General features: G+C 59.9%; 109 protein-coding genes, 2 tRNA genes and 1 pseudogene (1 of these 112 running past the window's edge). 49 read left to right on the forward strand and 63 right to left on the reverse strand.

Going from position 1 to position 114,401, the window contains the following annotated elements:
* On the reverse strand, positions 1–879 hold an 879-nt coding region (locus IH944_11085), incomplete at its 3' end, for a hypothetical protein (GenBank protein MCH7905090.1).
* Between the two features lie 123 nt (positions 880–1,002).
* Here IH944_11085 and IH944_11090 point away from each other — a divergent pair.
* The 3 genes from IH944_11090 to IH944_11100 all read left to right on the forward strand — a co-directional run bounded on the left by IH944_11090 (position 1,003) and on the right by IH944_11100 (position 3,851).
* Positions 1,003–1,809, forward strand: coding sequence for a hypothetical protein (locus IH944_11090; GenBank protein MCH7905091.1), 807 nt, complete (start codon positions 1,003–1,005; stop codon positions 1,807–1,809).
* Positions 1,810–1,951: 142 nt separating this feature from the next.
* Positions 1,952–3,388, forward strand: a complete 1,437-nt coding sequence (locus IH944_11095) for a sulfatase-like hydrolase/transferase (protein ID MCH7905092.1) — start codon at positions 1,952–1,954, stop codon at positions 3,386–3,388.
* Between the two features lie 61 nt (positions 3,389–3,449).
* Positions 3,450–3,851, forward strand: a complete 402-nt coding sequence (locus tag IH944_11100; protein MCH7905093.1) for a hypothetical protein — start codon at positions 3,450–3,452, stop codon at positions 3,849–3,851.
* A 57-nt stretch (positions 3,852–3,908) separates the two neighbouring features.
* On the opposite strand, the gene IH944_11105 is transcribed toward IH944_11100, so the two are convergent.
* Positions 3,909–6,410: a hypothetical protein gene (locus IH944_11105; protein ID MCH7905094.1), complete on the reverse strand. Its 2,502-nt coding sequence runs from the start codon at positions 6,408–6,410 to the stop codon at positions 3,909–3,911.
* 113 nt (positions 6,411–6,523) lie between these two features.
* Between IH944_11105 and IH944_11110 the strand changes: the two genes are divergently transcribed.
* Complete coding sequence (locus IH944_11110; GenBank protein MCH7905095.1) at positions 6,524–7,153, forward strand: hypothetical protein; 630 nt, start codon at positions 6,524–6,526, stop codon at positions 7,151–7,153.
* 166 nt (positions 7,154–7,319) lie between these two features.
* Here IH944_11110 and IH944_11115 read toward each other — a convergent pair whose 3' ends face one another.
* From IH944_11115 to IH944_11130, 4 genes are all read right to left on the reverse strand, one after another.
* Complete coding sequence (locus tag IH944_11115; GenBank protein MCH7905096.1) at positions 7,320–7,637, reverse strand: hypothetical protein; 318 nt, start codon at positions 7,635–7,637, stop codon at positions 7,320–7,322.
* 525 nt (positions 7,638–8,162) lie between these two features.
* Complete coding sequence (locus IH944_11120) at positions 8,163–8,669, reverse strand: hypothetical protein (GenBank protein MCH7905097.1); 507 nt, start codon at positions 8,667–8,669, stop codon at positions 8,163–8,165.
* Between the two features lie 61 nt (positions 8,670–8,730).
* Positions 8,731–8,807 (reverse strand) — tRNA-Pro (locus tag IH944_11125).
* Positions 8,808–8,873: 66 nt separating this feature from the next.
* On the reverse strand, positions 8,874–9,443 hold the full coding sequence (locus tag IH944_11130) for a hypothetical protein (protein ID MCH7905098.1): 570 nt from the start codon (positions 9,441–9,443) through the stop codon (positions 8,874–8,876).
* Between the two features lie 200 nt (positions 9,444–9,643).
* Here IH944_11130 and IH944_11135 point away from each other — a divergent pair, with 200 nt between their 5' ends.
* From IH944_11135 to IH944_11145, 3 genes are read left to right on the forward strand one after another with little or no spacing between them, the layout of a single operon-like run.
* Positions 9,644–10,828 (forward strand): LL-diaminopimelate aminotransferase, encoded by a 1,185-nt coding sequence (locus IH944_11135; protein MCH7905099.1) that lies wholly within the window; start codon positions 9,644–9,646, stop codon positions 10,826–10,828.
* Positions 10,815–12,095 (forward strand): hypothetical protein, encoded by a 1,281-nt coding sequence (locus IH944_11140; GenBank protein ID MCH7905100.1) that lies wholly within the window; start codon positions 10,815–10,817, stop codon positions 12,093–12,095. Before IH944_11135 ends, IH944_11140 begins: the two co-directional genes overlap by 14 nt.
* Before the next feature lie 46 nt (positions 12,096–12,141).
* Positions 12,142–13,584 carry a hypothetical protein gene (locus IH944_11145; GenBank protein MCH7905101.1) on the forward strand — a complete coding sequence of 481 codons (1,443 nt, stop codon included), beginning with the start codon at positions 12,142–12,144 and terminating at the stop codon, positions 13,582–13,584.
* A gap of 126 nt (positions 13,585–13,710) precedes the next feature.
* Here IH944_11145 and IH944_11150 read toward each other — a convergent pair whose 3' ends face one another.
* From IH944_11150 to IH944_11175, 6 genes are all read right to left on the reverse strand, one after another.
* On the reverse strand, positions 13,711–13,953 hold the full coding sequence (locus IH944_11150) for a hypothetical protein (GenBank protein MCH7905102.1): 243 nt from the start codon (positions 13,951–13,953) through the stop codon (positions 13,711–13,713).
* Positions 13,954–14,054: 101 nt separating this feature from the next.
* Positions 14,055–17,288, reverse strand: coding sequence for a sodium/proton-translocating pyrophosphatase (locus IH944_11155; GenBank protein ID MCH7905103.1), 3,234 nt, complete (start codon positions 17,286–17,288; stop codon positions 14,055–14,057).
* Positions 17,289–17,420: 132 nt separating this feature from the next.
* Positions 17,421–18,179 carry a ribosomal protein L7/L12 gene (locus IH944_11160; GenBank protein ID MCH7905104.1) on the reverse strand — a complete coding sequence of 253 codons (759 nt, stop codon included), beginning with the start codon at positions 18,177–18,179 and terminating at the stop codon, positions 17,421–17,423.
* A gap of 321 nt (positions 18,180–18,500) precedes the next feature.
* Positions 18,501–19,433, reverse strand: coding sequence for a hypothetical protein (locus tag IH944_11165; GenBank protein MCH7905105.1), 933 nt, complete (start codon positions 19,431–19,433; stop codon positions 18,501–18,503).
* Positions 19,430–19,999, reverse strand: coding sequence for an RNA polymerase sigma factor (locus IH944_11170; protein ID MCH7905106.1), 570 nt, complete (start codon positions 19,997–19,999; stop codon positions 19,430–19,432). The genes IH944_11165 and IH944_11170 overlap by 4 nt, the downstream gene beginning before the upstream one ends.
* A gap of 97 nt (positions 20,000–20,096) precedes the next feature.
* Complete coding sequence (locus IH944_11175; GenBank protein ID MCH7905107.1) at positions 20,097–21,554, reverse strand: glycosyltransferase family 39 protein; 1,458 nt, start codon at positions 21,552–21,554, stop codon at positions 20,097–20,099.
* Positions 21,555–21,646: 92 nt separating this feature from the next.
* Between IH944_11175 and IH944_11180 the strand changes: the two genes are divergently transcribed.
* The 4 genes and pseudogenes from IH944_11180 to IH944_11195 all read left to right on the forward strand — a co-directional run bounded on the left by IH944_11180 (position 21,647) and on the right by IH944_11195 (position 25,004).
* Complete coding sequence (locus tag IH944_11180) at positions 21,647–22,393, forward strand: DUF2092 domain-containing protein (protein MCH7905108.1); 747 nt, start codon at positions 21,647–21,649, stop codon at positions 22,391–22,393.
* A gap of 3 nt (positions 22,394–22,396) precedes the next feature.
* Positions 22,397–22,642: pseudogene (locus IH944_11185) on the forward strand (thioredoxin family protein).
* A 212-nt stretch (positions 22,643–22,854) separates the two neighbouring features.
* Entirely contained in the window at positions 22,855–23,988 is a 1,134-nt protein-coding gene (locus tag IH944_11190; GenBank protein MCH7905109.1) for a thiamine pyrophosphate-dependent dehydrogenase E1 component subunit alpha, read from the forward strand.
* A complete protein-coding gene (locus tag IH944_11195) occupies positions 23,988–25,004 on the forward strand; it encodes an alpha-ketoacid dehydrogenase subunit beta (GenBank protein MCH7905110.1) in 1,017 nt (338 codons plus the stop codon). Before IH944_11190 ends, IH944_11195 begins: the two co-directional genes overlap by 1 nt.
* Here the strand turns inward: IH944_11195 and IH944_11200 are convergent.
* The 5 genes from IH944_11200 to IH944_11220 are packed head-to-tail and all read right to left on the reverse strand — an operon-like array spanning position 24,994 to position 30,875.
* Entirely contained in the window at positions 24,994–26,241 is a 1,248-nt protein-coding gene (locus tag IH944_11200; GenBank protein ID MCH7905111.1) for a hypothetical protein, read from the reverse strand. The genes IH944_11195 and IH944_11200 overlap by 11 nt on opposite strands.
* 19 nt (positions 26,242–26,260) lie before the next feature.
* The gene (locus IH944_11205; GenBank protein ID MCH7905112.1) at positions 26,261–27,043 is read right to left on the reverse strand and encodes an ABC transporter ATP-binding protein; all 783 of its coding nucleotides are present in this window, start codon (positions 27,041–27,043) and stop codon (positions 26,261–26,263) included.
* Complete coding sequence (locus IH944_11210) at positions 27,040–28,257, reverse strand: branched-chain amino acid ABC transporter permease (protein MCH7905113.1); 1,218 nt, start codon at positions 28,255–28,257, stop codon at positions 27,040–27,042. The genes IH944_11205 and IH944_11210 overlap by 4 nt, the downstream gene beginning before the upstream one ends.
* A complete protein-coding gene (locus tag IH944_11215; protein MCH7905114.1) occupies positions 28,257–29,600 on the reverse strand; it encodes a branched-chain amino acid ABC transporter permease in 1,344 nt (447 codons plus the stop codon). The genes IH944_11210 and IH944_11215 overlap by 1 nt, the downstream gene beginning before the upstream one ends.
* A 12-nt stretch (positions 29,601–29,612) precedes the next feature.
* On the reverse strand, positions 29,613–30,875 hold the full coding sequence (locus IH944_11220; protein ID MCH7905115.1) for an ABC transporter substrate-binding protein: 1,263 nt from the start codon (positions 30,873–30,875) through the stop codon (positions 29,613–29,615).
* A 208-nt stretch (positions 30,876–31,083) separates the two neighbouring features.
* Here IH944_11220 and IH944_11225 point away from each other — a divergent pair, with 208 nt between their 5' ends.
* Positions 31,084–32,247 (forward strand): PDZ domain-containing protein, encoded by a 1,164-nt coding sequence (locus tag IH944_11225; GenBank protein ID MCH7905116.1) that lies wholly within the window; start codon positions 31,084–31,086, stop codon positions 32,245–32,247.
* Here IH944_11225 and IH944_11230 read toward each other — a convergent pair.
* A complete protein-coding gene (locus IH944_11230; protein ID MCH7905117.1) occupies positions 32,219–32,896 on the reverse strand; it encodes a uracil-DNA glycosylase in 678 nt (225 codons plus the stop codon). The genes IH944_11225 and IH944_11230 overlap by 29 nt on opposite strands.
* Positions 32,897–32,960: 64 nt before the next feature.
* Between IH944_11230 and IH944_11235 the strand changes: the two genes are divergently transcribed.
* The gene (locus IH944_11235) at positions 32,961–33,305 is read left to right on the forward strand and encodes a zinc ribbon domain-containing protein (GenBank protein MCH7905118.1); all 345 of its coding nucleotides are present in this window, start codon (positions 32,961–32,963) and stop codon (positions 33,303–33,305) included.
* A gap of 4 nt (positions 33,306–33,309) precedes the next feature.
* Here IH944_11235 and IH944_11240 read toward each other — a convergent pair whose 3' ends face one another.
* Entirely contained in the window at positions 33,310–34,113 is an 804-nt protein-coding gene (locus tag IH944_11240) for an FKBP-type peptidyl-prolyl cis-trans isomerase (GenBank protein MCH7905119.1), read from the reverse strand.
* A 43-nt stretch (positions 34,114–34,156) separates the two neighbouring features.
* Here IH944_11240 and smpB point away from each other — a divergent pair, with 43 nt between their 5' ends.
* Complete coding sequence (smpB, locus tag IH944_11245; protein ID MCH7905120.1) at positions 34,157–34,633, forward strand: SsrA-binding protein SmpB; 477 nt, start codon at positions 34,157–34,159, stop codon at positions 34,631–34,633.
* On the opposite strand, the gene IH944_11250 is transcribed toward smpB, so the two are convergent.
* From IH944_11250 to IH944_11270, 5 genes are read right to left on the reverse strand one after another with little or no spacing between them, the layout of a single operon-like run.
* Positions 34,625–35,458 (reverse strand): diaminopimelate epimerase, encoded by an 834-nt coding sequence (locus tag IH944_11250; GenBank protein ID MCH7905121.1) that lies wholly within the window; start codon positions 35,456–35,458, stop codon positions 34,625–34,627. The genes smpB and IH944_11250 overlap by 9 nt on opposite strands.
* Complete coding sequence (gene hfq / locus IH944_11255) at positions 35,455–35,715, reverse strand: RNA chaperone Hfq (GenBank protein ID MCH7905122.1); 261 nt, start codon at positions 35,713–35,715, stop codon at positions 35,455–35,457. The genes IH944_11250 and hfq overlap by 4 nt, the downstream gene beginning before the upstream one ends.
* On the reverse strand, positions 35,708–36,634 hold the full coding sequence (gene miaA, locus IH944_11260; GenBank protein ID MCH7905123.1) for a tRNA (adenosine(37)-N6)-dimethylallyltransferase MiaA: 927 nt from the start codon (positions 36,632–36,634) through the stop codon (positions 35,708–35,710). The genes hfq and miaA overlap by 8 nt, the downstream gene beginning before the upstream one ends.
* A gap of 53 nt (positions 36,635–36,687) precedes the next feature.
* Positions 36,688–37,209, reverse strand: a complete 522-nt coding sequence (locus IH944_11265) for an adenine phosphoribosyltransferase (protein MCH7905124.1) — start codon at positions 37,207–37,209, stop codon at positions 36,688–36,690.
* Positions 37,210–37,235: 26 nt separating this feature from the next.
* Complete coding sequence (locus tag IH944_11270) at positions 37,236–37,562, reverse strand: (2Fe-2S)-binding protein (GenBank protein MCH7905125.1); 327 nt, start codon at positions 37,560–37,562, stop codon at positions 37,236–37,238.
* Between the two features lie 62 nt (positions 37,563–37,624).
* Between IH944_11270 and IH944_11275 the strand changes: the two genes are divergently transcribed.
* The 7 genes from IH944_11275 to mrdA all read left to right on the forward strand — a co-directional run bounded on the left by IH944_11275 (position 37,625) and on the right by mrdA (position 45,599).
* A complete protein-coding gene (locus IH944_11275; protein ID MCH7905126.1) occupies positions 37,625–38,743 on the forward strand; it encodes a M20/M25/M40 family metallo-hydrolase in 1,119 nt (372 codons plus the stop codon).
* 88 nt (positions 38,744–38,831) lie between these two features.
* Positions 38,832–39,350, forward strand: a complete 519-nt coding sequence (locus IH944_11280; protein MCH7905127.1) for an outer membrane beta-barrel protein — start codon at positions 38,832–38,834, stop codon at positions 39,348–39,350.
* A gap of 89 nt (positions 39,351–39,439) precedes the next feature.
* On the forward strand, positions 39,440–40,066 hold the full coding sequence (locus IH944_11285; GenBank protein MCH7905128.1) for a sigma-70 family RNA polymerase sigma factor: 627 nt from the start codon (positions 39,440–39,442) through the stop codon (positions 40,064–40,066).
* A 4-nt stretch (positions 40,067–40,070) separates the two neighbouring features.
* On the forward strand, positions 40,071–40,511 hold the full coding sequence (locus IH944_11290) for a hypothetical protein (protein MCH7905129.1): 441 nt from the start codon (positions 40,071–40,073) through the stop codon (positions 40,509–40,511).
* A 12-nt stretch (positions 40,512–40,523) separates the two neighbouring features.
* On the forward strand, positions 40,524–41,528 hold the full coding sequence (locus IH944_11295) for a hypothetical protein (GenBank protein ID MCH7905130.1): 1,005 nt from the start codon (positions 40,524–40,526) through the stop codon (positions 41,526–41,528).
* A 120-nt stretch (positions 41,529–41,648) separates the two neighbouring features.
* Positions 41,649–43,748: a transglycosylase domain-containing protein gene (locus IH944_11300; protein MCH7905131.1), complete on the forward strand. Its 2,100-nt coding sequence runs from the start codon at positions 41,649–41,651 to the stop codon at positions 43,746–43,748.
* Positions 43,749–45,599 carry a penicillin-binding protein 2 gene (gene mrdA, locus IH944_11305; GenBank protein ID MCH7905132.1) on the forward strand — a complete coding sequence of 617 codons (1,851 nt, stop codon included), beginning with the start codon at positions 43,749–43,751 and terminating at the stop codon, positions 45,597–45,599.
* On the opposite strand, the gene IH944_11310 is transcribed toward mrdA, so the two are convergent.
* From IH944_11310 to IH944_11320, 3 genes are read right to left on the reverse strand one after another with little or no spacing between them, the layout of a single operon-like run.
* Positions 45,527–47,614, reverse strand: a complete 2,088-nt coding sequence (locus IH944_11310; GenBank protein ID MCH7905133.1) for an O-antigen ligase family protein — start codon at positions 47,612–47,614, stop codon at positions 45,527–45,529. The genes mrdA and IH944_11310 overlap by 73 nt on opposite strands.
* Complete coding sequence (locus IH944_11315; GenBank protein ID MCH7905134.1) at positions 47,611–48,513, reverse strand: glycosyltransferase family 2 protein; 903 nt, start codon at positions 48,511–48,513, stop codon at positions 47,611–47,613. The genes IH944_11310 and IH944_11315 overlap by 4 nt, the downstream gene beginning before the upstream one ends.
* Positions 48,494–49,360, reverse strand: coding sequence for a glycosyltransferase family 2 protein (locus IH944_11320; protein ID MCH7905135.1), 867 nt, complete (start codon positions 49,358–49,360; stop codon positions 48,494–48,496). Before IH944_11320 ends, IH944_11315 begins: the two co-directional genes overlap by 20 nt.
* Before the next feature lie 215 nt (positions 49,361–49,575).
* Between IH944_11320 and IH944_11325 the strand changes: the two genes are divergently transcribed.
* Both IH944_11325 and IH944_11330 read left to right on the forward strand, forming a co-directional pair.
* Entirely contained in the window at positions 49,576–50,766 is a 1,191-nt protein-coding gene (locus tag IH944_11325) for a C40 family peptidase (protein MCH7905136.1), read from the forward strand.
* Positions 50,767–50,856: 90 nt separating this feature from the next.
* Positions 50,857–50,933, forward strand: a tRNA-Glu gene (locus IH944_11330).
* 171 nt (positions 50,934–51,104) lie between these two features.
* Here IH944_11330 and IH944_11335 read toward each other — a convergent pair.
* Complete coding sequence (locus IH944_11335; protein ID MCH7905137.1) at positions 51,105–52,208, reverse strand: Nif3-like dinuclear metal center hexameric protein; 1,104 nt, start codon at positions 52,206–52,208, stop codon at positions 51,105–51,107.
* Positions 52,209–52,258: 50 nt separating this feature from the next.
* Positions 52,259–52,465, reverse strand: coding sequence for a hypothetical protein (locus IH944_11340; protein ID MCH7905138.1), 207 nt, complete (start codon positions 52,463–52,465; stop codon positions 52,259–52,261).
* A gap of 109 nt (positions 52,466–52,574) precedes the next feature.
* Between IH944_11340 and IH944_11345 the strand changes: the two genes are divergently transcribed.
* Positions 52,575–53,726, forward strand: a complete 1,152-nt coding sequence (locus tag IH944_11345; GenBank protein MCH7905139.1) for a DUF1385 domain-containing protein — start codon at positions 52,575–52,577, stop codon at positions 53,724–53,726.
* On the opposite strand, the gene IH944_11350 is transcribed toward IH944_11345, so the two are convergent.
* The 6 genes from IH944_11350 to IH944_11375 form a co-directional block, all read right to left on the reverse strand.
* Positions 53,646–53,972, reverse strand: coding sequence for a hypothetical protein (locus IH944_11350; protein ID MCH7905140.1), 327 nt, complete (start codon positions 53,970–53,972; stop codon positions 53,646–53,648). The two genes, IH944_11345 and IH944_11350, sit on opposite strands and share 81 nt — an antisense overlap.
* The gene (dacB, locus tag IH944_11355) at positions 53,972–55,219 is read right to left on the reverse strand and encodes a D-alanyl-D-alanine carboxypeptidase/D-alanyl-D-alanine-endopeptidase (GenBank protein ID MCH7905141.1); all 1,248 of its coding nucleotides are present in this window, start codon (positions 55,217–55,219) and stop codon (positions 53,972–53,974) included. The genes IH944_11350 and dacB overlap by 1 nt, the downstream gene beginning before the upstream one ends.
* A gap of 14 nt (positions 55,220–55,233) precedes the next feature.
* Positions 55,234–56,226, reverse strand: a complete 993-nt coding sequence (locus IH944_11360) for a hypothetical protein (GenBank protein ID MCH7905142.1) — start codon at positions 56,224–56,226, stop codon at positions 55,234–55,236.
* Between the two features lie 27 nt (positions 56,227–56,253).
* A complete protein-coding gene (locus IH944_11365) occupies positions 56,254–59,010 on the reverse strand; it encodes a zinc-dependent metalloprotease (GenBank protein MCH7905143.1) in 2,757 nt (918 codons plus the stop codon).
* A 142-nt stretch (positions 59,011–59,152) separates the two neighbouring features.
* Entirely contained in the window at positions 59,153–59,413 is a 261-nt protein-coding gene (locus IH944_11370) for a twin-arginine translocase TatA/TatE family subunit (GenBank protein MCH7905144.1), read from the reverse strand.
* A gap of 54 nt (positions 59,414–59,467) precedes the next feature.
* Positions 59,468–60,205, reverse strand: coding sequence for a hypothetical protein (locus IH944_11375; GenBank protein ID MCH7905145.1), 738 nt, complete (start codon positions 60,203–60,205; stop codon positions 59,468–59,470).
* Between the two features lie 38 nt (positions 60,206–60,243).
* Here IH944_11375 and selA point away from each other — a divergent pair, with 38 nt between their 5' ends.
* From selA to IH944_11390, 3 genes are read left to right on the forward strand one after another with little or no spacing between them, the layout of a single operon-like run.
* Positions 60,244–61,578 carry an L-seryl-tRNA(Sec) selenium transferase gene (gene selA, locus IH944_11380; protein MCH7905146.1) on the forward strand — a complete coding sequence of 445 codons (1,335 nt, stop codon included), beginning with the start codon at positions 60,244–60,246 and terminating at the stop codon, positions 61,576–61,578.
* On the forward strand, positions 61,575–62,180 hold the full coding sequence (locus tag IH944_11385) for an HD domain-containing protein (GenBank protein MCH7905147.1): 606 nt from the start codon (positions 61,575–61,577) through the stop codon (positions 62,178–62,180). The genes selA and IH944_11385 overlap by 4 nt, the downstream gene beginning before the upstream one ends.
* A gap of 33 nt (positions 62,181–62,213) precedes the next feature.
* Complete coding sequence (locus IH944_11390) at positions 62,214–63,701, forward strand: carboxypeptidase M32 (GenBank protein MCH7905148.1); 1,488 nt, start codon at positions 62,214–62,216, stop codon at positions 63,699–63,701.
* 318 nt (positions 63,702–64,019) lie between these two features.
* Here IH944_11390 and IH944_11395 read toward each other — a convergent pair whose 3' ends face one another.
* The 7 genes from IH944_11395 to IH944_11425 all read right to left on the reverse strand — a co-directional run bounded on the left by IH944_11395 (position 64,020) and on the right by IH944_11425 (position 69,915).
* Positions 64,020–64,352, reverse strand: coding sequence for a hypothetical protein (locus tag IH944_11395; protein MCH7905149.1), 333 nt, complete (start codon positions 64,350–64,352; stop codon positions 64,020–64,022).
* 138 nt (positions 64,353–64,490) lie between these two features.
* Positions 64,491–65,462 carry a metallophosphoesterase family protein gene (locus IH944_11400; protein MCH7905150.1) on the reverse strand — a complete coding sequence of 324 codons (972 nt, stop codon included), beginning with the start codon at positions 65,460–65,462 and terminating at the stop codon, positions 64,491–64,493.
* 50 nt (positions 65,463–65,512) lie between these two features.
* Complete coding sequence (locus tag IH944_11405; protein ID MCH7905151.1) at positions 65,513–66,487, reverse strand: glycine--tRNA ligase subunit alpha; 975 nt, start codon at positions 66,485–66,487, stop codon at positions 65,513–65,515.
* 29 nt (positions 66,488–66,516) lie between these two features.
* A complete protein-coding gene (locus tag IH944_11410) occupies positions 66,517–66,888 on the reverse strand; it encodes a VOC family protein (GenBank protein MCH7905152.1) in 372 nt (123 codons plus the stop codon).
* A gap of 84 nt (positions 66,889–66,972) precedes the next feature.
* Complete coding sequence (locus IH944_11415) at positions 66,973–67,893, reverse strand: class I SAM-dependent methyltransferase (protein ID MCH7905153.1); 921 nt, start codon at positions 67,891–67,893, stop codon at positions 66,973–66,975.
* Positions 67,893–68,684, reverse strand: a complete 792-nt coding sequence (locus tag IH944_11420) for a VanW family protein (protein MCH7905154.1) — start codon at positions 68,682–68,684, stop codon at positions 67,893–67,895. The genes IH944_11415 and IH944_11420 overlap by 1 nt, the downstream gene beginning before the upstream one ends.
* Positions 68,685–68,724: 40 nt before the next feature.
* Entirely contained in the window at positions 68,725–69,915 is a 1,191-nt protein-coding gene (locus IH944_11425; GenBank protein MCH7905155.1) for an aminotransferase class I/II-fold pyridoxal phosphate-dependent enzyme, read from the reverse strand.
* A gap of 100 nt (positions 69,916–70,015) precedes the next feature.
* On the opposite strand from IH944_11425, the gene rpoZ reads away from it, so the two are divergent.
* The 5 genes from rpoZ (at position 70,016) to rdgB (ending at position 73,924) form a co-directional block, all read left to right on the forward strand.
* Entirely contained in the window at positions 70,016–70,507 is a 492-nt protein-coding gene (gene rpoZ, locus IH944_11430) for a DNA-directed RNA polymerase subunit omega (GenBank protein MCH7905156.1), read from the forward strand.
* Between the two features lie 14 nt (positions 70,508–70,521).
* Entirely contained in the window at positions 70,522–71,640 is a 1,119-nt protein-coding gene (gene dnaJ, locus IH944_11435; protein MCH7905157.1) for a molecular chaperone DnaJ, read from the forward strand.
* Positions 71,637–72,482, forward strand: coding sequence for a 50S ribosomal protein L11 methyltransferase (prmA, locus tag IH944_11440; protein MCH7905158.1), 846 nt, complete (start codon positions 71,637–71,639; stop codon positions 72,480–72,482). Before dnaJ ends, prmA begins: the two co-directional genes overlap by 4 nt.
* Before the next feature lie 132 nt (positions 72,483–72,614).
* On the forward strand, positions 72,615–73,328 hold the full coding sequence (gene rph / locus IH944_11445; protein ID MCH7905159.1) for a ribonuclease PH: 714 nt from the start codon (positions 72,615–72,617) through the stop codon (positions 73,326–73,328).
* A complete protein-coding gene (rdgB, locus tag IH944_11450; GenBank protein ID MCH7905160.1) occupies positions 73,325–73,924 on the forward strand; it encodes an RdgB/HAM1 family non-canonical purine NTP pyrophosphatase in 600 nt (199 codons plus the stop codon). The genes rph and rdgB overlap by 4 nt, the downstream gene beginning before the upstream one ends.
* Here rdgB and IH944_11455 read toward each other — a convergent pair.
* The 9 genes from IH944_11455 to IH944_11495 all read right to left on the reverse strand — a co-directional run bounded on the left by IH944_11455 (position 73,921) and on the right by IH944_11495 (position 84,398).
* Positions 73,921–74,244, reverse strand: a complete 324-nt coding sequence (locus IH944_11455; GenBank protein MCH7905161.1) for a hypothetical protein — start codon at positions 74,242–74,244, stop codon at positions 73,921–73,923. The genes rdgB and IH944_11455 overlap by 4 nt on opposite strands.
* Positions 74,245–74,891: 647 nt before the next feature.
* The gene (gene rho, locus IH944_11460; protein MCH7905162.1) at positions 74,892–76,130 is read right to left on the reverse strand and encodes a transcription termination factor Rho; all 1,239 of its coding nucleotides are present in this window, start codon (positions 76,128–76,130) and stop codon (positions 74,892–74,894) included.
* 222 nt (positions 76,131–76,352) lie between these two features.
* Positions 76,353–76,871 (reverse strand): hypoxanthine phosphoribosyltransferase, encoded by a 519-nt coding sequence (gene hpt, locus IH944_11465; GenBank protein ID MCH7905163.1) that lies wholly within the window; start codon positions 76,869–76,871, stop codon positions 76,353–76,355.
* Positions 76,872–76,879: 8 nt separating this feature from the next.
* Positions 76,880–77,314, reverse strand: coding sequence for a 6-carboxytetrahydropterin synthase QueD (gene queD / locus IH944_11470; protein MCH7905164.1), 435 nt, complete (start codon positions 77,312–77,314; stop codon positions 76,880–76,882).
* Between the two features lie 15 nt (positions 77,315–77,329).
* Complete coding sequence (locus IH944_11475; protein MCH7905165.1) at positions 77,330–78,112, reverse strand: hypothetical protein; 783 nt, start codon at positions 78,110–78,112, stop codon at positions 77,330–77,332.
* 529 nt (positions 78,113–78,641) lie between these two features.
* A complete protein-coding gene (locus IH944_11480) occupies positions 78,642–79,340 on the reverse strand; it encodes an Abi family protein (GenBank protein MCH7905166.1) in 699 nt (232 codons plus the stop codon).
* A gap of 377 nt (positions 79,341–79,717) precedes the next feature.
* On the reverse strand, positions 79,718–81,244 hold the full coding sequence (gene guaA / locus IH944_11485; GenBank protein MCH7905167.1) for a glutamine-hydrolyzing GMP synthase: 1,527 nt from the start codon (positions 81,242–81,244) through the stop codon (positions 79,718–79,720).
* 65 nt (positions 81,245–81,309) lie between these two features.
* Complete coding sequence (gene gluQRS / locus IH944_11490) at positions 81,310–82,137, reverse strand: tRNA glutamyl-Q(34) synthetase GluQRS (GenBank protein ID MCH7905168.1); 828 nt, start codon at positions 82,135–82,137, stop codon at positions 81,310–81,312.
* A 17-nt stretch (positions 82,138–82,154) separates the two neighbouring features.
* The gene (locus tag IH944_11495) at positions 82,155–84,398 is read right to left on the reverse strand and encodes a hypothetical protein (GenBank protein MCH7905169.1); all 2,244 of its coding nucleotides are present in this window, start codon (positions 84,396–84,398) and stop codon (positions 82,155–82,157) included.
* A gap of 175 nt (positions 84,399–84,573) precedes the next feature.
* Here IH944_11495 and IH944_11500 point away from each other — a divergent pair, with 175 nt between their 5' ends.
* On the forward strand, positions 84,574–85,242 hold the full coding sequence (locus IH944_11500; protein MCH7905170.1) for an aquaporin: 669 nt from the start codon (positions 84,574–84,576) through the stop codon (positions 85,240–85,242).
* 10 nt (positions 85,243–85,252) lie between these two features.
* Here IH944_11500 and IH944_11505 read toward each other — a convergent pair whose 3' ends face one another.
* Complete coding sequence (locus IH944_11505) at positions 85,253–87,751, reverse strand: ATP-dependent Clp protease ATP-binding subunit (protein ID MCH7905171.1); 2,499 nt, start codon at positions 87,749–87,751, stop codon at positions 85,253–85,255.
* A gap of 299 nt (positions 87,752–88,050) precedes the next feature.
* Here IH944_11505 and IH944_11510 point away from each other — a divergent pair, with 299 nt between their 5' ends.
* From IH944_11510 to IH944_11525, 4 genes are all read left to right on the forward strand, one after another.
* Positions 88,051–89,454, forward strand: coding sequence for an MCE family protein (locus tag IH944_11510; GenBank protein ID MCH7905172.1), 1,404 nt, complete (start codon positions 88,051–88,053; stop codon positions 89,452–89,454).
* Between the two features lie 15 nt (positions 89,455–89,469).
* Positions 89,470–90,153, forward strand: a complete 684-nt coding sequence (locus tag IH944_11515) for a 50S ribosomal protein L9 (protein ID MCH7905173.1) — start codon at positions 89,470–89,472, stop codon at positions 90,151–90,153.
* 64 nt (positions 90,154–90,217) lie between these two features.
* Positions 90,218–91,459, forward strand: coding sequence for a hypothetical protein (locus IH944_11520; GenBank protein ID MCH7905174.1), 1,242 nt, complete (start codon positions 90,218–90,220; stop codon positions 91,457–91,459).
* 76 nt (positions 91,460–91,535) lie between these two features.
* A complete protein-coding gene (locus tag IH944_11525; protein ID MCH7905175.1) occupies positions 91,536–92,318 on the forward strand; it encodes a dihydrodipicolinate synthase family protein in 783 nt (260 codons plus the stop codon).
* Here IH944_11525 and IH944_11530 read toward each other — a convergent pair.
* The 3 genes from IH944_11530 to IH944_11540 are packed head-to-tail and all read right to left on the reverse strand — an operon-like array spanning position 92,315 to position 94,458.
* Positions 92,315–93,160: a hypothetical protein gene (locus IH944_11530; GenBank protein MCH7905176.1), complete on the reverse strand. Its 846-nt coding sequence runs from the start codon at positions 93,158–93,160 to the stop codon at positions 92,315–92,317. The genes IH944_11525 and IH944_11530 overlap by 4 nt on opposite strands.
* 1 nt (position 93,161) lies before the next feature.
* Complete coding sequence (locus IH944_11535; protein ID MCH7905177.1) at positions 93,162–93,377, reverse strand: hypothetical protein; 216 nt, start codon at positions 93,375–93,377, stop codon at positions 93,162–93,164.
* A gap of 22 nt (positions 93,378–93,399) precedes the next feature.
* On the reverse strand, positions 93,400–94,458 hold the full coding sequence (locus IH944_11540; GenBank protein MCH7905178.1) for a beta-lactamase family protein: 1,059 nt from the start codon (positions 94,456–94,458) through the stop codon (positions 93,400–93,402).
* Positions 94,459–94,493: 35 nt separating this feature from the next.
* Here IH944_11540 and xth point away from each other — a divergent pair, with 35 nt between their 5' ends.
* Together xth and IH944_11550 are read left to right on the forward strand one after the other, a co-directional pair.
* Positions 94,494–95,270 carry an exodeoxyribonuclease III gene (gene xth / locus IH944_11545; protein ID MCH7905179.1) on the forward strand — a complete coding sequence of 259 codons (777 nt, stop codon included), beginning with the start codon at positions 94,494–94,496 and terminating at the stop codon, positions 95,268–95,270.
* Between the two features lie 2 nt (positions 95,271–95,272).
* A complete protein-coding gene (locus tag IH944_11550) occupies positions 95,273–96,040 on the forward strand; it encodes a hypothetical protein (protein MCH7905180.1) in 768 nt (255 codons plus the stop codon).
* A 74-nt stretch (positions 96,041–96,114) separates the two neighbouring features.
* Here IH944_11550 and IH944_11555 read toward each other — a convergent pair whose 3' ends face one another.
* Together IH944_11555 and IH944_11560 are read right to left on the reverse strand one after the other, a co-directional pair.
* Positions 96,115–96,759, reverse strand: coding sequence for a DUF2807 domain-containing protein (locus IH944_11555; protein ID MCH7905181.1), 645 nt, complete (start codon positions 96,757–96,759; stop codon positions 96,115–96,117).
* Between the two features lie 536 nt (positions 96,760–97,295).
* Complete coding sequence (locus tag IH944_11560) at positions 97,296–98,696, reverse strand: M20/M25/M40 family metallo-hydrolase (GenBank protein ID MCH7905182.1); 1,401 nt, start codon at positions 98,694–98,696, stop codon at positions 97,296–97,298.
* 55 nt (positions 98,697–98,751) lie between these two features.
* Here IH944_11560 and IH944_11565 point away from each other — a divergent pair, with 55 nt between their 5' ends.
* Positions 98,752–98,925 (forward strand): hypothetical protein, encoded by a 174-nt coding sequence (locus IH944_11565; GenBank protein ID MCH7905183.1) that lies wholly within the window; start codon positions 98,752–98,754, stop codon positions 98,923–98,925.
* A 63-nt stretch (positions 98,926–98,988) separates the two neighbouring features.
* On the forward strand, positions 98,989–99,303 hold the full coding sequence (locus IH944_11570) for a hypothetical protein (protein MCH7905184.1): 315 nt from the start codon (positions 98,989–98,991) through the stop codon (positions 99,301–99,303).
* Here the strand turns inward: IH944_11570 and IH944_11575 are convergent.
* The gene (locus tag IH944_11575) at positions 99,300–99,893 is read right to left on the reverse strand and encodes a superoxide dismutase family protein (GenBank protein MCH7905185.1); all 594 of its coding nucleotides are present in this window, start codon (positions 99,891–99,893) and stop codon (positions 99,300–99,302) included. The genes IH944_11570 and IH944_11575 overlap by 4 nt on opposite strands.
* Before the next feature lie 217 nt (positions 99,894–100,110).
* Here IH944_11575 and IH944_11580 point away from each other — a divergent pair, with 217 nt between their 5' ends.
* On the forward strand, positions 100,111–100,617 hold the full coding sequence (locus tag IH944_11580; protein ID MCH7905186.1) for a CHRD domain-containing protein: 507 nt from the start codon (positions 100,111–100,113) through the stop codon (positions 100,615–100,617).
* Between the two features lie 153 nt (positions 100,618–100,770).
* Here the strand turns inward: IH944_11580 and IH944_11585 are convergent, their stop codons facing one another.
* The 3 genes from IH944_11585 to IH944_11595 all read right to left on the reverse strand — a co-directional run bounded on the left by IH944_11585 (position 100,771) and on the right by IH944_11595 (position 102,747).
* Complete coding sequence (locus IH944_11585; GenBank protein ID MCH7905187.1) at positions 100,771–101,814, reverse strand: DUF2156 domain-containing protein; 1,044 nt, start codon at positions 101,812–101,814, stop codon at positions 100,771–100,773.
* Between the two features lie 156 nt (positions 101,815–101,970).
* Complete coding sequence (locus IH944_11590; protein ID MCH7905188.1) at positions 101,971–102,585, reverse strand: hypothetical protein; 615 nt, start codon at positions 102,583–102,585, stop codon at positions 101,971–101,973.
* Between the two features lie 66 nt (positions 102,586–102,651).
* Positions 102,652–102,747 carry a PEP-CTERM sorting domain-containing protein gene (locus tag IH944_11595; GenBank protein ID MCH7905189.1) on the reverse strand — a complete coding sequence of 32 codons (96 nt, stop codon included), beginning with the start codon at positions 102,745–102,747 and terminating at the stop codon, positions 102,652–102,654.
* A gap of 113 nt (positions 102,748–102,860) precedes the next feature.
* Here IH944_11595 and IH944_11600 point away from each other — a divergent pair, with 113 nt between their 5' ends.
* The 4 genes from IH944_11600 to IH944_11615 all read left to right on the forward strand — a co-directional run bounded on the left by IH944_11600 (position 102,861) and on the right by IH944_11615 (position 108,887).
* Positions 102,861–105,332, forward strand: coding sequence for a zinc-dependent metalloprotease (locus IH944_11600; GenBank protein ID MCH7905190.1), 2,472 nt, complete (start codon positions 102,861–102,863; stop codon positions 105,330–105,332).
* A 272-nt stretch (positions 105,333–105,604) separates the two neighbouring features.
* Positions 105,605–106,228 (forward strand): DNA-3-methyladenine glycosylase 2 family protein, encoded by a 624-nt coding sequence (locus tag IH944_11605; GenBank protein ID MCH7905191.1) that lies wholly within the window; start codon positions 105,605–105,607, stop codon positions 106,226–106,228.
* A gap of 16 nt (positions 106,229–106,244) precedes the next feature.
* Positions 106,245–106,724, forward strand: a complete 480-nt coding sequence (locus IH944_11610; GenBank protein ID MCH7905192.1) for a DinB family protein — start codon at positions 106,245–106,247, stop codon at positions 106,722–106,724.
* 525 nt (positions 106,725–107,249) lie between these two features.
* On the forward strand, positions 107,250–108,887 hold the full coding sequence (locus IH944_11615) for a choice-of-anchor B family protein (GenBank protein ID MCH7905193.1): 1,638 nt from the start codon (positions 107,250–107,252) through the stop codon (positions 108,885–108,887).
* Positions 108,888–108,996: 109 nt separating this feature from the next.
* On the opposite strand, the gene IH944_11620 is transcribed toward IH944_11615, so the two are convergent.
* Positions 108,997–109,635 (reverse strand): SH3 domain-containing protein, encoded by a 639-nt coding sequence (locus IH944_11620; protein ID MCH7905194.1) that lies wholly within the window; start codon positions 109,633–109,635, stop codon positions 108,997–108,999.
* A 26-nt stretch (positions 109,636–109,661) separates the two neighbouring features.
* Positions 109,662–110,702 (reverse strand): hypothetical protein, encoded by a 1,041-nt coding sequence (locus IH944_11625; GenBank protein MCH7905195.1) that lies wholly within the window; start codon positions 110,700–110,702, stop codon positions 109,662–109,664.
* A gap of 289 nt (positions 110,703–110,991) precedes the next feature.
* Between IH944_11625 and IH944_11630 the strand changes: the two genes are divergently transcribed.
* From IH944_11630 to IH944_11640, 3 genes are all read left to right on the forward strand, one after another.
* Positions 110,992–112,716, forward strand: coding sequence for an arylsulfatase (locus IH944_11630; GenBank protein MCH7905196.1), 1,725 nt, complete (start codon positions 110,992–110,994; stop codon positions 112,714–112,716).
* A gap of 134 nt (positions 112,717–112,850) precedes the next feature.
* Positions 112,851–113,525: a hypothetical protein gene (locus IH944_11635; protein MCH7905197.1), complete on the forward strand. Its 675-nt coding sequence runs from the start codon at positions 112,851–112,853 to the stop codon at positions 113,523–113,525.
* A gap of 302 nt (positions 113,526–113,827) precedes the next feature.
* Positions 113,828–114,401 carry the 5' end (the start) of an MmgE/PrpD family protein gene (locus IH944_11640; protein ID MCH7905198.1) on the forward strand. The gene runs 1,043 nt beyond the window's last position, so 574 of the gene's 1,617 nt are visible here — the first part of the coding sequence; the start codon lies at positions 113,828–113,830; its stop codon lies beyond the right edge, outside the window.

Below are 114,401 nucleotides of genomic sequence, written 5' to 3' on the forward strand. Positions count from 1 at the left end.
GGTCGGGTCTTCCGGCTCGCGGACCTCCACCCCCCAACCCCCTCCTCCATTTCGCTCCGCAAGAATGGAGGAGGGGGAGCCGAGGTTTTCGACGATGTTGCGGACGAGCTCGAGCGCGTGGTGGTCGTCTTCGGCCATGTGGTCGGCGACGCCCGAGAGTCGCGTGTGAACGTCCGCCCCGCCCAGCTCTTCGACGCTCACTTCTTCGCCGGTTGCGGCCTTGACCAGCGGCGGGCCGGCCAGGAAAATCGTTCCGGTGCCTTTGACGATCACCGACTCATCGCTCATCGCCGGCACGTAAGCGCCGCCCGCGGTGCAAGAGCCCATCACCGCCGCGATCTGCGGGATCTTCATCGACGAAAGCACAGCCTGGTTGTAGAAGATGCGCCCGAAGTGGTCGCGATCCGGGAACACCTCGCTCTGCAACGGCAGGAACGCGCCCCCGGAGTCCACCAGATAGATGCACGGCAGGCGGTTCTCCATGGCGATCTCCTGCGCGCGCAGGTGCTTCTTGACCGTGATGGGGAAGTACGTGCCGCCCTTGACCGTCGCGTCGTTGGCGACGATGATGCACTCACGCCCGTGCACGCGCCCGATGCCGGTGACGATCCCCGCGCAGGGCGCCGCCCCGTCGTACATCCCGTGCGCCGCGAACGTGCTGAACTCGAGGAACGGCGAGCCGAAGTCGATCAGTTCGTCGATCCGCTCGCGCGCGAGCATCTTGCCGCGCTTCCTGTGCTTGGCGACGTTCTTCTCGCCGCCGCCCTTCAGCACAGCCTGCATCTGGTCGCGGTATTCGGCCATCACCGCGTCCATCGCCGCGCGGTTCGCCTTGTGCTCGTCGTCGCCAATGTTGGCTTGCGTGTGAATCGGCTCCATGTCTGGGTGTGATTCTACCGGGGTTGAGATTGGATGGAAGCCGACTTCAAACGAACCGGCTCTTGCCCACGTGAGGAATCTGACGCTATTGCTCGTCATTATCATCCCCAGTACAATAGAGCCATGGTCGGTTGGGGAACTCTACGGGGAACGTTGAGGGCGCAGCGCGTCACGTTTGCTGTGGTTACGGTATCACTTTTCGCTGTTGTGTCGGCGGGTGCTTTCGCGGACATCGAATCCTCGCCGAATGTCGGTCAACAATTTAGTCAGAAGATTCGGCAGGACCAAGACTGGCTGATGCTGCAGGAGATCGCGAATATATACGTGACGGCCAGCAAGTCGGCTCTTCTAGAAGGCGACTACGCTGTAGCAGAGCGAGCAGCGAGGAACGGGCTGGACGTTGTCCCGAGCAGTCTCAGGCTGCTGCGACTGCAGGGTGAAGCGCTCATCCGACTCGGATATCATGCAGAAGCGTTGCGCGTCGTTATGCAGTACAACGACTCTCAAAAGGACAAGGCGTCGTTCGCAAGAATCGGCTTGCTGCTGGCTCGCCTTGGCCAGACGGCAGAAAGCCTGCGCAGGGTCAAGGCAGGGCTGTTGGACTTGAATTTGCCGGAATCGCTTCAAAGAACAGTCCCCACTCCAAGATCGCAACGCGAGCTGGAAGTGTACTGGTTGCTGACGATCGGGATAGTCTCGGAATCGTATGCCAATGATGACGAGTCACTGTACTACTACGGCGCAGCCCAGCAGTTGCGGCCGAATGACCTTATTGCAAACTTCCGGTTGGGCAGGATTCACATGCGAAAGCATGAGTACGAAAGGGCGATTGCGTACTTCGAACGCGTTCGCTCGGCCCCTGCGAAGGTGCAGGCAGAGGCGGATCAGAAACGTAAGCTCGCCATCGCTCTGCTAGCGGCTGGCGGTTAGTTCGCTCCCGTTTGGGGGTCCGGCTCGTCATCCTGAGCTTATCGAAGGACATCACCGCTCTTACGTCGCGCAGGACTGAGAGTCCTGCGACCGGGTTGCGGACTAAGAGTCCGCGCTCCATTGCTCCGGGTAAAGTTTCGCCATGCTCGTGTCTCTCGCGCTGATGGCGGTTTCGACGACTGCGCCGGTGAACGTCGTGTTCCTGTTCACCGACGACCACAGGCGGACGGCGGTCGGCGCGTTGGGGATCGAGCCGGTGAAGACGCCGAACATCGACAGCCTGCTCGCAGAGGGCACCTTCTTTCAGAACGCGTACACGATGGGCAGTCCGCACGGGGCGCTTTGCGTGCCCAGCCGGGCGATGCTGATGACCGGGCGGAACCTTTGGCACATCGGCCCGCGCAACCCCGAGACGGGCGCCGTCGACGTAGGGCGCATCAGGGAAGAGTTCACGACGTGGCCCGAGGTGTTCCGCGCGAACGGCTACGAGACGTTCGGCACCGGCAAGTGGCACAACAACCGCGACGCGTTCAACCGGCTTTTCAGCCACGGCGGGGCGATCTACTTCGGCGGCATGCACTGGCCCGACACGAACGGCCACTTCGAGCCGCGAATCCACTGGTTCGACCCGACGAGCGACTACCCTGAGAGCGACCGCAAGCACCTGAAGACTTTTTCGAGCGAGCTATACGCCGACGGCGCGATCGACTTTCTGCAGAACACGCGCGACAAGGAAAAGCCGTTCGTGATCTACGTCGCGTTCTCCTCGCCGCACGACCCGCGCAGCGCGCCACAGGAGTATCACGACATGTACCCGCCGGCGGAGATCGAGCTGCCGCCGAACTTCGCGCCGATCCACCCGTTCGACAACGGCGACATGAACGTGCGCGACGAGAAGCTGTCGCCGGTGCCTCGCACGGTCGAGCGTACGAAGAAGGAGATCTCCGACTACTACGCGATGGTGAGCGAAGTCGACTTCCACATCGGGCGCATCCTGGCGGAGCTGAAAAGGCAAGGGCTGGACCGCAACACGATCGTCGTGTTCGCCGGCGACCACGGCCTTGCGGTCGGTCAGCACGGGCTGCTCGGCAAGCAGAACGTCTACGAGCACAGCATGGGCCTGCCGCTGGTGTTCCGAGGGCCGGGAATCCCGCGCGGAAGAACCAGAGAGTCGTTCGTCTATCACCACGACGCAGGTCCGACGCTGTTAGAACTTGCGGGTCTGGAAGTGCCCGAAACGATGGAGTCGAAGAGCCTCGTCGAGGCGATCAAGTCCCCCGGAGTGCAGGTGCGCGAGTCGATCTACTTATCGTATCAGAACAAACAGCGCGCAGTGCGGGTCGGTGATCTCAAGCTGATCCTCTACAATGTGGATGGCGTCGAGCGCACGCAGTTGTTCGACCTCTCGACCGACCCCTGGGAGATGCAGAATCTCTTTATTCTTTACGGCAGGCCCGGCGAGTTCGGTCCGGGGCAACGCCTCCTAAACGCGTTGAGAGCACGGATGAAGGAAGAGGACGATCCGGCGTACGAGATCTTCTTCGGGTCATCGTCCGAGGAAGATCGCATTGAGCAGTAGCTTGTACGTGCCCGGCCACATCGCGCGGCTCAAGTCCTCTTTTCTGTCTTATAATGTCTGCATGAGGGTTAAAACCGTCTTACTGTTTCTTGTCGCGTGTCTCGTCGTAGTTCCGATAATCGGCTGTTCCGGCGAGAAGATGAGCCTTGAGTACAGGCTGATGCTCGCGTGCGGGAGCGGGGATGTCGATGCCGTGAACGATCTACTTGAGCAAGGTGCTAGCGCCAACGGTGGCGAGGACATGGAGGGAGTGCCACTGTTTGCTGCGCTGAGCGAGGGCAACCTTGCGATCGCCGACATTCTGGTCGACAGCGGCGCGGATATCGACGTCCTCTTCGACGGCGAGTCTCTGCCTGACCTGTTCAAGAATGAAAAGGACGACTCGGACGACGAAGTCGAAAGGGAAAAGCTCCAGAGTGCGATCGACTGGCTCAATGCGCGGGGGGCTCGGCCCCCTCCGTAGTAGTCGCTGACTTCTTGCTGGGGAACGCTTCGCCACGTATTGGACGTGGTTTTCGTGTCAGCGGCCGAGCAAGATCGCATTGAGCAGTAGCTTGTACGTGCCCGGCCACATCGCGCGGCTGGTCGGGTCTTGGGCAAACCACACGACGTGCCCTCGACCGACCTGCTCGTCGTGCAGCCACACCGTGCCTTTCAAAGCAGTGATGGTTTCGTCCGGCCACACCCAGCCGCTGACCACCTTTGGCTCGTCGCCGAGCAGCACGACTCCGCCGCCTTCTTTCTTCGCCTTGTAGTAGGTCGCGCCCGAGACCGGCACCGCGAACGGCAGACTCGTATCGTAGCCGTAAGCCAGCGGCGAGCGCGGATTGAGGGTCGCGGCGAACACTGTGCCGGGAAGGGAAGGCGGGTTCTTGTCGTCCTCCAGCTTCGAACGCTCCAACTCGAAGAAGCCTTTCTCGCCAAGCAGAGAAGTCCCGCCGAACAGCACGAGCGAGCCGCCGTCGGTCACCCACTCCTTCAGGTTGTCGGACATCGAATACGAACTGCGCGGAAGGATGATGCACGTGAACTCACTGAGGTCGCCGTTCAGCGCGCGCGCGCCGATCGGCGTAAACGGGATTTCAAAATGTTGCTCTAATGCGAACCAGATTCCGCCGAAGCGCGTACCGTTCGGCTGGTCGCCGAATACGACTGCGATGTTTGGTTTACCTAAAGATCGCACACTCCCAGATCCCGGCCCGACAACTCCGGTGGCGGGGAAACTCGTGTCGAGCGGTTCGGTGTTTCGGGCGCGGTTAAACAGAATTGAGTCGACAATTTCGTCTTCCAAGTCCGCGTTTCGATCACGAAACACAAAGAACGTACCGGCCGGAACAGTCCGTTCATCGATCTGCATCTCCTTCGTCGCCTGGTGAACACGGACTCCTTTTTGCAAAAGCTCGATCACCGCCAGGGCGTCGTCCTGGTCCCGGTACGGAATCATCCAGCCAACCTTGCCTCCAGCAACAATGTTCATTCCACGAAGAGGCAAATCCTCGATCTGTGGCGTTGACGAGCTCCAATACGCTTGCAGACCGTGCGCGAGCGGCAGGCTCCAGCCGGTCGAATCGTAGAACTCAGGCCTGTCGCGCGAGGGGTACTGCTCGTCCTCTTTCAGCTCGTCGCGGATCTTGAGTTGGCGCTCTGTGAACTCGTCTTCGAAGTCCTGGCCGGGAGCGAGAAGCGCCTTGGCGAACGGCCCGTTCGGTTGCGCGAGATCGACGACAAGAGAATCAGAGAGCGGTCCAAGATCCACGGCTTCGTCGTCGTAGAAAGATCGCGCGCTTTGTTGTACGCCGATCGTCATCGATGAAACGATTCCAGCGGAAAAAAGAACGCTTTGGAGGCGTGAGAGCGCGCGCGAATCGCCAGTGATGATGATCCGTTTCATCGCGTCGGCGTGTTCGCCGGAGACTGCCTTTCTCTTGAACTCCGCGAAGCTCGCTAGCAGGTCGTCTTTGTTCGCCGCTGCCGAACCGATCACGGCGAGCGCGCTTGTGAAATGCTTCGCCACTCCGTCGGTCAGGGTGACGAGCGAACCGTCCTCGCGCTCGCGCTGCACGGCGCGACCGCCGTCGGTTTCATGCGTCATGCCGATCGAGCCCACAAGGCTTGTTGAGCTGTCGAGGTAACCGGGATAGTACAGGTCAAACGTCTTGCGGACGAAGTACCGCCAGCCGTTGCCGTCAAACGCGTTGGCCGTCGCCTTGCCGAAGATGTCGCCCCACTTTTCATACCGCTCGCGATCGACGCCGGCGTGCACGGACTGCGCGACGGGAGGGAAGAAGTACGTGCCGACCTGGCCGTGCTGATCGACGTATACCTGCGGGTTCCAGCGCAAGAACTCCGTGAACTCCATGCGCGTCTCCTGCTGCGAAAACGACACGCGGTCGCGGTTCAGATCAAAACGGTAGTGGTTCGTGCGACCGTTCGCCATGCGGGCTTCCGCGTGTTCGACCGCCTGCGGATCTTGATGTCCGATGGAGATCGAGTTGTACCAGACGACGAAGCGCTCGTGGCCGTCGGGGTTGTACACCGGGTTGACGATGACGATCGCATCGTCGAGCATCTTGGTTATCTGTGGATGCTTGGACGCCGCGAGCGTGTAGGCCAGCCACATGCCGGATTCGAAGCTGGCAGTCTCGTTGCCGTGGATGCACTCGTTGATCCAGACGATCGCGGGCAGATCGTCTGACGGTTGTGCCTGGCCGGCGGCTACACGTGCGTTCTCTTGTCTGATCTCTTCCAGCCTGCCGATGTTCGCACGGCTGCCGAACACCATGATCCGTAGCGGTCGCCCCTCGGTACTTTCGCCGAATTGGAAGACGCGAACTCGGTCGCTTGCGGCATCAGAGATTCCGCGCATCACCCGCTCCTGGTCGCGGAAAGTCGTGTGCCTCTCCCCCGGCCCGTAGCCGAGGATCGACTCAGGCTTCGGCACACCTTCGGCGTACGGGCCGTAGGCGTAGAAGTCGAAGTCAGCCGAATGCGTGGCGAGAGCGAGGGCGAGCGCAACGATCATGCGCTCGATTGTACACGGCCTGAGGCATGGATTAGTAAAGCGGGCTCGATCGACCTGCCGTTGTCCAGTTGACTCCGGAAGCGGTAGCATGGCTGACTGAAAGCGAGACACCGATGAAGTTCTACGTCATTGCAGGCGACGGCCACAAATACGGACCGGCGGATATCGCTACGCTCAACCAGTGGGTCAAAGAGGATCGCATCACGAGGAACAGTCAGCTAGAAAACGCTGAAACTGGGCAGCGCTTGCGGGCAGGCGACGTGTCTGGGATCGACTTCTCGCCAGACATATCGACGGTCGGATCGGAGTATCAACAGCCAGCCGCACAAGCAAACCCGTACGAACCACCCGGTCTTGAGCAATCGAGCGCCTTGCAGCAACCGCCTGGAAGTGCGAGCCCTTATCCAAGACCCGGCGTCAACCTGCCGGGCATACCTGCAGAGTGCAAAGGTGGTTTCAACTTCGGGGCGTTCTTTTTCACCTGGATATGGGGTCTCAACCACCGCGCGTATTGGACCCTGTGGGTTTGGCTCGCCGCCTTCATTCCTTGCGGTAGCATCGCCTTTTCGATCTACTGCGGCATCAAGGGCAACGAGGCGGCGTGGAACAGCGGTCGGTTCTACACGGCGCAGGACTGCCTCGCGTGCCAGAAGATCTGGATGTGGTGGGGGGTCGGGTTGCTCATCTTCTCGACGTGCGGCTACGGTCTGTTCTTCTTCCTCGTGATGGGCGCAGGGATGTGAGGGCGGCGGCGTACTACCGGTTCTGTGGCATGGAAGGCGTCGAAGACCCGTCACGAGGCATGGATAAAAGGACCACGTCCTGAGGCTGTTCACCAAGCGTCAAGCCTCAGGACGTAGCGAGCGAAAAGTGGAAGCGCGTCGATTGCCCGTCCTGAGGCATAAGGTCTTACGTCTCTCCGTAGTACACTTCGATCACGACGCCGTCCTTGATGAACAGAAGCGCCATCGAGATTGAATAGTGATAGGCCAAGACAATGTCCGCGTCAACCCTTGGCGGATCAGGCTCGTACGAGCGTACGAAACCGCTTCGATACTCAGACGTGTACTCGGCCCCGGTCAATGTTCTAAGGGGCTCGCCCATGACAGCCACGGCTTCCGCGGCCGTCATTCCGATTGTCGAGCGAGCTTGATCTTTGAACTCGGCAGACCCCGTGGTGTAATTTGTGAAGACGACGATGCTCACTGCGGTGGTGCCAATGAGCATAACAAAGAATGCAAAAGTCAGTTTCTTCGAGGCTTGTTTTGACGTCACGGGTTCTTTGATCCCAGGTCTCAAGTATACGTCGAGTCTCAGGAGTGGAAGGAAAAGAAGGACGCCGAGGAGCGTTGAGCCTGATCTTCCGTCTTTCTCACTGAGGTGTATTTCGTCACTTGCGAGCCCTATTCTCCTTGATAGCGAGAAACACCACCACAGCAAGAGAGAGCAGCATGAAAATGCGCGTTGGAAGCAGCAACCGCTCTAATACTGGGGCCGCAGAGGCTGGCAAAACAAATTGAACTGGAGGCGAGATATACAATCCTTCCGTTACGAACCACAATATCATGGATACGACCAGAAGCCGCGTTGCGGCGATTTGCAACCGACTGCTTATTCGTGCCACGTTTACTTTCCTCAAATTCGGGTCGTCAGCAATCTCATGGTCGAGCATTCCAGTTTATACCGCCACGGTAAATATTCGTCGAGTCTCAGGAGTTGAAAGAAACGCAATGGAAGGCTGATAGGAATCAGTCAATCGTCGAGTTTGCGCCGCTCCATTCGTGCCTGCCGGACGAGCAACCAGACATTCAACCAAAGGATCCAAATGAGAAGCAACCCTATACCGAGGATGATAGTGACACTGACCAATGCCCGTTCATCGTTTGCGCGTTGGGTGAAAGCGGCCAGAGTTGCGACTGCTAGCAGTACCCAGGCGACCCGAATCCATTTGACGATCGCCTTGGACTTCTTATCGTGGCTGATGTTTGTAAGTCTCAGCAGGTATGAGAAAAGGAAGGCGCGGGCCCGTCGAAGAGACGCTGACTTGGGCTGCCTCCCAAGGGCCATCCATAAGAGAGTCACTCCTACCAGGACGACGAAACCTCCGGCAAGAGAAATCGAGACGAGCCCCGGCACAATCTGTTCTGGCGCGATCAAGTTCAGCAAAGGAAGCGCAAGTGCGCCGATTGCTCCGAGAACGATCAACGTATAGCCATAAGCCGCCAAAAACCGCAGGTCTGTGAACGGCGTCCAGTGCATACCCATATTGAAGCACAAGAATGGCAGTGATCCCGAAAAGGCCGTTCTAGGTTGACAACAATGGTCGAGGCGACAGGATTCGAACCTGCGACCCCCTGCTCCCAAAGCAGGTGCTCTGCCAAGCTGAGCTACGCCTCGACAGCGGATAGGATACCAGTCGGCGGCGAGCGCGCCGGGCCTCCGGGGGAACTCGGGCTGGCCGGGTCAAAAAGCGGTGAACTGACTCTGCCCGTCGCCGCCGGTCTGCAAGTAGATTGCTTCAGCCGGGGTCGAGACGGCCTTATAAAACTCGCCTGCAAGCGCGAGTACGTCCGACGGTGCCCGGACGGCGAAATGCCCGTTCGAAAAATCTGGCGTTTTGCCACCGTCCTCGACAGCCTCCCAGATCGCAAGCTGGAGCGCAGCGCACTCGGCCTGAGTCCGCGCTTTGTGGAAACCCGCCGCGACGATGTTTCCGGCCTTGGCGATATTCCCGCCGACGGCCTTGGAGCTCCTTTGAATCACGGAGAAGTACTGCCCGGATCGCATCGGAGAGCGTATGTCGCCGCAGTAAGATCCGGCGCTATTCGTCTCGCTGCGAATGTACAGCCGACCAGCGCTCGACGTCTTCCTGTACTTGCCATCTAGCAGCACTTCGACATTCATTCCGGTGACCGATCGAACGAACTGGATCCGAAACGGAGTTAGGGATTCGGGCTCGACCTGGGCGGCGCTAGCGTCCTGCGCCCCAGTGCTCATGGCGACGACAATCTGAAGCAATCCGATAAAGTTCATTTTCTGCTCGCTCTGATCTTATGACGGTTCGGCTTTAAGCGCAGGTTCCATAAACTCATAGTGCGTGGACGGTTTTGGACTCGACCTCGATATTTCACAGCGACTCGGCCCGTTTCCCAACGCTTCGTTCTTCGCGGAAACTCCTCAACATTCCCCCGGCAGGGTGCGCATCCGGCGCGCGCCGGTAGAATCCGAACCGTATGCCGTCTCCTTCAAAGAGATTTGACGTGATCCCGCCGTATTTGTTCGCGGAGATCTCGCGCGTGAAGCGCGAAGCGGTCGCCAGAGGCGTCGATGTGATCGACCTCGGCATCGGCGATCCGGACATCCCGACCCCCGCGCCGATCCGCGAGGCGCTCAAGGCCGCGGTCGAAGACCCCGCGACCCACAGATACGACGATAGCGCGAGAGGCTGGACGCCGTTCTTGCAGGCCGCCGTCGAGTGGTACGAGCGCGAGTTCGGCGTACAGATGGACGCCGAGACCGACATATGCGAAACGATCGGGAGCAAGGAGGGGCTGGCGCACATCGCGTGGTCGTACATCGACGAGGGCGACGTCAGCATCGTCCCGAACCCCGGCTACCCGGTGTACAACGTAAACGCTAAAATGGCCGGCGGGGAAGTGTACGAAACGCCGCTGATGGAGGCGAACAACTATCTGCCTGATCTGACAAAGATACCAAAGGAAACCGCGAAGAGAGCGAAGCTGTTCTACATCTGCTACCCGCACAACCCGACGACTGCCGTTGCGACGCGCGAGTTCTATGCGGACGTCGTGAAGTTCTGTCGCGATCACGACATCCTGCTGGTCAGCGACATGGCGTACGCGACGGTGACGTATGACGGATTCAAAAACCCGTCAGCACTACAGGTCGAGGGTGCAAAGGACGTCGTGATCGAGATGCACTCGCTCAGCAAGACGTTCAACATGACCGGCTGGCGGCTCGGGTTTGCGCTCGGCAACCCGGACGCGGTCGCTGCGCTACAGCGCATGAAGGACAACATCGACAGCAAGCAGTTTCCGGCGGTAGCCGAGGCGGGGGCCTTTGCATTGAGAGAAGTCGACAACAGCGCGACGATCGCGATCTATCAGAAGAGGCGCGACGTGCTTTGCGACGGCCTCGCGGAGATCGGCTGGCACATTCCGAAGCCGAAAGCCACGCTGTTCGTCTGGGCGAAGGTGCCGCGCAACGACATGACCAGCGCGGAGTTCTGCACTGCGCTCATCGAGAGGGCGGGCATCGTGATCGTCCCCGGAAACGGAGCGGGGAGCGCGGGAGAGGGGTACGTGCGGATGTCGCTGACTTTGCTCGGCGACAAGGACGGTGAGCGGTTTGTCGAGGCCGTGCGACGCATCAAAGAGTCCGGACTTGTCAACTCTTAGCTTCGACGACGCGGTGGCCAAACTCGGCAGCCTGCGCACTCGCGGCTGGCGGCTCGGGCTCGACCGCATGCAGGAGTTCGTTCGGCTGGCTGGGCTGCAGCACAAGATCGGTGAAGCCAACGGGCCGCAGTTCATTCACGTCGCGGGGACGAACGGCAAGGGAAGCACGACGGCGTTCATCCAGAGCATCCTCGTCGAGCAGGGGCACAGCACCGGCGCGATGTTCAGCCCGTACGTGTACGACGTGTGCGAGCGCGTGCAGATCGACCGCGAGCTGATCGCGCGAGACGACTTTGCGCGGCTTGCGACCCGGCTGTTGGAAATGGGCAGGCAGCTAGAAGCCACAGACTTGGGTGGGCCGACGGAGTTCGAGATCAAGACGATGCTCGGATTCGCTCATTGGGCGGAGTTGGGCGTCGACTGGGTGGGAATCGAGGTTGGGCTCGGCGGGCGGCTCGATGCGACGAACGTGGTCACGCCGCGGACGTCCGTCATCGTGAACATCTCGCTCGATCACACGGAGATTCTTGGCGAAACGGTGGAGGAGATCGCAGTAGAGAAGGCGGGCATCATCAAGCCGGGGATCCCAGTTATCTTGGGCAACATGCCTGAGCCCGCAAGAGACGCCATCTGCAAGATAGCGGACGCTCGAAGTGCGAAAACCTGGAGTCTTGGAAAGGAGATCATCCTCGACGAATCTGGCATCGCGACGCCGATCCGAAGACATCCCCCGATTCACCCCAGGCTAAGGGGCTCGATCCAGTTGCAGAACGCCGCGCTGGCGATCGCCGCCTGCGATGCTGCCGGAGCGATCGACGACCCGAGCCGCGTTGCCGACGGAGTGCGGAAAGCTTGGCTGCCAGGACGATTCGAGCAGGTCGAATACGGAGGGAGGCGGTTCATTCTCGATGGCGCTCACAATCCAGATGCGGCTAAGGCGCTCTTGCAAACGCTGAAAGAGGAGAGCATTGAACTTCCCGTGCCGTTCATAACAGGACGGGTAGACGGGCACGACTGCCGATCGTTCTACGAGGTGCTTCAAGGGTCGATAAGCTCCGCGTTCGTCGCGCGGTTGGAGTTTCACAGGTCGAAAGACCCGCGATCGATCATTCAGGAAGCGCGGGAGTTCCTGCCGACGTCCAGCACGCATGAGAGCGTTGCCTCGGCTCTCGAATCGTGTTTGGGCGCAACGCATCCCGGTACGACCATCGTCGTCACAGGGAGCATGTTCGTCGTAGGCGAGATCGGGAAACTCATCCGGCGGTAACGCGCGGTTAAGTGAACCATTGAACTGCGCGCTGACACCAAGGGTTATGGAAGCACGCAACGTATTCATAGCCCTTGCGGCACTCGCAGTCTGTGCGCCGCTCACCGGTTGTGTTGAGGCTCAGGCCAAGACAGGAACAAAGGCAAAGCCCTCGACCGTTGAAATCGTCGTCTTTACGAACGACTTCGCCATGGTGAGCGACATCAGGGAGCTGACCCTCGAGGAGGGTCGCAACGACGTAACGCTGACCGGGATCAGCGACCAGATCGACCAGAACTCAGCGGCGTTCTTCTGGCCCGACGGTGGTGGAGAGAATGTTGTCTCCACTACTTTCGAGCGCGGGGTGCAGAACGGGCAGCAGATGCTCGATAGATACTTGGGCGAACAGGTCGTGCTCGTGTACCGCGGCACGAGCGGCAAGGTCGGCGATCGCCAGGAGGGGATCCTCGAAGTCGCCTCTCCTGGGAACATCGTCGTCCGCGTCGGTGACACGTACATCGTCAATCCCGACGCGACGATCGAGGTGCCCGCCACGGACGAGTTTGCGGTGATGCAGGGATTTCGCGCGGTCGTCGACAGTCCGAGCGCCGGGCAGTCGCGCATGGGCCTCTCTTACTTGACTCGGGGGCTCTCATGGCGTGCGGACTACGTCGCCGTCCTACAGAAGGACGAAGACCTGTTGGACCTTGAGCTTTGGGCCACCGTCCAGAACCGCACGAAAGCGGAGTTCCGCAACGCGAAGATCCGGTTCGTGGCCGGTTCCCCGAACCGTGCGGCCCTTGCGACGATGGCCGGGAAGGCATTGATTATGGGGGCTCCGCTGGCCGAGTCTTATGACGATGGCGTGGTCCTTGACAGCAAAGCCATGTCAGAGTCGCTCGGCGAGCTGCACGCATACCCGTACGAAGCAACCGCCACGATCAGCCCGAACCAGGACAGCCGCGTGAAGATGCTCGAGTCAAGCAGCGTCGCTGCGAAGCGCGACTACGCGATCCGCCTGTCGCCCGTCGGGTCCTACGGCTACTACGGCAGGCCCGACCAGCGCATCCAAGCCACCCTGAGCATAAAGCTCCGGAACAGCGAGAAGAACGGCCTTGGCGAGCCGCTGCCAGCAGGAACGGTACGGTTCTACGAACAGGGCGACGACGGCGCTCTGCGATACATCGGCGCTTCGGCGATTCAGGACATGCCGAAGGACGCGAGCCAGAGCCTGACCCTGACCGAGGTGTTCGACGTTTACGCATTGCAGAAAGTGGCTGACGCTAAGCGAATCAACAAGCGGACGGTCGAGCGGTCGGTCGAGATCACCGTGTACAACGAGAAGGACACGGACATCGAGCTGCGGCTCGTGCAAGACTTCTGGCAAAACTGGAAGATCGTCGAGGAGTCGGCGGAGAGCACGAAGCTGGCGGCACGGCTTGTCCAGTGGACGATCACCGTGCCTGCAGGCGGCGAAGTGACCCTCAAGTACCGCGTCAGGTTGAGCTAGAAAAAGCCAGGGCGCTTACACGTCGAGGGTGCCACGGTCTGTCCCGAAGGGCAGGCCGAGCAGCTCTTGTGGGCGCCCAGACTGGCTATATCGCAAACGGTGCGGAAGGCGAGGTCGGCAGTCTGATCAGGATCTGAACGCGCAATCTATGATGACGTCTTTGACCAGGCCGGACTGAATTATAATGTTCTTGATCCGCTCTACTTCGGCCCTGGTGTCCGGATTGCCTCCCTTGATCGGTTTGACCACTCCACGAATGTAGAGCACCTTGTGCAGCACCTGCAAGTCGAGAGCCGTGATATCGAGCAGTCGTTTGGAAAACTCGCTTCTGATTTTCTTGCGGGCGCGGATGTCCTCGACAGTTGCCATGATCGGATTCTATCCTAAAACCGCGAACAAACCTAGGCGCCAACGATAACAGGCCGAGAGCAGGTAGCTCGCGGCCTGTTATCGTTGGCCGGTGTGCGGCGCTACTCGGACGTGCCTTTGCCTGCGGCCTCGGCCTCGGCCTGGCCTGCCTGCAACAGTTCGAACATGCTGCCGCGCTTCGACCAGTACACAGCGCCTGCTAGAGCAAGGGCTGCTATCACAGTAATCGTGATCAGCACTGCATCCGACCTCGGCATGATGACGATCGGCACCATCAGGAGCGCGACGAGGTTCATGACCTTGATCAGCGGGTTGAGCGCAGGGCCGGCAGTATCCTTGAACGGGTCGCCGACAGTATCGCAGACGATTCCTGCCTCGTGAGCCTTGCTGCCCTTGCCGCCGTACATCCCGTCCTCGATCAGCTTCTTCGCGTTGTCCCAGATACCGCCGGAGTTGGCCAGCATCACCGCTAGCAACTGACCCGACACAATTGCGCCAACGAGGAATCCGCCCAGGGCTTGCGCACCGACCAGGTTGCCTTCCTTGCCGATGGAGAAACCGAACCCGACAAGGACCGGGAACGCGATAGCGAGCACCGCTGGTCCGATCAGCTCCTTCTGAGCTGCCTTGGTCACGATGGCCACGCACTTGGCGTAGTCCGGCTTGCTCGTTCCGGCTAGAATGCCGGGGTCGTTTCTGAACTGTGCTCGAACGTCGTTGATCAGCTCGAACGAGGCTCTGCCGACTGCGTTGATCGCGAAGGCGGAGAAGAGATAGGGCGCCGCGCCGCCGATCAACACTCCGAGGAATATCTCCGGAACTTGCAGCGGCATGCCGACTACCGTCAGTCCGCCCTCCTCGACGTATGCGTGGAACAGAGCGACGGCGGCAACAACGGCTGTCGCGATGGCGAAGCCTTTCGTCAGCGCCTTGGTCGTGTTGCCGGCGGCGTCGAGCCGCTGAATAGCCTTTGCCGCTTCGGGGTGGGTCTTGTTTGCTCCAGACATTTCGAATATGCCTTGCGCGTTGTCAGAGATCGGCCCGAAAGTATCCATCGCCAAGATGAACCCCGTGGTCGTCAGCAGGCCGAGTCCGACGAGCGCAATGCCGTAGAAGCTGAGCAGGTATCCGCCGTACTCCGCTGGGTTGAACACCAGAAGCGGCATGATGAGCGAGACCACGATCGCCAGCAGGCTGAACACCGACGACTCCTTGCCCAGCGCGAAGCCTGTGATTATCATCGGTGCAGGCCCTGCCGTCGATACGCCTGCGACCTCCTGGACTGGTTTGCCGCGCAGGCTCACGTAGTAGTCCGTAAGCTTCTCGAACACGAAGGCCATGAGTATGCCGAAAATGATGCACAGGGCAAACTGCCACCAGGCCGCTGTGTGCTGCTCGATCGTCGCTATCTTCGCGCGGAACTCCTGCGGCATGCGCTGGGCGGGGTCGAGCAGCAATGCGTCGTACGCGGTCTTCACCGTCTTCACGTCGCTCTTATAGAAATTGATGCCTGGGTTCGCAGGATTCGGACTTCCCGGCGAACTCTCTAGCAGATAGGATGCCAGGTGTTCTTCTCCTTTGCTGATCGCAGCTCGAACGTCTCCTTCAGAATTCGAGTACAGCGTCACATCGAATTTGTTCACGGTTTCAAACTGCTGCTGAAAGCTGGCCGCCTGCTCCTTTATAGCGCTGAACTGATCCTCGGACATCGGGCCGTAGTACGACCGCTGGGTACTCGTCGTAGCCGGTGGCTGCCCTCCAGCCGCCGGTATTTGGAAGTCTGCGGTTGTGATCTCCACTTCATAGACAAAGAGATCGTTGTCTTCGTACGCCTCGCCAAACGTAATGATCGTCGGCTCTTCGCCGAAACCCTCAGCAGCCTTGAAAACCGTATAGCTCAGCACCGGATTGTCTTCATCGGAGAAATTGATCGGCTTGAAGTGCTGAAGGTTTTTTGCCGGCTGTACGTCGACTTCCTCGGTAAAAATCGCGACCGAAACAAAGTCTCTTCGCCTAGGACCTAGCGCTCCGTCTTCCGGAAACATCGCGTTGAACCTTTCGGACTCGAGGATTTTGTCGACAGAGATCGTGTATTTTGGAACGTCCTCATCTTCGCTCAGTTCATCGAGAATCTCGTGGATGGCCGCGAAGTCTTCAACCAGTTGGGTCTCCGACGAAATCAGTTCGTTGGAGACGACTAATTCGGATTGCGATTTCGGCCCGCCCATCATGAAGTAAGCAAGACCCAAAGTCGCAGCGATCGCGATGAGCGCGGAACTGTTGAAACCGCGCCGTATCAGCCTCAGCGGATCCACGTCGATGTCGTCGGATCCCTTGACCATGAAGATGCCCACGATCGACGCAATGATGCCGACGCCGCGGGCCATCAGGGCGAAGAGGATCAGGCGCATCCAAGTCTCTTGGTCGAACATCGTCGCCGTCGCAGCGCCGAGCACCAGCGCGGCAACCAGCGTCACCTCGTACGACTCGAAAATGTCCGCCGCCATCCCGGCGCAGTCGCCGACGTTGTCGCCGACGTTGTCGGCGATCGTCGCCGGATTTCGCGCATCGTCCTCTGGAATGCCGGCTTCTACCTTGCCGACAAGGTCCGCTCCTACGTCGGCAGCCTTGGTAAAGATGCCTCCACCGACGCGCATGAACAGCGCCGCGAGCGAACCGCCGAACCCGAATCCGATCAGCAGCTTCATCGCGTCGCCCTTCGCGATCATGAAGATGAGCGTTGCGCCGATCAGCCCCATGCCGACCGTTACCAGCCCCGCGACGGCTCCGGCCTTGAACGCGATTTCCAGCGCGTTCTTGAAACTGCTGATCGCCGCGTGCGCGGTGCGCGTATTGGCGTTGACCGCCATGATCATGCCGATGTAGCCAGCAAAGTACGAAGCCGCGACACCACCGATGAAGCTGAGCGAGATCCACAGTGCCAGCATCTCGTCGTATCTGCTGCTGAACATGAAGAACAGGCCGATCGCAAGCAGAAGGACGAAAACGGACATCATCGTTACCTGCTGCCTCAGATATGCGAGCGCGCCGGATTTGATCGCGGCGCCGACTTCCTGCATCTTCTCGTCGCCCGAAGACTGGCGCATGACGTACCTGCTGATCAGCCAGCCGACAAAAAGCGCAACGACGCCGAACCCGAGCGATATGTATAGGTAAGTGAAGTCCGACTTGGTGAAGTGGAGGGAGACGCTCCCTCCGCCTGCGGCGAATGCAAAAGACGGCACCAAGAACGTTGAAATGGCTGCGACAAGCGCGAGCCGTCGAGTCCGCACTCCACGCAAGAGCTTTAGGAGCGATTTGAATACCAAAGACATAGACAGGCGACCCCCGAACCCACTCAAGACAGGCATACAAAAACGACCTGACGACCGTAGGCTCAGTTCACGGCTAAGATACCTCAAGCCCGATTCTGGACGCGCCCACCTTGAGGACCTCGGGGCAGGGTGCTATTCAACCGGATTTGCTTCGGCAACGCCGCCCTGGGCCTTGATTTCGGCGGCCAGCAGCTCGGCCTTCATTTTCGGCACACCCTGAAGGAGAATGGCGGGTGTGCGGTCGATGATGTCCTTGATCTGATTACGGTTCAGCGCCAGCATCTTTTGCAAGGTCGGAATCATGGCCTCGCGCTTGACCCCCGCATCGACCAAGACGAGGTTGTACCGAACCTTGGTTGGATCGTGCATGGAGTACGTATGGAGAGCGGGAGACGCGGAGTCTGAGTCATCCGTCGAGATCGGAATCTCCCGGTCGCACGATTCGCACAGCAGGCCGGTGCTCTTCTCGCTGTAGTAGTTCAGCTCGCCGCAGAACCCGCAGCGCACCTGGTGGACTTTGAGTACGCGCCCGTCCAAAACGGGGATGTCGCGGTTGCACTTGTCGCATCGGACGTCGCTCTGCGGAGCCGTCGTGAAGAAGTTCTTGGCTCCGCAAAACGCGCAAGTGAGCTCGACGTTGTCTACTTGGCGCATTTGCGCGAGAATGCGAATCCCGAAGCCGAGAGCAACGACTGCAGCAAGCAGCAGAACCCATCTCAGTCCTGTCGTGTACGGTGAGGCATAGACGAAGAAAACGATTGCGAAGATTAAAGCGATGATGCCCGGCACCATGACAATGACAGCCTTTTGCATCTGCTCTTCACGGACGTTGGAACTGCGTTGGGTGCCCGCCATAAGATCGACTCCTGTCGTCGTAAGTTCAGCCCACATTATAGCTACGTTGGCAGGATTTCCGTAGTTTTATCGGAATCGCCAAACGATTCCGCTGCCACCGGACTTGATGCCATTGGCCGTATAGCTCTTGGCGTGGCCGTCCGCAAAGATCACGGGCGTCGTCCCGTCGTCCGATCGTCGTCGGGCACTTCGTGCCGTCGTCTAGTAGTCGCCAGGTTGCCGCCTAGTCGTCGCCAGGACGACCAGACGACGCCGAAGGCAGACGACAGCGAAGCGGCCGACGGTGCAGCGGGCGACGTTCCAGACTACCTAAATGGCAGACGACGAGCAGTTCGATCAGCGTGAACGCTTTCTTCTTCAAGGCGTGGTTCCGCCTCTGTCGTCGTCGCCGGTATCTCCGGCGTCAACGCCAGGACGGTCCTTGTGCTCCCCGTCGTCGTCGTCGGATTTCGACGGCGTGATGATGATCAGGCCTCCGTCAGCCTCCTCCGCTTCTTCGCCTCCCGATTCGTCGGGCGCGGCTTCAGGCTCTGACGGAACGATATCCCCAGCGATCACCTCGCTCGAACCGAGGCCGAACGGCGGCGAACTGGCAGACAACGGATCGACAGCGGGGATGATCAAAGCGCTTCTCGCGTTCTGTTGCATCGCCGTAAACCCGAAGACTCGCCCCATATCGGCTAACACCTGCTTGGCAGGCGCGTCGATGTATTCGATTCTGATGTATAGGTCTTGGAATCCCGGCGCGATGGTGATCGTGACCCCGGCCTGTACTGCCACCGCTCTTAATGCGTCAGTCAGCAGCATGCGAGGCTCGCTGATCGTGACCAGATTCAGAAACAGATCGTTCACCGGTTCAGGTCCAGCAGGATCAGCGCTCTGATTTCGGCCAGGGCTCACGTCCAGCAATCCCACGGCGTCATCGGGTGTACCAAGACCGGTCGAGGGCTCAAACGGGGGCGTCTGCTCGACCGGGGCCGCGTTAGAGTCCGGCTTCCGCGTGATCTGAAATACTGCGTACGACGCGAATGCGACGGAGAACAGAACTAGAGCCGTGACTCCGGCGACGGCCAGCTTGGTCGGCCCAAAATGCCGAACGGTCTGCACTGGCACGAAGCGCTCGGCGCGCGACCTGGGCCGAGAGCCCTTCAAGCCTCGAACCATCTTGAGCCGCTTCGTCATCTCGATTCGCAGATCAGGGTAGCGCTCTCCAAACTCGGCGGTCGCCTCAGGGTCGTCTGCCTCAGCGACGGACCACATCAACTCATCCATCTCGCGCGGGATTTTCATGCGCTGCCAGCGACCTCCTCGTACTGCATCCGGAACCTTTCGCGCGCCCGGAACAGCCTTGTTTTTGCCGCGTTCGGAGAGCAACCGAGGCTCTCTGCGATCTCAAGAAGGCTCAACTCGTCCCAGTAGAACAGGGTCAGCATCGCGCGATCCGCCGGGTGCAGGCTCGCCATGGCGACCTCGATATCCGGGTCGACTACGGGGTCGACTTTCTCGCCCTCCACGTTCTCGGCGGCTTCGTTGAGTGGAACGCTCAGCTTCTTGTACTTCATCTTCCGAGCTTGCTGAATGCTGCGGTTGACCGCCACGCGGAACAGCCAAGTGGAGAAGCGGGAGCGACCGTCGAATTTCTTGAGGTTTCGAAATACGAGCGTGAATATCTCTTGAACGGCGTCAGCCGCTTCGTCGCGGTCCAGCAGCACACCGAGGGCGATCGAGAACACCTTGTCGTGGTAGCGCTCGAACACGGTTTGAAACGCGTATTCGTCGCCTGCCAAGACCCGCTCGACGAGTACGATGTCCTCGTCGAACTGTCCTACCTGCCTAGCCTCGTGAATGACCGACACCACTTACCTCAATTGACGCTTCGCCTATGCGTCATGTTACCGACCCAAATAGGCGCTAAAACCGTTCGACTGACCCAACCCGGCAACTGTACGAGGTTCAACCGATGCGTACGGGGAATCCAGTCGATATGGCTTTGTACGCCAGAAAGTCCAAGATCAGCAGCGCTGCGGCTACAAAGACCCACGCGTACTTCTCCCGCCCCTTGAGCCAGAAGCACAGCCCGCCCGCCAGCCCGAGCGAGATCGGAGCGATAGCCGGGTACAGGTATCTGGCCTGACCCTGGAAATACTGCAAGTTGAACCTGACGAACAGCAGCGCCACCACGCCGAGCAGGACCGCGCATGTGATCGTGAGCGCCTTGGTCGCCCCATCCATCTTACGTCGGAGCGACAGCAGCCAGCCCAGGCAAACCAGCGCCAGTGCCGCCATGACCACCCTGTATAGGTTGTTCGAGGCTCCCATCGGGTTCTTTCCTGGCGTCGGTTCGCTAGGCTCGAGCAGAAAGATGTCCATGTACCCGAACACCCCTACGAACGAGCGAGCCGTCCACCACCCAACCCAGTTCGCCCAGTAGTCCAAATGGACGGCTGGCGTGAAACCGACCTCGTCGTATACGCGATCCATGAGGACTTGTGCCTGAATACCGTCTTCTCCAGCTTCATCGATAATCCTCGTCGCAACCTCGCGGTATACGGGATCTGTTATGAGCCGCATCGGCAGGGCGACCGTCTGCGGCTTCGGTGAGCCGACGAACGCCTCGTTGAACGCGCTGATCGCGAACGGGTCGCCGTACAAGTCTTGGTTGCGGGCCATCCACGGCGAGGCGATGACGACCGGCAGGACGAGGGCCAGCAGCCACACGCGAACGGGAGGTCGCCCCTCGCCCCACAACCGTGTGCACAGCAGCGCAACAGCGACGGTCGGCAGCAGCGCGAGAGCGGTAGTTTTAGTCAGCAGGCCGAGTCCGACGACCACTCCGCACCACGCCGCCAACTTCCAATCCCATCCTTGCCGAATGCCCCTTGCCGCTAGGGCTACGGTCCACGAACAGATGAGGAACAGCAGAGGGTCGTTGCTGACCGCAGAGTGCAGAGCTATGAACATCGGCATGAGGCCGGCGAACGCCACGGCAGCCAGGCCGATCGCGTCGCTCTTCAGCCCCCAGCGCGCCGCCATGAACAGTGCGACCAGCGTTCCGAGGCCTATGATCGTGTTCAAGAGTCGAAGTCGTCCGCCGCTGGGGCGGTCGCTCGGCTCGGCCCCCGTGAGCTTGCAGAACCCTGCCGCCAGAACGTAGTAAAGCGGCGGCTGGTGCGCCTGGTACGTTTCGCCCAGATCAGGGCTGCCAGGCTGGAGCACCGGAAATCCGTCGCCATCCAGCAGGCTTTGCACGTAGTTGGCGTGCTGTCTTTCGTCGGGAGCGCCGATATCCACAGCGTCACCGGCCTGGTGAACAAGGCGTCCCGACTGCCGGTACGGCGTTTTTGAGCTAAAAACCAGGCAGAGGATCGTGAACAGGGCGAGCAGGATGGTGAGTGGCGAGGTCAGCCGCATCGCATTCATTCTAATACATGGCGCGCCAGGCGGGTTTTGGTATACAATACTCTGTAGCACAGTGTGCTAATGATCCCGGAGAGAAAAAAACAATGATCCGAAAAGCCGTTATAGCAGTTCTTGCGGTGGCTGCAGTCGGTGTCGTGGCGTTATCGTTTGACGCCGGACACCTAGCTCCATTCGTCAAGACTCTCAACTCGGCCGAAGGCTTGGACGTGTCCTACACCGTCCAAGAGGTAGGGCGAACATCAGCTTCCTACCATGTAACTTTGGCGAAACCTGATCTTGCAATGATCGACACGCCTGCGAAGACGTTCTACGCAGATGGCGAGACGATCACGACCTATGACAAAAAGCGCAACAAGTACTTCACGAAAGAGCAGACTCATGAAGCGCTCACGGGCCTGTTCGACGACGATGATCTAGCAATCTGGCGGTCGTTCTTCGACTCCAAGGCGATGGACCGAATCTACTCTAGCAAGAACGAGGGCACGAAGAAGCGCAGGGGCGAGACCCTTCGCGTTATTTCTGCGGTCGTCAATCGCAACGGCGATTCCTCGTTCACGCTGTATATCGGAGAGTCCGACGGCCTGCTGAAACAAGCCCAGTTCACATCGACTGCTACGGGTTCGTCATCGACCAAGATTCTGAACACGAAGTCGATCAACACGAAAGCTGTTGCGTCGGCAACGTTCGCCTTCACGGCGCCTGAAGGGGCCGAAGAGATGACCGTAGCCGACCTATCGTCGTCCGAGTGGATTACGGAGTTCGATGTCGCGCTGGAGAACGCCGCCGCGCTCGGCAAGGGAGTCATCATCGACTTCTACGCTGACTGGTGAGGCTTCTGCAAAAAGCTTAAAGCTGAAGTTTTCAGCAAGGATTCATTCAAAGCTCTGGTTGTAGAGGATTTCGTTCTCGTAAAGGTCAACACGGATCATAACCCGGCCCTGCAGTCGAAGTACGGGGCAAACGCGTTGCCGACCGTTGTGTTCCTGAACAGCAGCGGCGACGTCATTCACAAGTTCGTCGGTTACAAGCCGTACGACGCGGTAGTGAAAGAGGTAGCGAAGGCAAGAGCCAAGCTCTAAAAAGTATAGTCTCGGGATCGACGTATCCGGATTGACGCCCGAATGTGGGCGTCGATCCGGTCGTTGTGAGAGGCCCCCAGCGAACGGCTGGGGGCTTCTTCTTTTGGCGTTCGGCTGATGCGCTGGGCCCTTTGAGCCGAAAATGAACCTGAAGGCAAAGGTAAAATGGGCGGCCCTAGTGACAAGGATTGCCGCTGGATTCGGAGAAGCACTTGGCAACGAAATCTGGCTCTAAAGCCAGCAAGACAAGGATTAAGTCGAAAACCGATACGGACATTGCGCCGCATCAGCGATTGAACCCCTCAGACAATCGAGAAATTCTCAGTCAGCTGTATCTCGCTCGGTACTTCGACGTGCGCCTGAACAAGGAGAAAAAGCGCGGACGCTTGCGCGGCACGCTGTACTCATCGCACAACCAGGAGGCGATCCTCGTCGGATCCCTCTACTGCCTTCGCTCGGACGACTGGATCAGCCCCGTCCATCGAGACATGCCAGCGTTCTTCCTCAAGGACATGAAGAGCGGCTGGCGGTCTCCAGATCGCATGGGCCTGAGCATCGAGCAGGTGTGCGCCCAAGTGTGGGGCAAGGTCGACTCGCCGAATCGGGCCAGGGACAACTGGTCGCACATCGGCTGTCGCGACAAGCACATTCTGCACTCAACGTCGATGCTGGCCGGCACGATTCCCGTAGCCGCAGGCGTGATGCTCGCAGACCGGCTCGACGGACGGGACACGGTGGTGATCACGTACAACGGCGAAGGGTCGACGGCGCAAGGGGTGTTTCACGAGGCGATCAACTTCGCGGCCATTCACAAGCTGCCAGTGATCACGGTCGTTGAGAACAACCAGTGGGCGTTCGGCACCCCGGTTCACCTCGAGGTGCCTACGGAGGACGTTGCCGACAGGGCGAAGGGGTACGGCATCCCGGGCTTGATCGCAGACGGTCAGAACGTGCTGGACGTCTACGACAAGGTGACGGAGGCCGTCGAATGGGCGCGTTCGGGCAAGGGCCCCAGCATCGTCGAGTGCAAGACCTTCCGCGCGTACGGGCACGGCGACCACGACGATGATCGCGCTAGAAAGTACCGCGATGCCGGACAGGTTCAGATCGGCCTTAGCCGCGACCCGATCTCTGTTTTCAAGAACTTCATGATCGAAGGCGGAATGTTGACCAAGGCGGAGGCTGAAAAGTATCCGGCAGAGTTCAAGAGCGCTATGGAGTACACGGACCACGATTTCCCGCCGGAGGTAGTCGAGTACATGACCGAGGGAGTCGAATTTGCGCTAAAGTCCGGGCTTCCTGAGCCGGAAGAGGCCGCTCAATGGGTGTTCAGGGAGGATTCGTAATGGCTTCTGCACCCAAAGCTCCCCAAAGAACGACCAAGAACTACCTCGTCGCGCTGCGAGAGGCGATCTTCGAGGAGATGGAGCGCAACCCCGACATGATCTGCATGGGGGAGGACATCGGTCGGCTGGGCGGCGCGTTTACGGTCACCGACGGGCTGCAGGCGAAGTACGGCGAGCAGCGTGTAATCGACATGCCGATCTCCGAGGCAGCGATCGTAGGAGTCGCGTGCGGCGCGGCGCTCAACGGAAAGACGGTGATGGTCGAGATGCAGTTCATCGACTTCATCGCGTGCGGATTCGACCAGATCGTCAACACCACGGCGACCTACCACTACCGCACGGCGGGTGAGATATCGATCCCGATGGTGATCCGCGGCCCTGCTGGTGCGTACGGTGGAGGTGCGCTCTACCACAGTCAGATGAACGAGGCGTGGTTCGCGAACTCTCCGGGCCTGAAAATCGTCTGCCCATCGACGCCAGCCGATGCAAAGGGTCTCCTGAAGTCCGCTCTGCGAGATCCCAACCCCGTGATTTTTTACGAGCTCAAGGAGCTGTATCGCAACCGAAAGATCGAGCAGGAGTTGGCCGAGGGGGACGACGCGCTCGTGCCGCTTGGCAAGGCGAAGATCGTCCGCGAGGGGGAAGACGTGACACTGGTCAGCTACGGACAGTGCGTCTGGCAGTGCCTTCAAGCAGCTGAGAACCTAGAGCAAGAGGGTTACTCGGCAGAAGTGATCGATATTCGCACTCTGGTCCCGCTCGATAACGAGACGATCATCGAATCGCTCAAGAAGACGAACAGGATCGTGGCGGTCAACGAAGCGCCGATGACCTGCGGCTTCGCTGGTGAGATCCTTGCGCGCGTCGCCCAGGACGCATTCGAGCTTTTGGACGCCCCGCCGATGCGTGTGACGAGGATGGACACCCCGGTCCCTTGGGTGACGCCGCTGGAGCTGCACGTGCTGCCGTCCGCAGACAAGGTGACGGAAGCTGCGCTTAAAGTTCTCAAGTACTAGCTGCTGGGTTGTTGACCACTCCAACTAGCAGAATCACCCCTGTTTGTGTGTCGCTGACGAAAAACGCGAACGGCCGGTCGAAAGCGAGTAGGTCCTCCGAATCCTCTGCGTCATTCGTCGCTTTGCCCGATCCGGATTGCGCGCCCTCATGCACCGCTAGAAACGAGAACTGATCGATGCCGCCAATCTCTACACCGCGCAGTTCGGTCGCAATGTTGCGCAAGTCGTTCTTTGGCTCAAACAGTTGTCCTCCTCCGAGCCTTGTGATCGCTTGCTCTAAATCGACATGAGCCTTGAACGAGAATCGAGGGATTCTCAACGTCGTGACACGGTCAACGAACCGCGACTGCATTGAATCCCACGATTCAGCACTAACTGTCTGCAGCCAGTTCGACGCTGAAACCCCCTCGTCTGGCAGCACGACGGTCATCTCCAGCTCTCCGCCCTTGTACGGCAGTCGCGCGGCCAAGTATCCGTCGCCCTTGGCCACGCTGAACCCTCCGTCGGACTGCAACGTAGCGACTGCGACGTCTCCACCTGTTGCGTGAAACGTCTGCTTGCTCGTTTTCTCAGGGTTGAACGCGGTCTCCCATTCTGCGTTGACGGTCGTTGCGTTGATCACGACGACAACCGTTTGCTTCGAGAGAGCGTCGACGACCTTCGTAAAGACGCCGTCAGTTCGGTCGCTCGCCCAAACGTTGATCTCTCGTACCGCGCCGAGACCGGCTGACCCGAGCCGAACGACGTCGGCGTTGTAGTACCCTTCGATCTCGTCTACGAAACTGTTCGTCATGAAGATGGGCCATATGAAGAACGTCCCGTTTGCAATCCTCACCGGCCGGCCTTCCATTGCGCGGAGCCTGTTGAGCAGGGCGTTCTGCGCCTCGTTCAACCTGATGCGGTCGATCCCAGCGGAGCCGATGACTTCTGCCAGCGTCTCAAACGTCTTGCCCTCAGCGCCGTTGAGCAGCACGGCGAGGTTCTGATACAGGCTTGTTGGCGCAATGATGTCGTTGCCCCCTTCTGCGCCCAGATCGGCTGCCTCAACGAGCCGAAACGCGAACTCGTTCATCGAGTCGTAGATCGGCTGGTGCTCTGGCTTCGGCATTCCCTCGTACTTCGGTTCGATATCCGGGTAGTCGAGCTGGCTACGGGTGTTGAAGGCTAGATAGCCGATGACGGCCAGTACCAAGACGACGGAGCCGAGAGCGATGGCGTTGCCAGGAGCCTTGGACACGGGCTCAGTTTACAGCAAGCTAAGTCGCTTCGCCCAAGTACGCCTCGATCACCTTCGGGTTGCTCTGGATTTCGCTAGGTATGCCGCGCGCGATCTCTTCGCCGTGGTCGAGCACCAAGATCGTTTCGCACAGCCCCATAACGAAGCGCATGTCGTGCTCGATCAGCAGCACCGTCTTGTCGAAGTCGTCGCGCAATCGGCGGACGATGCGTTGTAGATCGGCCTTTTCCAGCGGGTTCATTCCGGCCGCCGGTTCGTCCAGCAGCAAGAGGTCGGGCTGCGTAGCCATGGCGCGCGCGATCTCGAGCCGACGCTGCTTTCCGTAGGGCAGATCGACAGCGCGCGCTTGTTCGACGTCGTCTAAGTCCATTACCTTTAGCAGGGCGCGCGCTTCTTCGCGAAGCTTCTCGGTCTCCTTGATGGCAGGCGGCAGATACGCCAGGCCGCTGAACAAGCTGGTCTTGTGCCGCAGGAACGCGCCGACCATGACGTTGTCTAGAACCGAGAGCGTGGAGAACAGCCGGATGTTCTGGAACGTTCGGCAGATCCCGCGCTTCGCGATCTTGTTCTGCGCAAGCCCGTTGATCCGCTTGCCTTGGAAGAGTATGTCGCCGCTGGTCGGCGTGTACACGCCGGTTATCAAATTGAAACACGTCGTCTTGCCAGCGCCGTTCGGGCCGATCAGTCCGAACAGGACGCCTTTCTGCAGCTCGAACGAAACGTTGTCGACGGCCACCAAGCCGCCGAAGCGGATCGTCGCGGACTTCAGCTCTAGGACCGGTGATGTCGCTTGTTTACTCATGGCTGAGCCACCTTCCGATCCCGTTTCAGGAGTCGCCGCACCCAATCCCAACTAAATTCGTGATGTGCCAGGACGCCCTGCGGGCGCAGCAGCATGATAACGATCAGCGACGCGGCGAAGATCACCATGCGCAGGTCGGAGACGTTGAACGTCATCGGCGCTATCGCCGGGATTTGCTTCAGCACCAGACGCAGCAGCATCTGGACGGGGATCGCAACGGCTATCGCGCCAAAGTAAAGGCCGACCTTTCGGAGCGTCGATCCGTGGTACTTCAGTTGAAACTGCTTGTACGCGGCAACGACGAGCCCCGATGCGATCATTGAGGCGATCAGTCCGGCACCGGTCACTTGAAGCTGATTGCCGTCGGCATCGGTGAACAGGCGCAAGGCTTCGGGAATGCCGAAAAGCACGATGGCCGCGAGTGCCGAGCCGGTGATCGAGCCAGTTCCGCCGAGCACGACCATCGTCAAGATGATGAAACTGACCTCCATCTTGAAGTGATCCGGAGTGATGAAGCCCTCGAAGTGCGCGAATAGAACGCCTGCCCCTCCTGCGAAGGCAGAGCCGATCACGAATGCAGTGACCTTGGTTTTGGTCACGTTGACGCCCATCGCCATAGCCGCGGCTTCATCCTCGCGGACCGCCAAGAACGGCAAACCGTGGACTGTCTTCAAGAGGTTCCGCGAAACCGCCATGCAGACGATTGCCAGCATCCAGACGAAGATCACCATCGCCGCAGGATTGATCTTCGTGATGTGCTCCATGCCGAACGACGCGCCGACGGCATCGATATTCGTGGTCACGATGCGGATGATTTCGCCGAATCCGAGCGTGACGATCGCTAGATAGTCACCACGGAGCTTCAGCGACGGCAACCCGACGATGAGACCCGCGAACGCCGCCGCGATCATGCCGATCGGCAGCAGTATTGCCAGCCAGACGAGTTCGTTGACGCCGGCGCTCTGATACATTCGGACGGAGATGAAGCCCGTCGTGTAGGCGCCGATGTGATAGAAAGCCGCGTGCCCGATCGAGAACTGTCCGCAGATCCCGTTGATCAAGTTGAGGCTGACGGACAGAGTCACGTAAAGGCCGGCGAGGATTCCCAGCCTCAAGAAGTATTCGTTGCCCGTGCCGAGCAAAACCTGCTGCAAGCCAAAGCAAAAGCCCAGGGCGGCGATGATGGAGAGAAGTCGAGTACCCCAGAACTTCATTAGACTTTCTCCACCACGGCGGAGCCGAGCAGCCCGCCAGGCCGGACCAGAAGGACGATGATCAAGATGACGAACGCGATCGCGTCTTTCAGATTGCTGAACCCGCTCCAGACAACCATGGCCTCAGCGAGTCCCATGATCAGGCCGCCCAGCACGGCGCCTGGAATGTTGCCGATTCCGCCGAGCACCGCAGCGACAAACGCCTTGACCCCCGGCTGAAGTCCGTAGAACGTCGTGAGCGGCGTTCCCATGAACGTCGCATTCATCATGGCGCCCGCGCCTGCCAGCGCAGAACCGATGATGAACGTGATGGTGACGACCTTGCTGACGCTGATCCCCATGAGGGACGCAGCCTGCATATCGTGCGACACCGCTCTCATGGACCGACCGACCGTCGTCTTCATCACAAGATGACGCAGCGCGATCATGAGCAGGATCGCGGTCACGAACATGATGAACTGACCTGTTGGCACGTTCACAGAGGTCGAGTTCTGTCTTACTTCGCGATCGATGTCGTTGACGGCTCGCTGTGCCTCCTGCATCTCATCACGCAGCACTTTGCCTTCAGGAGGCAGATTGAATCGATCCCAGTCGTTATCGATCAGCGCCCCTTCGAACACCGCCTGCTTGGACTCCATTTCCGAGAATGCGTCGCTGACGGACAGGGCAAGGTTTTCAGGCGGGGCCTTCAGATAAAAGCTGAACGATCCGCGGTAGGGGTTGACGTCCTCTTTGATACTCGGCGGAGGCGCGTTCGGGAGAAACAGCTGCCCGGTGAACTGGAGAAACAGCGACACGCCGATCGCCGTGATCAATGCTGCGATGCGAGGTTGAGAGCGCATCGGCCGGTACGCCAGGAACTCGATGATCACGCCGACGATCGCGCAACCGATCATGCTCCCGAGCATCATAACGACGAGCGTAATCGCTTGCGGCTGGAACTGGGCCAAGAGCCACGAGAGAATCCCCGCGACCGCAGTACCGACACCAAAGTAGATCAGTCGACCGCTGGTGCGTCGAGCCCTGCTTCGGTAGTACAGGAGTCCAGCGGCAACGACGCCTACGACGAACATCACGTAGGCGGCGGTCGTCAAAGTGTCAGCCGGAACGATCTCCGTTGGAATCCGCGTGGCGAGCGATCCGATCGCCGCCGTCGAGATGAACAGGCCGATGTACGCCCCTAACATGAAGATCTCGCCGTGCGCGAAGTTGATCAGGCGAAGGATGCCGTAGACCATCGTGTAGCCCAGCGCGATGAGGGCGTAGATGGCACCGGTCATCAGCCCGATGACCAACTGTTCTGGCAGCTCCGAGAATTCGAAAGCTGCCAGAACCGGAGACATCACCTCCATCTTCTAGTCGGTGAAGATGTCCGTGTACTCGTAGGCCTTTACGAAGGATTGTCCTTCGAGGGTCACCTCGACGACGAGCGCGCGCTTTTTCGGATTGCCGCCCGCACCTTTCAAGGTGATGTCGCCGCTGACTCCTTTGAATGCGACAGTGTCCTCGAGAGCTACGATGATGGAAGCGGCGTCAAGAGATTCGGCTCTTCTGATCGCATCCATCATCACCATCGCCGCGTCGTATCCAAGAGCGCCCATCGTCGTGCCCGGTGTATCGCCGGCGTCTGATCCGCCGTACTTGTCCTTCCACTTCGCGAGAAACACTCTTACGACCTCTCGATCTTCTTTGTTGTTGTAGTGATTGCAGAAGTAGTTGCCGAGGATGGCCTCGCCGCCACTGTCCAGCAGGTCAGTGCTGTCCCAGCCGTCCCCGCCGAGGAACTTGACGTTCGTGATGCCAGCCTGCGCAGCCTGCTTCACGATCGGGCCCACCTCAGTGAAGTAGCCGCTCAAGAAGTATCCGTTTGGGCTCTCCTGCTTGAGGCTGTTGAGCTGCGGTACGAACTGCGTCTGCCCAGACTCGTAGAACTCCTCACCGACGATCTCTCCTCCGTATCCGACGAACGCATCCCTGAACGCATCGCTCAGATACGTGGAGTACGGCTGCTTCTTATCGGTGATGATCGCCATTCGCTGCAGGCCGAGCTCATCGTACGCGAACTTGGCCATGACCGGCCCCTGTAGGTCGTCCGTGTAGCAGACGCGGAAAACGTTGGCTCCAATTTCTGTGATCGTTGTCTTCGTTGCTCCGACGGCAACGATCGGAAGCCCTCTCTCGTATGCGAGCTGGGCCATCGGTTGGGTGATTCCGGAGGCGACTTCGCCGAGCAGTCCAACGATTCCCTGGGAAATCAGCAGCTCTGCCGCGGTTTTGCCGTCCTCCGGCTTGCTTGCGCTGTCGCCGATCAACAACTGAACCTGCTTGCCGTTGATTCCTCCGCTGGCATTGATTTCGTCGACCGCGAGTTGGGCGCCGTTTACGCTGTCGATGCCCCACGGGCGGAGCGGACCGTTCTGACTTGCGACCAGTCCGATCTTGATTACGTCGCCGGTTACAGATGGTCCCGTGACCGTCACCGCAGGTCGTCCGGTATTGAACTCCGGCCCGGATCCTCCATCGGGATCGGTGTCGCCGTTGCTCGTCGTACCGTTATCCGCCGGATCACAGCCAGCCAGTACCAATAACAACGAAGCAGATAGAGCTAACCAGCTCATGCATTTAATTCGATTGGAAAACATTAATTTCGTACCTCGCAAGGGCTGAGAGCCGCCTTCGTCACGACTGGCGCTCAGTCGTCGGAGTATACAAGAAATCGCAGCCCGCTTGTTCCCCGGTCTTGTTGGGCCGCTCTGTGACCGCATAAAGGCGCAATCTGGTCTTGAAAGGGCGTAGAATCTAGCGAGCCCGGCGAGAGTTACGAGAATGTTGACATCAGCAGTTCTAGCGGTGGTGCTGGCCCCGACCAGCCCAATCGCAGAAATACCGTTCCATATTGGCGAGGACGCCATCATCGTGGCGGCAACGGTCAACGGGAAGAGCCTGAAGTTCATGTACGACACCGGCTTCGGGGGCGCCTTCGTGCTGGGCCCGCACGTCAACGTTGGAAAACCTACGGGCAAGATTATGATCAGGGACTTTGTCGGTCAGTTCGAGGCTGAAACGATCGACGTGTCCTCGCTCAAGCTCGGCAGCTTTGAGATCGAAGTCGGCGAAATGGAGTTGGTGCAGCTGCCGACCGGGAACTACACAGAGGCTTACGGAACTCACGTCGATGGAATCATGGGGCTCGAGGTTCTCAAGAACTACGTCACCGAGATCAACTTCGAGAACGAGAAGTTCGTGATTCATCCAGACTCGATGGATATCAACACCCGGAAGCCGGACGGCGAGAAGACGTTCTTGTTGAAGATGTTGCCGAAAGGGATGAACTCGATCGAGCTGTTCGCGAAAGTCTCGAACGGCAAGCGGATGATCCTAGCGCTGGACACGGGAAACGCGTTTTATGCGGTGACTCACCGAGAAGTCCTAGTGCGGGTCGGTCTTTGGCCGGAGAAGAAGAAGCCGAAGTTCATGAGTACAGCGTATGTCGCTTCAGGGCCGGTGGATACTTGGTCGCTGATGATCAGCGACCTTGAGGTGTATGGGGTGCCCGTTCCACGCAGCGTCTGGTCGATCATCGATCTCCCTTCGAGCAGCGCCAGTCACGATGGAACGATCGGATTCGGATTCCTCAAGCACTTCAACATCGTCATCGACATGGGGCGTCGACGCGTCTGGCTGGAAAACTTCACCGGTAAGGTCACCGATGATTTTCCGGCGCACATTGGGCTTGTGTCGATTTACAGCCGGAATTACAAGCGTATGGTGATCGTCAACGTGACTCCCGACGGGCCGGCCTTCAAAGCGGGGATCAAGAGAGGAGATCACCTGCTTGCAATCGACGACGAAAACCTGGTCAAGTCCTCGTATCGACACGTCAATTCGGTCTTGACCGGGACCGAAGGGACAGAAGTGCGGTTGGCCGTCTCTCGCAAGGGGCAGCTGAAGCGGTACACGCTCAAGCGCGCTCTGCTTGTGAACGAATGATCGACGCGAACCGCGTCGTCACGTCGTCCAGCATGGTCTCGGTCAGCCTGCCGGTGAAGGTGTTCTGCTGGCTGGGGTGGTAGCAGGCGAGCAATACCGTTCCGTCGCTGATTACGAACTCCACGCCGTGTCCAAAGCGAGGCGCGCCCGATTCGCCCACCGTCTTGACCAGCTCGCGCCAAGCGATGCTGCCGAGACAGAGAACGGCGCGCCAGCTTCGCATTTCAAGGGTGCGCTGCAAGAACGGTCGGCACTTGGCAAGCTCGTCATTCGTGGGCTTGTTGCCGGGCGGGGCGCAGTGTGCGACCGCCGTGATCAACACCCCTCTTAGCTCGAGCCCGTCGCCTTTCTCTGTCGCCTGAGCCTGATTCGCCAGACCTGAGCGAAACAGCGAGCGGTACAGCCAGTCGCCGCTGCGGTCTCCGGTAAACATGCGACCCGTTCGATTCGCTCCATGCGCGGCTGGCGCGAGTCCGACGATCAGCCCAAGCGCCTCGGGATCGCCGAAGTTCGGGACCGGCTTCCCCCAATACTCACTGTCGGCGAACATGGGTCGCTTCTCCGAGGCGACTTTCTTGCACCAGGCGCGGAGCCGCAGGCACTTTTCGCACCCGATTATGTCGTCATTCAAGTCGTCTAACTGCGTCATTGCTGGGGTTAGTTTTGCAGGAATGGCGATCTACCTTCACTGTGAGCGTCGATAATAGTAGCGAATGCCAGTCTACGAATACGAACTACTCGATGGCGAGTGCCAAATGTGTCCTGGGCGGTTCGAGGCGCTCCAGTCCCTCGACGAGCCTGCTTTGGAGCACTGCCCTGGCTGCGGGCTCGCTTGCAAGCGTGTTGTCAGCACCGTATCGTTTTCCATGCGCAGCCGACCAGACGCCGAAAAGGCCGGCAAGCTCGGATTCACGACTTGGAAGCGCGCCAAGCGCGGCGAGTGGGAGAAGGTGGCTGGCCCAGGGGTGGACGCGATCGTATCGTCAGAAGAGGACATCGATGCGGTCGAGCAGGAAGGCAAGACCCCGCGCCGGTTCGACCTGGACGAAGGTTCGTAGGCGGCTAATCGGCAGCCTTCTTGACCTCTAGAACTTCGATCACGACCATAACGATCTGATTGCCCGCATACTCACCGTATCCGTAAGAATCGAACGCCAGCTTCGGCGGTATGCGCAACAGTCGCTTTCCTCCAGCCTTCATTCCAACGAGCCCGTAGTCGACTCCCGAAATCAGCTGCCCGGTCTGAACCTGCCGTACGACGAGCGGTGTTCCGTTCTCTCCGCGCAGGTAAGAGCTGTCGAACAACTTGCCGTTCGCGTATTCGCAAGTGTAATGGATCGTGACGGCGTCGCCCTTTTCCACCGCCGGGCCAGTGCCAATCACCAGATCGGTCTTGTCGAGATAGATGTCTTCACCGACCTTGACCATTTCAAACAACGTGATCTTGAATGACAGGTCTGCCTTCGCCGGTATCATCGCTTCTGGACGCCCGGCCGTGCCGTACGCCTTCTGCCACGGGACTAGCATAGTACGAACTTCACCCAGCTTCATGCCGACCAACCCTTCTTCCCAGCCTTGGATCGCTGCTCCTGCGCCGACGACGAACCGGAACGGCAACTTCGTCTTCATGCCGTTTTCGTCGACCTCGTCGTTCGCGTCGAAGACCAAGCCGTTCTCTTTGACAGCGCCTGAGTACTCGAGCCAGAGCACATCGCCCTCTTCAGCGCCTTCGCCCGTGCCCTCCTCGATGATTGTGATATCGACAGGGACGTCCTTTTCGGCTTCGAGAGCTGCCGCCTTGTTCTGCCCGTTGCAGCCAGCAGCGGCGAGGGCCGCAAAACACGTAAAGAGAAGCCATCGGTTCATGCTTGCTAATGGTACCCATCGACTGTTCGGTAGACTCATTTCAATGGCCCCTAAAGGCAACAAGAAGGATGCCAAGTCGGTTCCTGCTTCCGTAATGAACCGCCGGGCGCGGTTCGACTACGAGTTCATATCGACGTATGAAGCCGGGATCGTGCTGGTGGGAGCTGAGGTCAAGAGCGTATTTGCGGGCAAAGTCAACATGAGCGATGCGTACTGCAAGATCGAGAACAGCGAGCTATGGCTTGTGAATCTCGACATAGAGCCGTACAAGCACGCGACCTCTGCCGTACCGGAGCGCCGCCGCGATAGAAAGCTGCTGTTGCATCGGCGAGAGATCAACGTGATCGCACGCCGATCGTTCGAGAAAGGGCTGGCGATCGTCCCGTACAGGATCTACTTTAAGAACGGCAAGGCCAAGGTTGAGATTGCGCTGGCGAGGGGTAAGAAGCAGTACGACAAGCGACGCTCGATTCAAGAGAAGGATCAGCGGCGAGAGATGAAAAAGGAAGGCTTAATCTGATTCCCAAACGCCGTCGAACACCGTCGTAGCCGGGCCTGTCATCATCATGTGTCCGTTTGGGGAGTTGTCGATCTCCAACGTTCCGCCCGGCAGATCGACGGTCATGCGCCTGTCGGCCCTGCCGGTTCGGTGTGCGACGGCGGCGCTCGCGCAAGCGCCAGTACCGCAAGCATGCGTCTCACCGGCCCCTCGCTCCCACGTCCTTTGAACAAGGTGGCTCGAACTAACGCGCTGCACGAAATGCACGTTGATCCTGTTCGGGAACATCTCATGGCGCTCCAAGGCCGATCCGCTCGCCGCGACGTCGAGGCCGTCGAACGACTCTACGAAGACGACGAGATGCGGATTCCCCATCGAGACCGCCGTCGCGGTGAACGTCTGTCCGTCTGCAGCGATCTCGGCCTCGATGAAGTCTTCTGACGGATCGCCAACCGCCCCGATATCGCCGAGCGCGAAGCTGGGGACGCCCATGTCTACGGCCACGCGGCCATCGTCGAGGACCGTTGTCACGAGCAGTCCGGCGATCGTGTCGATTGCGATCGTCGGGCCAGGGTCGTGGCCGCGGGCGATGAGGAACTTTGCCATGCACCGGATGCCGTTGCCGCACATCTCGCTCTCAGAGCCGTCCGGGTTTAGCATGCGCATCCGAAAGCGACCGGCGTCCGATCGCTCGGCCAGAATGATGCCGTCTGCGCCGACTCCGAATCGCCGGTCGCACATCTGTTGTGCGAGCTGGTCGAGCGGGGTGGCCGGCGGCGGCGATTCAATCGCGTCGATCATGACGAAATCGTTGCCGATTCCGTGCATCTTGGTGAACTGAATCAACTTTCAGAACTGGCCGCGCTGTCGCGGCGGCGATCATCTCTTCCACCGATCTGAGATTCGGGGACGATGCTCGTAACGGCGTGCTTGTAGACGAGCTGCGTCGGCTTGCCAGGTGTATCAAGCAGCAAAGTGAACGCGTCAAAGCCCCTCACGAGACCGTGAAGCTGCACTCCACCGGTCAAATAGATTGTAACTTCGATCCCTTCCTTGCGGACCTGGTTCAAGAACATGTCTTGGAGGTTGATTGACTTACTCATCGTGTTGCCCCAGACCGAATACCATCTGCTCGATTGTCGTCGCAGTTCGCGCAGCATGCCCCGATCCGATGTCGTGCTGGATCACTGCCGTGACGTTCGGCTCCGCTCTAAGCCAAGTACGCTGCTTTTTCGCGTACTGACGGGTTGCATTCGTGATCAGCTCTGTCACTTTGGCCCTGTCAAGCTTGCCCTGCGTCCACTCGACGATGCAGTGATACCCTATGGCGCGAAATGCAGGACAGTCCGGCTCGATTCCATCCCGCAATAGTCCTTCTACTTCTTCCCGCCATCCAGCGTTCAGTAGTTCGGTCACCCTTTCTTGCAGCCGTTGGCGCAGATGGTCAGCCGGAGGGTCGAGCGCGAATTTCAGCTTCCGAAACGGCGGCAGCTGTATCTGGATGGTCTTGCCGGCATCCATCTCTCTTTCCAGCGCCCTACGAACGCGGGCCGGGTTATGCGCATCTAGTTTGTCGAGTGCGGCGGGGTTGAGTTCCCGCAGTGCAGAGAGCATCGCGCCTAAGCCGCCGCCAGCGTTCAACTGGTCAATCCTGTCTCGGACGTCGGCGGTTGGCGGCGGCATCAAGTCGTCGTACTGTTCGAACAAAGCGCGAACGTAGAACCCTGACCCTCCAACGATGATCGCACTACCGCCATCCGCCCAGATCGACTCGAGCTCCGCTTGCGCTAGCTGGACCCACTCGCCGACCCCGAAATCTTCCGCCGGATGCTTGATGTCAAGCAGTCTGTACCGACTCCGGTCCTTCGGCTTGTTCGTTCCAACGTCCAGGCCGCGATAGATCTGGAACGCGTCTGCGTTGATGAGCGATGCTGACAGCTGGTCGGCTAGAATCTCGGCGACGTCGCTCTTGCCCGAGCCTGTCGGGCCCATGATCGCCAGCAGAAGCGGGGAAGTCGTCAATGCTCGGTCACCAGCTGATACTCCTACGGATGCGAGGCTGAAGTCAGCACCGGTCAGAGCTCGATCAGCGAAGTTATGTTATAGCCGCGCACGTTCTTGCGGCCGTTGAGGAAGGTCAGCTCCACGAGAAAACCAAAACCGCAGACGTTGCCGTTCAGCCTTTCGACCAGCCTCGCGGCGGCGGCGGCTGTGCCGCCGGTAGCCAAAAGGTCATCGACGATATATGCGCGCTGGCCTGGCTGCACAGCGTCGATATGCATTTCGACCGTGTTCGTCCCGTACTCGAGGGCGTACTCCTCGGTGATTCGATCGTACGGCAGCTTGCCGAGCTTTCGGGTCATGGCGAACGGAACGCCAAGGTTCATCGCAACCGGGACGCCGAACAAGAAGCCGCGGCTCTCGATCGCTACTATGACTTCTGCGCCGCGACTGCGGGCGTCTTCGGCGAGCAGTTCGACTGCCTCGGCCATCGCTGCGGGGCTGGCCAGTACGGGTGTGATGTCCTTGAAGACGACCCCCGGTTTCGGGAAGTCGGGCACGTCGCGGATCAGCTTCTCTGCGAGCAGTTCAGCCATCGCGCAAAGTTATACCAGCAACGGTGCTATCGTTCAACGTCCGGACCGGGCTCCCACCCTTCCTTGCTCGCCAGCATCAAAACCTCCACGTGCATGTCCCGGTCGACTCGGATTTGGCAGCTCAGACGGAATTGGCCTTTGACGTTGTCGTCGGTGAGCCGGTACTCCTCGTCAAACGACAGGTCTGTCGGCTCTCCCGAGCGGAACTTGACCCGGCACGTCGTGCATCGCGCGTTTCCGCCGCAGCGGTGGCTTACATCGACTCCACTGTCCTCAAGCGCCTTCACGAGCTTCTTGCCCGCTTCAACCTCGTACTCGCCGAAGCCTTCAACTGTCAGTTTGTGTGTTGCCATTGTTTGTCTCTAGGATCGCCTGCACTAGCAGTCCTTCGGATCGCCGGGTTAGAATGACCCCGATGATCAACGAGGAACGGCTCATTTCTCTATTCAAGAAACTCTGCCTAATCAACGCTCCGTCGCTGAAAGAGCGCGAGTGCGCCGACTTCGTCAAGTCATACCTCACGGATATCGGGCTGGACGTCGAGGAGGATGATTCCGGCAAGAAAATCGGGAGCAACGCGAACAACGTCATTGCGACGCTCAAAGGAACAGTATCGGGTGCGCCGCGCGTTTTCTTGAGCGCCCACTTTGACACCGTGGAGCCGACCGAAGGCCTCATCATAGAGGAGAAGGACGGAGTGATGTACAGCGCCTCGGACACGATATTAGGCGCAGACGACAAGGGCGGAATGGCCCCGGCGATCGAAGCGGTCCACGCCCTCATGGAATCCGGAACTGAGCACGGAGACGTCGTGCTGCTCCTGACGACCGCAGAAGAGATCGGCTTGAAAGGCGCTGCGGCCCTTGATATCGGCTCGCTGGACTTGGACTTCGGATACGTGTTGGACACCGGCCCGCCCGTAGGAACGTTCGTCACCCGCACGGCGACGCACGACAGCCTCGACGCGGTGATCCACGGCAAACCTGCGCACAGCGGCAAGAACCCCGAAGACGGCATCAGCGCCCTCGAGGTCGTGGCGAGGGCGATCAGCAGAATGAAGCTAGGGCGGATCAGCGAGGAAACGACTGCCAACTTCGGTTTGATTCAAGGTGGAACGGCTGTGAACGTCGTCTGTCCGACCGTAAAGATCCGCGGCGAGGCGCGCAGTACGAGCGTTGAAGCTCTGAACGCTCAGATCGACCACATGATCGGCGAGCTGGAGAGCGCAGCGCGCGAGTTTGGCGCCACTGTGGTCATTGACCACGACCGTCATTACAACGCGTATCACGTCGAGGATGACCAGCCGGTCGTGCAGCACGCGCAGGCGGCAGCGAAGAAGCTCGGGCTCACGGGCGCGCTGCGGACAACGCTCGGTGGGAGCGATGGAAACATCTTCAACGAAAAGGGTGTTCCGTCGATCGTCATAGCCACCGGCATGGATAAGATCCACACGCATGAAGAGTGCATTTCACGCAAGGACTTGTGGCTGACCGCCGACCTCACGCTGGAGATACTGCGTCAAGTCGCTGGATAGACCCAAAACCGGGGGCGATTCGGTGCTAATATTTAGAACGCACGGATCGAATGGAGGTCCGGTACGTCAGGTACACAGAGGATCAAGGATGAAGAAGTTTTCAACTATCTTGCTCGTCGTTTTGAGTTGCGGATTGGCCGCAACCGCGTTCGGTCAGTACAAGAAGCCGTCCGGTCTGTCGATACGCGGAGGACTGTTCTTCCCGTCGGCCAAGGCCGCACAGGCAGAGGGTCATACGTGGTTCGGCGTCGGACTGGACTATAAGCTTCGAGATGTGGGCTATTCGGCCGGAATGACTGGATTCGACCGCTCGTACACCGTCTCAATCGACTACTACGGCAAAGGCGACTACAGCAACGTCCCGCTCATGATGAACTACGTCGCGCGCGGCGAACGATTCTACTACGGCGCGGGTGCAGGCTTGGGCATCGCTCAAACCCCGGATGGCAGCGGCGGAACCAACACCAACACCGAGTTCGTATACCAACTGAGCGTTGGCATGGATTTCCAGCAGGGCATGACGCCGGTATTCGTCGAGGCGCGCTTTTTTGGAAGCGCAGAGTCCTTGGTCAGCGGATTCGGGATTTTTGCTGGGATGAGGTTCTAGTCTGAGGCGACCGAAAAACTCTGAAATTCTGCCGGGCTTTTAGCCCGCAGGCTGAACTACCGGCGAACTGAAGCGTCTTGGCTTGTAGGATGAGCCAATTCGGTGGAGTGCAACGGTTGGCACCGAACAAGAAACTGGACCTTGCTGCCGAGCAGTCGCTACTCGAACAGTGCCAGCGCCAGGATATCGAGGCGTTTGCGAAGATCGTTGACGCCTACCAGGTTCGTGTTCTTGGGTTCGTTCGCAGGATGGTTCCAGATCACGAGGAGGCCCTGGACGTGACTCAGGAGGTCTTCATCCGCGCTTTCCAGAGCCTTGACCGGTTCGACGGTCGGTGCTCGCTCCGCACTTGGATGTTCCGCGTTGCGCACAACCTGTGCATCGACAGGGCTCGGCGCTCGAAGCGCGCGCCCGTCGCAATGAGCCTCGACGCGGGGTTTGAGTCAAGCGACCCGATCGAGTTCAGCGACGAGCGTTGGGATCCGGCGCAGATGGCGATGAACGCCGAGCTGCAAGTGGAGGTCGAGCATGCGATCTCTTCGATGAGCGACAAGCTGAGAACCGTCCTTCTTCTGCACGACAAGGAGGATATGGGTTACGATGAGATCGCTGGCACCGTCGGTATTCCCGTCGGTACGGTGAAAAGCAGGCTTTTTCTTGCACGGAGGCATTTGCAGGAGCAGTTGAGCCAATACTTAGAACGGGAGAAGAGTTGAGAACATGGATGAGAAGCTGTTGAGGAAATTGAGCGCGGAGGAGTCGATCAGTGCCGAAGAGGCGCTGCGGCTTGACGCGTCTTTAGAGAGCGCCGATCAACTTAAAGTACGGAGCATCGTCGAAAGTGCGACGAGCGATTCGATCCCTAGTCTCACGTGGCGGAGCGAGCTGAACGAAAAGCTCTCGTTGGTATCAGGCCGTGATCGCCGGAGCCGTGTATTGCGATTCAGCTCCGTCGGTGCCGTCGCGGCTGCGGTCGTAGCGCTTGCGTTCCTGTACGGCTCGCCAAGAGTGGATTCGCCGATCGGTCCTGGGCCAACAATTGTTAAGGAGCCCATTGTCGCGAGTCTCGAGGACGTTCTGCTTCAAGATCAGCAGTACGCAATGGAAGACGCGTCGATGGACATTCACGCGCCGATTGACGGTGCGTCGCTGGACTATTAGAAGATCAGGAACATGAGTTTCCGCTGCTCGCTGTCGATTCTGCTGCTGGTTGCTTCGCTCGCGACCTTGCAGGCGCAGCGCAGAGACAGGCCGCAGCGCCCACCCCAAGACAGCAAGCAGTTTTTGCGGGATGTAGTTGCCGCATCCGGTCGATTGAAATACCACGGCCACCGCGTGATGAATGTGCGGGGCCGGGAGTACCGCGAAGGAATCTGGAGGAGTGGCGCAAGATTCCGAATTGAATACTTCTCGGACGATAAGGACGTAGACGGGCAGATTCTGGTCAACGACGGCACGAACCAGTGGCACTATTTCAAGAAGGAGAACTTGATCCACAAGACGCCGGCCTGGACGGACAATCGATTTAGGTTTGTGCTCGATGCGATAGCCCGGCCCGGTCCGGCGCCCACAATAGTGGCGGGTGAGCGAATCGCCGGCAAGCGCACTTGGCTGATCGTCGTGGGCCAGCCTGGTCCGGAATCGGCAGTGCACAGGCTCTGGGTCGAGCGGCGCCACAAGGCAGTGCTGAAGAGAGAGACTCAGTTCGGAGATCGCGTCCGGATGCGCTGGGAGTTCAAGTCCTTTTCTTACCATAGCGAGGTGAGCCCTGAATACTTCGTCTTGGAGATAGAAGGCGCGCGGATCGTCACTCCGCGCGAAATCCTGATCAATCTGTCCGCCGAGGCGAAATTGGGCGCGTTCGAGCTGTCAGCAGGGAGCGGGTTCCTCATGTATCGCGCAAGGAGGGTCAAAAGCGGGGATGACCAGATCGGGATCGCGTCTCACTACTCCGACGGTAGGCGCTTCCTCATTCTCTCGGTGTCAAACAAGCCGCACGGCCCACGGCGTGAGAGAACCCGGACGCCGCCGTCCGGAAATCGCCCGCCACGTCCGGAGATTAACCGGTACACCTGGAAAGTCGGTTCCTACTACCTGCTGATCGTAGGGTCGGCGCCGGTTGACGAACTGCGTCGATTAGCTGGTACCGTGAGGCGGATCGAAACCGACGGCTCTTAAAGAGCGTCTTAATGGGCAAGAGTGGCAAGAAGATCAAAGCCGTCTGCGTCAGTCAAAAGCACGCCTCGTTCTAGGCGCTGGCGTCGCCTGAAAATAGCATTGGTTTCGACGGGCATATTTGTGTCTGTCTCGATCGTGGCTGGCACGTTGGTCATGTACGGCCGCGTTAGCGAGGCCAAGGAGTTGGTGCTCAATATCCATGAGTACATGCAGGAGCTTCGCAAAGACCCTACGGTCTTTGTTGCTGCCGACGGCTCTGTTCTGCTGACGCTGGCCAACGAGTACCGCCGACCGCTGACGTACGGCGAGATACCCCAGACGATCATCGACGCAACCATAGCCGCAGAAGATAAGCGATTTCGTGATCACGAAGGCGTCGACTTCACATCGTTGATGGGCATCATTTGGCAAGGGCTGAAGACGAAAGGGAAAGAGTCGCGCGGCGGCAGCACGCTCACGATGCAGATTTCGTATAACCTGTACACAAGCACGGAGCGGTCGCTCGATCGGAAGCTGGACGACATGGCAATGGCGTACGTCATCGAGAGAAAGCTGAGCAAGGACGAGATTCTTGAGCTGTATCTGAACCAGATGTACTTCGGGGAAGGCGCCTACGGGGTAGGGGCAGCCGCAGAGGTGTACTTTGGCAAGACGGACATCAGCGAAATCACGCTGGCAGAAGCCGCTACGCTTGCGCGGCTGGTCCGGCGTCCAAGCCGTGAAAATCCTTTCGTAGATCCCGACAAGGCCTTGAAAAACCGGAACGTCGTGCTCAAGCTGATGCTAGAACAGGAGTTTATCGATGAGGCTCAGTACAAGGAAGCGAAGCAATCGGAACTGAACGTGAGCTCGGCGCGGCCGCGGACTGTCTCCGGCGAAAGGTTGGCGCCGTACTTCATCGACTATCTCTTCACCGAGGTTCGCAAGGATTTCCCCGACATCGACCTGGTCGCCGGCGGCTACCGTATCGAGACCACGCTCGACCTCGAAATGCAGGAGAGAGCAGAGAAGGCTGTGCGCGACACGGTGGAGCGATTGAAGAATCGCAAAGTGACGACCGGTGCGATCGTAGTCCTCGGCGATGACGGCAGGGTTCTGACGATGGTCGGCGGGTCGGACTACCAGAAGAACCAGTTCAACGCCGTCGTACAGGGAGGCCGACAACCTGGCTCGGCATTCAAGGCGATCGTGTACTCGGCAGCGTTTGAATACGGCGTTGTTACGCCGTACGACATGATCAGCAACGAGCCGCTCGAGGTCGAGGATCGCCCGGGCAGGACGAAGTTTATCAGGAACTCGAACGGTGAATATGGCGGCGAGATGACCATCGCGCAGGCGTTCGTCAGGTCGATCAACATCCCGGCGTATCGGGTGATTCTGATGACCGGCCCGGCAAACGTCGTCAACGTTGCCAAGACCTCGTTCGGCTTCAAGCACAAACTTCCGCCGTACCCGTCGCTGGCGCTCGGTTCTGGAGAAGTGTCGCCGATGGAGATGGCCGTCGCGTTCAGCGTGTTCCAGTCTGGAGGCGACCGGGTAACGCCTTGGGCGATCAAGCGAATCCTGGACAGCGACGGTAGAACTATCAAGAGGTATTCGCCGAACATCAAGAGGTCGGTCATCAGCAAGAAGACTGCGAGGATCCTCGACACGCTGCTGTGGGACGTCGCGCACAGAGGCACCGGTTGGCGGGCGGGGCGTGATACGGTAAACGCGCGCGGCAAGACCGGAACCACGAACGACTTCAAGGACGCTTGGTTCTGCGGCTATACGGATCAGTTCATCGCCATCGCGTGGCTGGGTGGCGAGGTCCGCGAAGGGGATCGCTGGGTCTACCAGTCGATGAACCGAATCTTCGGCGGCGTGGAGGTCGCGCCGATGTGGTCGGAGGTGATCGCGTTCGCACAGGAGAAGTACGGCGAGAAGGCGAAAAGGCACACGCGGTACATCTCTGCGAATCCGGTAGAGGTCGATATGACCGACAACGACTCGAACGACGACGGGGTAAACGACCTCCCAGATCTAGACCCAGACGTTATCCCACCTATCGAACCACCAGTGCCCCCAGACGATGACCTTGTGGTCTTCATCTACGTGCAGATTTGCGAGGACACGCGGGATCGCGCCACAATCTACTGCCCTGAGAGAAGCAAGCGGCCGTACCGACCTGGGGAGGAGCCGATGGAGACCTGCGAGGTACACGGACCGCCGGCCATTTAGATGTCGGTCATCCACGCGCCAAGATCTCCGCGGCTGACGGTTCGGCTGGCGCTGTTGCCGTTCTCGGCCTTGGCGATGCTGCTGGTTTACGGTGCACGGCTCTGGTACGTCCAGGTTGCACAGGCCGACGAGTGGAGCAGGCTCGCGGCCGTATCCGGCGAAGACGAGGTGACGACAGTCGCTCCGCGAGGGCGGATCGTAGACCGAAACGGAATCCTCCTTGCCGGCGTGCGCCCGAGCGTTGTTGTTTCTGCGGTTTTCGATCAAATGAAAGATCACCCGGAGGTCTTGGCCGAGGTCGCCGCCATTCTCGATCTGAACGACGCGTGGATCGAGAAGTCGAAGAAGGAGATGGGGTGGGATCCGTACGTTCCGGTCGTCATTTACGTCGGCGCGGACCCTGCGGCGGCGAGCCGCCTTGCGGAGTCTCTTGGCCGGTTGCCGGGCATCAGCGTCGAACTGCAGCCGGCACGCTTCTACCCCGACACAAAGAGTTTGGCCCACGTTCTTGGCTACGTTTGGACGCCGAGCGGAAGCGACGTCGAGCGGCTCGAAGGGCAAGGGATCACGCCGAGCACGTACGTCGGCAGGTCGGGCATCGAGATGTTCTACGAGGGGCTTCTGATGGGTGAGCCGGGGAAGGAGAGGTTCGCAGTCGACGCTCGCCGCAAGCCCGTTCGATCGCTTGGCGAAGTTCGAGCGGTTCCTGGATCGGAGTTGCGATTAGGGATAGACCTGCGTATCCAGCGGCTTGCTGCATCGCTGCTAGAGGGTCAGATGGGAGCAATCGTCGCCTTGGACCCCCGCAACGGCGACGTGATCTGCCTGGCGTCGAGCCCCTCGTTTGACGCCGGGCTTTACGAGAACGGAATCTCGTCGAAGAACTTGATGGCCCTGTATGATGACCCGGGCCGCCCGCTGTTTCCGCGCGCGATCGGTGGCGTATATCCACCCGGTTCGACTTTCAAGATCGTCACAAGCTTGGCGGCCTGGAAGAGCGGGCATTTCTCTGTTTCTGAAACTCGGACCTGCGTCGGGTACTTCCAGTACGGAAGACGGCGGTTTGGCTGTCTTGGCGTTCACGGCGCCGTTAGTTTCGAAACAGCGTTCACGAAATCCTGCAACTCGTACTTCGCAAGTCTGGCGGTCGACGTTGGTCGGGAGGCCTTTCTTGACGTGTGCCGCGCTTTGGGTTTGGGCAGCAAGTCGGACATCGACGTCCCGGGAGAGAGCGCTGGCACGGTGCCTTACTTCGATTGGCTGGAGAGTCGCGATCTGCGATGGCAGGGCGGCGACACGGTCAACATGGCCATTGGGCAAGGGTACATAGGCGTCACACCACTTCAGATGGCGAACGTCGTTGCCCTTGTTGCGAACCGTGGTCGAATCGAGCAGCCCTACGTGGTCGCAGGCTGGCGCGATGCGGGCTCTGATGCTGCTTACACGCGGCCCGACATGCCGTTGCTGGCTACGCTCGACGTGTCGGACCGGTTTTGGTCGATCCTCAACAATGCGATGATCGGCGTGATCGAGCACGGAACGGCGACGCGGGCGCGAATCGACGGCCTTACGTGGGCTGGCAAGACAGGCAGCTCAGAGCACTCCGGCGAGGGGAAGACTCACGCGTGGTTTGTCGGGTATGCGCCAGCAGCGAACCCTCAGATCGCGATTGCCGTGGTGATCGAGCGCGCAGGACACGGCGGCGAGGTCGCCGCGCCTATCGCAAGAGAGATCGTCCGGCTGTATCTGATGGCTGGCGAAGACACCGCTCCCGATATTCAGTCGACTGTCAGGCCAGGGACCAGCTCGTCCAGCGATTCCAGCGATGGCGCGTCGCCGAGCCCCTCGTAGATCTCCCTCAGGCGAGCCGCAGCCTCTCTCGCGGTTGCCATTTTTTCGCGTGCCGTTGCAAGGGTCTCACCTGCGAAAGCGAGCTCTCCTTGCGCCATCATCTTCACTTGTGGCACGGTGTTGGCCGCATACCGGGCGTAACCTTCGACCGCTGCTCGGAGCAGCTCGGCTTCCTCAACGAGATCGTCAGTCATGTCGGCGAGCAGCAGTCGCGCTTCGAACGGCTGTGTGGGCACTAGTTGGGGGATCGATCGCACTTTCAGGTATGAAGTCTGCTCGACCGCGATGATCTCTCGCGCGATCTCTGCCGCTGCCGCAGGGTCATCGAAGTCGAGGTGCAGATCCATCTTGAGCTTGAGCGTTCGCAGGTTTTTTGCGTCGTACTCCAGCGCCTCTTCGATCGTCTTGAACGCCTGCGTTCGCTGACCGTCCTCGGCTTGTACTCGTGCGAGGAATCGGAGGTACTGCGTCCTCGGCTGCAACTGCACCGCCTTTTCCAGCAACGGGAGTCGCTCTTTATTGGATCTACGTTCGATCGACGCTCGGAGGTACCACGCTTCGGCGTCAGCCCGCGCTATGGAAGCGAGCTTTTGCGATGCTGCATCGGCTCGCTCGATGTCGGCCTGTTCGATGACTGCGGCCTTTCTGAGCGTATCAAGTGCGCCCGCCGCGTCCGCCTTCGCCAGTTCTACCCTTGCGAAGTACACCAGCGCGATGAGCGGGAACAGGCATCCGACGACCGCCAGCGTCACTCGCAGTTTGACCGGCGTTGATTCCGGCGACGATCCGTCGGTCGCAAGCTGCAGACCCGCGCCAAGCAGCACGAACACCAGGAACCCGATGCCGAAGAAGTACAAGTTGCTCTCGACCAGGCCGTGCGCGCCTGCTCCGACTATCGCAGCGATGCACCCGGCCAGCAGCGTCCTGCGTTCCACCGGCAGCGAGCGCGCTCCAGAGCAGACCTGCTTGAGCCACGTGCCGACGATCCACAGCACGATGAGCAGCGTGAGAACGCCACCCTCGGCTGCGATTTGCAAATACGTTTGGTGAGCGAACTGCGTCTGCTCGTGCAATCCCGATCTCGCCGATTGAAACCGGTATGAGCCGATCCCGTAGCCCACCGGATTCGACTCGATCAGGCTGACGGTGCCCTGCCACAGCAGCTTGCGATACTCGACAGACTGCGTTTGCGTGCCTGCGGCGTTGGATACGCGGTTCATCGAGCCGGACTGATCGTCCGCCGCGGCGCCTCGCGACTGGAACGAAAACAGGAGCAGCCCGGCGACAGCAACCGGAATCAAGGCTGAGAAGCTGAACCAGCCGCGACGCCATATCAAGCAGAGCGACACGAGAGTCGCAATGGAGACAGCCGCAGCCAAGTAACCGCCCTTCGATTGGGTCAGCAGCAACGCCAGCATGATCAAGACAGCTGCGGCCATGCTCAACCCTCGCTGCAGGCCCTTGCTCGATAGGCCCAGTGCAAGCGCGATGGGCAGCCCGACCAAGAGGACGCCTGCGAGCGCGTTCGGGTTGTTCCATCCGGCAAAGATTCGATACGTAGGCTCAATCTCGAACACTTTCAGATACTCGTAGATTCCTCGAAGGGCCACCAGAGCCATCGCCGCAGTCAAGGTGGCGAACAGCAGGCGAGGGCCGCGAACTCGTCCGAGAGAGCCGACGGCGAGAAAGAACCCAGCCCCGTACACAACCCACGACATCCACGCGTCGAAGCTGACGAATCCAAAGCTGGACAGAAGGATCGAACTGCCCAACACGAGTACCAGTCCCATGACGGGAAAGCTGAATCTCGAGGACGGCGTTTGGATGACGCGGCGCGTGGAGACGACGTATGCCAGCGCGCCGAAAACGAGAACGCCGACGAACAGCCTGACGAGCGATGGCAGGTCGCCGATGCCCTCGAACGGGAGCGCGAACACCACGATCTGGCCGCCGAGAACCACCGCGACTGCGCACGCCGATACCAGCAGTGCAAGCTCGAGCCGTACTTTCGTCATGCCATGCCCAGCTTGCGACGGATCGCGTCAAAGAAGTTCCTCAGAAGGAACAGTGTGGCACGAGCGGACAACGCCAGGGCGGCAGCGATGTACAAGAGCGGTCGGAAGAGAACGAACGATTCTGGCAGAGTGTGCTTCGCGTAATACCGCAACATCGAGCGGTGAAATCGCACGATCATTTTGTTGGCGACCTTGTCGGTGCTGCGCCCGATCGCGTGCGTGATGATCGCGTCCGGCAAGTACATAACGTCGAAGCCGAGCTCTGCGCACCGTTTGCAAATATCGACGTCTTCGCAGTACATGAAGAACTTCGGATCGAGGCCGCCGAGCTTGTCGATAACTTCGCCACGGACGAACAGCGCCGCACCGCTCACCCAGTCCACCTTGCGCGGGTCGTCGTGGTGCCAGTCCGTCATCAAGTACTCGCGCGTAAACCTGTTGTTCGGGAACAGCCTGCCGAGAATCGTCCCGCGAAAAGCTGCGGCAACCGGGTTTGGGAAGCTGCGACAGCTGAGCTGTAGGCTGCCATCGGGATTCAGCAGTTTTGCGCCGACGATTCCCGCGTTCGGAGTGTCGCGCATGTACTGCATCATGCGGCGGATCGCACCGTAACGCACGATCGTGTCGGAGTTTAGCAGCGCGACGTCGCGTCCGCGACGCGCCTTGATCCCGACGTTATGCCCGCCGGTGAATCCGAGGTTCTTAGACTGGCGCAGCAAACGGAACTGCGGGAACTCCTTTTCGACCATGTCAGGCGATCCATCGTTGCTTGCGTTGTCGATCACGATCACCTCAAACTCCGCGTCCTCCCGCGCGACGACGAGGCTTGCAAGGCACACGCGAAGGTCCTCTAGCGTGTTCCAGCTGCAGATCGTGATGCTAAGGTCGAAATCCGGCATGGTAGCCCTTGGCGCGAACGAAAGCTACCGCGTAGGAGGCGATGGCGACGAACGGCAGCGCGAGCCAGGCTAGGCCACGCGCGTGCTTTCCCAAGTAACGAACTAGACTCTTGTGAGATTCCCAGATCATGCTTTTGCGCGCCTGGCTTGTGCTCGCCCCGTGATGGTGTACGGCGTGCGCCGCGGCAGAGTACCAGCACGGCCAGCCGACCGCCATCAGTCGCTTGAGAAGGTCTACCTCGTTGAAGAAGATCGGGAACCGCTCGTCGAACGGCGCGGACGGATCGCCGACAGCCTCCAAGGCGGCTCGCCGAAACAGCAGGAACGTCCCCATCGGTTGCGGCGCCGGCCCGGGCTCGCTGTAATCGAAGCCTGGGAGCGAATACGACGCCAGCCGGGATTTCGGAAACGCCTTCGCCAGCCCCGTGACTTCGCCGAAGAGATTCGTGACCGTCGGGTATCCGCGCACGGACCGCTGTGTCTTGCCGTTTGGCAGCACCAAGCGGATGGCGAGCGCCCCGAACTTCGTCTTGAACGCCAGCTCGCGGATCGCCTTCTGCAGGCTGTCGTCTTCAAACTCGGTGTCCGCGTTGAGCGTGAGCAGCCAGTCTCCCTTGGCCACGCCGAACGCCCGGTTGTTGCCCTTTGCGTACCCCTCGTTTGCGCTGGAAGCGATGAGGCTGACGGAAGGAAACTCGGACCTCACCATCTCGGCCGAGCCATCAGTGGAGGCGTTGTCCACAACGATGATCTCGAACGGCTCGTCAGGGGGAAATCTTCGGATGGAGGCCAGGCACGACCGCAGCTTGTCCTTGGTGTTCCAATTCACGATCAGCACGCTCAGCATACGGCCCCTGTCATCGTACCTGTCAGGCAGTTGTTCCGGATTTTTGAACTTAATACGGTGGAAATCTTAGGGCCTATATGGAAGAAAACAGGTTGACCATCCGATAATTGGATTGGTAAGATAAAGCCTGTGTCCGAGGGCGGCAATTTTACCGGGTTCCAATCCGACTGGATGCTAGGCAGGAGGATCGAAATTTGCAACTACATATTGGCCTGATGGCCTTCACGCTAGTGGCGGCGCCGCTCTGGAGCAACGACTCCTCCCCGAGCGGATACACCCACTGTGCCGTCGACTACGGGCCGCTTTGGGCATCGATTCTTCCGACTCCAACCCCCGAGCCGAAGCGGCACAAAGTCGTCGAGGGCGAGAACGACAACACGATTTCAAAGAAGTTCGGAATCAGCGTAAAAGACTTGCACGCCGCCAACCCCGGACAGGACTGGCGCAAACTGCAGATCGGCCAGGTTCTCACGATTCCCGAGAAGGGCCTTGCTAAAGCCGCACCCGCCTCCCCGGCGTACCACAAGGTGCTGCGAGGTGAGCACGACGGCAAAATCGCCAAGAAGTACAGCATCACCGAGGCGGCTCTGCACGCGGCGAATCCAGGCGTCGTCTGGACGAAGCTTCAGATCGGACAGAAGATCAAACTGCCTTCGGGCGTCGATCCGATCACGAGCGCCAACAGGATCTCGACCGCTCGCGTTCGCATCAAAGTTGGGGCCGCGCGCGTCAGGTCTGAGCCGACGACCGCCAGCCGGACGCGGGCGACCGTCAAAGGAGGCACGACAGCGGAAGTTCTCGACCGCCAGGGCGCGTGGTACAAGCTGCGCTTCCGGCACGGCACCGTTGGCTGGGTCCGCGGCGACCTGCTTGCCGAGTCTTCATCGCCTGCGCCGACATCGAAGACTGTCCCGACCCCGACCAAGCCGATTCTGCCGGTGGACGGAGACTTGGCGAGCGCAGTCATCAATTCAGCCGTCGGTATGCTCGGAGTGCGGTACCGGTGGGGCGGGACGAGCCGTGGGGCCGTCGACTGCTCCGGATTCACGACAGTCGTGTTTGCGCGGAACGGCATGAGGCTGCCCCGCACGTCCATCGCGCAGTCCAGGCACGGCGAGATCGTCCCGAAAGACGATCTTCAAGCCGGAGACCTGCTGTTCTTCATCACGGGCCGCGCGACGCGGATCAACCACGTTGGGATCTACATGGGCGGCGGCAAGTTCATTCACTCCAGCAGCTATAAAGGGCGCGTTGTCATCACGGAGATGAGCCAGTACCGCAGCAAGTTCGCCGGTGCTCGCCGCGTTCCGGGATTGCAGGCGGCCGTTGCGGAGCTTGTTGCAGAAGAGCCGGTCGTCGAGGTCTCGAAGGTCGTGCTCGGCGCGGACAAGACGGGCAAGGAATAGCTCAAGCCAGTTTCGTTGCGGGTTGGGTCTGTCACAGGCCCAGCCCGCCTTGTTTTGCCTGGACCGGATGCGTCAAACTGTTGCTCGGTCGCCCCGGTCGTCTAGCGGTTCAGGATGCCGCCCTTTCACGGCGGAGATCGCGGGTTCGAATCCCGTCCGGGGTACCAACAAGACCAGGATGCGCGGCGGTAGTCGCGTGTCCTGGTTTTGTTCTTGGCCTCCGTCGCGATGAGAAGCCTGTCCTGAGCTTGTCGAAGGACGAAGGACGAAGGAAATCCCGTTCGGGGTACCAGTTTTCTTACAATCCGACAGGTGGCGCACGCCGGATATGACGCGCATCAAACAGATGGTCGACCAGACGTGCCGGGGTCTGGCTCGAACCAGAGTAGCTCGACATCGGACAAGTCCGCAGCCAGCCGTTCGCAGAGGCGTTTGGTGCCGGGGTTTTCGGTTGCGTAGTGGCCGGCGGCGGCGATCGCTAGGCCGCCTTCGGACGCCTCGACCATCGTGTGGTGCGGGACTTCGCCAGTGACTAGCGCATCGGCGCCGGCGGAGCGGGCGTTCTTCCACTCGTCGGCTGCCGCTCCACCGACCACCGCAATTCGTTCAATGGACTTTCCGGGAGGAGCACAAACGAGAGAGCGCGTATTCAAACACCGATCCAACATCTCGCGAAGGCCGTTGGCGTCAAGAGCCGAAGGCAGCGAACCGACGCGGCCGATCATCTGACCGCCTTCTGAGTGCTGCGGATATACGTCGATAGCGGGCTCCTCGTAGCTGTGGGCGCGCACGAGCGCTTTGCGAACAGCCGCCAGCTTCTCCGCCGACACGACCATCTCGACACGGACCTCGTCGACGGTCTCCGGCTCACCGATCATGCCGAGCGTCGGGTTCGCGCCTTCCAAAGCCCTGAACGAGCCGACGCCCTCGACCTTCCAACTGCACCGGTCGTACCGGCCGATCTCACCCGCCCCCGCGCTGGCCATAGCGTCGATCAGAGCGTCCTCGGTGCCGGTCGGCGTCGTCACAACGATCTTGAACAGCTCGCGAGGATTCGACGAGCCGAACTCTTCAACATCTACCAGACCGAGCAGCTCTGCCAGGACGTCGCTGATCCCGCCCGGAGCGCAGTCCCAGTTGGTGTGCGCGGCGGCGAACGCAACTCGCGCTTCGACGAGCGCCTGGATCACCCGCCCTTGGTGGTTGTCGAACCGCAGGCTCTTCAAGGGGTCCCAGATCACGGGGTGGTGGCAGATCAGCATCTGCGCCTGGGACTCTGCCGTAAACTGAGCAGCGGCTAACGACGGATCGAGCGCGACCACGACCTTCTCGACCGGACTGTCCGGATCGCCGACTTGCAAACCGATCTTGTCGAACGAATACGCTAGCCGCTTAGGCGCGATCGCTTCAAGAGCCTGCAGGACGTGTCGGACGCGGGTCATGCTAGTAGGTTACCGGCCAAGCCCCCCGGTCAGACAACAAGAGCCTCGCCTTAACCCACCGTACTCAGCTCGCTATCGACGTCCTGGTCGTCGCCATCGGGTTTGATCCAATTCCTACGGCAGTAGTGGGCAAGTTTTTGTACAGCGCTCTCGGTGACTGCGTCGAGCGGGGTCTCGTACAGCATGCAGATTGTGAGCAGGGCAAACGCCTCCTCTTCGGTGAACTCCAGATGTTCAGGATTGTGTCCATCAACCACTTGACCCGGTCCTCCTGATGCTAGGACGAAGGCAAGGCGAGTATCGATTCCGCTACACGGGGGATCCTGATGGCTCGAACCTGAACTGCCGATAGGTAGAATGCCACCGATGTCCGAAGAGCCACAGAAAACTTACGGCGGAATGGCCGTCGTCGAAGGGGTGATGATGCGCTCCCCAAACCACTACTCGGTAGCCTGCCGGGCGCCGAACGGCAACATCTACGTCAAGACCGAGCACATCGAAAAGACCTGGATCGGCAGGCAGAAGTGGCTGAACAAACCGTTCCTGCGCGGGACTCTGGCGCTGCTGGACACGATGGGCCTCGGAATGCGCGCGATGAAAATAGCGTCGGAGGTGCAGCTGGATCCGAGGTTTCAACCCGACGAAGCCGAGGACGAAGGCGAATCGACCGAGCCTGAAGGAAAGAAGGAGAGCAGGTTCAAGAGGTTTTACGATCGAAACCAGGCTGCCGTCGATAAGGCGATTCTCGCCCTGACCCTCGTCCTATCGCTGGTCATCGGCTTCGCGCTCTTCAACGCATTTCCAAACTTCTTCGGACAGTACCTCCTGGCCTTCTTCCACGATATCGGACTCGAAAAGGATGCGAACGAGCGCGGAACGTTGACGAACGTCGTCGTTGAGATCGTCAAGCTGTCGATGTTCCTCGGCTATATGCTGTTGATCAGACGGATGCCGGCGATCATGGACGTTTTCCGCTTCCACGGCGCGGAGCACCAGGCGATCAACGCGATGGAAGACGGGGAAGAACTGACATCGGAGAACTGCCTGAAGAAGACGCGGCTCCACCCGAGGTGCGGTACCAACTTTGCGATTCTGGTGTTCATGATCGGAATGTTGATTCTAATACCGATCCCGCGACCTCTATTCCTTGAGGGCGACCCCAAACAGTGGATGATCGTCTTTGAGAGGCTGGCGATCGAAATATCGCTGCTGCCCCTGATCGCCGGGATCAGCTACGAGGTGATCCGGTTGGCAGGGAAGTTCAAGAACGAGAGGTGGGTGAACATCCTGCTCTGGCCAGGGCTGAAAACTCAGTTGATCACGACGGCCGAGCCGTCCGCGAATCACGCAGAAGTGGCGATCACGTCGCTTGAGGCTACGGTGCTTGCAGAGGAGACCGGAGAGCTGACGAACTCGGACGACTATACGCCGCAGTTCTTACGCGAGGAAGAACCAGCCGCACCAAAGGAGCACGTAGACGCCGGAACCGGCCAGGCAGACCTTGCGCACGAACTCTAGGTTCTGCTTCGCATACGATGCCATTGCGATCCACGCCACGATCAGCGTGAACGACTTCACGATCGCGAAGAGCCACTCGCCCTGTTCGAGCAACGGCTTCATCAGAGGATTGAGCTCCGTGATCATTCCGTTCGCGTGGAGCACCGCTGTCACGATGAGATCGAAGAAGCCTATAGCGAGCAGCAGCACGAGGGCGCGCGTTGGCCAAAGCCGCCTCGCAACCGTCGTCAGCTCCAAGCTCTTCATTACAGTCCTCGCTCTATGGCATCGATCAGACGGTCCTGAACCGCTCTGACTCGTCGCGCCGGTACCACGGTGTGGTTGAACAGCATGCTCACGATCAACGTCTCGCCGCTGCCGGAACGAACGTACCCTGATAAGCATACTACAGCATTAAGCGTGCCAGTTTTGCCGATAAATGTGCTTGTCTTGAGCCTAGAGCCGAGCGTGCCCTCGCCCCCGGCAGCTAAGGCTACTAGGTACTGCTCGCCCCAGGGCTGACGGTGCGCCCAGGCGAGCGACTGGCAGATCGCCTTTGGCGTTACCAGGTTCTGCCGGCTCATGCCGCTGGCATCGACCGGCTTCACGTCGATCTGGCGGATGCCGACCACGTCGACGAGGAACTTCTTCATGCGCGACGACGCCTCGCGGTATTCGGAGTCGCCGAGCGGCTCTGACGCACTGGCCGCCATGAGCATCAGATTCTCCGCGTGGTTGTTGTCGCTTCTCTCCAAGCAGTCCTGAACCGTTCGGAGAATCGGCGGTCCGACGACGACGAAATCGGGCTCGCGGCGTGGCGGCGGCTTGTCGGTGTTGACCAGCGTCCCGCCGAGGAACCGCGCAGCGGTGGCGGCCGGATCAGGCATCGCAAACGCCTCTATGAGGTTTCTCGCCTTCGGCAGACGCCCGCTGACCGTAGCGACCCTGGTCCACGGATCGTACGTCACTTTGGGCGCGCCATCGCCGCCAACTCCGCGCACGACGACCTTGTACGCGGGGTCGAGTTGGACGACCTCTCTGTTCTCGGCCCAGATCTCAAGTCCCCCGCGGTCGAAGCTGAAGGCGGTCACGCGCGCTGCGTACCGATGCGGGAGATCGTCGAACTCCCACGAAGGGGGCACTTTCGGTTGGTACGCCTGCCGCACGTTGATCGCTGCGTCTGTGGGGTTGCCAAGAGCTTCTCGCGCTTTCAGGAGCTGTTCCTTGGTCATGGTAGGGCTGCCGGGCGCGTCGACGTACACGGACTCTCCGGTTCGCCAGAAGCGCGTCTGGGGCCGGTGCTGTACGCCGAGCGCATTGAGCGCATAGATCGTCGAGAGAATCTTCTGGTTGCTGGCAGGAACGAGCCTCGTATCGCCGAGGTTTTCGAACACGACTTCGCCGTCTAGCGTCATGACGCAGATTCCTGCTATTGCGCCTTCGAGCGCGGGGTCGTTCAGGACGTCTCGTAAATCCGATTGGACGAGGGTGGCAGCCAGAGCAAGCGCGAGCATGGGTTCTAATGTTTCTACGTTTCGTCGTCGAACATCGGCTCGGTCACATGCTCATTTGCCGACGAATCGATGTCCCGCGCCATGGACGCAGCGAACTCGCGCAGCGATGGCTCCTCGTCGGTCGCGGCTGCGTTCCGAAGCTTCGTGACGATCTCGCCCTTCAGTTGCGGCATCCACTCGCTCAGGTGAAAGACCGCGTGTATGGCGCTGCGTCGACCGATCTTGCTCGGCGCAGCGATGCAAGAGAGGAGAGTGGCTGCGGCAGGGTCGGTGCAGATATGGCCTCCGAGCACGACTCCCGCTTTGTAGATCGTCCTCGCGTAATCGTCGTTCGCGTCCCACATCAGCTTCCCGATCGCGTCGATAGCCTGGCTCTGCTGCTGCTCGGTCGAGCAGAACGACGGCAGGTCTTCAAACATATCCAGGACGCACCACTGAGCGATTCTGCGGTTTCGGTGCTGGCTGTCGCGCAAGATTCGGACGAGAGCTTCCGAAAACAGGCCGCTGCTGGCGTGAGTTTCGATTTCGATCCGCGCGTCGTTTGCTACGTCGCGGTCTTCGCAGTAGAGCAGTTTGATCAGCGAAATCGGATCGAGTGTTTGCACGTACCCGTCAAACCTGCCGCTGAGGCCGATCGTACGACCGATCGCAAACTGACGTTCGAACAGCGGCTCGCAGCTCCTCTTGAGGTTTGCAAGCATCTCCTCCTCTGTGTCGCCTTTCGCATCGTTCCAAAACTGCTCGCACCTGCCGAAAATACCGAGCGCCGTGCGGGCGACGACCACATCGAACGTGTCGCCGTGCGCCTCAAACGTCGCCCTGCCCGTCCAATCGCTCGCCAACACGTGATAGTCCGAGCTGATCGGATGGGGCGGCCAGTGGAACGGGATCCGGTGCGACGGTCGAATCGGACTGGTATCACCGCCAGCGGCATCGACGACCGCCGCAATAAACTCGTCCAGAGCCGCGGCCACTTCCGCACTTGAGACTGCCTCAGCGCTTTTCATCGATTAGACATGCGATCCTCGAACGTACTACCGGCGACCCGATATCTGCCGTTTCATATATCTGTCGATTCTGTCCGCCATATCGGTGAGGTGCATCACAGTCATCTCGTCCATTCCGTCTGCGTCCTCCACCTGCTTGGTCATCCGGATCTTCAGCCGCTTGAGTCCTTGCGCTGCAATGACCCTCACGTCGTCGCTGATAAACCCGTCCGGTGCAGACGCCTGATCGATCAGCGACTCGGTCATGAATCGCTGTAGATCGCGTCGTACGCCGGTGATGTTCTTGTTCAGGCCGATCTCCTTATACACCGCGGCGAACAGAGCGTTGTAATGTTCTGTGATCGTGTACCTGTCTTGAGGAGCCAACTTGAATGCATTCTCGATAATGTAGTCGGTTTTTCGAGCGCTCATAATCGTCGCAAGAATCATCATCTGGTTGGTCGCGACGATGGATCTGAGCGGTGCGATCCAGCTTGCCCCTCGGTTACCGTTCGGATCCTCGTTAAAGCTAAGTAGAACGCTTCGAGGCAAATCCAGCGAGTCGAACATCAGGCAGTTATCGATGATGAACTTCATCGCTCTGCGCTGGGATTGAGCGCTGACTGGCTTGAGCGTCGGCTGTTCGTTGACGTCGCCTTTGAACTGTCGTCGCATTTCGAGGCCGCCGACGAACCGGCTTGCGGTCCGTCCGTTCCTAAATGGTCGCAGTATCGTGCTCAGGATCAGCCTGTTTCTGTACGCGTAGCTCTCACCTGTCTTCGTCAAGCGGTTGATCGCGTACTTTCGAACTAGGTCGTTGCTGGCGTTGCTGGTCTCGAGCCAGGCGAGCGGGTCCGTTCCGAGATCGTATCTGACCGCCAGCGGATTGATGCCGTCCGCGTCGCCGTCGGTCAAGTAGATGTGCCCCGGCTCACCGCTCCTTTTTGCGATGGAGTTCAGTCCCCACAGCTCGCCCTCGGTGGAGCCTGCGGTGATATCAGAGTAGCCATACTCGATCGCCCATTTGTCGTATACGCCAATACCTGCGTTGAAGAACACTCCTTCTCCGCGGAGTATCGCAGGCGTGTTCACCGGCGTGTAGTCCATGACGCTGGCGGAGAGTCCAACTGTTCGAACCTTCTCGTCGTCCAGCATATCGTCGATCGAGAGCTGCGTCGACGCCGCAAAATTGTGCCGCAGACCCAGGCAGTGCCCGACCTCGTGCGCAATGAGGTCGGCTAGGAACGCGTGCATGTAATCCTCTTCGGCGACTTTGCTGCCTGATGCCTTGAGGGCGGCCCAGCCGAGAGCAGCGCTCTTCGACAGGCCCTCAGCGTAGTTGCACGCCATGCGCTGCCAGCCAAGGTCGTTCATCGTCTTTCGAAGCGCTGCGGCGCGCGGGTCAACGCCGGTCATGAGCGCCTCGTAAGCGTCGATGCTGCCCGGCGCTTGGCGTAAAATCGCGCTCCTGCTCAGTGCGGCGGCCTCCCGGGCATCGTGGCCGAGAGTCAACTTGAAGTCTTGCAGCACCAATACCGGGAAGTTTGCATCGAGGTTGACTGCTGCGTTCAGCACCTGGCCAGTCAGCGGATCGAGCCGGAACAGCGCGACAGCGTAAGCAGAGCTTTCACTGACGATCCAGCGGATGACGTTGTGCCGACCGTCTGCGTGATCCCAGTTGGGGTCGTCCGCTGGCGCATCCTTCACTACGACGGCGTTCTTGTAACCGAGCCGCTCGAAAGCGTCGTTCCAGAAGAGGATTCCGGCTCGAACGCCCGGACGGTATTGCTGAGGCACCGACGTGTCGATGTACCACACGATCGGCTCGACCGGCTCTGACAGTTTCGCGCTGCGGTTCTTCTTTCTAAGGTCGAACCGAACGATGTATCGCTGTTTGCGATCTCGCTGATCGAACCGCGCCAGGCTGAACGAGTCTTGCGTGAAGAAGCCGACTCTCGGATCGGCGAGCCGCGGTCGATAGTCAGACTCCTCGCGGTACCACAGGCTGTACGTCACCTTCAGGGGGATGCTTCTGGAGTCCTCCAAGTGGTTCGGCATGCTCAAACCGAGCATTGCGAACAGAGCCGCCATTTCGCCGCCGCCGCCCTGCGACTTGAAGTGCATGGCCATTCGCACCACCGTCTGCTTGTCATAGTTCTTGATCGTGTCGACGCCTGACAGGTTTCGATCAAGCGATGCGCTCCCACCGACGCCCGCCCCGACTAGGCGCTGCAAGTTGAAGACGGTGCCGTGAAAGAACGAGGTGACGTTGACGAGCAGCAGCTTCTTTTCGGGGTGCTTCTGCTCGATCTTGTATGAACCGAGGATCGCCTCAGGAAACGTTCGCTTGCTGGCGATCGCCAGCGGGTCGTCCGCCTGCCACTGGAACCTAGTATTGGGACGCACGAGCAACAGCCGGTCGTCTTTCTTGACCCACCGGTAGATGTCGATCGGGCCGGACGATACCGGATCGCCCGACTGACCGCCGAACGGCGTAAAGCCGGTATGAAGCGTCGCCTGGGCCAGGAACAGCTTCTCTAAGTTCTCTTCCGGCAGTTCAAGCAGCAGGTCCTTCTTTCGCAAGTACAGCGTAAAGACCCCTTCGTGCTTCTCAAGATCCTTGATCGCCTTTTCGTACTTCTCGACGTCAGGGTTCTTCTTCTCTTCCTGCTTCTCCTCCTGCTCTTCCTCCTTGGTCTGCTCTTGCTCCTTCTTGGCATCGGCGTCCTGGGCCGTAGCAAAGGCGCTGCCGGCGAACAAGCTGAATGCTGCGATTCCGATGGCTAAATGTCTCGCTGTGATCATGTTGTCTCCTGAGTGCTGTCTATCAGTATGGCGTCTTTTAATACGAAAATTCGGTCGTAAAACACCGCCGTCAGGCAGAAACTAGAGAACCCCGTAGAGCAAGTCTAAGGGGCTCACGGCAGACACCGACGACGACGCTCGGTCAACTGGTGTCTTTTTTATCGTCCAAAGACGGCTTCCTTTCTTCTTTGTCGCTATCCTTTGCAGCGTCGTCCATTGCCTCGTCCAGCATCTTCTTGCCGTGCCGTAAGCCGGACTGGAACTCACCGACGCCCTTTCCGATGCCCTTCATGAGCTGCGGGATCTTCGTGCCGCCGAACAGCAGGAGGACGATCACCAAAATGATGATCATCTCAGGGCCACCTGGTAGGGCAAGCGCAATCACAGGATCAATTTGAATCATGATTTTCGTCGTACTCCTGGCTCCATTATACGCTACGTTTGGGCCGGGCGCTGGCTACTCGGGCTCATCGGCTTCTTCGGCCTCATCGGGCTCAACGGCGTCATCTGGCTCTGAGCCTGGGTCGCTGAGAGCGTCTTCGATGGAAATCTCCATATCGAAGTCGGCGTTTAATGAATCCAATAGGTCGCCATGACCAGTTGCGTCAAAGTCGAACCATTCGCGCGATTCTCTGTCACCCATGACCACCATATCGGGAGGATCGCCTGTTCGATCGTCTGGGTTTCCGCTAGCGTTGTAACCGTATTTCGATGATTCGAAAATCAAAATTACACTGCGCGGGTTCTCGATATCATCAACAAGAACTTCTGAAAACTCTTCGTTGAAGACGAACCCTGTATCCGGCCCTTCCTTCCAGTCGCACTCAAACGGCTGACCGGGCGGGCTGACCTTGAAGTCCATACCCAAAACGTCCGGTATTTCTTCCAGTTCGGCCGCATTTATTGCGTACAGTCGTTCGTAGTACGGTGCAATATCGTCCTGCCAAGTTTCGGCATTGGGCAGCCTTCCGTCATGTTCGATTGCGTATGCGAGAGTAGCCTTGGTGACCATATCGCCGGTAATCGTGCATCCGAAAGTCGGCATGATGCTACCCATGACACCTCGCATCATGAAGAATCCGATACCGCATGCGATCAGACAGAACGCGACCACGGCGAGAAGCACCCAAAGCCAGAGCTTGCTACCAGACGGAGCGGCCTGCGGCGGGTTAAACGTCGGCGGCGATGAAGACATACCGTGTATTCTACAGAATGTCGGTAAAGTTCGTTGCAATGTCAGACTTTCGTGCCCTGCCCAGCGTCGATTCCGTCATGCGCGAGCCTGCCCTGGCCGGGTACAGCGAGCGGGTTCGCGGGCTAGCGGCAAAAGCTGCGGTCGAGTCGGCCAGAGAGTCCATACGGGCCGGTGCGGAGCAAACGACTGAATCTGTGGTGGAGACTGCCGCGCAGGTGGCGGAATCGATCGCCAAGGCGACCCTGGCCCCCGTGATCAACATGTCCGGCGTCGTGCTGCACACCGGCCTCGGGCGGGCAAGGCTGTCGACCCAGGCGAGCGAGGAGATCGCTGCCGTCGCCAAAAACCACGCCACGGTGGAATTCGACCTGCCGACGGGGAAGAGGGGGAACCGTCAAGACCACGTCCGAAGCCTGATCTGCGAGCTGACGGGCGCGGAAGACGCGTTCGTCGTGAACAACTGCGCGGCCGCCGTCGTGCTGGTCTTGGCGACGCTGTGCCGCGGCCGCGAGGTAATCCTTTCGCGCGGGCAGATGATCGAGATCGGCGGTTCGTTCAGGCTGCCGGATATCGTGACTGCGAGCGGCTGTAAACTGATCGAGGTCGGATGCACGAACAAGACGCACCTCTCCGACTACAGCCGCGCGCTGGGCGAAGATACCGCTGCGATTTTGCGCTGCCACCCGAGCAACTTTAAGATCGTCGGCTTCCAGGAGGAACAGTCCGCGCACGACCTCTCTGGCATCTGCAAAGAGCACGGCGTTCTGCTCATCGACGACGTGGGGAGCGGATGCCTCGTCGATACGACGAGGTTCGGGCTGCCGAGGGAGCAGACCCTTCGCGAGGCGATATCGGCTGGGGCAGACGTTGTGATGTCGAGCGGTGACAAGCTCTTGGGCGGTCCTCAGGCCGGGTTGATCATGGGTCGGCGCGACCTCATTGCCCAGATCTCCAGGCATCCGCTGGCCCGCGCGGTGCGAGTCGGCAAGATGACGCTCGCCGGGCTGCACGCGACGCTCGAGCTGTACGCCGAGGGGCGGGAAATGGAGATCCCGATCTGGCGCTACATCGCCAAAGAAGAGTCGCAGGTCAAGAAGGCCGCAAACCGAATCGCGAAGGCGTGGTCTGGCGACTCGGTGGTAGAGAAGGCGGGAACCGAAGTGGGAGGCGGTTCGATGCCGACGGCCACCGTGCCTACATGGAGAGTCGGTCTGAAATCTGACGATGCAGACGCTTTGCTCGCCCGGCTGCGAGGCCTCGATCCTCCCGTGATCGGCTACATCGCCGACGGAACGGTGTGGCTCGATCCGCGCACCGCCGACGATTCCGAAGTCGCCACGGTAGTCGATCACTTTCGGGCGATGAGCCAGTGAGCGACTTAGACTACGCCGTTCGCGAGTCTCGCAACGAAACTGTTCGCTCGCTGGTGAGGGCGCTGGAGTCGCACGGCCCAGGCGAGGGTGCGCACGCCGACCGCGTTGCGGTGTACGCTGCCGCGACGGGCGAGCGCCTCGGAATCGACGTCCACGATCTCATCGACTTGCGCTGGGGGGCTGCGCTGCACGACGTCGGAAAGATATCGTTGGACCCCAAGCTGCTCAGAAAGCTAGGGAAGCTGACGGACGACGAAATGGGCCTGATGCGGATGCACGCCGAGTTGGCGATTCGTGTCATCGAGGAGTTCGAGTGGTTGGAACCGGCGCTTCCGATGGTGAAGCACCACCATGAGCGGTTCGACGGATCGGGTTACCCGGATGGGCTGGCCGGCGACGACATACCGCTCGGTGCTCGAATAATCGGAGTTGCAGAGACGTTCGACGTGCTCACGTTTTCTCCCGAGTGGCGAGAGCCCATGTCGACCGAGGATGCGCTCGATGAGATTCGGCGATGCTCCGGCGCGCAGTTCGACCCGCAGGTCGTCGAGGCGTTCTGCGAAGTGCAGCCGCTAATCCAGCCTCTCGGGTTTGTGGACTAGGGCGCAGTTGTTGCGAACGGTAACATCCCTAGCATGTCGAACCTCGACGCCCTGAAGTCCAGGATGTACGACCTGAACGCGCTGGAGGCGTCCATGTCGATCTTTGGTTGGGACCAGCGGTGCTTCATGCCGCCGGGCGCGACCGAGGCGCGCGCGAACCACCTCTCCATCCTCCACCGGATGCACCACGAGATGTTCACGTCCGACGAGACGGGGACTCTGATCGACAAGGCTGCGGGTGAGGTCGGTGACGGTGGGGAAGACGGCGCGATGTTGCGCGTGGTCAAGCGCGACTTCGATCTGGCGACGAAACTGCCTGCCGAGTTGGTCGCGAAGAAGAGCATGCTGGCCGCGCTCGCGCACGAAGAGTGGGTGGCGGCCCGCAAGAACAACGATTTCAAGTCCTTCGCGCCGACGCTCGAGAAGATGTTCGAGATCTGTCGTCAAGAGGCAGAGTATCTAGGATACAAAGACCACATCTACGACGCGCTGTTCGATCTGTACGAAGAGGGCGCGACTCAGAAAGACGCGGTGCAGATGTTCGACACGATCCGCCAGCCTTTGGTCGATCTGGTCAAGGAAATCCAGGAGAACGGCCGCAAGATCTCCAACGATTTCATGACCGGCGAGTGGGCGAAAGAGAAGCAGAGCGAGTTCACAGAGATGATCTCCAAGGCGGTCGGCTTCGACTTCGACCGCGGGCGGCAAGACACCGCGCACCACCCGTTCTGCGGCGGCTGGTCGGTGAACGACGTGCGGCTGACGACGCGTTTCCTTCCGTTCTTGGGGTCTGCAATCTTTGGCACTTTGCACGAGTCCGGGCACGGGATGTACGAGCAGGGAAGTCCGGTCGAATGGGATCGCACGCCGCTGGCGGGCGGCGTTTCGCTCGGCCTGCACGAGAGCCAGTCGCGGCTTTGGGAGAACATCGTCGGGCGGTCGAAGGCGTTCTGGCAGCGGTTCCTCCCGGATTTGCAAGAAACCTTCCCGACGCTATCTTCAATCAGTCTTGACGACTTCCACCGTGCCGTCAACAAGGTCGAGCCGAGCCTGATCCGCGTCGAGGCGGACGAGCTGACCTACAACCTGCACATCCTCATCCGGTTCGAGATCGAGTGTGGAATGCTCGAGGGTTCGATGCAGGTCAAGGACCTCCCCGAGATTTGGAACGCTAAGTACGAGGGGTATCTCGGCATCACCCCACCGACGGATTCTGACGGTTGCCTGCAGGACATCCACTGGTCCGGCGGCTCGGTCGGCTACTTCCCAACCTACAGCATGGGCAACCTTTTGAGCTACCAGATCTGGAAGACGCTGATTGACGACATCGGCGACCAGGACGAGAACATGGCGAGCGGTGACTTCTCAAAGATCCTCGGATGGCTAGGCGAAAAGATCTACTCGCAAGGCAAACGGTACACGCCTAAAGAGTTAGTGCAACGTGTGACCGGCAAACCGATCGGCGCTGAGGATTACTTGACTGGCATCACCGCCAAGTACCGCGCCGTGTACGAGATCTGATCCGAATTAGTCCCCTCCCCCTTGGGGCAGGGTTAGGGAGGGGGTGCTGAACGCGGTAGTTCGACGAGATGTGCCCCTCACCTCAATCCTCTCCCCAGTCCTTCGTCAGGCTCAGGATGACGGGGAGAGGAGGCTGCGTTCCAATTTGTTGAACCGGCAGACCGATGGGCGGCGAGGCTCTCCTGACCGGCATCACCGCCAAGTACCGCGCTGTGTACGAGATCTAGTTTGATCCCCTCCCCACTTGGGGGAGGGTTAGGGAGGGGGTGCTGAACGCCGTTAAGTTCTCCGAACTTTGTCCCCTTTCGCGAGGCCAGGTTAGTTTCGTTCTACGGATATATCATCAACCACACCGTCTCTTAGCGAGACCGTAAGACTGAGCCCCTCATCTTTTTCATCGACATAGATCAGTCCCGCCATTTCAACACCATTGACCATGTTGTGCGTTGATATCATAGGTTCACCGAGGATCGCTATAACTTCACCTTCGGTCATGCCCTCGTGGACCATTGTCTCGCTGGCAGTGACGTCGATCGTGCTATCCAAATCCACATCAATGCCTGGCGGATAACAGCCGGATATGACTAGCATGGAAATCGGCAGACAACTTGCGACGAGCACGACAAGACTCCACTTGATTCCTTTCCTCATGATTATCGAAGTGTACCAACAATCTCCCAGCTCTCTTCCTCCTCCAGGGCAATAAGAAGGGAGATAATTCCCCTCACCTCAATCCGCTCCCCAGTCCTTCGACAGGCTCAGGATGACGGGGAGAGGAGGCTCTGTCGGCTAATCCTTAAACCGCAACTCTCTGTTGCGGATCTCGGGCACGCAGGTCTCGGGGGTTACGTAGTCGTTCGCGTCCGGTGGGTAGCCAATGTCCCACATGCTGGGTTTGACCCAGTCGGTCTTCATGCCGACGATGTCGAAACGGCCGTCCGCGTGCACTTCGCACGTCGCCCAGAGCGGGCCCTCGTAAGGGCTGGTGTAGGAGATGTACGGGTGTGATTCTTCGATCGCGGGGCTGTAGCGTGCGCGGCGGTAGTCGCCGCCGAGCCAATGGTAAGACGCCGAGTTGATCTGGACGTACTGGATGCCGTTGATGAGTACTAGCTGGTCGATGTGGTGGTGACCGCAGAGCGACGCGAACACCTTGGTCCACCCTGCTTCTTCGTTTGCGTTCTCCAAAAGAGCCTGCATCTCAAGCGTGTTGTCCAGCCCGCCCTCGCCTTCTTGCAAAGACTGGTGGCAGAACACGACCGTCGGCAGCTCAGTTCCTTTCAGGTCTTTCACCAACCACGAGCGCTGCTCTTGCCCGACATGCCGCGGATAACCCGGCGGACGGCCTTCGTGCAGGTCGTTGCCGTCGAGCACGACAAAGTGCATGCCCTTGTGGTCGAAGGAGTAGGTCTGATCCGGCATGCTCCAGAATTCCTGCGTCTGCTCCTGCGAAAACCCGCCGTCGGTGTCGTGGTTTCCGAGCACGTGGTACTTCGGGCCGGGGAAGCCGTTCCACGCGTCCATGAACGGCTGGTTTTCCGGCTTGGGAACGCAGAAGTCGCCGAGCTGCATGATGAAATCGACCTCTTGCTCCTTCATCGCTTCGATGAACGCAGTCAGCCGCTCGACCCCGTCGTGCATGACGTCCTGGTGCACGTCGGCGATCATGCCGAACGTGAAGCTCTCGCGCAGTCGCCAGCGAGGAGCGGTCGCTAGCGCTGCGGAGCCGATCACAAACTCGCGACGGCTTATCTTGAGCATGACGAAATTATACCGACGCACTTCTGGAGAAGCGCAGCACGATTTTGCGCCTACTTGTTCTTCTTGTACTTGGCGGTGTAAGCGAGGCAGCACGCGCGGACGCGGGCCCGGATGCGGTTGATGAACGCCGTGCGCTCGGTGGGCGAGACCGCGCCCCGGGCGTCGAGGAGGTTGAAGATGTGCGAGCACTTCAGCGCGAGGTCGAGCGCGGGGTAGACGAGGGATGTCGTGATCGGGGGAGCCGTGGCCTCCACCCCCTGGCCCCCTCCTCCATTTCGCTCCGCAACAATGGAGGAGGGGGAACTGGACAAGATTCCCTTCTCCTCATCCCAGTGCACTTCAGTCTCGATCACCCGCTTCGACTCGGCCTCGTAAAGATCGAAGAGCTTGAACAGCAGATCAGTGTCGGCGACCTCGAAGTTATAGACGTTGTTCTGCATCTCCTGCTCGAAGTCGACGTCCTTGTACGACAGCGACTCGCTCCACATCATCCCGTCCCAGAACGAGAACTGGTCGTTGAGCATCAGGCAGAGGCGCTCGGGGCCGTAAGTGATCTCGGCGCAGACGGGGTCGCAGTCGATGCCGCCCATCTGCTGGAAGAACGTGAACTGCGAGATCTCCGTGCCGTTCATCCAGACCTCCCAGCCGACGCCAGCGGCACCGGCGGCCTGACTCTCCCAGTCGTCCTCGACCAGCCGCACGTCATTTTTCTTGGTGTCGAATCCGATCGCGTCTAGCGAGCCCATGTAGAGGTCGACGATGTCGTCGGGGCTCGGCTTCATGACGACTTGGTACTGGTAGTAGCGCTGGCTGCGCATCGGGTTGCGCGTGTAGCGGCCATCGGCGGGCCGTCGCGTTGGCTGGACGTAGGCGACGTTCCAAGGCTCGGGGCCGAGACAGCGCAGGGTCGTGGCAGGGTGCATCGTGCCCGCGCCGACCTCGAGGTCGTACGGTTGCAGGATCGCGCAGCCCTGTTCGGCCCAATACTCGTTGAGCCGCCGGATCAGCTCTTGGAAGGTCATCATCGCCGCCAGGATTCTACTCTGCGCGCTGCTCAGTAGCTGGACTGCTTGAGGAAGAACGTGTTTCCGTCGGGGTCCTTGCCGTGGCAGAGGGTTGTGCCGGGGTGCGGTTCGGTGATCTCGCTCATCTCGACTCCCATCGAAATCACATGCGTCCGGGAGGCTTCGACGTCTGAGGTTGAAAACACGATCGCCGGTGCCAAGTCGCCGGTCGGTCCTGGCCCTCCGCCGTGCAAGGCGAGCGATCCGCCCTCTACGCCCAGAGTCGCCCAATGCTCGTTGAGCGGCTCGTCGCCGAACGGATAAGTCACAGTCAGCCCGAGCCGGTCTCGATAGAACGCGACGGATGCCGGAACATCGCTGACGTACAGGATCGTTTGGGACATCACAAGGTCAGAACTCATGCAGAAAGCATATCTGATCTGCCCGGAGCGATAGTCGCCGGCTAGCGCACCAGCAACCCACGTCGAGCCCGTCACCTAGCCCTCCTAAGTTTTCTTGAAGACGTAGTGGCACGCCGCTGTCCTCAAGTCGATAGGACTCGCCTGGCGGTAGCGTTTGTGCAGCTTTGAGCACCCTAAGAGGCCGCCCGTGACCTCTTCGTCCGACACGTACTTGCCACCCGGCAGCGTCAGTCTCCTCATAGCGATCTGCTCGAGCCCAGACTCACAGATGATTGCGTGGACTTGCGCTGGTAGCAAACGGTTGTGATACGTCAGCCTGTGCCCAAAGAGTAACCAGTAGACAGGCTCCGAGTAACGAAGGTGGTTCATCGGCTCGATCGACTTGTCCGCGTGGTAAAGATGGTCGCGGTGGTCGAAAACGTGCGAGCAGACTCCTCCTGGCCTCAGTATCCGCTTGCACTCTTTGAAAAACGCTCCGACGTTATGTTGTTTGAAGTGTTCGAGCACTCCGCCCGACTGGATCACGTCGACTGATGCGTCCTCCAACGGTAGGTGGCCGGGGTCGACCTCTCTGTGTTCGATAGCTCCGCACGCGTCCAGTACTTCGGACACAGTGTGCGCCCAGCGGAGACGGTCGATCTCGCTCTTGCGCGATGGGAAGCGCTCGCCGAGGCTGGCCACGACCCCTCCCGCAGAGCGTGTTATGTACTGGGGGTCGAAGGCGCTCTCCAATTGCAGGTGATGGCTCTTGCCGCCGGTCACAAGTCGGCACGCCATCGGCCAGAAGCTCGTAACGCCGGGTTCTAATATCGCAATGTTCGCACGCTCTAGGTCGATGCCTGCGCCGCGCCAGACTTCAAAATAGCCCGGAGCGACGCGCGCAAGTTTATCGACGTGCGTTCGCTGTGTGCCGAGCCACTTTCTGGTCGCGCGACGGTAGAGCGCCGCACCGCCGGGAGTCCTGCCGAACACCCACAGGCCCGCCGCCTTCGCGACCGCGCGCATCAGTCGTCACCGTCCCGGTCGTACAGCACGACCGCTTTGTTGTGCGCGATCTCTTCGTCCAGCAGGGTGTGTCCGTCCGGCAAAAAGATACGGCGCCGGATGCGGTTTTCGCGAAAGGTCTGGCCGTTCCTTTTCTCGAAAGAATGATCCGTTTCGTACACTTCAAAGCGTAGGCCGGGATCCTTCGTCGTCAGAAGCCGACCCACGAGATTCTCCTCGTCTACAGTCAGTGCGAGGAGGACAGGGATGTCGAGCGGATTCTCAAAGCGGAGGTCAGCCTGGTTGTAGAAAACCGTCGCGCCACAGGCGAAAGGCACGGTGCGACCGTGGTCGGGGAAGAGGTCGAGGCCGTGGCGGTGCCTCTCAGTGATCTTCATGCCCGCATTGATCGCGATCCAGTACAGCAGGTTTGAGACCGAGCACGTCCCACCTCCGAGCCCTTCTTCGAGCTTTCCTCTCTGCATCTCTGGGCCGAGGACGAAACCCCGTTTTTTTTTCGGCCTCCCTACAAGCCCATGAAATGAGAAGCAGCCGAACGGTTCGATGACGATTCCGTCGAGGAGGCCAGCGACAAGACGGACGTTGGTCTCCTTGCCCCGCTGCATCCGCTCGTCGTAGGTCGTCGTCTTTCTTCTTAGCGGCGTTGCATGACTCGCGAGTTCATAAGAGTACGCACTGCGGTCTTTAGCCCTTTGTCTGCAGAATGTCCTGCGGACAATGATCATCTCTGGCTCTCTCCTGAGCCTCACGAGAGCCACTTTCAACGGATAGGGGACGAGCCTGCCGATCACTTTCTTCTCATTAACCCATAACGGTTGCGGCCCAAGGTCGTTACGTTTGCTTGCGTCCGGCGCGGAACGCTTGTTCCAAGTCGGCGATCAGGTCGGTCTCATGCTCCAGCCCGTTGTAGAGCCTTACGATCCACCGCTTCTCCGGCCAGTCCATCGGGTGGTACTCGAGCGGGACGCAGAGGCTCTCGTGGCCGCCCCAGCTGACTCCCAGCCGGTACAGGCGCAACGCTTCGGTGAACGCGCGCAAGCGATCCGGGTCTTGATCCACCGGCTCGAACGAAATCAGCCCGGACGAGCTGCTCATCTGCTTCAGGAACAGCTCGCGCTGCGGATGGTCCTCGAATCCTGTGTGGAACACCTGTCTGACTTCCGGCCGTTCGCGCAGCCATCGCGCAACGGCGTCGGCGGTCTTGGCGTGCTGCGCCATCCTGATGGGCAGCGTGCGGAGTGAGCGGAGAATCAACCACGATGGAAACGGGGGCAGCGACGCGCCGATGTACTCCACCTCGTTGGCCATGATCTCCTTCATGATGTCGTTCGACGCACACAGCGCACCGGCCACAACGTCGCTGTGCCCACCAAGGTATTTGGTCGCGCTGTGAACCACGATGTCGATACCGAACTCTGCGGGCGTCTGAAAGATCGGGCTGGCGTAACTGTTGTCCACCGCAGTGCGAATGCCTCGGCTTTTCGCTTCCTGCGCAATGGTCGTCAGGTCTTGCAACCGATATATAATGCTGCTCGGCGATTCAAGGAAGATCAGAGAGGTCTCCGGTCGGATCGCGTCGAAAACCTCCTGAGGGTCAGTGCCTACGACGAACGTCGTCTCCACGCCGAAGCGTGGCATATACTCCGCCAAGAACCTGCGGGTCGGACCGTAGCAAGTGTCGACGCAGACCACGTGCGACCCAGTTCTCGTGCTGGCCATGACGGCTGTGCTGATCGCCGACGCTCCGCTCGTGAACATCCGGGCGCACTCGGTCTTCTCCAAGGCGGCGACCTTCTTGCCGACCAGATCGAGCGTCGGGTTGTTGATTCTGCTGTAGAAGCACTGCCCCTCGTCCGACAAGAGGTCGAACTGGTTTTCCTGCGCTTCATAGAACTGATCCCAAGTGTCGAAGATGAAGAGCGAAGTTTGGAAAATCGGCGGAACCACCGCGCCTAGAATGTGCGTCTCTTCTCCCAAGTGCTGCAGCATTGTTTCCAGCCTCTGATCCGACGGGTTGGACATGGCCCTGATTTTCGCAGATAGCGGCACTTTCGCGCTAGGCGCGCCAAGCTAGGACCCAGCCAGCCCTATCGATGCTGTCTGGTATCATATGAGGTTGCTTATGGCTCCCGGCGACTCTATTTTTCCCCAGCCTGATATTCTCAACGAGCATGAGTTTGGCAGGTTCGTTCTGGCCAATCTAGCGGCCAAGCGGGCGCGACAGATCAAGGACGGTGCGCCCCCCCTGGTGCGGATCGACTCTAGCCACCCGCTGTCGATCGCGCTGGCCGAGATCGCAGCAGGGAAGATCAAGCCAGTATTCCCTGACGAAGCCGAGGCCGTAGAGGACGGAACCCTGGACATGGAGATCGCCGACACCGACGGCTTGCTCCTACCGAGCTTAGGCGATTCGGAGCTGTCGTACGACGATGTGGCTTTGGAATCAGACGCGGGGGACGACGGAGCGGTTTCAGTTTCGCCGGCATCGCTTCTGTCCGACTTGCTGATCGGAGATGAGGCTGAAGAGGAGACTGAGGCCACGGACGCAGATGGAAACATGTCGCTCGACGATCTGGTCAAGCAGGAAGAGGCCGGAGAGTCCAAAGAGGGGTAGCGCTCGGTGCTCCGTTGACTGACCCCTACTCTTCGCTTGGCGTAGCGCGCGACGCCGAATCTGACCAGATCAAATCGGCCTACCGGCGACTCGCTCGCCAGTACCACCCGGACGTTAACCCCGACAACCCGGAGGCGGAGGAGAAATTCAAAGAGATCAGTCAGGCTTATGCGGTCTTGAGCGATCCTGAGAAGCGGTCGCGTTACGACCAGTCTGGGTCGATCGATGAGTCAGGCGGCTTTGGGGACTTTGGTCAGCACGTCGATCTGTCCGACCTGTTCGACGCTTTCTTCGGCGGCATGGTCGGAGGCCGGCGGGCCAGACGGATGTCAGGTCGAGACGGCGAGGACCTGCGGTCGCAGATCACCATTTCGTTGCGCGATGTGCTGACCGGCGTAGAGGAAAAGATTCGGTACAAGTTGATGGCGCGGTGCAGCGAGTGCGATGGCTCGGGTGCCGAGCCAGGCACCAGGCCAGAGACGTGCGGTACGTGCCAAGGCGCGGGCGTCGTCTCGCGCGTCCAGCAGACGTTCATCGGGAGCATGAGGACCAGCACGACTTGTCCGGCGTGCGCTGGCGCCGGGAAGACGATCGCCTCACCGTGCCACGAGTGTCACGGCAAGGGGCTGGCCGTCGAGGAGGTCGAGCTCTCGGTCACGTTACCGGCTGGCGTCGAGGACGGCGTAACGCTGAGGATTGCGGGGCACGGTAGCGCCGGACTCGGACAGGGTGTTGCGGGCGACCTGTACGTCGTCGTGCATGTAAGAGATGACGCCCGGTTCGAGCGACGGGGCAACGATCTCCTAGGGTCGGTCGATCTCACGTTTCCTCAACTTGCGCTCGGTGACCGAGTGAAGGTCGACGGGTTGACCGACGAGCTCGATCTTGAGATCAAGGCTGGCACTCAGCCTGGCAAGTTGTTCCGGCTGAGAGGAGAGGGGCTGCCGCGACTGCACGGTGGAGCACGGGGCTCTCTGTACGTCCGCGTTAACGTTGTGGTTCCGAAGAAACTGTCGAATGAGTCAGCGGAGTTGTTGCGAAAGTTTGCAGCGGAGTCCGGTGGTCCGGTGCCGCAGGGCAGCAGCGGGATGCTCGACAGTCTCTTTGGAAGGAAGAAGGGCAAGCAGAAGTGAAGATTTGGACGCAGGTGATCGCACACCTGCCGTCGATTCCCGACGACTGGTCGATCTGGGCGGAGCGGTTCGGTCGGTTTGGCATTCAGGGCACGGTCCAGACAGACGAGCCGCCGACGATCAGCGGTTACGTTTGCGAGGAGATGAAGGTGGATGTCTCCGCGCTGTCGGACGAACTGAGATCGCTCGGCGCGGCGAAAGTGTCGACCATTGAAGTTTCAGATGAGGACTGGGCTGAAAGCTGGAAGCAGTTCTTTCGTCCCCATAAGATCGGAGATCGCCTGACCGTTTGTCCGTCGTGGGAAACGTACGCTGCAGAAGGCGATGAGATCGTGCTGGTCCTCGACCCCGGCCAGGCATTCGGCACCGGCGATCACGCGTCAACCCGGATGTGCTTGGAGATCATGCAGCGGATGGAAATCGCGGATCGTTCGGTCGCGGATATCGGTTGCGGGAGCGGAATTCTGAGCGTGTTCGCGATGCAGACCGGAGCGGCGAAAGTCGACGCCGTCGACATCGATCCTGTTTCGGTGGCCGCGACTAGGGAAAACGCCCTGAAGAACGGCGTCGCGGTCACCGTGTACGAAGGCGACGGGTTTTCGCCTTTGCCCGATGCGGGTTACGAGGTCGTGCTGGCCAACATCATCAGCGAGGCGCTGATTCATCTCGCTCCGGAGGCCAAGCAGAGAGTGAGCGCCGGAGGCCACTGGCTGGTCAGCGGCATCATCGCAGAAAACTGGCCGGACGTGGAGCGCTCTGCGACGGTACACGGCTTCGAGCTTGTGGAGGTCGAACGCGATGGTGAGTGGGTAGCGGCGCTCTTTCGCCGCCTGCCCGACTAATCAGGGCATTGATCCAAAGACGGAGCGCTTTTTGGCAGGCCTTGATAGCCTCTTCCTGCCGACGACGATTGCTGACGCCAGGCCTGCGGCAGCCGGACGGGCAAAGAATTTGCTGTAGGTAGAATCGCCGTTATGCGATTGGACGGAAGACAACCGGACGAACTCCGGCCAGTAACCCTGGAGCGCGGGTTTTCCAAACACGCCGAAGGGTCATGCCTGATCAAACTCGGCGATACCCACATGCACGTTACGGCGACCGTCGAAGACAAGGTGCCGAGATGGATGCACCGGCAAGGGAAGGGCTGGTTGACCGCAGAGTACGCGATGCTGCCGCGCTCCGGACAGCGAAGAAACCAAAGGGACGGAACTCGCGGCCCAAGCGGGAGGTCTCAGGAGATTCAACGACTGATCGGACGGTCGTTGCGAGCGGTAGTCGATCTTGAGTCCATGGGCGAGCGAACGATCATCGTTGATTGCGACGCATTGCGGGCAGACGGTGGAACGCGAACGGCCTCGATCACCGCCGCGTACGTCGCGGTGTACGACGCCATGACGTGGATGCAGGAGCAAGGCATGATCACAAAGAACTTGATCACCGAACCAATCGCCGCCGTCTCGCTGGGCGTCGTCCAGGGGGAAACGTTGTTGGATCTGTGCTACGAGGAGGACGCGCGGGCTCAGACCGACATGAACGTCGTGATGACTGCTTCCGGGGAGTTCGTCGAAATCCAAGGCACCGCTGAGTCGAAACCGTTTACTGCAGAGCAGTTGGGGAAAATGCTGTCGCTGGCAAAGAAGGGCGTCTTTGAACTGGTCGAATTGCAGCGACAGACGTTAGGCGCATGATCGAACGGCTCGTCTTGGCGACGCACAATCGGAAAAAGGCCGGTGAGATGCGCGAGGTTCTGCTCGCGGTTGATGCGGTCGGGCAGATTAAGACCTTGGCCGACTATCCCGGGGCTCCAGTGCCGGAAGAGACCGGAGCGACGTACTCGGAAAACGCGCTGATAAAGGCGCGCTCTGCCGTCGAGTTTACAGGCGAGTGGTGCTTGGCCGATGACGCAGGCTTGGAGATCGACGCCTTGCCGGGCGATCTAGGAGTGCACAGCAAACGGTATGGAGGCGACAGCACGTTCGAGCAGAAGATCAGGCTCGTGCTCGAGCGGATGCAGTCGGTCGAAGACAGCAAACGGACAGCTCGCTTTCGATGTTGCGTCGCGCTCGTCTCCCCACAGGGCGAGCACTCGACCTTTGAAAGTCTGTGCGAAGGGAGGATCGCGCGCGAGCCAGCGGGATCGGGGGGATTTGGCTACGACCCGATCTTTTTTCTGCCGGAACTTCGTTGCACCTTGGCGCAGCTCACCCCAGAGCAGAAGCACGCTGTGAGCCATCGAGGGAAGGTTCTTCGTGAGCTTGCGAAAGTGCTTCCTTCGTTAAGCTAGGGGAGCAATCCGAGTGATGCAATGTGGTAGATGACGAGCGCAACCATCACGCCGTTTGCAAAGCCGATGACGGTACGGGTAATCGGCCGGTGCCACAGCTTGTATCCCACTACCACGACGAGCAGCGTGAGCGTCAACTTGACGAACTCGAATAGCCCAACGCCCTGAACATGCCGCAACAAGGGGTTCGCTTCTGTCGCGCCGTGCTGAAACGCGATAAGTGTGAATGCGAAGTCGGCGAGACTCAGCGCTCCGTAGAATATGAGGCCCGCGGGCAGTGCCTTTCTTAGCCGCTCAGGAAGTCGCAGCACCCGTCCCATACCTGAGTTAATCCATGTTGAACCTGATTTGAACCACGCCTCCATAGTGGTTCCGGTAGAAATGCAGACATGGAGCCTGGCAGGTTGGTTCGGGACTCGGGACGTCCCATTGGAGGGTCGTCCTCCTGCGCGACCTCAGCTACCGCTCGCCACTAGCCTTCAACTGAGAACGCTCTACCAGAACGCCGGTGCTTTGATGGGAACGCGATCGCGGACAAACCCTCCAGGCCTGTCCGCGGCACGCGCGCCGGGGAGAGGAAGACGAGACAGACACAGTCCTGTCCTATTTTCAACATGCTGGCATCATGGGAAGTCCAATCGGAAAGGACTTTGTCGCTTGGACCCCTCACCCTAACCCTCTCCCTCAAGGGGAGAGGGAATGGCCTGCGGTCCATGGAGGGTGGCGCTCCTGTGACACGGCGCTCGCGTTAGGATCCACCTCAGGAGAAGACGAACGATATGTGTCGTTGGGAGGGCGAGCAGTCATCCTGAGCGGATCGAAGGACCTCGCGAGCCGCGCACGCTGCTGAAGCGATAGTTGGGAGGGCGAGCGGTCATCCTGAGCGGGTCGAAGGACCTCGCGAGCAGCTGGTGTCAGACGCGCAGGTCGGGAGACCCGCAGCACAGTTTTCGGGGGAACTACTCGCTTAAACGGTCGTCTTCGATCTTGCTATGATCGTTTCGATGAACACCGCGTTGTTCGGGGTTCGGCGCAGCAGCTTGTTCAGCGACTCTGTCGCCTCGATCGCGTCCTGAGACTTCGCCAGCATGCGGTGAAGTTGGACGACCGCCTCTAGCTGCTCCGGATCGAACAGGTTCTCTTCGTGGCGCGTTCCCGAGCGTCTTACGTCGATGGCTGGCCAGATGCGTCTCTCGGCGAGGTCTCGATCGAGCACGATCTCCATGTTGCCGGTACCTTTGAACTCCTCGAAGATCGCATCGTCCATCTTCGACCCGGTGTCGATCAGTGCGCTTGCAATGATCGTCAGCGATCCACCTTCTTCGATATTCCGTGCCGCCCCGAAGAACCGACGCGGTCTGTAGAGCGCAGCCGGATCAAGTCCGCCTGAGAGCGTGCGTCCGGAAGGGTTGATCGTAAGGTTGCTGGCCCGGCTGAACCGCGTGATCGAATCGAGGAGGATGACAACGTCGTGCCCAACCTCGACAAGGCGCTTGGCTTGCTCGAGGCACAGGTCGGCGACTCGCATATGGTTCTCTGCCGGTTCGTCGAACGTCGAGCTGATCACTTGCCCCTTGACTGAACGCCGAATGTCGGTGACTTCTTCCGGCCGTTCGTCAACGAGAAGAACGAGAAGCTTCACCTCGGGGTTGTTGATCGCGATCGAGTTTGCGATCGACTTGATGATCGTCGTTTTGCCCGCCTTTGGCGGCGATACGATCAGGCCGCGCTGGCCTTTGCCGATCGGCGCGATGAGATCGATGATTCGGCCGATGATCCCTTCGTTCTCCGTCTCTTGCACGAGCTTTTCAGTGGGGAACAGCGGCGTTAGCTTGTCGAAGTCCCTTCGATTCTTGATCTCCTCCGCCCCAGTCGCGAAACCGTTGATGCCCTCTACGCGGAGCATTCCGTAGTACTTCTCGCCGTCTTTCGGCGCCCGAACGAGGCCAAATATGGTGTCGCCTGGGCGCAGTCCGAACCGCTTTACTTGGGACTGGCTGACGTAGACGTCGTCGTTCGACGGTCGGTACCCGTCATCGCGCAGGAAGCCCCATCCGTCCGGCAGGATGTCGAGCGTCCCAGTCCGGTACAGCGCACCTTGATCCGCGTTTGCGATCTGCAACAGCGCCTTGATCACTTCATGCCGGTCTTGATCTAAACCGATCGAGGCGGACTTCGCCTCCTTGGCGAGCGCAGTGGGAGACATCGAGTCGAAGTGGTTGTAGTCGATCTCGGGCAGATTGGATAGGTCTTCGTTGTCCTGGCGATGCGGGCGCCTGGGTCGACGTCCACCTTTGGAGCCGCTCTCGGACTTTCGAGGACGAAATGTATGGGTCATAAGACAGTTGTGAAACTATGTGGAGGTTGTGCGAGTCAAATCCCAGTCGTTGCGCGCCAAACACACAAGCGCAATTAAAGGGAAGGTCGACTACTCGCGCAGAACGGCGACATACGGCAAATTCCGGTACCGTTCAGCGTAGTCTAATCCATATCCTACCACGAATTCGTCCGGTATATCAAATCCGACGTACTCGGCCCGGCCTCCATGCTGCAGCGCGGTGGGCTTTTGCAGCAGCGTCACTACCTGCAGACTTGCTGGCTTTCTGGTAGCAAACAGCTCGCGTAAGTGGGTGAGTGTAAGCCCGGTGTCGAGGATGTCCTCTACGACCAGTACGTGCCGTCCCTCGATGTTGATATCGAGGTCCTTTTTGATTCGTACGACGCCCGAGGAGGAGTTGCCAGGGCCGTAGCTGCTGACCTGGACGAAATCAATCTCCGTGGTCGGATCGAGCTGCCGCGCTAGATCGGACAGAAAGTGGATTGAGCCTTTGAGCACTCCGATGAGCAGAAGGTCCCTGCCGGAGTAGTGTTCGCGGATCTTGCCGGCCAGCTCAGACACTTTCGCCTGGATTTCGTCCGCGGTGATGATCGTCTTCAGCTCGGGCACGGCTCATTCTATCCGAGATCGCCGACGTTTATCGTGTAGGTCGCACTTGTCTTCAACGTCTCGTAGACGTGGATGGAGAACGACCGCAGATTGCCGCGGGACGAGAACGACGGGTAAACCCGCTCGGCCAACCACTTTGCGATGTTCTCGGCAGTCGTCGGAAACGGCACGGTGACGTACTTCAAATTGCTCTCGCGCAGGACGTCTGACATCAGGTCGTCGGAAGAGTCGCAGAGGAACGCGTGATCGAGTTCGTCTAAGATCGGCCGCACGGCCCGCGAAATGTCGTGGTAATCGACGATCATCCCCGCGTCGTCCGGTTCGCCCTCGATCTCGACGACAAGCCGGTACGAGTGGCCGTGGATGTTGTTGCACCCGCCGTCGTGGTTCGGCAGACGGTGCCCCATCTCCCAGCGGAACTCCTTCGTGATCTTGACCGGCACAGAACCGAGTTTACGTCATCGGCTCAGAGAGCGGAAGTACTCTTCCGTCAAATCGCTGTTCAGGTGTCGGTAGAACTGGATCACGATCATCGCCTTCGTGTGGACGCGCGGCCACAGATCGACCGCCTTCCAGAACTTCCGCTCGCCTAGGAAAATCGCTTCGGCAAACGTGTTGAAGTCCTCTTCGATGCTCGCGGTCGCGTATTCGTTGAGAAACCCTTGCGCGTGGAACTCCGGCCGGAACTTGGTGTCGGACCGGCCTGAGCGCACCGCCTCGGTACCGTCTGAGTGGTACGAGAACCCGGCTCGATTCGCGCCCGTCCACGCCAGGTAGTCGAACTCGTCTGAGAAATTCCGAAGCAGGATGCTGGAGAACTCATGGTGGAAGGCTGCTTCCAGAAACCTGTCCGTAAACCCGGCCCTGACGCCTCGGTTGGCGATATACACCGTGTCGAGCGAGTTCGTCCCGCCGTAGCTCAAGCCGTAGAACCGGAGTTTCTTGGCGAAGTGAATCGCAGTCAGGTTTTCCGTCAGGAGCTTTGCCGGATATTTCGCAAGCGCCTTGTCCATCGCGCGGACGCTGCGTGCCTTCTGGTCTCTTGCAATCGGTTCCGCTCGCGCATCGACCTCGCCTGAACGCCAGGAAACGGGAAACATCCTTGAGCTGATCTCGAACTTGACCGGGATGCCCGCGTCGACCGTAACAACCGCCGGGGTCGCGAACGCTAGCTCGCTGGAAAGCGCGAGCAGGAAGACGGACGTACAAACCGACAGTAGGGCTGAGAACGACCTAGGCACTCTCCTAATTTTCGGCTCCGGCCGACTCGTCGGCAGACGGCAAATTTGCGGGAAATCAGCGAGTTGTGTCCGCAGTCCGAGTTATTCGCTGCAAACTCCAAGGAATAGGAATCAGCTTCGTTTGCACTCGAACGTACGATCCGGAAGAAACCCCGGACGTAACCGAGGGCCTGCAAACTAGCGGAAGAAGATCAACAGGATAGCGAGCACGAGTACCCATTCCATGCTGACTTCGATCTTCGGGTCTCCCTTGCGAGTTCGTACTAACATTAGAAATGAGTTCGGCTCAACGCTTCGCAATTGCTGCCCAGTGGTTGTCTTTAGGCTCCCTCGAACCTAATACAGTAGAGATTCAGTGATAAATGCAAGGCTCCATCGTAACCCGATAAAGGGACTGGCAAGGAGGAAGTAGGCAAGTTCAAGAACCTGGCCGAAAGGCTTCCTCGATTACCAAGAGGGGAGCTTGAGGAAGCAAAGAGGAAAGATAAAGCGACAGAAAGACGCGGACAGGTGCGGCACCCGAAGCGCACTAATAGCTGTCAAATCGGATTCGTAGCGCGGCGTAGAGCCTGTACGGAGCGCTCCCTCGGCGGAAGGTTCGCATGAATCGACTAGTGCGGGCCTCGAGGGCTGCGTAGTCAGGTGAAATGTCGCCGAGCAGGTCAGTGATGAACCCGTATGTTTCTTGCAACGTTGGTATGTCGCAGATGCACTCGTGATGGGCGACTCGATTGCGAAGCTTGCGAATACGACCGAGCTTGTGGGCGATGTCTCCTCGTCGAAGCCTGGCCTTTCTGTGGGGGAATACGCTTGCGGAAATCTGATTATGTACATCGCTGGTGTAGTTGCTGCCGTAGATAGCGACCCAATAGTTGAACGGCAATGATGCGACGATTTGGTCAGCGGAGGAGCTTAGAGTGATGTTTCTGCGACTGCTTCGCAAGTCGCTAATCGCCCTCAATTCATGTCGTCCCATGAGGCTCTGGTCCTCAAACCAGAAGTCGTTGCTGTATCTGCGGGACATTTCCTGGTGTATTCGACTCCTGAGAACGACCTCTAGCGCCTGTATGGATGCATAAATGTCCCTAGAGAGCGCTAGGTTCCACAGATACATGGCGTAATGGTCAAGAGGATCCCGGTGCGACGAAGATTCGTACCGTCGAAATCGCAGCGGGGCCACGCTGGATAGCCCCTGCCAGGCCTGCTGGCCTCTGTCCTTTACTAGCATTTGAACCTATTTGACCATTTTTGTTGAACATTGCGCCAATTTATGGCATCATTATAAGTGCAGATCCACGGTGACCACTGGCCCGAGAGGGTTTCACGTCCCGTTGGACAGTTTGGGAGCCGCCTATTCGGCGGCTCCCGTCTATTTGCCAATCAACTTCCGCCACTTCAGCCGACACCCGACAACCTGAGCCGTCACGGTGGAGAACCTACCAAGTCGTCAGTCTTGCGGAAATTGTATCTAAAGGCCTGATCGACCGCGTATGCAATCATGTGCTTTGATCTTGGACAAACCCAGACTCCCGTGAATGGCCGTTTGAACACGCACCGGAAGTTCTCGATACTGTTGGTATCCATGTCGCCAATGCCCCACTGCGGTCACTCCCACTCGATCGTCGCAGGGGGCTTGCTCGTCAGGTCGTAAAGCACGCGGTTGACCCCCGGAACCTCGTTCACGATCCGTGTGCAGACGTGCTCCAAGAACTCAAACGGCAGCGGCGAGGCTTGAGCCGTCATCGCGTCCTCGCTCTGCACCGCGCGCAGCACGATGGCCTGCTCGTACGTTCTTTCATCGCCCATAACTCCGACGCTGTGGACGTCTAGCAACGCAGCGTACGACTGCCAGATTTCGCGATGGAGCCCTTGCTCGCGCAGCTCGGTGCGGAAAATCCAGTCCGCCTCTTGCGTGATCCGAACCCGTTCGCGCGTGACCTCGCCGAGGATTCTGACGGCCAGTCCTGGGCCGGGGAACGGCTCGCGGTCGACTACATCGTCTGGCAGCCCAAGTTTGCGACCGACGTTGCGCACTTCGTCTTTGAACAGCATCCTCAGCGGCTCGATCACTTTCAGCTCCATCCAATCCGGCAAGCCGCCGACGTTGTGGTGCGTCTTGATCTTGGCCGCTGTCGCCGACCCCGACTCGATGACGTCCGGGTACAGAGTGCCCTGCGCGAGGTACTTGCAGTTGCTGATTTCGTCGGCGTGGTCCTCGAAGCAGCGCACGAACTGCTCGCCGATAATCTTGCGCTTCGCTTCTGGCTCGGTGACGCCTGCGAGCGCTTGAAAGAACTGGTCCTCCGCGTTGATCACGACAAGATGCGGATGAAAAACCTCGGTAAACATGGCGACGACTTGACGCGCCTCGTCCTTGCGCAACAGTCCGTGATCGACGAAGACGCACGTGACCTGGTCGCTCAGCGCCTTCGTCAGCAGCGCAGCAACGACGCTCGAATCGACGCCGCCGCTCACTGCGCAGAGCACGTGCTGGTCTCCGACTTCGGACTTGACCGCCGAGATAGCGTCGTCGATGAAGCTCGCGGACGTCCAATCACCTTTCAACCCGGCTGCGTCGAAGAGGAATCGGTGCAAAATCGTACTGCCGTCCTTGGTGTGGCTGACTTCTGGGTGGAACTGTACGCCATAGAGGTGCTCGGCACGGTTCTCGAATGCGGCCACGGTACACGTGCTCGTCTTTGCGGTCACCGAGAATCCAGGCGGGACGCGAACAACTTGATCGCCGTGGCTCGTCCAGACTTGGTCGCTCGATAGGCTTCCGACGAGCGAGCCGTCAACGGTTTCGATCAAGTGCTGCCGTCCGTACTCGCGATCGGCGCTTCGCACGACCTCGCCTCCCATGCGTTGCGCCATCAACTGCAGGCCGTAACAGATCCCGAGAGTTGGAACGCCCTTGATCAGATCGAAGTCCAGGTTCGGGGCTCCGTCATCTAGAACGCTCTTCGGCCCGCCAGAAAGGATCACCGCGTCCGGACGTCGCTCTCGTAGACGCTTGCCAGCTTCGGGCCAAGGGATCATTTCGCTGTACACCCCGTGCTCTCGCACGCGGCGGACGATCAGCTGCGAATACTGTCCTCCGAAATCTATGACGGCTACGAACTGGTGCTGCATCCTGCGAACCACCAGTTTGCCCGTTCGCAGCGAGTCTGCGCAATGGGCCCAGTCTAGGCTTGAGATCAAGAGGGAAACCTGCGGCGCACGTCTTCCGGGGTCGCTCCAGACTCGCGGATCGCCCGGAGAGTGACGGACTTGCTCCGCTTCGAGAGTCGCTCGCCCTGTTCGTCTGTGATCAGCGGATGGTGCCAGTATTCAGGGGTTGGCAGGTCGAGGAGCGCCTGCAGTAGCCGGTGGACGTGAGTCGATTCGAACAGGTCGAGGCCGCGTGTGACGAGCGAGATTCCCTGCGCTGCGTCGTCCACCGTGACGCTCAGATGGTAGCTCGTCGGTACGTCCTTTCTGGCGAGGACGACATCGCCGGCCAGGTCCATCGCACATTGCTGCTGCCCGCGCTCGCGGTCGTGCCAGGTCAGCTCGCCAACTGCTTTCATAGCCGCCTCTACATCCAGGCGAAGCGCGTGCGGCGCTCCGGATTTCAGTCGCCGTTCACGCTCAGTAGTGGATAGCGACCGGCAAGTGCCGGGGTAGGCCTGACCCATCGCCCCATGTGGAGCAGCGCCTGCGGACTTGATCTCTCGCCGGATGTCTGCGCGCGTGCAGAAACAAGGGTAGAGCAGTTCGGCTTCGCGCAGTTTGTTCAACGCCTCCTCGTAAGCAGGGAATCGCTCTGATTGGCGCATCACGGGAGATTCCCACGAGAGCCCCAGCCACTCCAAGTCCTCGTAGATCGCTGACACGAACCGCTCGTGCGATCTGCCCGAGTCGATGTCTTCGATCCGCAGAAGGAAGCGCTCGCCCTCGGCAGCTTGCTCAGAGAACCACGCTGAGTACGCGTGCCCGACGTGGAGCAGCCCGGTCGGACTTGGGGCGAAACGCGTTACGGCCACGCCCTGGATTGTAACCGCTACGGCGCGGGTGGGGGCTGCCTGCGTGATCCGACGCCGTACGTCCGCGTAGTGCGCATCCGTTCGCGCGCTTTAGCCAGCGCTTCGAGGAACGGCGCTGGCAGGTTGGCAAGCGTCAGTTTCTTCGACGACCGGCTGATCCGAGCGTCGCGGAACGTGGCGCTGCGATCGCCCATATCGCCAAGCTTGATAGTCAGCGTAACGTCGCCGATTTCGGCGGTTTGGAACTGGTTGTAGGTGATAACGCTGCCAGCCCCGAAGCCGTTTCTGGCCATGGACTCATGCATCGCAAACTCCTGGGCTGTGAAGAACTTGCCGCCTCGCCGGCCTGTGACCGTGGCGAAAATCCCATCTTCCACAGTACGAGCTACGACGATGGGCGTGTTCGTCGGCACACCGTTTGGCAGAGCCTCCGTCGGCTCGCTCATGAGCGTCGGGATTTGTCGCTCTTGTTCCGAGAGATTCAGCCTTCGTATCAACATCACATTGCCTACGCCGTAGCCGCCCGCGAATTGCAGGAAGCCGAACGCTCCCGGACGATAGACGGCGCGCTGCGCGTACTGCCTTGCTTTGCCGTTCAGCTGGCCGTACAGTGTGGCTCCGCCAGCCTGCGAGGCATCGCTGACTTTGTACGGCAGGGTCGCATACAGCCGCAGCAGGTCGAACTGTCCAGAAGTGTATTGGCTAAGAAGCTCGGCCACGTCGGGACTGATCATGCCCAAGTACACGGTGTCGAGGCTGCTGCTGGAGCGCAGCGGGGACATCTCGATAGAGTACGCGGCGAGCTCGTCAAGCGTCGCGAAACCGCGATTGGCCACAGCGCCGAACAGTTTCGCCGCGGCGACCCTGTTGAACTGCATCAGTCGGGCGCTAGCGGGCCACGTCGGCCTCACGACGAGCCATCCATCGCTGATCGAACTCTCGGCGCCGTATGCGCTGCTGGTCGTGAGGAGTTCGTCGACGGTGAGCTTGCCGGACGTCAGTCGCCGGGCGAGGTCGATGACGATAGAATCCGGGAACGACGCGACGAGCGACAGATCGCGCGAAGCAGCGGCTTGTTCGAACGCTTGGCTGACGTACAGCGAGGTCGGATCGAATTTGTGCGGCTGCACTAGGAATCGCATCAGGTCTTCAGAAAAGTCCGGTGCTCCCTTGCTTTCTCCGGTAAAAAGGATGCTCGTCGGGTTTCCGGAGGAAGTGCTCACTGAAAACACCAGTCGCTCCGAGACAGTCCGCGCTGAGTCTTGCGAAAACAGCTGGGCCATCTCGCGGGCGAGCGGCGTGACGGTGATTTCTTCACCGCCTGGTTCGACTAGTGCTCGCTTGGCCTCCGGCCAAACCGGGGCAATATTAGCCCTGCCGCGCGAGACGATGACGCCCTGCTGATCCGCGACGACGACCTCTACCGAAACGGTGTCGGACCTGTACGACCTGGACAGAATGATGAGGATCTTTCCGACTTGCTGGAGCGGTCGATCGTAACGCCCGGTGCCTGTGATAACCCGAACGTTGCTGTCGGTCTGCGTCCTGGACTTGGCATCGAGCATCACGTTGTGGTTGAAAATAAAGTTCTTTGCGACGCTGTTCAAGCTGCCTAGGAACCGCTTCTGCATTCTGTTTGGGCGACTTGTATACACGATGCGATCGCCCGGGCCGACGCTGGCGAGCAGTTTGGGTGGTATTTCCCCGAGCACTTGGCTGGCGGCCAATTGAGCTGGATTCTGGGACAGCATGCTGCTGCTAATGATCTCAATGACGCTATCCTGTGAGTTCTCAGGCGCTCGAACGTAGGATTGGTAGGATTGTCCCGTCCGCGCCCGCTGCTCCATCATCTTCTCGAGCTCCCCCCGTGTCCACCTCTGCTGCGGCGATGTCTTCTTGTGCAGACCCTCCGCAAACGCGTTCGTTCTTCGCCTCGCCTCGCTCAATTCTTCGGACTTGCGCTTGCCGACATCATCGACGAGCCGGTACCCTTTCTCCTCCTTGATCCACTTCGCGGACAACGCTTCGGCGATCTTGTCCATCACTGCGCTGAGGGGCTGGTCTGTGACATGCAGCAGGAGCAGTTCGTCCTCAATAACGCCGTTCGTGTCCAAGTACAGGCCCAATTGGTTTCCAAGCTCTCTGACGACCTGCCTTGCGGGCCCAACCGAGCGCGAAAAAGTCACACTTTGATCGAGGTCTTGAGCGAAAACGGATGTGCAGACGAGGGCAGCGCATGCGCCGATTGCGAGTCGATTCATTATCAGGCTCCTACTACGTAAGTAGTTTACTCTTACGACTGGTTACGGTGTTCTGGCCCGCCCGGTTAGCCCGCAAGGCAAGAAACCACGCGATGATCGCCCGCAAGGCAGTTCAAATCGAGGTTCTGGTCCGTCTTGGCAGGTAGCATCGAAATCTCGCACAGGTGATAAGAACATGAACATCCGAGCGTATTTGGCAGAGTTTATCGGCACGTTTGCCCTGGTTTTCGTCGGGGTCATGGCGATGATCCACCTAGGCCCCGGCTCCGGTGGTCTGCTCGGCGTCGCACTGGCGCACGGTCTGGCGATCGCCGTGCTTGTCAGCGCGACGATGGCGATCAGCGGCGGCCACCTGAATCCGGCTGTGACCCTGGCGATCTGGATGGCCCGCAGGATCAAGATCGGCGACGCTCTGGCTTACATCGTGGCGCAGTGCCTCGGGGCTGTCGTTGCCGCCGCCTCGGTTTATCAAATTATGGGGTACGAAGCCCTCGCCCAGGGCACGCTGGTCACGCGTTCTATAGAGCCGATGCCTGCGCTTGCGCTAGAGGCGATTGCGACGTTCTTCCTGGTGTTTGCAGTATTTGGCACTGCCATCGACAAGCGCGCACCCAAGGTGGGCGGGCTGTACATCGGCCTCTCGATCACGATGGGGATCCTTGCCATCGGCCCGATAACGGGCGCCGCTCTAAACCCCGCGCGCTGGCTCGGTCCGGCGCTTATCGGCAAGACGGAAATGCAGCCGATGATCTACATCGCTGGCCCGGTGCTTGGTGCATTGGTCGCGGCGCTGGTGTACCAGTACGTGATGATGGGTCGCGACCAAATACCGGAGCCGGAGTAGCGGATCGAACCTAGTTCGGGATGATTTCGGCCTCTTCCTTCGCGGGGCCTTCGTCCGTGCCTTTTCGTCGGAACATTACGTTGCCGTCTTCATCCAGGTCCGCCAAGATCGCATCGCCCTCGCTAAAGTGGCTCAGCAGAAGCTCTTCGCTGAGGGGGTCTTCGATGTAGCGCTGCACCGCTCTTCTAAGCGGTCTCGCTCCGAGGTTCGGGTCGTAACCCTTGTCCACGAGCATGTCCTTCAGCTTTTCGCTCAGCTCGATTGAAATGCCGATTTCCTTGGCCTGCCGATTGATTCGCTCCATGTAGAGGTCGGCGACCTTAAGGATTTCGTCTCGCGTCAGATGCTGGAAAACGACGATCTCGTCGACCCTGTTCAAGAACTCGGGTCGGAAGGTCTTCTTCATCTCGCTCATCATCCGCTTCTTCATCGTCTCATAAGTCTTCGGATCATCGGGGTCTAGGGTCACGTCGCGGAAACCAAGGCCCTTGTCCAGCTCGACCGGCCGGACGCCCACGTTCGAGGTCATGATGATGATCGTGTTCTTGAAGTCGACCGTTCTGCCCTGGCTGTCCGTCAGCTGTCCGTCTTCCATGACCTGCAGCAGCAGGTTGAACACTTCTGGGTGAGCTTTCTCGATTTCGTCGAGCAGAATGACTGCGTAAGGGTTTCGCCGAACCTGTTCAGTGAGCTGACCGCCGTCGTCGTACCCTACGTAGCCAGGAGGCGCTCCAGTGAGCCGGCTGACGGCGAACCGCTCCATGTACTCGGACATATCGAGCCGGATCATCGAGGACTCTTTTTCGTACAGGTACTCAGCCAAGGCTTTCGCCAATTCCGTTTTGCCGACGCCGGTCGGCCCGAGCATGATGAAGCTCGCTATCGGTCGCTTCGGATCCTTGAGGCCGCTGCGTGCGCGGCGAATGGCGCGTGAGACGGCCGAGACGGCGACCGCCTGGCCGATGATTCGCTTATGCAGATCGTCCTCCATGCGGAGCAGCTTCTGGCTTTCGGCTTCTACCAAGCGGGTCACTGGAATACCGGTCCAGCTCTGCACGATCGTAGCGATCTCGCCTTCGTCCACGACCGGTTCGGGCTTCTCCTCTGCGTGCCACGCCTCCTCGCGCTCCGAGACGGAGTCCTGCAACTCCTCGATCTCTGCCTCGAGCTTTTTCGCATCGTCGCCGTCTGGCGAGCGGCGCACGAGGTGTTCCAACTCCGATTTCATCTTGCCGATGCGGACCTTGTCCTGTCGAACCTCGAACGGCGGGAGGCTCTGTTGCAGGCGGACCCTGCTGGCCGCCTCGTCCATCAGGTCGATCGCCTTGTCGGGCAGGGTTCGATCCGTGATGTACCGTTGCGCAAGCTGGACGGCCGCCACTAGGGCGTCGTTCGTGATCTCCACGTTGTGGTGGGCCTCGTACCGCTCTCTCAGACCCTTCAGGATGTCGATCGCCTCTTCCTCGTTGGGCTCTCGGATTTTTACGGACTGGAAGCGGCGCTCTAGCGCAGCGTCCTTCTCGATGTACTTTCTAAACTCTTCGTGCGTCGTCGCGCCGATGCACTGCAGCTCGCCGCGCGCCAAGGCCGGCTTCAGGATGTTGCTCGCGTCGATGGCCCCCTCTGCGGCGCCGGCCCCGACCAACGTGTGCAGTTCGTCGACGAACAGAATGATCTCTCCGTCAGCCCGCCGAACCTCGTCCATCACCTTCTTCATGCGCTCTTCGAACTCGCCGCGATACTTGGTTCCTGCGACGAGGCCTGCCAGATCGAGGGAAACGATGCGCTTGTCACGCAGCAAATCTGGAATGTCACCGCTGACGATTCGGAGCGCCAGCCCCTCGGCAACCGCCGTCTTGCCGACGCCGGGATCGCCGATCAGGCACGGGTTGTTCTTCGTTCGCCGGGTCAGGATCTGCATGATCCGCTCGATCTCCTGCTGCCTTCCGACAACCGGGTCGAGCTTTCCCTCCCTTGCCATTTCGGTCAGATCGCGCCCAAACTCGTCGAGCGTCTGCGTTTTGGCGCTTGTGGCGGCGCCACTGGCCGCCTTGCTTCCGCCGCGAACCGGCATGTCGTTGTCCTGAAGCGCCATGACCTCTCGCCTTGCCCGCTCTAACTCCACGCCCAGTTTGTTCAGCACGCGGCCAGCGAGGCCGTCGCCCTCGCGGATGAGCCCGAGCAACAGGTGCTCGGTGCCGATGTAGTTGTTGTTCAGGTTTCTCGCTTCGTCGTACGCTAGGTCGATGACGCGCTTTGCCCGAGGAGTGAGCGACATATCTTGCGGGGGCCTGGCGTCGCCGCGCGGCAGCTGCTTTTCGATCTCGGCGCGGATTCGGTTGAGCCCTACGCCCAACCGTTCCAAAACTCGCGCCGCCACGCTGTCGTTTTCACGCACGAGGCCCAGAAGCAGGTGCTCCGTCGAAACGTATCCTTCGCCGAACTTCTGTGCTTCTTCTTGCGCGAAGAAGACCACTTTTCTCGCTCGCTCTGTAAAGCGTTGCCACATACAATCTTGCTACCTTGCTTACCTTCAATCCGCGTTCGCCCGCAACCGTTCCGATGCTTTGCTCGGACCCGGTTGCTTGGCCTGTGCCTATTTAGACGCACTTGAAGCCCGGAATCGCTCCAAATGCCTATCAGCCACTTCACAAAAGCCTTCGGGCTCACTGAAATTGTCGGTTGTTCGAGTCCAGACAGATAGACCGCTCATGGCCTCAGGAGCCGTTCCGCACCACTCGAACGATACCTGCTCAGTTGATGAGAGATTCTTCAATGGCCCATTATCTGAGGGGCTACAATAGGACCATGCAGTCAGCGTGGAAGGTGGGTTTGATGGTCGTGCTGTTCGGTGTGCTGTTGCTGGCGAGCTATGCACTGCTGCAGCGCAGTATGTTTGCCGAAGAGACGATCGAGTACTACGTGGAGTTTGAGGACGCCGGTGGACTGAGCGTAGGCGCCAGAGTTCTACTGTCAGGCGTTCAAATCGGCTCTGTGACCCGGGTCGAGCTCGTCAGGCCCGGACAGGCTCGAGCGACGCTGGCAGTTGGCAAGCGGTACGAGATTCCGGAAGGTGTCACTGCGGTGCTGCCCACACCGTTCATCTCGATCGGCGACCGCCAGATTCAGCTAATTGTGCCGTCCGATTCGACCGGCGTGCTGTCGGCTGGCGCAGTGATTCCCGGCACGGTCTTCTCGCCGATGGAGACGATTCTGCCGGACAGCAACAAGACGCTGGAGGAGCTGAACCGCACGCTGGTTGCCCTGCGCGGGCTGCTGGAAGACGACGAGCTCAAGGCAGGGCTCTACGGCATGATCAGCGCCAGCGAAGAGTCGATTACGAGCTTTGGCAACCTCGCCAACAGGATGGACGGCATTCTTGCGCGGAACGCTGGAAAGTTCGACGAGCTGCTCGCCACGACGGCTAGAAGCCTGCTAAACCTCGAAGCGCTCAGCCTCGAAGTGCGCGAGCTTGCTGAGAGCGGTCTGCTGCAAGATAAAGCCGTCCTGCTGCTGGATAACTTGAACGAGGCAGTCCTTGCCGGGAAGGAGCTTATCGCCAGCTTGGACGTGCTTGCGACAAATCCTGAGCTGACGGCCGCGATCATGGAGACGGCGGCGAACGTACGCTCCATCTCCGACTCAGGCACTCGGATCGCCGTGAGCGCTGAGCTGATCGCAGAAAACGGCGTCATCGTCAGCGATGAGGCGATCAAGCTTGCCAGAAAGGCGAACGAGCTGGCGGACGAAGTCGGCGAACTCTTGGATTCGCTCAAAGCGGCCATTGAGCGGTTTCAAATTGGTGGAACCGCCTTCACCGAGGGGCTCGAGGTCTCAACTGATCTGACGCGCGAGTTGTCGCACGGCAGGTTCAGGGCCGATGTCAACGTGACTCTGCCGGTCGGCGAGACTAAGGTCACGTTCGGCCTGTACGACGCCTTCGAGAGCAACAAGCTGAACCTACAGCTTCACAACCAGCTCACGAATCGACTGGACCTTAGGTACGGTGTGTATGCGAGCAAGCCCGGCGTTGGGGTAGATTATGCGCTTGCGCCCAGGCTCGCGTTCCGCGGCGATCTGTTCGATCTGAACGACACGCAGTTGGACTTGAGGCTACGGTATCAGTTCACCAACACGATTCACGGCTGGTTCGGTATTGAGCGACTTCTCCGGCGGTCATCGCCATCGATTGGAGTCGGCATCAAGCAGTAGGCAGGTTAATCGACGATGAAAGTCATTTTGAAGCAAACCGTCCCGAAAGTAGGGAAGGAGGGGCAAGTCGTCAAAGTCAAGAACGGCTTTGCTCGCAACTTCCTCTTTCCGAGAGGCATGGCGACCGTCGCCGATAAGGCTCAGCTGAAGGTCTTGGAAGCAAGAAACAAGAAGTTGGAGTCGAAGCTGGCGGAGACGAAGGCTGCTGCTGATGCGATTGCGGAGAAGCTGAGCGGTGGCGAATTGAGGATCGAGGTTAAATCGGGAATTGGGGCTCGGCTTTTTGGAGCAGTGACCGCGCAAGACTTGGCCGATGCGATCAAGGAGCAGCTGGGTGTCGAGGTCGAAAAAAAGGCCGTCGGAATTTTACAGCCGATCAAGCAGCTCGGTAGCTTTACGATCGAGATCGACCTTCACCGGCAGGTCGACTGTAAAATCGTCGCCAACATCATCGACCCGGTGAAGGAGCAACAAGCGGTAGCCGACGCGGCAGGGCTGGCTGACCAGCTGGCAGAAGATGAAACTGCTGAAGGCGAGTCCGCAGAGACGACCTCAGAAGAGGCTGCGCCAGCTGAGACCGAGCCGGCAGAAGACGGAACTGCTGAAGTCGAATCCGCAGATTCGGATTCAGAAGAGGCTGCGCCAGCGGAGAGCGAGCCAGCAGAAGAACCCAGCCCAGAAGCCGCCAAAGAGTCTTAGGTATTCCCGGCTGTTGAAAACTGACCGAATCGCATCACGGACTTGAACAGTCTGAATTCATACCGTGCTTGCAGCAATCATTTTTCCGCTATTCGTCGCGTTCGGTCTCGTCCCAGTAGCGGACATGTCCACAGTCCCGACTGTCGCTGTGGTTGATCGGCTTGCGCACACGCCCGAGCTAGATGGAGTTTTGTCAGCGGACGAATGGGATCAGTTCGAGGCCGATTCCGGGATGCAGTGGGAGCCGGGCAAGCTGCACTGGTCAGCTGTAGTGCCAAGCGATTTCGACGTTCTGCTGAGCCTCGACCTCAACGCGGACGGCTGGCTGGTCGGAGACGACAACATCGAGGTGAGGATTTCGCGAACGGCATCCGGCACGATGGTGTCCACCTCCAGGCTGGACGCTACGAACAGGGACGGCCCGGTCTGGATTCCGTCCGCAATACCAGGCCACTTGATCGAAAGGGCGCAATCTGCCGCCGACTATCACTGGACGCTGGAAGCCTCGATGGACCTGGATCGCAAGCGGTTCATGAGGCAGGGCGATACGATCGGCGTTCGAATCGACGCCGTGCGGAGTGGCGCAAGTCTCGGACCTGCGTATGCGCCGCGGAGACTGGCGTACGTCAACCTCGTTCTCGATCAAGGGTTAAACGACGCCGACATTTCGTGGAAGGTAGGTGCGCGGTTTCGCGAGGTCGCGCGCGAGGACGGTTTGAAGATGCGGTTCGACCTGCAGCGCAGGGACGGCTCCGACGTCGGCGTAGAGAGCGTCGATATACGGTTTGAAGGCGATCGTGGAAGCGACCTCGCCGCGATTTCACGACCGTTCGGACGATTTGACAGCCGAGGCAAGGCACGACTCGAGTACGAGAGCGCGATAGCCGGCGATGCCAGCACCGGGTACCGGATCCTGAAGGCGGAGCTAAAGCGATCTGATGGCAGCGTGACCGTCTTGCGCGCCAGTTTCCGCATCAACGACCTTGTCCAATTCGAGGTTTCGATACCACGCCAGGTCACGCAGTCACAGGTTGAACAGGTGGTCAAAGGGCATGTCTACATCCGGTCAACAGGGACCGGTCGCATCAAAGGTGTGTTCAGCGCACGTTGCGTCGATGGGTGGCAGATCAATCGCGGCGGCAACGAGGAGTTCTTGATCTTCCATCCGCGTGGCCGACAACGCATCCCGATAGAGATCACGATCCCGGCGTATGCGCTTGGCGCTTACCCGATCAGACTTGAGGCGAGGATCGGCGAGCGGGTGATCGAACAGATCGCGTACATCGAGGTCGCGGCGAGAGGTTAGCTCTCCCGAGCTTGGTCGCGGGGTATTCGGTTGGTTGAAGCGTTAGGAGTTGCTAGCCCGTCCCATCCCATGAGTCGTGGCACCTTTCGACAAAGTCATCGTTCCGCTGGTTACGCCGTTCACCGACGACACGGCGACGATCAGTGAAGTAAGGCTTGCGCGCGAGATTCGTTTTCACATTGATCGCGGCGCTGCCGGCTTCTTGGTCTGCGGCGAGATCGGTGATTTCACGTCTTTGAGCGCATCGGAGCGCAAGACTGTGCTTGAGTGGACGATGCGGGACGCGCACGGCCTGCCCGTTTACGTCAACGCAACCGCGCAGACGACCGCCAGCGCAGCGGACCTGTGTCAGCATGCTGCCCGGCACGGCGCGCGAGGAGCGGTGGTCGCTGGCCCGCCGACGGGGATCATTCACGCTTCCGAGCTTCGCATGCACTTCGCGGCAGTGATGAGGCACGGGAACATGCACGTCTCTTTTGTTGGTCCGCCCGGTTTTTTTGAATCCGTATCGGACTCCGCTGGGCCCGTGCTCGAACGGGCGACTTCGTTGGCCAAAATGGGAGCGGGCGACTACTGCCTGATGCCCGACGTCCACACGGACGAAGTCGCTTTTGGCGATCTCGTCGCAACGCCGCTCGCAGTCTTTGGCGCCGACAAGCTGCCGCAACTGATCGACGGATGGGACACGTTCGGGCCGATCTTGATTTCGATGGTTGGTGAAGACGGTCTCAGCCGCTTTGCGCACGCCGCGCTGTCCGAATCTTCGCTCGACGTAGGCTACTCCCGTGGCCCGGTGCAACCGCTGGGGCCGGAACCTTCGAAGGCACTTGAGAGCATCGTTGCCGCAATTCAGGCCTAACCGGGCTGGCGCTGCCGCCTCACGGCTACCTGTGCAAACGGGTCGTCGTCGCGCGGCTCCATGAGGAACTTATCGCCGTACGCTTCGTACTCATACGGCCCGTCGGTCTCCGGCGAAGCGAAAATTGCGTGAGACATATTCCGCAACAGGTCCGTGATCAGAACCTGTTGATCGGCCTCGGTCGGGTCGGTGCGGAGTTCGCGTCGCCCCACCTTGCGCAAGCCGCGCGTTTCGGCGAATCCGAGCCCCTCTTCTTCGTGGCGCCAAATCACCCGGACGTGAAAATCCGGGCGCTCCGCGTCACCGTTCGCCTCGAGACGGGATGTCAGCTCGGATGAGGTCATCAGCTCCTCCGCCATCCGGTCGTAAACCACGAGTCCGTCAACCAGGTGGCACACGGCGTCGGCGAGGTGCGGCATGAACTGTAAATGTCGCAAGTCCTTGAGCACCACCACAGACGCGTATCTGAGCTTGATCATCGACGTCGTTTCTGGTAGACGCTCCAGGACTTCAGCGCTTGGTACGGCGGCCTGCTCGAACAGGTCCGGTCGGAAAACGTGCGGGTTCTTGGTGCGCAGGGCAAGGCCCATGTGCAACCGGACGTCGCTCATGACCAAGCCTTCGCGCGTTGTGATGCACGGCCCGCCATCGCGCAAGTACGGGTTCTCGGTGATCAGGCGCGTCATGATCGCCTTCTGGTCGGGCAGTTTTTCAGCGGTGCTGTAGATCCAGTATTCGCAGATCGCTTCGTAGCCGCTTTTTCGGCGGGCCGTCACTAGGCGGGCGGCTAAGATAGCAATGCCCAATCCGACAAGGACGATCGGAATCCACAGGCCACCCATGCTAAGGTCCGACTCCCGCTAGCCACCGCTCGGCCAAACGCAGCTCTTCGTCATTCAAGAGCGCATGGCACAGATCGCACAGCGCCGCCTCGTTCACGCCCTTGGCGCGGCACAACAGGCAGGCGTTCTCTCGCCGCGCCTTCTTGACGAGGCGCTTTTGCGTGAGCGTCCACCGGAGCTGGTGGCGAGGGATGCCTTGCGCGTTGATTCGGTCCACTGCGCCGATTCTACCAATGTTGCTAGCTCTCCCAAGCTTCGATCACGGCATTCATCAGCGCGCCGACGTCATGTCCGCCCGTGTTCGTCATCACGCAGTACACCAGGCCCGTCTTGCGATCGACGTAAAGGTACGTGCGCGAGCCCTGCTGTGAACCGCCGTGAACCGGGTTGCCTTCGCCCGTCAGCGCCCAGCCCAGGCCGCGCCCTGTGTCGAAACCGCCGAAGAACTGGGCCGACCACATGAAGTCGACCGTCACCTTCTTCAAGAGTTTATTGTGCAAAACAGCGTCGCCGAATCGCGCCAGGTCGATCGGGCTCGATTCCATCCCACCGCCTGCGTACTTCCAGCTGTTGTCTTCAACGCGGATCGGTAGTTGCCCAACCCCATTGCGGTCCTTCCCATACAGCTGGGATCTGTGCTTGTTCTCGATCTCTCGCTTCTCAAGCCGCAGCGAGCCGAGGCTAGCTCTCTCAAACACGTTGACCGTCAAGTACTCTTCGAACGTCATGCCGGACGCACCTTCGATCATCAGAGCGACTAGGGTGAAAGCGTGTGTGCTGTAGCGGTACCTCGTGCCAGGTTCGTACAGAAGGTCGTCGTCAGCAAATTTCTTGATTGCGTCGGACGTCTTATCAATCCGCTCGATACCGTTGTCCTGACGAGTTACGAGATAGTGCCGAATGCCCGCCGTGTGGGTGAGCAGATGGCGCAAAGTGAACGTGTACTCCTTCGTGGGAAATGCAGGGGCGTATCTTTGCGCATGTGCGAAAAGCGACATCTTCCCGCTTTCGACAAGCTGCAGGGCCGCGATTGTCGTCACCGGTTTGCTGATAGACGCAAGTCGGTATACGGTGTCGCCCGTTGCTTCGATCTTTGCGTCCCGGTCTTGCCAGCCGAACCCGTCTGCGAACAGCACTTTGCCGTCCTTCACAATCGCTACTGAACCGCCGACAACCCCATTGTCGGCCATGTGCTTTTCAAAGGCTTCGCGGACGTCGGCGCCGTCGGCGAGGACGGCGCTTGAGATGCTCAGGATCCAAATGCAGACGGCGAAGAGGTGCGCGAATCGTGTCGTCATTGGCGAAGGTTACCCACAGTGGTAACCTCGGTTGCATGAAGATCGCGACGTTCAACGTGAACTCAGTCCGTGCGCGGCTGCCCGTCGTGCTGGACTGGCTGCGGTACCACGACCCCGACGTGCTGGCTTTGCAAGAGACCAAGGTGCCGGACGACGGATTTCCTGTGAAGGAGTTCGAGGAGCTTGGCTACCAGGTCGCGATGCACGGGCAGAAGAGCTACAACGGCGTCGCGATCATCAGTAAGGAGAAGGCGAAGGACGTACAGTTCGGCCTCGGCGACGAACAGCTCGACGAGGAGTGCCGGGTCATCCGCGCGACGTTCGACGGCGTCACGGTGATCAACACGTACGTGCCGAACGGCAACGAGGTCAACAGCGAGAAGTGGGGATTCAAGATGCGGTGGCTCGACTGTTTTGCCGAGTTTTCTAAGGACTTTGCTAAGAGCAGCGAGCGTGCGATCTGGCTCGGCGACATCAACGTCGCCCCGACCCCGGGAGACGTTTACGATTCAGAGCGAATGGCGGGCGGGGTCGCGCACCACCCGGACGAGTTCAAGCGTCTCAAGAAGATCGTCAAGACCGGGTGGAGCGACTGCTTTCTTGAGTTCTGCACCGCGCCGGGGCAGTACACGTTCTGGGATTTTCGCGTGCCAAACTCGGTCGGCCTGAACGCCGGATGGCGGCTCGATCACATCTACTGCACCGAGTCGATGCGCGAAAAGTGCCAGCGGTGCTGGGTGGACAAAACCCCCCGGGAGGAAGAAAAACCGAGCGATCACACTCCGGTCGTCGCAGAGTTTGATACCATGTAGTGGTGTTACTCTGCTTAGCTTTGCTTGCAGTTCAGGACAAACCGGTGTTCGCCGACGGGTTCGAGAGCGGTTCGCTCGACGACTGGAGCGATCGCCGTGGCACGATTGTTTTCGACACGACGGAAAAGTACGAGGGCGAGTACAGCCTGCGGTTCGAGGCGCGTCGGGGGAAGGGCACGGGCGCGAAGATCGTCCGCTGGTTCATGCCTGGGTACGACGAGATTTACATCCGGTGGGAGGTGAAGTTCAACAGCGACTTCGACCAGGGCCGGGGGATGCACCTCAGCTGGGTCGCAGGCAACCGCACGGACAACAAGTACTCGGCGTTCGGAAAAACTGGCAGGCGCCCGACCGGCACGGATTTCTTCTTGACCAAGCTCGAACCGTGGAAGGTCGCCGGGAAGTACTACGCGCCGGGTGCGCTCTCCTTCTTCTCCTACTGGCCGGACATGGCGACGGGTGCTCTCGGCGACTACGGCAACCTCCTGATGCCGAAGAACCCCGCCCGGGTTCCGCGGGGGCGGTGGGTCGGGATGTCGATGATGATCAAGCTGAATACGCCTGGCCAGTACGACGGAGAGCAGGCGTTTTGGATGGACGGTCGCCTCCGTGGGCGTTGGGAGAACATGCGCTTCCGCGATACGCTCGATCTGAAGCTCAACTCGTTCACGCTGGAGCTTTATATCCACGAAAACGCGAAGCGGAACGTGCTGTGGTACGACGACGTCGTGATCAGCACCGAGCCGTTCTCTTGGATGACGGACGGTTGAGAACCGCGTCGTGAATGTTGAGCGAGCCACGCTGACTGCGCGGCTCGCTCAGATTCTCGTACGACGTTCAGAGACTACTTGCCAGCCGAGATGTCGCCCATGCCTTTGACTTCCGGCGTGACGGTTGCCGGATCGCCGAAGTACGTGACGTCGCCGAAGCCCTGCACCGTCGCTGTGAGCGACTCGCTCGCATAAACGTCCACGTCGCCCGCGCCTCGCACGGTGACTGTTGCGTCTTTCGCGATCAGGTCCTTCGCATCAACGTCGCCTGCGCCGCTGACAGAGATCGTCGCTGTGTCAACTTCGCCGGAAACTTCGACATCGCCGGCGCCACGAACGGTCAGCTCGAAGCTCTCACCTGCAACGCCCTCGATGACCACGTCGCCCGCACCGCTCAGCGTGAACGCCGAGATCGCTGGCATCGTGATCCAAATCTCGATGCTTCCTGTCGTGAAAAGACCCGTCGAATCTTCGCTGATCGTCAGGGTTCCGTCCTCGACGACCGTCGTGAGGTTCTCCAGCCGATCCTTCGGCCCCTCGATCTTCAAGTAGTAGTCGTCGCCGACCGTGACGTGGACGTCCGCAGCGCCTATCAATTCGATCGACGTGTACTCATCCACTGTCCGCTCGACTGTCTGCGCATGCGCCGAGACGTGCATGCATCCTCCTGCCATCACTCCACCAACTGCCATCGCGCTAATCTGTGCAATTCTATTCATGGTTCCACCCACGGTACCGATTCGAGATACGGCGTGGGTTGGTTGCGAGGTTCCAGCGAAAATGGGTCGGCGGTTAGGGCCAAGGGCCTGGGGTCTAGGGTCAAAACGAACTTGAAACAATCCCTCTCCCGCTCTCCTCGATGTCGTCTTTCGATGAGCGTTATGAGTGGGAGAGGCAGGGTGAGGGCAGCGCAGGGCGAGGAATTGGCCCTCACCCAACCTCTCCCGCCCACGTGGTCAAGCTGCAAATGGAACGTCGTAGGTCGGGAGAGGGGTTGCATGCAACTGGTTGCAAAACGAATTCGCCCGGGATGTGCGAGATTTGGGGGTTCGGAAGCTGGGAGGTTCGGGTTTGTTCGGACTTGTTCGTAACTTGTTACTCAAGCCTAGACCCTTGACCCTCGCCCCTCACCCATCCACGTCGAACTCTCCACTGGAGACTTCTTTGGCGGACCCTCCTCTCCCCAGTCCTTCGTTGCTTCGACAAGCTCAGCACAGGCTTAGCTCAGGATGACGGGGAGAGGGTGGATCGATCTCTAGTTGCCCTCGTCGATCTGCCTGGGCAGCATCGTGTCAGCGCACGCGAGGTTGTACGCTGTCACGGCAGCAGCTACGCTCGACTGGATCAAGTACGCGTTGATCGCGGCCGTCAGCTTATCGTGCTGCGTGTGGTGGATGTACCGATAGTCGGCGACGCCGGTCTCGTTCCAAAAGAATCCCGGAACGCCTACTCGGTTGAACGACGCGTGGTCGCTGCCGCCACCGCGGGGCATTCGCTCTGCCACGCGAATCGTCACGGGCATATTCGGGAACGCTTCGTTGAGCGGGTCCGTGGCCTCTCGCAGCATCGGGGCCATGCTCTCGATGCATCTGAGCCCTCCGCTGTAGTTCGTGCCGCCGTCGTCGACGAGCACCGCGCTGATCATGTCCATCTCATCGGCGTGCATGGCCACATATCGGCGCGAGCCGTGGAGGCCTTGCTCCTCACCGGTCCACATGATGAACCGGATCGTTCGCTTCGGCTTCGCTCCTGCCGCCATGAGAAGGCGCGCCGCCTCCAGCGCGACCATCGTTCCCGTTCCGTTGTCGCAAGCACCGGTCGATCCAGGGCCGTCCCAGCTATCGAGGTGGCCGCTGACGATCACGACTTCGTCCGGCTTTTCAGTGCCCCGGATTTCGGCGATGACGTTGTAGTTGGCGATCGGTCCCTGTCGCATCGTCTGCCGGAGGTCGAACTCGAGAATCGTGATTCTGCCTGCGTCGACGTTTGCGGCTGCCGCTTCAAAGTCGCTTTTACGAACGGTGATGCTCACGTCAGTCGGGAGGTCGTCCCATTTGATGTTGTAGCTTCCGCCGGTGAGAACCAGTTCGTTTCGCGCGCTGGCGACCTTGCCCAGCGCGCCAGCCGCCTTCAGCGCCTGCCAGATTTCGTTTCGTACATCACGCTCAGGAAGTCCCTCGGTGCCTCTCGGATTCATCAGTATCCACGCACCGTTGAACCGACCTGTGCGCCGCTTGGCGTCCTCGAGGGTGAGCGGCTCTCTCACAGTGCGTCCGACCAGCAGCCGGTTGGTGCCAGGCGTCCAAGATCGCGTGGTGAACTCAAAGTTGCGCTGCTCGGGGGCGGTCATGCGGCCGATGTGGCTCCTTCCGCGGTCGAATCCGACGGGCCACTCGCCCCACTGTTCAAGCTCGACGTTTTCCAGTCCGAACGAGCGGAACTGTGACGCGGTCCACTCGCACGCCCTTTGAAGCGCCAGCGAACTCGTCAACCGCGCTCCGATCTGCTCGGTCAGATACTCCAGGTGAGCACGGGTCTGATTGCGGGTCTTGCCCTCGTCGATGATCTTTGCGATGACGTCTGGGTCGCCTTGGGCCAGGGCGCCAGCCGCCAGACAACTCAGCGCGGCTAGCGCCGCGACTCGAAAACGAACCATGTCCCGTTTTACCGCGAATCTGCATCCAGAGTTGCGAATGTGAATAATGATTGGTATGAGACATCTCAAAATCGTTCTGTGTCTGGCAGTTGCATTGAGTGCCGCTGCGGCCTTTGCACAGGCCACTGCGACCGCTCCGCCGAGTTCGGATGAGTTGATGAAGAGCGCGACGGCGAAGGCCGTCAAAGAGAGCAAGAGCGTCTGGGTCATCTTTCACGCGTCGTGGTGAGGCTGGTGCAAACGCCTCGATAAGTTTATCGAGGAAAACAAGACTGCGCTGAACAAGTACTTTGTGATCGTCCACATCGATGTGCAGGAACGAGGCGAGAAGACAGCGCTGATGAACCCGGGCGGCGAAGAGTACATGATCGCGCTGAAAGGCGAACGCGCTGGCTTGCCGTTCTACGCTTTCGTAGATATCAAAGGCAAGATGATCGTAAACGCCATGCAGATGAAGCGCGGCGAAACGATGGGCAACATCGGCCATCCGGTCTCGCCAGAAGAGGTGACCAACTTTATGAAGATCGTGAAGAAGGCCGCGCCGAAAATCAGCGACGCCGACGCGAAGAAGCTATCGGACTGGCTCCTGAATCAGGACATCGGCTAGCTGCCAGCCTTCGCGATGCCGATTACGCCGTAGCCGATCCGTGCGCCAGCGTTGCCGGTCGGCTGGCCACCGTCGTCCGGCAGCGCGTGGATAACGACGCCTCGACCGACGATCGGGTTGACCATTCCTGCAACAGTGATGCCCTGCATCTCCGCCGAGTACTTCGCGACGCCATCAGAGTCTGCGACGAGGTTGCCCATATCGCCAGCGTGTCTCGTGGAACCGGGTAGAGCGTGCGCGGTGTTGGCTGGGTTGTAGTGACCGCCCATGCTCTTGCCGTCCGTGGAGGTCATGTCGCCAAGCTCGTGGATGTGGAAGCCGTGCTTCGATCCTGGCTTTAGCCCGCTGATCTCGGCCTCGATCCTAACTCCGCCAGGGACGTCGGTAAACCGCACGACGCCAGAGGCCGTGTTGCCAGCAGTCGATTGGATTACGGCGACGGCGCTCGTAATCATTACGCGCTGGCGCCTGCTGGGGTCGATCGCTTGCTGCGCATCGGCGCTGCCGAAACTGGAGATCGCAGCCCCTACTCCAGCCGAGCCGGCGAGGAGCAGGGCAGTGACGAAACTGTTTGCATGGGAGAGCTTCATGATCCTGCCTGTTATTGTAATGTATGAGGCTCCGTGATCGCTCAAGTTCTTGCTGGTCCCCGGACAATGAGCCTCAGGGCCGGTGGCGCCCGACTTTCGGCGCAGACCTGGCAAATATACGGGGGGAATTGGGAACGGCTATCGGGGCGGCGCGGTTGAATCGAATCTGGACGCATTTGTCATGGATGCCAATCGGTACGTCCGCGGAGAGGAAAGAATGCATTCTATACGTTTAACGATAATTATTTTGGCGATCTCAATCGCAGGCGCCGCAAACGCTACAGTCTGGGTTTTCAACGACCCTGTCGACGCATCACAGGTAGTTCCGCCGACCGGCGAACTCGCGACCGGGACAGCGGTCGGCACCTACGACGACGTCACGAACATGCTCAACATCAACGTGGCTGTTGGGGTCTTTAACGCTATCTATCCACCGACTGCGGCGCACATCCACCGCGCCCCATTCGGCGCGAACGGCGGCGTATTCCATGTTCTCGGCGTTGCAGGCGGAGTCAACTACACCAACCCTAACACTAACTTTGTTCTGAACGCAGCTCAGGAAGTCGACTTCCTGAACAACCTGTACTACGTGCAGATTCACACTTCTCTCAATCCGGGAGGTGCGGTTCGGGGACAGCTCAACCCAGTTCCAGAGCCGGCAAGCCTGTTTGCACTGGGTATAGGTGCGTTGGTCCTAGCTCGACGTCGACGTCGCAAGGCCTGACCACGGGCGTTTAGCCGGTGGCTTGGTCGTGGTGGTGCGGGTACCCACTCGCTTGAACTCGGGTGGGCGGCCACGCGGTTCGTCAGTGTCGGCGGTGCGTACCCTTGTGTTCCGGTCCTCGGGCCAACGCCGTCAGACGACTTGATTGGGAGGCTAACCGCCCACTGGAGATTCTAGTCGCTGCTCGATGAGCCGCAGTGCCGTTCTTGCCCAGCTCTCGCCGGTGAACGCTCGCAACAGCTCCGCGAGCGATCTCCATGACCACTTGAAGTTCGCAACGGCGTAAACCGGCTCCCAGCGATCCGGGCGCAGCTTGCGCTTGAACTGTTCGATCCCCTTGAAGTTGTAGACGGTGCCGCCGATCGCCTTCGCTCGCCGCAACGCCCACCGCACGCAGGGACTCGCATCGTCGCTCCACTCTTCGCAGTCAGCAAGCGGCGCGAGGCCGAGAGAGACTTCGCCAACTCCGAGGTCGGCGAAACGAATCATCGCCGCGTGGATCAACAGCTCGACTGCCCCGTTGGGAGCGGACGGGATGCGGGCGATCTGCTCTACGACCCAGGCGTTGCGCACCGGCACCTTGCTGGCGACGAGAAACGCGACGACTTGGCCGCTGACTTCTGCCCGCAGAATGAACTTGCCCTGAAGGTGGTCTGTGTCGACGGCCCGCCCCAAGAAGTGTAGCGGCGGGAGGCCCTGCCCTTCCAGCCATTCTTGTTGGCACTCAGCTAGCTGATTTTCGTCGCCAGGGCCTTCGCACAGGCTGGCGCCTTTGTGCCGTGCGCGTCGGATCTGTCGCCGCAGCGAGCGGTTTGACTGTAATTTCTGTCTCCAGAGCGCGGGCGACCAAATCGCCATCGCGCCGATGTGCAGCCTGTTCCAATCGCCGAGTGCGGTTTGATCGGCGTTCAAGCCAAAGACGCAAATGCGGCGTTGACTTTGTGCAAGCGTGCTGCCCACGTCGGCTGTTGCTCCGGCAGTTACGAACGCTCTTCCCATGCTGACCCCGACAGATATCGTTCCGCCGACGCTGAGGTACTGCATTCCTTCATCTCGCCACCTTGACGCGAACCAATTTGTTTCGCCGTCGATCGTCGGGCTGTGACGCGCGCTTTCTGAAGCGCGCGAGTGGGCGGTCGTGAGCGGCAGGCTCTCAGGTCTCAGCAAGGCGGCGGAAGACAGGGTGAGTTCGGACAACGGCATCTCCAAGGGTTGTCACATTCGTCGCAAGCGAGGATCTCGCCGCTCAAACCGAAGTGCGTAACAAGGGTACCGCTACAAAGGCCCGAGGGCCAACCGTTTGATCGCTTGCACTGTGCGCCGTGGGACGTATGCCGACCAGGAGAATCGGCGCTAGCCGCCTTTGCCCCTACCCTTGCCTTTGCCCTTGCCGTTGCCTTTGCCGCTAGCCGCAGCGCCTGTAGTTGCTTTCGGTCTCGAAGCTAGCACGATGGTCACTGACGCTTCGAGTTTGTCCTTCTTTCCGTTGGACATCACGACGGCTGCGACGATCTCATCCCTTTTGAGTCCGCGCTTTGAGAGCTCGAAGAACGACCTCTCTGAAAAGCCGTACTTGTCGCCCAGCATGTTGATCCAGATGATGTTCTCGAAGTCGTTCCCTTTGACGCGCATCTTGTTGAACGTGCCAGGGTGCATTCCCATTCGCTTTGCCACGTTGCCCCAACCCTCGCCTTTCGGCTTCTGTCTCAGCACGTCGTGCAGCGAGTATCCGCTGTGATGGCTGATGACGATTGCCGGACCGATGTTGTGGAGATGAACTCCTGAGTCGCGGCTGGCGCCGATGACCCACTCCACCTTGATTCCGAGGGCATTGCCGATGAGCACAGCGGCGGCGGCTTCGGTCGTGGTTAGCTTATGGTCCAAGCTGATCTTGGCCAGCAAACTTTCCTGGGCGGAGCCGGCGGTGCAGATCATGAGAGCGATCAAGGCGAGAGTGATGCGTCGCATTCGGTTTCCTCAGCAGGGCGATTCTGGCGCCCTGCCAAGGTTGTATTCCACATGCCGCAGACAAATCTAAGCTTGTCGCTTTCGCCGTGTACGGGCCAATAAGATTGCACCGAGTGCGAGCCCCAGCATACTTGCGGGCTCGGTGACGGGGGATGCCCACAAGATAGTTCGTTCAGGCGATGTTCCAATACGGCTGGTCAGACGACTCCGGTAGCGGCGCCAGGGAGAATCCAGCAATTCACCGGGGAGAATTTGCGAGTAGACTCCGGCGCATTGTGAAGAGCTACCGATTGATCGTTATATTTCTCATGGTTGTAACCGCGAGCATGTCGCTTGCGCAAGGTCGCAGAGGCGGTGGGCAGGGAGGGCCGGGGGGACAGGGAGGACCTGGAAACCAAGCCGAAGCGGCCGGCCAAATCAAGGACTACGGCGACGTCATCACCGACGAGGCCGAGACGAAGGAGGGCGTGTTCAAGACGCACATGGTCAAAGACAAGCTCTACTTCGAGATTCCGACCAGCGAATACGGCAAGCCGTTTATTTTTAAGACGACCGTCGCGGGCACCCCAGAAGGCGGCTACAACGGGTCCGCTGCAGGCACGCGCACGATCTACTGGGAGCGGCACGACGACAAGATTTTTCTCAGAGAGTTGAGGACTGCCAACAGGGCGGTTGACAGCGAAGCGCTCGCACGCGGAGTTGCGTTCTCAAACGTTCCGCCGATCATCATGGCCTTCAACATCGAGGCGCTCGGCGACGGCGATGCGGCGGTCATCAACGTCACGAAACTCTATAACAGCAACCCGGCGGAGTTCAACGTTGCGCGTACATTGCGCGTCGGATCGCTCGACTCCTCGCGGTCTTATATCGCCGAGGTCAAGGCGTTTCCGATCAACATCGAGGTGCGGTCGGTTCTGACGTTCCGGCAGGGCTCCACTCCGACCGGCGGCACGGGCGGATTTCCTGGCTTTGGCGGCGGCGGAAGAGGCGGCCCGAGCAACACGGCGATCGTGAACTACTCGATGGTCAAGCTGCCGGAGGAGCCGATGATGGGGCGACTGTTCGACGACCGGGTCGGCTACTTCAGCGAGAGGTTCACCGACTATGGAGCGCCCGAGGTGGTTGCGACCGAGCGGCGGTACATCACACGGTATCGGCTTGAGAAGAAGAACCCCGGCGCGGCAATGAGCGACCCTGTCAAGCCGATCGTCTACTACGTCGGCCCTGGAGTGCCGGAGAAGTGGCGCAAGTACGTGAAGCTGGCGATCGAAGACTGGCAGCCGGCTTTCGAGGCCGCCGGCTTCAGCAACGCTATCATCGCCAAAGAGCCGCCGGACGATCCCGACTGGGACCCGGAGGACGCGCGCTTCTCCGTCATCCGTTGGGCGCCTAGCACGACGATGAACGCGATGGGGCCGCACATCCACGATCCGCGCAGCGGCGAGATCATCTCGGCGCACGTGATCATGTGGCACAACGCGCTCAAGTTGGGTCAGCGGTGGTTCTTCACGCAGGCGTCGCCGAACCAAGCGAACGCGCAGCAAATTCCGATGCCAGATGAAGTGCTCGGGGAACTTTTGCGATACATCGTTTCGCACGAGGTTGGGCATACGCTCGGGTTCCAGCACAACATGAAGGCCTCGTCGAGCTACTCGATCGAGCAGCTGCGCGACTCGGACTTCTCGCAGAAGTGGGGCACCGAGGCGAGCATCATGGACTACGGCCGCTTCAACTACGTCGCGCAGCCCGGCGACAACGCAGGGCTGATCCCCAAGGTCGCGCAGTACGACCACTTTGCAGTGCGTTGGGGCTATACGCCGATCCCTGGTGCGAAGACGCCGTTCGACGAGATTCCGACGCTTGACAGCTGGGCGGCGGAGCAGATTGACGAGCCGATGTTCCGGTTCGGCGTGAACCGAAACGAGGATCCGAGCCAGCAGTCCGAGGATCTCGGCAGTGACACGATAGAGGCCACGCGCCTCGGCTTGAAGAACATCGACCGCGTCATGGAGTACGTGGTCAAGGCGACGACCGAGAAGGGAAAGGACTACTCGCTTCTCGAGGAGTACTACGGCGCAGTCTGGAGCCAGCGCAACACCGAGTTGAACCACGTCGTCCGCGTCGTCGGCGGAGTCGTGATGACGAACTTCCACGCCGGGCGCGGCGGCGCGGTCTACACGCCGGTCAGTCGTGATCGACAGAGGGACGCGGTCAGTCTTCTAGTCGCAGAGTGCTTCGAGACTCCTTACTCGATGATCCGCGAGGACATCCTCGACAAGATCGGCCCGACCAACGTCGAGGGCCGGGTGACGAGCAGCCAGAGCCGGGTGCTGCGCGGCCTGCTCTCGGACTCTCGGATCGAGAAGATGCTGCAGCTTGAAGCCACGAACGGACGCCGCGCATACAGCGTCGGCGAGCTGTTCGAGGATATTCGACGCGGAGTCTGGCGCGAACTGAACGACACGAACCCGCGCATCGATCGGTACCGCATGGCGCTGCAGAACCTGCACGTGACGACGCTCACCGGCAAGCTGGCGAGCGCGGCACCGGTGCGTTCGCTCGTGCGCATCGAGTTGTTCTCCCTTCGCAGCATGGTGTCGTCAAGGATCGACACCGCCGAGGATTGGAAGGTGCGGGCTCACCTGATGGATGTCAAGGCCGAGATCGAAAAGGCGCTTGAAGGCGGTGCCCCTGCCCCGGCTGCTCCCGCCACCACAGGTGGAGGAAGGAGACCGCCCGGCGGCTAGCTGTTCACTCCCTCCCCTCTTGCGCCGATGTTCGTGCGGCGGAGGATGGGGAGGGCTGGGGAGGGCTGGGGAGGGGAGGTTTCGCCCACCGGGAAGCACGGATGAAAACCTGGTGGACGAGCGACCCCGTGAGCCCTGCTTGTCCTTTTGTTTTGCTCTGCCGGAACCTCCATCCCCCAACCCCTCCTTCGATCCGCTCAGGACAGGCTTGCCTCCTCCCGAGCACGGACCTCTCGGCAAGACGAAGGGGGCTCCGAACATACTAGGTGACAATGAAGCTCCTAACTCCTCGCCGAGTGACTTATGCCGTTAAGGCGTTGTCCGAGGATCCGATCCTCGGGCCGATCATCGCGCAGTACCCGAAGCCGGAGTTTCAGATGTCGAACTGCGTGTTCGCGTCTCTGTCGGGTGCGATCATCTCGCAACAGCTGTCGACCAAGGCTTCCGCGACGATCTACGGCCGCTTCTTGAAGCTGATCCGGAAGAGGAAGCCGGACGCGAAGGCTGTGAGCAAGTGCACGGTCGAGCAGTTGCGCGGGGTCGGCGTTTCGCGGCAGAAAGCCTCTTATCTTCTTGATCTTGCGAACAAGACGCTGGACGGCGAACTGCACATCGACCGCCTTGCTGAAATGCCGAACGACGAGGTGATCGCGGAGATCACGAACGTCAAGGGGCTGGGCGAGTGGAGCGCGGACATGTTTCTGATGTTTGCCCTGTGCCGCCCGGACGTGTGGCCGGTCGGCGACCTGGGGATCCGAAACGGAGTGCGCGATCTGCTCGGCCAGGAGGAGAGACTCCCGATCGACGAGTTGCACGAGGTCGCCGAGGCTTGGCGGCCGTATCGCACCGTCGCGGCGCGGTATGTGTGGGACTCGCTCGACAACAAGCCGCTCTGAGTGCCAGACTCACGGCATGAGCGGATTTTCGGCAACGTACGAACTAACCCGCGCGCGCATGGTGCAGGCGATCGACGGCCTGTCGGACGAACAACTGCGTTGGAGACCGCACAAGGACGCGCTTTCGGTTTTCGAGATGCTGATGCACGTCGCGGGCGGCGATACGTTCTTCTTCTTGCGTCTGCAAGAGCGGGAGGGGGACGACTTCGAGAAACGTCTGGAGCGTTGCGCCAGGGACAAGGTCATCAACGACGAGCCGTTCCCGTTCTCCGACGACGAAGCGAGCATGGGCTTGCTTGTAAGGGCGCTGGACCACACTTACGCGATCCTAGGCCCGATGTTGCGCGAACCGGAGGAGTGGTTAGACAAGGAGATCGAGACGCCGCTCGGCCCGGTAGATGGCGCGTCCGGCATCTTCGCCCGCATCGCCCAGCATCCCGCGTACCACACCGGGCAGGTGTGGCTCTACCGCTTCGACCCGAGGTTTCCGGGGTAGATCGGTTTTGTTCGGATTGGTTCGGGTTCGGACTCGGGACTCATGACTCAAGATTCGTGACTTCCCGATGGAGGGTCGTCCTCCTGGGCAACCTTGGCTGCACACATCGGACTAAGAGTCCGAAGGCCGAGATGTGGACTAGAAGTCCGCGCTCCGCTCCACACGGACAAACCCCTAGGGCCTGTCCGTTGCAAACGTCGCTCCCAATCCCTCTCCCGGCCTGCCAGCTAGCGTTCACGGCTGGCGCTCTTGGCCGGGGGAGGCTAGGAGGGGGCTTGGCGGCGTTCGGACTGAGTACTCCGCTCCACTCGGACGAGTCCTACGGGCCTGACCGTGGCACGCGGGACACGGTTCGGAGTCGTTCGGGTTTGTACCGGGTTGGCGGCAAGCCATCGGGCCGCGTGGCGCCCGCGAGTCTCCCCTCAGCGAGACGGGCAGTGGTGAACTAGCAAAAATAACAGGTAAAGGGCTTGGGTTCGCCAGGGCGCTTCGACCATACTGGAGACACATACACGTGGAGTAAAGATGAAGAATTCACTAGCGTCGATCACCGGACTTTCTCTCGCTGTTGTGCTGGCATTTTTGCCGACCTCGTCCAACTCCAAGGTTGCTGTCCCTAGTAGCCCGCCTGAAAACAACTTGAACGTCGACTTGCTAGGGCATATCGGCCTCGCGACGTTTGGTTACGGCGCAGGGAATGATTGCTGGGGTTACGTCTCGCCATCGGGCAGAGAGTACGCGATCATGGGCTTTCAGCGAGGACTGGCCGTTATCGAAGTGTCCGACCCGGACCGGCCTATCATCATCGGCCGGATACCGCACGCCGGCAGCACGTGGTGCGACATCAAGGTGTACGGCGAGTACGCGTACGCAGCGACGGAAGTGCACAGATCCGGACTCCAGGTGATCGACCTGACACAAGTCGATTCAGGAATCGTGAGGCTTGCAAGAACCGTCATGACAATGGGCGATGCGCACAATCTGGCGATCGACACTGACAGCGGTTACCTCTACGCTTGCGCTGTCAACACAGGCACTGGAACAACGATGTGCCTCGATCTCAGCGACCCGGCGAATCCAACGCCCGTCGGTCGCGGTTCGATGACGACGAGCGGACAGCACGACATGCAGGTCGTGACGTACCACGACGGTCCGTACGCTGGCAGGCAGATCATGTTTGGCAGCTCCGGGGGGCGCGGGCTGCAGATCATCGACGTGACCGACAAGAACAACCCGTTCTATATCTCCGGATTGAGGTACCCCGGCCTTGAGTACAACCACCAGGGTTGGCTCAGCGAAGACAAGAGGTACTGGTATATGGACGACGAGCTGGACGAGTACCGCGGGCGGACGCCCACGACTCGCACGCTCGTCGCCGACGTGAGCAATCTGTCGGCGCCATTCCTGGCCAGCACGTTCACGACTGGCTTGCCGGCTATCGACCACAACCTTTACGTAAAGTGCGGATTCGTGTTTGAATCCAACTACTCGAGCGGTTTGCACATCTTCGACGCGACCGACGACCGGTTGTCACCGACAGAAACTGGGTTCTACGACACATACCCCGCCAACGACAACCCGACGTTCAATGGAACCTGGAGCAACTTCCCGTTCTTCCCGAGCGGAACAGTTATCTTGAGCGATCGACAGTCAGGATTGTTCGTTTTCGACGTTTCGGCGGCGACGGTGCGACCGATCACGGCCGACAGCCACCGGATGAACAGCGGCGCGCAGATAAGCGGCAATACAGCTAGCCTTGCGACTGCCGACGGCGACTATCTCGTTCTCGGTCCCGGAATTACCCCATTCAGGGATGCACCTGACGGATCCGTGTCGGTCTTCGGCGCCGCCAGCTGCGAGCATGCGTCTAACCTGACCTTGAGGGTCGCGGCGAACACCGGTTCTCCAGGACTCAGAGGAACGAGGATCCGACAAGAGATAGATGTTTACGATTGGCGTACACTAGAATGGGTGACGGTTAGCATCACAATTCTGAATTCTGCGCAATTCACAGCGACCATCGAACTTGACGAACCAACGAGATTCATCCAAGCCGAAACAAACTTTGTTTCCGCGAGAGCGCGATACTATCTCCCTGCGATTAGGCCTCATTCCATCTGGTCGGTCCGGATCGACGAGCTTTCTTGGACGGTCAACCCTTAACCGGCAGGTTGCCCTGGCCTTGGATCAGCAAGGACACCGCAAAGTTGCGTCACGGCGGTTGCACGCGTGCTTTCGTAGTGCCTCTGCCGGCAAACGCGCGCGGCTGAACTCAGTCGCCAGCGATGAACATGACCATGTACCACGAGCCTCTCTTCTTTTCGAAGATCGCTCGGTAGCTGATCGGGCTGCGCACCGGGCCGCGCTCTACCCAGCCCGTCTTTCCGGATTCGTTCGGCAGCTCGATCTCGTGCCAGCCATCGACGTAATCGTTGGCGAAGCTCACCTTGACGATGTCGTAGCTGAGCGTTCCAACTTGGCCGCTCTTCGTATCAGGTTTTGCGTACACGAGGACGCCCTTGTTCACAGCGACGACGTATTCGTATGCGTCGAACTCGTCGGGCCACGCGCTGAACGAGTAGGGCGCGGTGAACGACTTCGTTCCCGGCTCTCCGTACTCGCCAAACTGACCGCCGAGTTTGAGCACTTGCAGAAGCTCGTCGTAGAACGTCTCTATGCTGCTCTCCTCTTTCCATCGCTGCAGCAATGAGTCTCGACCTTCGCCACCGCCAAAGCTCCAATGAACGTCCTCGTCGATCCTGCTGTTGACGTAAGAGTAGTTCTTCTTCTTGATCGCGGCGATCATGTTGGTGCGGAACTCGAGGAACTGCTTGTCCTGCGGGGCTTCGTCGATCGGCTGGAGCTTGTCGAGGCCGACTACGGCGAACGCGAGCACGAGACACGAAACCATGTCGCCAATCTACCAGCAAACGCACCCTATGAGTTCTTGACTTTCAAAGGCGTCAACCTGCGCCGCGTAGTTCCAGGCACGAACAGTACGGTGCCTAATACGATGGCCGGGACCGCCAGAATCGCCCATCCCAACGCGCTGCTGAGCGCCCATGCCTCGACGATCTCCGGCACGACGCCGAGGTAGTAGAACGAATACGCCGCGATCGCAGCCGACAGGATCAGCGTCTTCTTGTTCACGCCAATCGCCCGCAGTCCGTGGAACAGGAGGAAGGTGACGAAGAACCCCGCTGCCATGCCGCCGTAAACGGTCAGAGCGTGGATTCCCATGTGCGCAGGGGCGTCGGTCGAGGTGCCGAAGAACACGTGCTCGACGTTGCAGTAGTACAGCAGATCGAGCAGGAAGTACGCAGCGACGAAACCGGGAAAGCCGAAAGTCAGATGCAGCGCTAGCGGCAGTCTTGTCAGTTCGCCGTCGGCCTTTTCAGGCCGCAGCCGGATGCAGTGCGGGACGCACGCGTCGCATATCCGGCACATCTCGGGCCTGTTCCTTTCGCGCGCGAACTGCCCGTAGAGGACTTCGATCGGACGGATCGGGCACGCGCCGACGCACCAACCGCTCAGTGTGAAATAGAAAAGCCCCGCCCCGACGGCGACCAGAGTGATCGCGATCGCAACGGAGGCCGTCGCCCAGCCGATGGTGTTGAACCAGAGGTGCCGCGTCGGGATGCCGACGAACATCAGCGCCCAGCCGAACGTCTGCAACTTCGCCGAAACCTCCGGCGAGAGGCGCTTTCCGCCTTTCCAGCCGAGCTTTCGGCCGAGCGTCTGGAACGTCGAGATCGGGCAAATGCTGACCCACACGTTTGGCGCAGCCAACAGCACCATCGGCGCGAGCGGAATGACTAGAAACCAAAGGAAACGGAGCCCGAACTCGGGCCAAATCCAGATCGTCGGCAGCAGACCCGCGTAAATAATCGCGGCCAGGGCAGCGACGGCGAGAATGAGCTTATGGACCTTGTCCGAATACCGTCGGTCGATCAGTCCGTTCGTGCGTGCAGCGCTCATGTAGATCCTCGAAGATGCGCGTCGGCCCCGTTGTGCCATGCCGGCAACGACGCCAACGAGGGCGCATCGGTACAGTCAGAATACTCGACCAAGCAAGTGAGTTGGTTGTATTGTCCTACAATTGATGCAGTACCTTTTCGTGCAGATAATCCATGGCTTCTGGCGAGGACACGGCGTTGGAAAAGAGGCCGAAGATCGGCGAGATCGTGTGGCGCGACCTAACCCTTGAGAACGTTACTGGCGCGGTGCTCGCCTTGATCGAAGCGTGAGATTAGACTAGAATCGCTTCATGCTCTCGTTCTTGCTCTTGAGCACCATCGCGACACGGGCGCCCGACGGCCCAAACGTCATCATCGTCATGACCGACGACCAGGGGTACGGAGACTTTGGATTCCACGGCAACCCGCTCGTCGAGACGCCGAACCTCGACGCGATGGCGAGGGCGAGCGCGCGAATGACGAACTTCTACGTCAGCCCGGTTTGCACCCCGACACGGGCCAACCTGATGACTGGCCGCTACAACCACCGCACAAGGGCGATCGACACGTGGAAGGGTAGGGCGATGCTCGACCCGGACGAGGTTACGATCGCCGAGATTCTTCGCGACGCGGGGTACCGAACTGGCATCTTCGGCAAGTGGCATCTCGGCGACAACTACCCGGTGCGCGCGATCGACCAGGGGTTCGAGGAGGCGCTCGTCCACCGTAGCGGCGGGCTCGCGCAGTCCGCAGACCACGTCGATGCACCAAACCGTTATACGGATCCGATCCTCTGGCACAACGGCCGCCCGGTCCAGACGGAGGGCTTTTGCACCGACGTTTTCTTTGACGCAGCACTGGAGTGGATGACGGAACAGCACGAGAACGGAGAGAAGTTCTTCGCGTACATACCGACAAACGCTCCGCACGGGCCATTCCACGACGTCCCCGGCGATCTGTACGAGCACTACAAGAAGAAAGACCTGAGCAACAAGGTGTTCGAGGGAAGGGAAGGACACGCACTCCCCGACAACGTCAACGAAGATCAGCTGGCGCGCATCTTCGCGATGATTGCGAACGTCGATCAAAACGTCGGACGGCTGTTCGAAAAGGTGGAGGAGCTCGGAATATCCGATGACACGCTGGTCATTTTCCTGAACGACAACGGTCCGAACACGCGCCGTTATGTGTCGGGGATGCGCGGGATGAAGTCGGAGGTTTACGAGGGCGGTGTGCGCTCGCCGATGTGGCTGCACTGGCCGGGCCGGTTGGAGCCCGGGGCAGAATCACCCTGCGTCACAGCGCATTTCGACGTTCTTCCGACACTGCTGGAGGCTTGTGGAATCGACGTGCCAGAGGGCTTGCGGTTAGACGGGAGGAGCTTTTGGCAGGTCTTGACCGAAGAAGAGGCACCGTGGGTAGACCGGACCATAGTGATCATGGCCCATCGTGGAGACGAGCCGCAGCGGTATCACAACTTCCTCGTGCGAAACCAGAGATGGAAGCTTCTGCACAACAGCAAGTTCGGACGTGACCGCTTCGAAGGCGATGCGAACTTCGAGCTTTACGACATGGAGAACGATCCGCTCGAAACGAAGAACGTCGCCTCTGACCACCCGGAGATCGTGAATGAACTTCGACGGGCGTACGACAAGTGGTTCGACGACGTTGGATTGACAAGGCTTGATAACTACGGCCCAGTCCGGATCTGGACCGAGTCGCCTGATGGGTTGCCGATCGCGCTCCACCGGCATGAGTGGCGGGTGCCGCCCGACGATCAGAGCGCCGGCACCTGGCAGCTCCACGTGCCTGCGAGTGGCTCGTTCGACGTGAAGGTGTACTTCCGTACTCAAACGAATGGTGGTACGGCGACCCTCGTACTCAACGGCGAAGCCCACGAGTCGAAGACCGTCACAGACGGTTGGTTCAGATTTGAGCGAATAGAGCTCCGGGCAGGCGACCTCGCTCTGGGCTCGTTCATGCAATCCGGCGAAGAGATACAGCAAGCGTGGCAGATCGAGATCAGCCGGTCCTGAGTGAATCGCCACCGTCTGAATTCGCCAGCCCGGGATTTTTTCGCACGATTCTGCCGAATCCGTCGAACACCGGCTAGTCGGTAACGTTATCCCCTACTGGGTGGCTGGCTGTAGAGCGGTGCCCGAGGCGAAAGATGAAGAAAATTTTGATTGTATGCGCGCTATTAGCGATGCTAACGGTGATTGCAACCGCTCAGCGGGGCGGCCAGGGAGGATTTCGCAGGGGCTTTGCTGCGGGTGGACCCGGGATTTTGATGCGACCGGACGTCGTGAAGGAACTCAAGCTCACTGACAGCCAGGCTACGAAGATCGAATCGCTGCTCGAGAGCATGCGACCGCAAGGCCGAGGCGGCTTTGGCGGCGGCGGAGGCGGAGGCGGTGGCGGACGTGGCGGCGGCGGTGGAGGTCGCGGCGGATTTGGCCGTGGTGGAGACCCCGAGCAGGCCGCAGAGACCGACAAGAAGCTGAAGGAAATCCTGAACGACGCCCAGTACAAGCGCTTCCATGAGCTAAGCCTGCAACAGGCTGGCGGGTTTGCGCTGAACCAACCGCGGGTCGCCGAGCAGCTCGAATTGACGAGTTCGCAGAAGAGCAAGCTCGAAGACCTGAGAACAGACATGGATGAAGAACGGAGGGATATGTTCTCAGGCGGTGGTGGCGGAGGCGATCGTGAGGCGATGAGGGCGGAGACGCGCCTCATGCGCACGGAGTACGGAAAGAAGATGCTCAAAGTGTTGAACGCTGACCAGAAGAAGAAGTGGGCCGAGATGGTTGGCAAGCCGTTCAAGTTTGCCAACGACGACCGTTAGTCGGCAAGACCTCTCCAATCCTCGACGCGGCGTCCGCTTCCCGGGCGCCGCGCTTCTTGTTCGATCCTGGATTCACTGGTTGTTAGGGTGCCACGGCTTGTCTTGCAAGCCGTGCGCGCTGCGGAGTTCCGGGAGGGCGAGCAGTCGTCCTAAGCGGATCGAAGGACCCCGCGAGCCGCGCCGTGCAGTCTTGCGCGGACTGCGAGTCCACTGGCCAGGATGCGGTCCTTCGACAGGCTCAGGAAGAGTCCGCGCTCCGAACTCCCCACCCGCTCGCCCGCGCCTGATACAATCAGACTCGTATGTCCAGCGTGCGACTTTCGCCTGACTCTAACCAAGCTCTCGGCATTGGGCAGTTCGTCGTTGACTTTATGTCTGGTGCGCTTGGCCCTGGGCCGAGCGAGGCGGTCTTGGAGCGAACGCGGGAGTTCCACACGGACGCAGTCCTCTGTGGCCTTTCGGCTCTGGCTTTGAAGACCAACGCGCCGACCGTCCTGCGAGATGAGGCTCTGGGTTATCCAGATGCCGACGGCGCACGGGTGTTTGGCAGCGAGCAGCAGGTGAAAGCCGAGAAAGCAATCGTCGCAAACTGCGCAGCGGTGCGAGAGTGGGACAGCAACGGCACGAACTTTGGCTTCCGGCCTTCGCTCGGTCACACGGCAGGCGAGTTCGGGCACAACGACTTCTATCCGGTCGCAATCGCCGCGTGCCAGCAGAAAGGACTAGACGGCGCGACGGCCTTACGCGCGATGGTTCTGCTCGACGAAATTCGAGGGCGGCTGGCCGAAGTATTCTCTCTGAAGAGCTACAGAATCGACCACGTAGTGCACGGCGCGATCGGCTCGGCGGCGACCTACGGCGCACTGCTCGGCGCGA

This window comes from Armatimonadota bacterium, assembly GCA_022563855.1.
Lineage (GTDB): Bacteria > Armatimonadota > Fimbriimonadia > Fimbriimonadales > Fimbriimonadaceae > JADFMN01.

What these genes read in the sequence shown, in the direction of transcription:
- IH944_11090 (MCH7905091.1), top strand. Translation starts at nt 1,003, where the DNA reads ATGGTCGGTTGGGGAACTCTACGGGGAACGTTGAGGGCGCAGCGCGTC.
- IH944_11095 (MCH7905092.1), top strand. Translation starts at nt 1,952, where the DNA reads ATGCTCGTGTCTCTCGCGCTGATGGCGGTTTCGACGACTGCGCCGGTG.
- IH944_11100 (MCH7905093.1), top strand. Translation starts at nt 3,450, where the DNA reads ATGAGGGTTAAAACCGTCTTACTGTTTCTTGTCGCGTGTCTCGTCGTA.
- IH944_11105 (MCH7905094.1), bottom strand. Translation starts at nt 6,410, where the DNA reads ATGATCGTTGCGCTCGCCCTCGCTCTCGCCACGCATTCGGCTGACTTC.
- IH944_11110 (MCH7905095.1), top strand. Translation starts at nt 6,524, where the DNA reads ATGAAGTTCTACGTCATTGCAGGCGACGGCCACAAATACGGACCGGCG.
- IH944_11115 (MCH7905096.1), bottom strand. Translation starts at nt 7,637, where the DNA reads ATGCTCATTGGCACCACCGCAGTGAGCATCGTCGTCTTCACAAATTAC.
- IH944_11120 (MCH7905097.1), bottom strand. Translation starts at nt 8,669, where the DNA reads ATGCACTGGACGCCGTTCACAGACCTGCGGTTTTTGGCGGCTTATGGC.
- IH944_11130 (MCH7905098.1), bottom strand. Translation starts at nt 9,443, where the DNA reads ATGAACTTTATCGGATTGCTTCAGATTGTCGTCGCCATGAGCACTGGG.
- IH944_11135 (MCH7905099.1), top strand. Translation starts at nt 9,644, where the DNA reads ATGCCGTCTCCTTCAAAGAGATTTGACGTGATCCCGCCGTATTTGTTC.
- IH944_11145 (MCH7905101.1), top strand. Translation starts at nt 12,142, where the DNA reads ATGGAAGCACGCAACGTATTCATAGCCCTTGCGGCACTCGCAGTCTGT.
- IH944_11150 (MCH7905102.1), bottom strand. Translation starts at nt 13,953, where the DNA reads ATGGCAACTGTCGAGGACATCCGCGCCCGCAAGAAAATCAGAAGCGAG.
- IH944_11155 (MCH7905103.1), bottom strand. Translation starts at nt 17,288, where the DNA reads ATGTCTTTGGTATTCAAATCGCTCCTAAAGCTCTTGCGTGGAGTGCGG.
- IH944_11160 (MCH7905104.1), bottom strand. Translation starts at nt 18,179, where the DNA reads ATGTGGGCTGAACTTACGACGACAGGAGTCGATCTTATGGCGGGCACC.
- IH944_11165 (MCH7905105.1), bottom strand. Translation starts at nt 19,433, where the DNA reads ATGAAAATCCCGCGCGAGATGGATGAGTTGATGTGGTCCGTCGCTGAG.
- IH944_11175 (MCH7905107.1), bottom strand. Translation starts at nt 21,554, where the DNA reads ATGCGGCTGACCTCGCCACTCACCATCCTGCTCGCCCTGTTCACGATC.
- IH944_11180 (MCH7905108.1), top strand. Translation starts at nt 21,647, where the DNA reads ATGATCCGAAAAGCCGTTATAGCAGTTCTTGCGGTGGCTGCAGTCGGT.
- IH944_11195 (MCH7905110.1), top strand. Translation starts at nt 23,988, where the DNA reads ATGGCTTCTGCACCCAAAGCTCCCCAAAGAACGACCAAGAACTACCTC.
- IH944_11205 (MCH7905112.1), bottom strand. Translation starts at nt 27,043, where the DNA reads ATGAGTAAACAAGCGACATCACCGGTCCTAGAGCTGAAGTCCGCGACG.
- IH944_11210 (MCH7905113.1), bottom strand. Translation starts at nt 28,257, where the DNA reads ATGAAGTTCTGGGGTACTCGACTTCTCTCCATCATCGCCGCCCTGGGC.
- IH944_11215 (MCH7905114.1), bottom strand. Translation starts at nt 29,600, where the DNA reads ATGTCTCCGGTTCTGGCAGCTTTCGAATTCTCGGAGCTGCCAGAACAG.
- IH944_11220 (MCH7905115.1), bottom strand. Translation starts at nt 30,875, where the DNA reads ATGAGCTGGTTAGCTCTATCTGCTTCGTTGTTATTGGTACTGGCTGGC.
- IH944_11225 (MCH7905116.1), top strand. Translation starts at nt 31,084, where the DNA reads ATGTTGACATCAGCAGTTCTAGCGGTGGTGCTGGCCCCGACCAGCCCA.
- IH944_11230 (MCH7905117.1), bottom strand. Translation starts at nt 32,896, where the DNA reads ATGACGCAGTTAGACGACTTGAATGACGACATAATCGGGTGCGAAAAG.
- IH944_11235 (MCH7905118.1), top strand. Translation starts at nt 32,961, where the DNA reads ATGCCAGTCTACGAATACGAACTACTCGATGGCGAGTGCCAAATGTGT.
- IH944_11240 (MCH7905119.1), bottom strand. Translation starts at nt 34,113, where the DNA reads ATGAACCGATGGCTTCTCTTTACGTGTTTTGCGGCCCTCGCCGCTGCT.
- smpB (MCH7905120.1), top strand. Translation starts at nt 34,157, where the DNA reads ATGGCCCCTAAAGGCAACAAGAAGGATGCCAAGTCGGTTCCTGCTTCC.
- hfq (MCH7905122.1), bottom strand. Translation starts at nt 35,715, where the DNA reads ATGAGTAAGTCAATCAACCTCCAAGACATGTTCTTGAACCAGGTCCGC.
- IH944_11265 (MCH7905124.1), bottom strand. Translation starts at nt 37,209, where the DNA reads ATGGCTGAACTGCTCGCAGAGAAGCTGATCCGCGACGTGCCCGACTTC.
- IH944_11270 (MCH7905125.1), bottom strand. Translation starts at nt 37,562, where the DNA reads ATGGCAACACACAAACTGACAGTTGAAGGCTTCGGCGAGTACGAGGTT.
- IH944_11275 (MCH7905126.1), top strand. Translation starts at nt 37,625, where the DNA reads ATGATCAACGAGGAACGGCTCATTTCTCTATTCAAGAAACTCTGCCTA.
- IH944_11280 (MCH7905127.1), top strand. Translation starts at nt 38,832, where the DNA reads ATGAAGAAGTTTTCAACTATCTTGCTCGTCGTTTTGAGTTGCGGATTG.
- IH944_11285 (MCH7905128.1), top strand. Translation starts at nt 39,440, where the DNA reads ATGAGCCAATTCGGTGGAGTGCAACGGTTGGCACCGAACAAGAAACTG.
- IH944_11290 (MCH7905129.1), top strand. Translation starts at nt 40,071, where the DNA reads ATGGATGAGAAGCTGTTGAGGAAATTGAGCGCGGAGGAGTCGATCAGT.
- IH944_11295 (MCH7905130.1), top strand. Translation starts at nt 40,524, where the DNA reads ATGAGTTTCCGCTGCTCGCTGTCGATTCTGCTGCTGGTTGCTTCGCTC.
- mrdA (MCH7905132.1), top strand. Translation starts at nt 43,749, where the DNA reads ATGTCGGTCATCCACGCGCCAAGATCTCCGCGGCTGACGGTTCGGCTG.
- IH944_11310 (MCH7905133.1), bottom strand. Translation starts at nt 47,614, where the DNA reads ATGACGAAAGTACGGCTCGAGCTTGCACTGCTGGTATCGGCGTGCGCA.
- IH944_11315 (MCH7905134.1), bottom strand. Translation starts at nt 48,513, where the DNA reads ATGCCGGATTTCGACCTTAGCATCACGATCTGCAGCTGGAACACGCTA.
- IH944_11320 (MCH7905135.1), bottom strand. Translation starts at nt 49,360, where the DNA reads ATGCTGAGCGTGCTGATCGTGAATTGGAACACCAAGGACAAGCTGCGG.
- IH944_11325 (MCH7905136.1), top strand. Translation starts at nt 49,576, where the DNA reads ATGGCCTTCACGCTAGTGGCGGCGCCGCTCTGGAGCAACGACTCCTCC.
- IH944_11335 (MCH7905137.1), bottom strand. Translation starts at nt 52,208, where the DNA reads ATGACCCGCGTCCGACACGTCCTGCAGGCTCTTGAAGCGATCGCGCCT.
- IH944_11345 (MCH7905139.1), top strand. Translation starts at nt 52,575, where the DNA reads ATGTCCGAAGAGCCACAGAAAACTTACGGCGGAATGGCCGTCGTCGAA.
- IH944_11350 (MCH7905140.1), bottom strand. Translation starts at nt 53,972, where the DNA reads ATGAAGAGCTTGGAGCTGACGACGGTTGCGAGGCGGCTTTGGCCAACG.
- dacB (MCH7905141.1), bottom strand. Translation starts at nt 55,219, where the DNA reads ATGCTCGCGCTTGCTCTGGCTGCCACCCTCGTCCAATCGGATTTACGA.
- IH944_11360 (MCH7905142.1), bottom strand. Translation starts at nt 56,226, where the DNA reads ATGAAAAGCGCTGAGGCAGTCTCAAGTGCGGAAGTGGCCGCGGCTCTG.
- IH944_11365 (MCH7905143.1), bottom strand. Translation starts at nt 59,010, where the DNA reads ATGATCACAGCGAGACATTTAGCCATCGGAATCGCAGCATTCAGCTTG.
- IH944_11370 (MCH7905144.1), bottom strand. Translation starts at nt 59,413, where the DNA reads ATGATTCAAATTGATCCTGTGATTGCGCTTGCCCTACCAGGTGGCCCT.
- IH944_11375 (MCH7905145.1), bottom strand. Translation starts at nt 60,205, where the DNA reads ATGTCTTCATCGCCGCCGACGTTTAACCCGCCGCAGGCCGCTCCGTCT.
- selA (MCH7905146.1), top strand. Translation starts at nt 60,244, where the DNA reads ATGTCAGACTTTCGTGCCCTGCCCAGCGTCGATTCCGTCATGCGCGAG.
- IH944_11390 (MCH7905148.1), top strand. Translation starts at nt 62,214, where the DNA reads ATGTCGAACCTCGACGCCCTGAAGTCCAGGATGTACGACCTGAACGCG.
- IH944_11395 (MCH7905149.1), bottom strand. Translation starts at nt 64,352, where the DNA reads ATGAGGAAAGGAATCAAGTGGAGTCTTGTCGTGCTCGTCGCAAGTTGT.
- IH944_11400 (MCH7905150.1), bottom strand. Translation starts at nt 65,462, where the DNA reads ATGCTCAAGATAAGCCGTCGCGAGTTTGTGATCGGCTCCGCAGCGCTA.
- IH944_11405 (MCH7905151.1), bottom strand. Translation starts at nt 66,487, where the DNA reads ATGATGACCTTCCAAGAGCTGATCCGGCGGCTCAACGAGTATTGGGCC.
- IH944_11410 (MCH7905152.1), bottom strand. Translation starts at nt 66,888, where the DNA reads ATGAGTTCTGACCTTGTGATGTCCCAAACGATCCTGTACGTCAGCGAT.
- IH944_11415 (MCH7905153.1), bottom strand. Translation starts at nt 67,893, where the DNA reads ATGCGCGCGGTCGCGAAGGCGGCGGGCCTGTGGGTGTTCGGCAGGACT.
- IH944_11425 (MCH7905155.1), bottom strand. Translation starts at nt 69,915, where the DNA reads ATGTCCAACCCGTCGGATCAGAGGCTGGAAACAATGCTGCAGCACTTG.
- rpoZ (MCH7905156.1), top strand. Translation starts at nt 70,016, where the DNA reads ATGGCTCCCGGCGACTCTATTTTTCCCCAGCCTGATATTCTCAACGAG.
- rph (MCH7905159.1), top strand. Translation starts at nt 72,615, where the DNA reads ATGCGATTGGACGGAAGACAACCGGACGAACTCCGGCCAGTAACCCTG.
- rdgB (MCH7905160.1), top strand. Translation starts at nt 73,325, where the DNA reads ATGATCGAACGGCTCGTCTTGGCGACGCACAATCGGAAAAAGGCCGGT.
- IH944_11455 (MCH7905161.1), bottom strand. Translation starts at nt 74,244, where the DNA reads ATGGGACGGGTGCTGCGACTTCCTGAGCGGCTAAGAAAGGCACTGCCC.
- rho (MCH7905162.1), bottom strand. Translation starts at nt 76,130, where the DNA reads ATGTCTCCCACTGCGCTCGCCAAGGAGGCGAAGTCCGCCTCGATCGGT.
- IH944_11480 (MCH7905166.1), bottom strand. Translation starts at nt 79,340, where the DNA reads ATGCTAGTAAAGGACAGAGGCCAGCAGGCCTGGCAGGGGCTATCCAGC.
- guaA (MCH7905167.1), bottom strand. Translation starts at nt 81,244, where the DNA reads ATGCAGCACCAGTTCGTAGCCGTCATAGATTTCGGAGGACAGTATTCG.
- IH944_11495 (MCH7905169.1), bottom strand. Translation starts at nt 84,398, where the DNA reads ATGAATCGACTCGCAATCGGCGCATGCGCTGCCCTCGTCTGCACATCC.
- IH944_11500 (MCH7905170.1), top strand. Translation starts at nt 84,574, where the DNA reads ATGAACATCCGAGCGTATTTGGCAGAGTTTATCGGCACGTTTGCCCTG.
- IH944_11505 (MCH7905171.1), bottom strand. Translation starts at nt 87,751, where the DNA reads ATGTGGCAACGCTTTACAGAGCGAGCGAGAAAAGTGGTCTTCTTCGCG.
- IH944_11510 (MCH7905172.1), top strand. Translation starts at nt 88,051, where the DNA reads ATGCAGTCAGCGTGGAAGGTGGGTTTGATGGTCGTGCTGTTCGGTGTG.
- IH944_11515 (MCH7905173.1), top strand. Translation starts at nt 89,470, where the DNA reads ATGAAAGTCATTTTGAAGCAAACCGTCCCGAAAGTAGGGAAGGAGGGG.
- IH944_11530 (MCH7905176.1), bottom strand. Translation starts at nt 93,160, where the DNA reads ATGGGTGGCCTGTGGATTCCGATCGTCCTTGTCGGATTGGGCATTGCT.
- IH944_11540 (MCH7905178.1), bottom strand. Translation starts at nt 94,458, where the DNA reads ATGACGACACGATTCGCGCACCTCTTCGCCGTCTGCATTTGGATCCTG.
- xth (MCH7905179.1), top strand. Translation starts at nt 94,494, where the DNA reads ATGAAGATCGCGACGTTCAACGTGAACTCAGTCCGTGCGCGGCTGCCC.
- IH944_11555 (MCH7905181.1), bottom strand. Translation starts at nt 96,759, where the DNA reads ATGAATAGAATTGCACAGATTAGCGCGATGGCAGTTGGTGGAGTGATG.
- IH944_11560 (MCH7905182.1), bottom strand. Translation starts at nt 98,696, where the DNA reads ATGGTTCGTTTTCGAGTCGCGGCGCTAGCCGCGCTGAGTTGTCTGGCG.
- IH944_11565 (MCH7905183.1), top strand. Translation starts at nt 98,752, where the DNA reads ATGAGACATCTCAAAATCGTTCTGTGTCTGGCAGTTGCATTGAGTGCC.
- IH944_11575 (MCH7905185.1), bottom strand. Translation starts at nt 99,893, where the DNA reads ATGAAGCTCTCCCATGCAAACAGTTTCGTCACTGCCCTGCTCCTCGCC.
- IH944_11580 (MCH7905186.1), top strand. Translation starts at nt 100,111, where the DNA reads ATGCATTCTATACGTTTAACGATAATTATTTTGGCGATCTCAATCGCA.
- IH944_11590 (MCH7905188.1), bottom strand. Translation starts at nt 102,585, where the DNA reads ATGCGACGCATCACTCTCGCCTTGATCGCTCTCATGATCTGCACCGCC.
- IH944_11605 (MCH7905191.1), top strand. Translation starts at nt 105,605, where the DNA reads ATGAAGCTCCTAACTCCTCGCCGAGTGACTTATGCCGTTAAGGCGTTG.
- IH944_11610 (MCH7905192.1), top strand. Translation starts at nt 106,245, where the DNA reads ATGAGCGGATTTTCGGCAACGTACGAACTAACCCGCGCGCGCATGGTG.
- IH944_11615 (MCH7905193.1), top strand. Translation starts at nt 107,250, where the DNA reads ATGAAGAATTCACTAGCGTCGATCACCGGACTTTCTCTCGCTGTTGTG.
- IH944_11620 (MCH7905194.1), bottom strand. Translation starts at nt 109,635, where the DNA reads ATGGTTTCGTGTCTCGTGCTCGCGTTCGCCGTAGTCGGCCTCGACAAG.
- IH944_11625 (MCH7905195.1), bottom strand. Translation starts at nt 110,702, where the DNA reads ATGAGCGCTGCACGCACGAACGGACTGATCGACCGACGGTATTCGGAC.
- IH944_11630 (MCH7905196.1), top strand. Translation starts at nt 110,992, where the DNA reads ATGCTCTCGTTCTTGCTCTTGAGCACCATCGCGACACGGGCGCCCGAC.
- IH944_11635 (MCH7905197.1), top strand. Translation starts at nt 112,851, where the DNA reads ATGAAGAAAATTTTGATTGTATGCGCGCTATTAGCGATGCTAACGGTG.